The following is a 111325-nucleotide window of genomic DNA, read 5'->3' as shown; positions in this document are numbered from 1 at the left end:
TGAGCTACGACGACCTCAAGGACTGCGATCTCATCATCGAGGCCGTGTTCGAGGAGCTGGGCGTCAAGGAGAAGGTGTTCACCCAGCTCGATGCCGTGGCCAAGCCCGGCGCCATCCTGGCCTCCAACACTTCCACGCTCGACGTCGACAAGATCGCGGCCTTCACGAAGCGTCCGCAGGACGTGATCGGCATGCACTTCTTCAGCCCGGCCAACGTGATGAAACTGCTGGAAGTGGTGCGCGGCGCCAGGACCGGCAAGGACGTGCTGGCCACGGTGATGAGCCTGGCCAAGAAGATCAGGAAGACGGCCGTGGTCTCGGGCGTGTGCGACGGCTTCATCGGCAACCGCATGATCGAGCAGTACAGCCGCCAGGCGGGCTTCCTGCTGGACGAAGGCGCGACGCCGACGCAGGTGGACAAGGCCATCGAGAAGTTCGGCTTCGCCATGGGCCCCTTCCGCATGGGCGACCTGGCGGGTAACGACATCGGCTGGGCCATCCGCAAGCGCCGCTCGGTCGAGCAGCCCGACATGAAGTACAGCCGCACGGCCGACAAGCTGTGCGAGCTGGGCCGCTTCGGCCAGAAGACGGGCGCCGGCTGGTACGACTACCAGGCGGGCAAGCGCGACGCGATTCCGTCGAAGCTGGTGGAGGACATGATTGCCGAGCACCGCAAGCAACTGGGCATCACGCCGCGCAAGATCAGCGACGAGGAGATCGTGCAGCGCCTGGTGTATTCGCTGGTCAACGAGGGCGCGCACATCCTGGAAGACGGCATCGCCAGCAAGGCCAGCGACATCGACATGGTCTACATCACGGGCTACGGCTTCCCGATCTTCCGCGGCGGCCCGATGCACTACGCCAGCCAGCAGGGCCTGTTCAACGTGGTGCAGGCGATGCAGCGCTTCGGGCGCAACCCCAACGATGACGCGAAATTCTGGGAGCCGGCCGGGCTGATCCGCCAGCTGGTGAGCGAAGGGCGGACCTTCGCCTGAGGCGCGCGCCCGGCCGGCGTGCCGCCCTCAAGTGCACCGCAGCGTCAGGCCGCCGATCCGCCAGGGGCCGGCCGGCGGCGGCTGGAGCCCCAGCTGGTGGGTCCACGTCTGCAGGGCGCCGGCTTCCTCGGGCCGCATCCACAGCCCGTCGATGCCGGCGTCGGCATGCTCGGCCGCGGGCATGAAGCGCAGCGCGCCGCAGGCGGTCGCCACGGCGGGCAGGCCCTCCTGGCGCACGGCCGGCAGGGCGAGCAGACGGCTCCAGTGGGCGGCCACCCGTTCCGGCGCGCGCACGCGCAGGTCGATGGCGGCCAGCGGCCGGGCACGGGCGCGGGCCGGTACCCCCACCGCGGCGGGTGTCGCGATGCCGTGGGCGTCGTGCCGCTCGCTGAACTCCAGCACACAGCCGCCGGTGTCCTCGGCGGCCAGCTGAAGCGCGCTGTCGGGACCGAGCAGGCCTTCGTCCGTCACGCTGAGCCCCTGGCGGTGGCAGTGCCGCTGCCAGTCCAGCAGGTCGGGCACCTGCCAGCCGAGCAAGTCGGGGCCGGCCGGACCGTCGGCCGCTGCCGCCGTCGTCACCTCCACGTCCAGGCCGGGGCCGCGGAAGAGCCGCCGGCCCCGGGCCTCGGACATCGACCAGCCCAGCAGGTCGGCGAAGAGCGCGCGGGCCAGGGCCGCGTCGGACATGCGCAGGCGCGCGAAGCGCAGCCGGGGAGCAGGGCGGACCACATCCATGCGCGGTGGGCCGGTCCGTTCACACCTTCTCACGCGTCGCGGTCCACGCAGCGCCAGCCGAGCTCGGCGAGCTGCCGCGCCTGGCGACCGGCCTGCAGGGCTTCGCTGCTGGCCGCATTGCCCGCCAGGGCGCGGCCCATGATGCCCTGGGCGATGGCGGCGGCGCGGAACAGGTTGAAGGCCTCGTAGAAGCGCCAGGTCCGGGGATCGACCGGGGGCAGGGCGCGGCGTTGCAGGTAGCGCGCGAGGTAGGCGCTGACCGTCGGAATGCCGGCGGCCTCCAATCGCGCCGCATCCAGGTCGCCGAGGCCGCGCACCTGCGGCGGCAAGCGCCAGGCCATGCAGTGGTAGGCGAAGTCGACCATGGGATCGCCCAGCGTCGACAGCTCCCAGTCCAGCACCGCCACGACGCGCGGCGCGTCCTGCGCGAAGACCAGGTTGTCCAGCCGGAAGTCGCCATGCACCAGCCGCGTGCCGGTGTCGGCGGGTTGATGCCGGGGCAGCCAGTCGATCAGCTGCTCCATCGCCTCGATGGGCTCCGTCTCGCTGGCGCGGTACTGGCGGCTCCAGCGGTCGATCTGCCGGGCGATGTAGCCGCCGGCGCGTCCGTAGTCGGCCAGGCCGACCGCCGCCACGTCCACTTCGTGCAGTGCGGCGATGGTGCGGTTCATGTCGTCGTAGATCGCGGCGCGCTCGCTCTCGGCCATGCCCGGCAGGTGCGGGTCCCAGAGGATGCGGCCGGGCACGCAGTCCATGACATAGAACATGGTGCCGATCACCGCGGCGTCGGTGCACAGCGCGTGGACACGGGGCACGGGCACCGCGCTGTCGGCCAGTGCCCGCATGACGCGGAACTCGCGGTCCACGGCATGGGCCGAGGGCAGCAGCGTGCCGGCGGGCTTGCGCCGCAGCACATAGCGGCCGTCGGGTGTCTCGACCAGGAAGGTGGGGTTGGACTGGCCGCCCTTGAACTGCGCCAGGCCGAAGCGCTGCCGGGCGCTGCCGTCGACGTGGTCGATCCACCATTCGCGCAGGGCCTGCTCGTCCAGGCGGTGGCCGGGTCGCACCGCGGTGGTGTCGGCAGAGGTGTCGGTCTGGGGCAAGGGGCTGTCTCCGGAAGGCATGCAGGGCGCCCCGCTTGCGGGCATCATCGGGGGCCGCCAAGGCTAAGCGCCCCGGCCCGCGCTGCCCAATGAAAGCGCGGCATGCCCGCCGATACAGTCCATGCATATTTCGAGGGTCGATCTCAACCTGCTGGTCGTGCTGGACACGATCTACACGGAGGGCGGCATCACCAAGGCCGCCGACAAGCTGCATCTGACCCAGCCGGCGATCAGCCATGCCCTGGCGCGGCTGCGCGACCTGTTCAACGATCCCCTCTTCGAGCGCCAGGGCCACCGCATGGTGCCCACCGCGCTGACCAAGCGCATCATCGATCCGCTGCGCGGCTCGCTGCAGTCGTTAGGCTCGCTGCTCAACGACACCCAGAGCTTCGACCCCACCACCAGCACCAAGCGCTTCGTGATCGGGCTGCGCGACTTCATGGAGTCGACCGTGATGCCGCCGCTGATGCGCACGCTGGAGCGCGAGGCGCCGGGCGTGGAGGTGGCCAGCGTGCGCGCGAGCCGTCGCACCCTCGAGGGCGAGCTGGCAGCCGGCACGCTCGACCTCGCCGTCGACGTGTTGCTGCCGCTGTCGGATGCCGTCAAGTTCACCCGCATCACGGTCGACGGTGCGGCGGTGGTGGCGCGGCAGGGCCATCCGGCCATCCAGGGCAGCGTGGACATCGACACCTACCTGGCGCAGCGGCACGTGCTGGTCACCACGCGGCGGCAGGGCCCCGGCTTCGAGGACATCGAGCTGCGCCGCCTGGGCATGCAGCGGCAGGTGGCGCTGCGCTGCCAGTATTACTTCGCGGCCTGCCGCACCGTGTCGCAGACCGACCTGGTGCTCACCATGCCCGAGAGCTACGCCCACATGGTCAACAAAACCTTCGGCAACCAGGTGCTGCCCATGCCGGCGCCGCTGTCCTCCATGGACGCCTACCTGTACTGGCATGCCAGCGCCGACAACGACGCCGGCAACCGCTGGCTGCGCTCGGTGATGCTGCGCTGCTACGCCCGCTGAGGGCGTCTTCGCCTCCTCGCACTCCCATCACCGCGGCCAGGCGCCGCGGCTTCGCTTCGCCTGCTGCCGGCGACCCTTAGGGGTTAATGCCGGTGACAGCGCTCGCCTGCACGAACACCATCGCAAATCTGTTATAACAAATGCGCCTACCCAAGGCGGAACTGGAGACATGCGATGAAGACCGATCGACGCCATTTCCTTCAGGCGACTGCGGCGGCTGCCGTCCTCGGCAGCGTCGGCGCGCGTCCCGCGCGGGCCCAGGGTGGCCCCGTTCGCATCGGGCTGATGCTGCCGATGAGCGGCATCGGCGCGGAGGCGGGCGCCGCGTGGCTGGCCGGGGCGCGCGTGGCCGTGGCCCAGTGGAACGCCAAGGGCGGCGTGCTCAAGCGGCAGGTGGAACTGGTGGTGCGCGACGACAAGTTCACCAGTGCCGGCGCCGTGGCCGCCGCGCGCGAGCTGGCAGGCAGTGGCGTCAACCTGCTGATTGGCGGGTCGCAGTCGCCCATGGCGCTGGCGACCGCGCCCATCCTGCCCGAGCTCAAGGCGCTGATGGTGGCGCCGTGCCCCACCGTCATGTCGCTCACGCACGAGGGCTTCCAGCGCAACTTCTTCCGCCTGTCCTGGAACGCCTACATCGCCTTCGCCGGCATCGGCAACATGCTGACCGACCGCTTCAAGGAAGTGCAGACCTGGTCCTGCATCGTGCCCGACAGCGAGAACGGCCGCGACATGGCGCGCTTCTTCAGCGTCGGTGTGCAGCGCGCCGCGCAGAAGGCCGGCCGCACGGTCAAGGTGCTCGACCCCGTCTTCGCCAGCCTCAACAAGGCCGACTACAAGGTGGAGATCAACAGCCTGATGAACGCGCCCTCGCAGGGGTTGTTCGTCGGCCTCACCGCGGCGCCCTGCATCAGCCTGCTGCAGCAGGGCCGGGCGGTAGGCATGGACCGCAAGTTCAAGGTGATCGGCGATGCCGGCACCGAGCTGATGATCGCCAAGGCGATGCAGAAGTCGACGCCGGCCAACCTCTGGAGCATCAGCTACTGGGTGCCGGGCACCGAGGCCGGCCGCCGCCATGCGATGAGCAAGGCGCTGTACGAGGACTACGTCAAGCTCACCGGCGACCGCAATCCGCCGAGCATCGTGCAGTCCAGCCACCGCTGCGCGCTGGCGCTGTTCAACGGCATCGAGAAGGCCGGCGGCACCGACACCGACGCCGTCATCGCAGCGCTCGAAGGCCTGGAGTTCGACACCGCGGTGGGCCGCTACCACATCCGCAAGGAAGACCACCAAGGGCTGGGCGAGGCCTACATCGCCCAGGTGGGCGCCCGTGAGGCCGACCCCGGCTACGGCATCGTCGATGCCATCGCCTACCGCGAGGCCGACGTGGCCGAGCCGCCGAGCCCCGGCAAGCCGCTGTCGATGTGAGGAGCAGCACCATGTCGCTGCAACGCAGAACCCTGATCCAGGCCGCCGGTGCAGGCGCCGTGCTGGCCGCGACGGCGGCGCCGTGGGTGCGCGCCCAGCCCGGGCCGGTGCGCATCGGTGCCATGCTGCCGATGAGCGGCATCGGCGCCGAGGCCGGTGCCAACTGGCTGGCCGGCATCCGCGCCGCCCAGATGCAATGGAACGACCAGGGCGGCCTGCTCGGTCGCCAGATCGAGATCGTCGTGCGCGACGACAAGTTCACCAGCGCGGGTGCCGTGGCGGCTGTGCGCGAGCTGGCGGGCGAGGGTGTCAACCTGTCGGTGGGTGCGGGCCAGTCGCCCATGGCGCTGGCCATCGCGCCCATCCTGGCGGAGCTCAAGGCGGTGGTGGCCGCGCCGGCGCCGACGGTGATGTCGGTCACGCACGAGAACTTCAGCCGCCACTTCTTCCGCGTGGCGTCCAACGCGCTGATGCTCTTCGGCGGCATCGGCAACATGCTGGCGACCAAGTTCCCGCAGGTGGGCAGCTGGGCGCTGATCCTGCCCGACAGCGAGAACGGCCGCGACATGGCGCGCTATTTCCGCCTGGGCGTGGAGCGGGCCGCCAAGGCCGGCGGCACGGCGCCCAAGGTGCTGGAGCCGGTGTATGCCTCGCTCAACAAGGCGGACTACAAGGTCGAGATCAACAGCCTGATGAACTCGGGCGCCGAGGGGCTCTTCGTGGGCCTGACGGCCGCGCCCTGCGTGAGCCTGCTGCAGCAGGGCCGGGCCGTCGGTATGGACCGCCGCTTCAAGGTGATCGGCGAGGCCGGCACCGAGCTGATGATCGCCAAGGCCATGGGCCGCTCCACGCCGCAGAACCTCTGGGGTGTGAGCTTCTGGGCGCCCGAGCTGGAGCCCTTCAAGAGCCAGTACCCGCTCAGCCGCCAGTTGTCCGAGTACATCGTCAAGGTCACCGGCACGCCCCATGTGCCGGGCATCGTGCAGGCCTCGCACCGCTCGGCGCTGGCGCTGTTCAATGCGGTGAAGAAGGCGGGCAGCACCGAGACCGAGGCCGTGATCCCGGCGCTGGAGGGCCTGGCCTTCGACACGGCGGCGGGCCCCTACCGCATCCGCAAGGAGGACCACCAGGGCATCGGCTATGCCTACTTCGCGAAGATCGGCGCGCGCGAGGCCGCCCCCGGCTATGGCCTGGAGCAGGTGATCCGCCTGGACGAGTCCGAGATCGTCGAGCCGCCGTCGCCCGGCCGCAAGTACGAGGCCTGACGCGATGGCCAACGAGATCCTCTTCGCCTTCTTCAATGCCGCCGCCTTCGGCATGGCGATCTTCCTGGTGGCGGCCGGGCTGACGCTCATCTTCGGGCTGCTGCGGCTGCTCAACATGGCGCAGGGCGGCTTCTTCATGATCGGCGCCTACACGGCCTATTCGGTCATGGGCCGCGACGTCCAGTCGCTGGGCATGTTCCTGCTGGCCGCCCTGGCGGGCGGCGTGGTGGTGGCGGTGCTGGGGCTGGTCACCGACCGGCTGGTGCTGCGGCGGCTGCGCCATGTCGATCCGCACTACGTGCTGATCGCCACCTTCGCGCTCATGATGGTGTGCACCGGCGTGACCAAGCTGGTGTGGGGGGTGGACTTCTTCTCCGTCAACCCGCCGCCGGGGCTGGACCAGCCGCTCAATCCCTTCGGGCTGTTCTTCTCGGCCTACCAGATCTTCGTGATCGCGGCCGGCCTGGTGATCTACGTGCTGCTCGAGATCGCCATCCATCGCATGTGGTTCGGCAAGCTCATGCAGGCGCTGGCGGCCGATCCGTGGATGTCGGGCGTGCTGGGGCTGAACGTGTCCTTCGGGGTGGCGCTCAGCGTCATGGCCAGCTTCATGCTCGCCGGCCTGGCGGGCGGGTTGCTGCTGCCCAACCAGAGCCTGTCGACCGGCCTGGGCGACTCCTACCTCATGTATGCCTTCTTCGCCGTCATCATCGGCGGGCTGGGCAACATCCGCGGTGCCTTCATCGGCTCGCTGGTGCTGGGGCTGGTGCAGAGCCTGAACACGGTGCTGCTGCCGCAGGTGCCGGGCCTGGCGGTGTACGTGGTGCTGGCGGTCTTCCTGCTGTGCAAGCCCAGCGGCCTGTTCCCGGCGGTGGGCAGCCAGGACGCTGGCCACCACGAGGCCGGCGGCGGTGGCAGCCTGCACCGCCCGCAGGTGCCGCGCCCGGTCTGGCAGGCGCTGGGCACGGCGCTGGTGCTGCTGCTGGCGACGCTGCCCTGGTGGGTGGGCGCCGGCCCGCTCTATGTGGTGGGCACGGTGCTGATCCAGGTGGTGTTCGCGCTGTCGTGGAACATCCTCTTCGGCTACACCGGCCTGGTCTCCTTCGGCCATGCGGGCTTCTTCGCCATCGGCGCCTACCTCACGGCGCTCGCGCTGCGGCATGTGGCCGGGGTGCCCTTCCTGCTGGTGATGGGCGGCGCGGCGTTGCTGGGCGCGGCGGCGGCCTGGCTGGTCGGCGTGCTGGCGCTGCGGCGCATGAGCGGCGTGTTCCTGGCGGTCCTGACCGTGGCCCTGGCCGAGGCGCTTCGCCTGGTCATCGGCTTCAGTGCCTTCCTGGGGCGGGAGGACGGCATCACCGACATTCCCCGGCCGGTGCTCGACCTGCTGCTGCTGCGCGTGGACCTGGGCAGCTCCAACGCCTACTACCTGTTCCTGCTGGCGACCTGCGTGCTGATCACCGGGCTGCTGTGGTGGCTGCTGCACAGCCGCTTCGGCCGCACGCTGCAGACCATCCGGCAGGATCCGGAGCGCGCGGCGTTCATGGGCACGCCGGTGGCCAGCTACCGGCTGGCCGCCTTCGTCATCTCCGGCGCCGTGGCCGCGGTGGCCGGCTGCCTGTATGCGCCCTGGTCGCGCATCGTGACGGTGGAAGAGGTGCACTGGCTCGCCTCGGCCCAGCCGATGCTCAACACGCTGCTCGGCGGCGTCAGCTCCTTCTGGGGCCCGGTGGTGGGTGCTGGCCTCTTTGCCGCCATCGCCTATGCCACGCGCACCCTCGTCGGGCTGTCGGAGTTGATCGTGGGCTGCGGCCTGCTGGCGATCATCCTGCTGGCGCCGAACGGGGCCGTGGGCCTGTGGCGCAGCCTGGAGGCCCGGCTGTGGGGCGGGCGCGCCCGCACCCCCGCGCCGCCGGAGCCGCATTCGCAGGCGGCCGCTCGTGCCGCTGTCCATCCGCTGCGCGCAGGGGGCACGCCATGAGCACCGCATTGCTGGAGGTGAGCCAGGTGCGCAAGAACTACGGCCCCATCGAAGTGCTGCGCGGCGTCAGCCTGGCGGTGGAGCCGGGCCAGGTGTTCGCCATCATCGGACCCAACGGCGCGGGCAAGACCACCATGTTCCGCGTGATGACCGGCGAGGTCGCCAGCAACGGCGGCAGCATCCGCTTCAAGGGCGAGGACGTCACGCGGCTGCCGGCGCACGAGCGGGTGCGCCGCGGCTTCGGCCGCACCTTCCAGGTGGCGCGGGTGTTCGCGGACTTCAACGTGCTGGACAACGTGGTGGTGGCCATCGAGGCGCGCCGCCGCCATACCGGCGAGCCGCTCGGCTCGTGGCGGCGCTGCGCGCCGTCGCCCGAGGTGCAGGCCGAGGCGCGCGCACTGCTGGCCGACCTGCGGCTGGCCGGTCATGCGCAGCAGGGCGCGCGCTTCCTGTCGCATGGCGACAAGAAGCGGCTGGAGTTCGCCATCGCGCTGGCGGGGCGTCCCGCCATCCTCATGCTGGACGAGCCCACCGCCGGCATGTCGCCCAGCGACCGTGCCGACGTGGCCGCGCTCATCGCCCGCATGCAGCGCGAGCGCGGCATCACGGTGGTGATGACCGAGCACGACATGGACGTGGTCTTCGGCCTGGCCGACCGGATCATGGTGATGAACTACGGCGAGGTGGTGTCCACCGGCAGCGTCGAGGCGGTGCGCGCCGACCCGCGCGTGCGCGAGGTCTACCTCGGCAAGGAGATGGTCCATGCTTGATGTGCGTGAACTCGACGCCTTCTATGGCGACAGCCACATCCTTTTCGGCCTGCGGCTGTCGGTGGCGGCCGGCCAGCGCGTGGCGCTGCTGGGCCGCAACGGCGCCGGCAAGTCGACGCTGCTCAAGAGCGTCATGAACGCCGGCCCGCGCGTGCGCGGCACGGTGCGCTTCGACGGGCAGGACCTGGCCACCCTGCCCACGCACCGGCGCACCCGCCTGGGCCTGTCGCTGGTGCCCGAGGACCGCCGCATCTTCACCCACCTGACCGTGGCCGAGAACATCGCCATGGCCCGGTATGGCGCCGGACCGGGCCGTCCTGCGGTGCCCGTGGACGAGATCGTGCAGCGCTTTCCCATGCTGGCCAGCCTGCTGCAGCGCCATGGCGGGCAGCTCAGCGGCGGGCAGCAGCAGCTGCTGGCCGTGGCGCGGGCCATGGCGGCCCATCCGCGGCTGCTGCTGCTGGACGAACCCACCGAGGGCCTGGCGCCCATCATCGTGGAGGAGATGGCCCACGACCTGGTGCGCAGCTGCACCGACAACGGCGTGGCCCTGCTGCTGTGCGAGCAGAACATCTGGTTCGCCCGCCGCTGCACCGACCACGTCTACGTCATCGACACGGGCCGCCTCGTCTTCGAAGGCGACTGGGCCGCCTTCGACCGCCATCCCGAGATCCAGCAGCGCTACCTGGCGCTGTGACTGCCGAGCGATACCGACCATGGACCTGCAATACACCCCCGAACAACAACAGCTGCGCGAGAGCGTGGAGCGCTTCGTGCGCGAGGCCTACGACTTCAGCCACCGGCGGCGCGTGGCGGCCAGCGAGCTCGGCCATGACGCCGCCTGCTGGCGCCGCTATGCCGACTTCGGCTGGCTGGCGATTCCCTTCTCCGAGGCCGAGGGCGGCATCGGCGGCGATGCGGTGGACACCGGCATCGTCATGGAGGGCGTGGGCCGCGGCCTGCTGCTCGAGCCCTACCTGGCCAGCGTGGTGCTGGGCGGCGGCCTGCTCAGCCTGATCGGCAGCGAGGCGCAGAAGGCGGAGTGGCTGCAGCCCATGATGGCGGGCGAACTGCGCCTGGCCCTGGCCTATGCCGAGCCGGGCTCGCGCTACGACCCCTTCCACATCGCCGCGACGGCGCGCCAGGAGGGCGGCGTCTGGCGCCTGGATGGCACCAAGACGCTGGTCTACGGCGGCGACTGCGCCGATGCGATCGTGGTCATCGCCCGCAGCGCCGGTGCGCCGGGGGAACGCGCGGGGCTGCAGGCCTTCGTGGTGGATGCGGATGCGCCGGGCCTGTCGCGCACGGCCTATGCCATGCACGATGGGCAGCGCGCGGCCGATCTGCGCCTGGACGGCGTGACGGTGGACGCGTCGCGCCGGCTGGTGCCCGCCGACGGCACGGAGGTGGGCGATGCGCTGGAGCGGGTGGTCGACCACGGCATCGCGGCGCTCGCCGCCGAGGCCGTCGGTGCGATGGCGGTGCTGGTCGACACCACGCTGGACTACCTCAAGACCCGGCAGCAGTTCGGACGGCCCATCGGCACCAACCAGGCGCTGCAGCACCGCATGGTCGACATGACCATCGCCCTGGACGAGGCCCGCTCCATGGCGCTGTACGCGGCGCTGATGCTGCGCGAGACCGATGCCCCGGCCCGCCGCCGTGCGCTGTCGGCCGCCAAGATGGAGATCGACCGCACGGCCCGGCTGGTCGGGCAGGAGGCGGTGCAGATGCACGGGGCGATGGGGGTGACCGAGGAACTGGCCGTGGGCCACTACTTCAAGCGCCTGTCGATGATCCGCCTCGGCTTTGGCGATGCCGACTGGCATGCCGAGCGCTACATGGCGCAGTGAGGCGCGCACGATGGACCTCAGCCTCAGCGACCAGGACCGTGCCTTCGAAGCCGAGGTGCGCGCCTTCATCGCCGCCGAACTGCCGCCGGACATCCGCGAGAAGGTGCGTCTGGACCGCACCCTCGCACGCGACGACTTCATGCGCTGGCAGCAGATCCTGGCCCGGCGGGGCTGGTTTACCGGGGCGTGGCCGGGGGCCCAGGGCGGCCTGGACTGGACGGCCCTGCACACGCTGATCTTCAACCGCGTGGCCGGCGAGATGCATTGCCCCGAACTGCAGGTCTTCGGCCCGGCGATGGTCGGGCCGGTGATCTACACCTTCGGCACTGAGGCGCAGAAGGCGAAGCACCTGCCTGCCATCCGCGACTCGTCGGTGTGGTGGTGCCAGGGTTATTCGGAGCCGGGTGCCGGCTCGGACCTAGCCGCCCTCAAGACGCAGGCGGTCGACCGGGGCGACCACTTTCTCGTGAACGGCCAGAAGATCTGGACCTCGTACGCGCACTTCGCCGACTGGATGTTCTGCCTGGTGCGTACCAGCACCGAAGGGCCGAAGCAGGCGGGCATTTCCTTCCTGCTGATCGACATGAAGACGCCGGGCGTGCAGGTGCAGCCGATCCGCATGATGGACGGCCGGCACTACCTCAACGCGGTCTTCTTCGACGATGTGCGCGTGCCGCGCGAGAACCTCATCGGCGAGGTCGACCGCGGGTGGACCTACGCCAAGTTCCTGCTCGCCCACGAGCGGGTGGAGAACGCGAACCTGCGTTTCATCACCCAGGAGCTGGCGCGCCTGCGCGAGGTGGCCGCCGAGGTGGGCTGCGGCGGCCGGCGACTGATCGACGAGCCCGCCTTCGCGCGTGAACTTGCGCAGGTGGAGGCCCAGTTCAAGGCGCTGGAGATCGGGCTGCTGCGCCTGCTCTCCGATGCCCAGGCGGGCCAGGCGGCGGCGCCGGGCACCTCGTCCTTCATCAAGATCCGCGGCACCGAGATCGCCCAGCGCATCACCGAGCTGCGGGTGATGGCGAGCGGGCCGGACGCCCAGCGCTTCCAGCCCGACTGGCTGTTCGGCGACGGCGAAACGCCGCTGCTGGGGCCCGAGCATGCGCTGGGGCCGGTGGCAAGCTACCAGTTCTGCCGGGCCATGACCATCTACGGCGGCAGCACCGAAGTGCAGAAGAACATCATGGCCAAGCATGTGCTGGGCCTCTGAGATGAAACCACCCCGTTTGGACTTCCTCACTGCGTGTGGAAGCCCAATCCCCCTCCAGGGGCGCACCCGGCGGCCGGGCCAAGCCCGTTCCGCGGGTGCACTGGCATGGCCTGCTCCGCGGCCCTTCGATCAGAAAAGCGGCGCCGGCTTCATGCCTCGCGTGTGGCGCGACAGCGCTATGGAAAGCTGACACCATCATGAGCCCAACCCCCATCGACTATCCGCTCGGCGAGCAGCCGCTGCATGAATACCTGCGTGCCCACGCGCGCCACCAGCCCGACAAGGCGGCCATCGTCTGGTACGGGCGGGCGTTGAGCTATGCCGAGCTCGACCGCATGAGCGATGCCTTCGCGCAGACGCTGCACGACGTGGGTGTCGGGCCGGGCGACCGGGTGGCGCTCTTCCTGCAGAACTGTCCGCAGTACCTGATCGCCCATTTCGGCATCCAGAAGCTGGGCGCCATCGTCAGCCCCTGCAGCCCGATGTTCAAGGCGCACGAGTTCGCCTACCAGGTCGGCGACCTGGGCGCCAAGGCCATCGTGGCGGCCGACCATCTGCTGCCCATCGTGATGTCGGTGCGCGACCGGGTGGCGGTGCCGCATGTGTATGCAGTGCGTTATGCGGACCTGTTGCCGCCGGATCCGCCGGTGCAGGTGCCACCGGAGTTGCTCGCCCGCATGCCGCTGCCCGACGGCGTGGTCGACTTCGGCGAGGCCGTGGCCGACGCCCATCCACAGCCGCCGCGGCCCGTGCTCGCGATGGACGACGTGGCATTGATGACCTACACCTCGGGCACCACCGGCATGCCCAAGGGCGCGATGCTGAGCTACCGCAATGCGCTCTACAAGACGGCCGTGGGCGCGCAGATGTTCGGCATCCGCGCGGAGGACACCATGCTGGCGGTCGCGCCGGTCTACCACATCGCCGGCATGATCTGCGGCGTGACGCTGCTGGCCTACACCGGCGCCACCATCGTGCTGCTCAACCGTATGGATCCGGTTGCGGTGCTGCAGAGCATCCAGCGCTTCCGCGTCACTTGGTGGTACGCCATGGCACCCATGCTCGAGGCCACGATGAAGGCGCCCGGCGCGGCCGAGTTCGACCTGTCGAGCCTGAAGACCACCATGGCCACCAGCTTCGGCATCAAGCTGACCCAGGAGCTGGCCGAACGCTGGAGCGCCTTCGCCAACGACTGCCTGGTGTACGAGGCGGGCTATGGCCTGTCGGAGACCCACACCAACGACGTGCTGATGCCCCGCGATGCGGTGCGCTGGGGCACCAACGGCGTGCCGGGCCCGGGCGTGGAGCTGCGCATCCTGGACGAGGCGGGCCAGCCGGTGCCGGTGGGCGAGAGCGGGCAGATCGTGGTGCGCAGCCAGGGCGTGTTCCATGGCTACTGGAACCGGCCCGAAGCCACGGCCGAGGTGCTCCAGGACGGCTGGGTGCACACCGGCGACATCGGCAGGCTGGACGCGCAGGGTTATCTCAGCTTCATCGGCCGTGTCAAGGAGATGATCAAGGTGTCGGGCTACAGCGTCTTCCCGGAAGAGGTGGAGTCGATCCTGATCCTGCATCCCCAGGTCGCGCAGGTGGCTGTCATCGGCGTGCCCGACGCCGACAAGGGCGAGGTGGTCAAGGCCTTCGTGGTGCCGTCGGCTGCTGCCGGCGACCCCTTCGACCGGGACGCGCTGCTGGCCTGGGCGCGCGAGAACATGTCCCACTACAAGGTGCCGCGCCAGCTGGAGCTGCTGGATGCGCTGCCCGCCACGGGCACGGGCAAGCTGCTGCGGCGCCTGCTGCGGGGCTGAGGCTGCCGGCAGAAGGTGCGCTGGTCAGCGCCCCCAAGCGATGCACCAGCGGATGCCTGTCGCTACGCCGGTCTGCCGAAGTCTGCTGCCATCGAATGGGCCGCGCGGACTTGCCGCTGCAACGCATTTGCAGCACAATTTTCGGATGAAGTCAGCCATCCTTCCGCAGGTGCGCGTCGATCCCGAACTTCGCGCCGACCTGGAATCCATGCTTCGCGAGGGCGAGTCCCTGTCCGGCTTCATCGAAGACAGCGTCCGCAGTGCCGTGGCATACCGGCGCGCCCAGGCGGAGTTCTACGCGCGGGGGGAGGCAGCCTGGCAGGCGTATTCGCGCACGGGTGTGGCGCATCCTGCCGATGAGGTCATCGGCGAGATGCGTCAGCGTCTGGAAAGCAAGCGCAAGGAGTTGGGGGCTGGCCGAGCCAAAGCGCGATGACCTTTGCCGTGGTGTTTGCGCCGCAGGCCCGCGCGGACTTGCTGAGACTCTTCGAATACCTGATCGATCGGGCTGAGACGGCGGCGGACCTCGATCTGGCAGAGCGCGCCATCGCGGCGGTCGAATCGGCTGCGCAACTGCACCTGTCCCGGACGCCCTTCATCTACCGCAAGGCGGCCCAAGGCGGGGGGCTGCGTCGCGAGCTGATCGTTCCCTTTGGGGCCAGTGGCTATGTGCTTCTCTACGAAATCGCTGATGCCACCACGGTCGTGATCCTGGCCGTGCGGCATCAGCTGGAGCAGGACTACCACTAGCCTCGGTGGTCCGGCGCCTTTCACGCCCGAACCCTCACCGCCCCCAGCGCAGCACCAGCGGATCGAGCCGTCGCGCGATGTCGATCAGCTCGCGGCGCGTGGCCGGGTGCATGGGCGGCAGGGGGTGTCGGGGCGCCTCGCAGGTGATCACGCCGCCTTCCTTCATCAGTGCCTTGGCGGCCAGCATGCCGGCCTGGCGGTTCTCGTGGTTGATCAGGGGCAGCCAGCGCTGATAGAGCGCGAAGGCGCCGTCCATGTCCCCGCGGCGATGCGCCTCCAGGATGGGGCGGATGCCGTCCGGGAAGCCGCCGCCGGTCATGGCGCCGGTGGCGCCGGCATGCAGGTCGGCCAGCAGCGTGATGGCCTCTTCGCCGTCCCAGGGGCCTTCGATGGCATCGCCACCCAGCTGGATCAGCTCGCGCAGCTTGTTGGCGGCGCCGGCGGTCTCCATTTTGAAGTACGACACATGGTCGATCTCGCGCGCCATGCGGGCCAGGAAGGTCGGGCTCAGCACCGTGCCGCTGGCCGGCGCGTCCTGGACCATGATGGGGATGTCGATGGCGTCCGACACCTGCTGGTAGAAGGCCTGGATCTGCGCCTCGGGCACGCGGAAGGTGGCGCCGTGGTAGGGCGGCATCACCATCACCATGGCGGCGCCCATGTCCTGCGCGCGACGGCTGCGCTCGGCGCAGATGCGCGTGGCGTAGTGCGAGGTGGTGACGATCACCGGCACGCGGCCGGCCACATGCTCCAGGGCCGTGCGGGTGAGCACCTCGCGCTCCTGGTCCGACAGCGAGAACTGCTCCGAGAAGTTGGCGAGGATGGCCAGACCATCCACGCCGGCGTCGATCATGAAGTCGAGCGCGCGCTTCTGGCTGGGCAGGTCGAGCTCGCCGCTCTCGGTGAAGGTGGTGGGCACCACCGGGAAGATGCCGCGGTACGGGGTGGCGGGATGGGCCATGGGGCGGTCTGTGCGTCTTGGCGTGTGGAAAAAGGACAGGGCGGGCTCAGTGCGAATGGCGCGGCACGGCCGCACCGCGGCAGCCCACCAGGAAGTCCAGATCGCAGCCCTCGTCGGCCTGCAGCACATGCTCCACATAGAGCTTGCGGTAGCCGCCGCCGGGGGGCGTCAGGCTTTTCTGCACGTCGGCCATGCGGCTCGCGTATTCCTCGTCGGAGATGTCCAGGTGCAGCCGGCCGGCGTCGCTGTCCAGCTCGATCCAGTCGCCATCGCGCACCATGGCCAGGGGCCCACCGGCCGCGGCCTCGGGGGCCACGTGCAGCACCACGGTGCCGTAGGCAGTGCCGCTCATGCGGGCATCCGAGATGCGCACCATGTCCTTGATGCCCTGGCGCAGCAGCTTCGGGGGCAGGCCCATGTTGCCCACCTCGGCCATGCCGGGATAGCCGCGCGGGCCGCAGTTCTTGAGCACCAGCACGGAGTCGGCGTCGACGTCGAGGTCTTCGTCGACGATGCGCTCCTTGTAGTGCTCCAGGTTCTCGAACACCACGGCGCGGCCACGGTGCTTGAGCAGGGCCGGCGTGGCGGCCGAGGGCTTGAGCACCGCGCCGCGGGGTGACAGGTTGCCGCGCAGGATGCGGATGCTGCCGTCGCCGATCAGCGGCTTGTCCAGCGGGCGGATGACTTCGGGGTCGTGGATGGCCGCCTCGCGCACGTTGTCCCACAGGCTGTGGCCGTTCACCGTCAGGGCCTCGGGATGCGGCAGCAGTCCGGCCTCGCCCATGCGGCGCAGCACGCCGGGCAGCCCACCCGCGTAATAGAACTCCTCCATCAGGAAGCGGCCCGAGGGCATCAGGTCCACCAGCGTGGGCATGCCCTGGCCGACCCGCGTCCAGTCCTCCAGCTCCAGGTCCACGCCGATGCGCCCGGCGATGGCCTTGAGGTGGATCACCGCGTTGGTCGAGCCGCCGATGGCCGCGTTGGTGCGGATGGCGTTCTCGAAGGCCTGGCGGGTGAGGATCTTCGACAGCGTGAGGTCGTCCTTGGCCATCTGCACGATGCGCTGGCCCGACAGGTGCGCCAGCACGTAGCGCCGCGCGTCCACCGCCGGAATGGCCGCGTTGTGCGGCAGCGTGACGCCCAGCGACTCGGCCATGCAGGCCATGGTAGAGGCGGTGCCCATGGTGTTGCAGGTGCCCGCCGAGCGCGACATGCCGGCTTCGGCCGAGAGGAACTTGTGCAGGTCGATCTCGCCCGCCTTGAGCGATTCGTGCAGCTGCCACACCGAGGTGCCCGAGCCGATGTTCTTGCCGTCGAGCTTGCCGTTGAGCATGGGTCCGCCCGAGACCACGATGGCCGGCACGTCGCAGCTGGCCGCGCCCATCAGCAGCGCGGGCGTGGTCTTGTCGCAGCCGGCCAGCAGCACCACCGCATCGATGGGGTTGCCGCGGATGGCCTCTTCCACGTCCATGGCCGCCAGGTTGCGCGTGAGCATGGCGGTGGGCCGCAGGTTGGACTCGCCGTTGGAGAACACCGGGAACTCCACCGGAAAGCCGCCCGCCTCGTACACGCCGCGCCGCACATGCTCGGCGATCTTGCGGAAGTGCGCGTTGCAGGGCGTCAGCTCCGACCAGGTGTTGCAGATGCCGATCACCGGCCGGCCGTCGAACTCGTGGTCGGGGAAGCCCTGGTTCTTCATCCAGCTGCGGTACATGAAGCCGTTCTTGTCGTTGTGGCCGAACCACTCGGTGGAGCGCAGCTTTTTCTTGGGGGTTGTGTCGGACATGGTGGCTTTCAGGAGGTCGGAGGCAACGGTCTTTGAGGGGGCGGAAGGCAGGGTCAGCGGCGCGCCGTGCGCAGCGACACCACGCGCTGGAGCAGGCAGAAGGCGAAGAGCAGCAGGCCGACGACGATGCGCGTCCACCATGAACTCAGGGTGCCGTCGAAGGCGATGAGGGTCTGGATCACGCCCAGCATCAGCACGCCGAACAGCGTGCCGGCGACATAGCCCACGCCGCCGCTGAGCAGCGTGCCGCCGATCACCACGGCGGCGATGGCGTCCAGCTCCAGCCCCACGGCATGCAGGCCGTAGCCCGAGAGCATGTAGAAGGTGAAGAGCACGCCGGCCAGCGCCGAGCACAGGCCCGACAGGGCATACACGCCCACCAGCGTTCGGCGCACCGGCAGCCCCATGAGGTGGGCCGAATGCTCGTTGCCGCCGATGGCGTACACCGTGCGGCCGAAGGGCGTGCAGTGAGCCACGTACATGGCGAGCAGCAGCACCGCCACGCCGATCACGGCGCCCAGCGACAGCGAGGTCTCGGCGAAGAAGGGCACACGCAGCTGCGCCAGCTCGGTATAGGCCTCGCTGGTGATGCTGATCGAGTCGATGCTGATCAGGTAGCACAGCCCGCGCGCCAGGAACATGCCGGCCAGCGTGACGATGAAGGGCTGCAGCCGGAATCGCTCGATCAACAGGCCCATGAAGCCGCCGAAGGCGGTGCCCATCACCAGCACCACGGCGATGGCGGGGGCGGGGCTCCAGCCGTGCTGCTCCACCAGCGTGGCCAGCACCATGGTCGAGAAGGCGATGACCGAGCCCACCGACAGGTCGATGCCGCCGGTGAGGATGACGAAGGTCATGCCCACCGCCACCACCAGCAGGAAGCTGTTGTCGATCAGCAGGTTCAAAAAGACCTGCAGCGAGAAGAAGCCGTCGTAGCGCAGCGAGCCGGCCAGCACCACGGCCGCGAAGAGCGAGATGGTGGCGGTCAGGGGCAGGTACTTGGGGTCGAGCCGGCGGCGTGGTCGTGCCGGCGCCGTGGGGCTTGCCTTGTCGGCGGCGCGGGCGTTGGGCAACACGGCGCTCATCGCAGCTGCTCCCGCGGCGCCGGCCGCACCGCCAGGGTGCGCAACATGGCGCGGAATTCAGCGGACTGCAGCAGCATCACGACGAACACCACGGCCGCCTTGACCACCAGGTTGACCTCGGGCGGCACGCCCAGCGAGTAGATGGCATAGGTCAGCGTCTGGATGATGAGCGCGCCGATGGCGCTGCCCACCAGGCTGAAGCGCCCGCCGGTGAGCAGCGTGCCGCCCAGCGTGACGGCCAGGATGGCGTCCAGCTCCATCAGCTGGCCGGCGTTGTTGCCGTCCGCGCTCTTGACGTTGGAGCTGATCAGCAGCCCCGCGATGCCGGCGCACAGCCCGCACACCGCATAGCAGCCGATGATCAGCCGGCGTGCCTTCACGCCCGCCACCCGCGCCGCCGTCGGGTTGATGCCCACGGCCTGGATGAACAGGCCCAGGGCCGTGCGGGTGCAGGCCAGGCCCAGCAGCGTCAGCACCGCGGCCGCCACGTACACCGAGAAGGGCAGGCCGAAGAGGTAGCCGCCGCCGATGAAGAAGAAGGGCTTGTAGTAGATGGTCAGGATCTGCCCGTCGGTGATCAGCTGCGCCAGGCCGCGGCCGGCCACCATCAGGATCAGCGTCGCGATGATGGGCTGCATGCCGATGGCACCTACCAGCAGGCCGTTCCACAGCCCACAGAGCAAGGCGACGCCCAGGGCGCCGGCCACGGCGAGCGTCAGGCCGAAGCGGGCGCTCTGGCCGTCGACCGCACCGCCGATGAGCCAGGCGGCCACGGCCGCGCAGATGGCGACCACCGCGCCGACCGAGATGTCGATGCCGCGCGTGGCGATCACCAGCGTCATGCCCAGCGACACCACCACCAGCGGCGCCGCGCGGTTGAGGATGTCGACCAGGCTGCCGTAGAGGTGGCCGTCACGCCACTCCAGATGCAGGAAGCCCGGGTTGAAGACGGCGTTCACCGCCAGCAGCAACGCCAGCGTGAGCAGCGGCCAGGCGAGCCTGTGCTGCATCAGTCGCGAAGGGAGGGAAGTGGGCATGTCAGTGCGTCTGTTCTGCAGCGATCAGCTCGTACACGTCGTCCTCGCTGCTGCCGGCGGGCAGTTCGCCCACCTTCGTGCGGTCGCGCAGCACGACGATGCGGTGGGCCACGCGCACCACCTCGCTGATCTCGGAAGAGATGAACAGCACCGCCATGCCCGCCTTCGCGAGCTGGAGGATCTGCTCCATGATTTCCTGCTTGGCCGCCACGTCGATTCCGCGCGTGGGCTCGTCGAGGATCAAGAGGCGCGGCGCGGTGGCCAGCCAGCGGGCGATGACCGCCTTCTGCTGGTTGCCGCCGGAAAGCAGTCCGATGGGCGTGTCGATGCTGGCGGTCTTGATGCCGAGCGCCGCCACGTAGTGCTCGGCCATGCGCACCTGCTCGGCATGAGGAATGAAGTGCAGCGCGCCGCGCCGGGCCTGCAGGGCCAGCGCGATGTTCTCGCGCACCGACAGCTCGGCGACGATGCCGTCGGTCTTGCGCTCCTCGGGGCACAGCGCCAGCCCGGCGGCGATGGCCTCGGTGGGGCTGCCGAAGCGCTGCGCCTGACCATCGATCCACAGCGTGCCGCTGTCCGCCGGCTCCAGGCCGAAGAGCAGGCGGGCCAGCTCCGTTCGGCCCGCGCCCAGCAGGCCGGCCAGGCCGACCACCTCGCCCGCGCGCACCTGCAGGTCGATGGGATGCAGCTGGGTCTTCTGGCCCAGGCCCTCGGCCTTGAGCAGCGGCGTCTCGCCGACGGCGGCCGGCGGCAGGGCGGCAGACTGGCCCTGCGCGGCGGCCAGCTCGCGGCCCACCATGGCCGAGATCAGCGCCGGTGCCGGCAACTCGGCCGTCGGCCATTCGCCCACGAAGCGGCCGTTGCGCAGCACGGTGATGCGATCCGAGACGGCGTACACCTGGTTCATGAAGTGGGTGACGAAGACGATGGCAAGGCCTTCGTCCCTCAGCCGACGCATCACCTCGAAGAGCTTGCGCACCTCGTCGTCGTCCAGGCTGGAGGTGGGCTCGTCCAGGATCAGCACCCGCGCATCCACGCCCAGCGCGCGGGCGATGGAGACCAGCTGCTGCACCGCCACCGGATAGCTGGCCAGCAGCCGCGTGACGTCGATGTCCAGGCCCACGCGCGCCAGCAGCGTGCGCGCGCCCTCGTTGACCGCGGCCCAGTCGATGCGCCGGCCCTGCAGCAGGCCGCGGCGCGGGTAGCGGCCGGCGAACACGTTCTCGGCGACGGAGAGGTTCGGGCAGAGGTTCACTTCCTGGTAGACGGTGCTGATGCCCAGTGCCTGCGCCTGCGCGGGCGAGGTCGGCACGATGGGCGCACCCGCCAGCACCATGCGTCCTTCGTTGGCCGGGAAGACGCCCGTGAGCACCTTGATCAGCGTGGACTTGCCCGCGCCATTCTGGCCCATCAGCGCATGGATCTCGCCGGGGTACAGGCGCAGTTGCACGTCCTGCAGCACGGGCACGCTGCCGAAGCGCTTGCCGATGCCGGTGAGTTCGAGCACCGGGGCCGTGGAGGCAGAGGGGACAGCAGCCATGGCTTCAGCGGTTCTTGTGCCAGACGTCGATGAACACCGCGGCCAGCAGCACCAGCCCCTTGATCACCTGCTGGTAGTCGATGCCGATGCCCATGATCGACATGCCGTTGTTCATCACGCCCATGACGAAGGCGCCGATCACCGCGCCCGTGACCTTGCCCACGCCGCCCGAAGCCGAGGCGCCGCCGATGAAGCAGGCCGCGATCACGTCCAGCTCGAAGCCCAACCCCGCCTTGGGCGTGGCCGTGTTGAGCCTCGCCGCGAACACCAGCCCGGCCAGCGCCGCCAGCACACCCATGTTGACGAAGGCATAGAAGCTCAGCCGCCGGGTGTCGATGCCCGACAGCCGCGCCGCCTTCTCGTTGCCGCCCAGCGCATAGACGCGCCGGCCCAGCACCGTGCGGCGGGTGACGAAGTCGAACAGCACGATCAGCACCGCCATTACCACCAGCACGTTGGGCAGGCCGCGGTAGGAGGCCATCATCCAGGCGAAGCCGATCAGCAGGCCCGCGAAGATCAGCGTCTTGGCGGCGAAGAAGCCGGCCGGCTCGCCGCCGATGCCGTGCGCCTGCTGGCGCTGCCGCGCCCGCCAGCCGGCGATGGCGAAGGACGCCGCCATGGCCACGCCCAGCAGCAGCGAGGTCAGCCGCAGCCCCTGGTTGCCGAAGGCGTCGGGGATGAAGCCGGAGCTCAGCCGCTGAAACGTGTCGGGAAAGGGCCCCACCGACTGGCCCTGCAGCAGCGCCAGCGCCAGGCCCTTGAACACCAGCATGCCGGCCAGCGTGACGATGAAGGAGGGAATGCGCGCATAGGCCACGAACCAGCCCTGCGCGGCGCCGATCAGCGCGCCGCCCACCAGGCAGGCCAGCGCCGCGGGGATCACCGGCCAGTCGTGGTTGACCATCAGCACCGCCGCCAGCGCGCCGATGAAGCCGCTGACCGAGCCGACCGACAGGTCGATGTGCCCGGCCACGATCACCAGCAGCATGCCCAGCGCCATGATGACGATGTAGCTGTTCTGCAGCACCAGGTTGGTGAGGTTGAGCGGCTGCATCAGCGTGCCGTCGGTCAGCACCTGGAACAGCACCATGATCGCGACCAGGCACACCAGCATGCCGTACTCGCGGAAGTTGTGGCGCAGGAAGGCGGCGGTGGAAGGTGCCGGCGCGGCCGCGGATGCGGCGGCGCGGGGCAGGGATGCGGCGTTGTCGGTCATGCAAGGGCTTCCGTCTTGACCGCCGGCCCGCGCGCGGTGCCATGGCCGCGCACGATGGCGCCCATGATCCGCTCCTGCGTGGCCTCGGCCGTGGGCATCTCGGCGACGAAGCGGCCTTCGTTCATCACGTAGATGCGGTCGGTGATGCCCAGCAGCTCGGGCATCTCGGAGGAAATGACGATCACGCAGCGGCCCTGGGCGGCCAGCTCGGCGATGAGCGTGTAGATCTCGTACTTGGCGCCGACGTCGATGCCGCGCGTGGGCTCGTCGAGGATCAGCACCCTGGGCTCGGTGAAGAGCCACTTGCCCAGCACCACCTTCTGCTGGTTGCCACCCGACAGGTTGAGCGTCTTCTGCAGCACGTCGGGCGTGCGGATGCGCAGGGCGCGGCGAAAGCGCTCGGCCACGGCCGTGTCCTGAAGCGGGTCGATCACGCCGGCACGGGAGACACCCTTCAGGTGGGCCAGCGAGGTGTTGAAGCGGATGCTCTCGTCCAGCACCAGGCCAGCGCCCTTGCGGTCCTCGGTCACGTAGGCCAGGCCCTGGGCGATGGCCTTGCCGACGGTGCTCACGTCCACCTCGCGGCCGTCGATGCGTGCGGTGCCTGCGACGCGCTGGCCCCAGCTGCGGCCGAACACGCTCATGGCGAACTCGGTGCGGCCGGCGCCCATCAGGCCGGCGATGCCCACCACCTCGCCGCGGCGTACGTGCAGGTTCAGGTCCTGCAGGAAAGGGCGATCGGGCCGCTGCGGATGGTGCGCATGCCAGTCCCGCACCTCGAAGCCCACGTCGCCGATGTTCGGTGTGCGCGGCGGGTAGCGGTCGGCCATGGCGCGGCCGACCATGGCGCGGATCACCTCGTTCTCGTCCACCGGTGCGGCGCTGCAGTCGAGGGTCTGCACGCTGCTGCCGTCGCGCAGCACCGTGACGGCGTCGGCCACGCGGGCGATCTCGTTGAGCTTGTGCGAGATCAGGATGCAGGTGATGCCCTGCACGCGCAGCTCCATCAGCAGGTCCAGCAGGGCGGCGCTGTCGTTCTCGTTGAGGCTGGCGGTGGGCTCGTCCAGGATCAGCAGGCGCACCTGCTTGGCCAACGCCTTGGCGATCTCCACCAGTTGCTGCTGGCCGATGCCCAGCTCGCCCACCGGCGTTTCGGGCGACATCTTCAGGCCCACCTTGGCCAGCAGCTCGCGGGTTCGCCGGTGCGCCTCGGTCCAATCGATGACGCCGCCGCGGGCCACCTCGTTACCCAGGAACAGGTTCTCCGCGATGGAGAGCATGGGTACCAGCGCCAGCTCCTGGTGGATGATGATGATGCCGGCGCGCTCGCTGTCGTGGATGCCGCCGAAGCGCTGCACCTGGCCGTCGTAGACGATGTCGCCCTCGTACTCGCCGTGCGGATAGACGCCGCTCAGCACCTTCATCAGCGTGGACTTGCCGGCGCCGTTCTCGCCCACCAGAGCATGGATCTGCCCGGCTTGCACACCCAGCTCCACCCGGTCCAGGGCCACGACCCCGGGAAAGGTCTTGCGGATGTGGCGCATCTCCAGAAGAAGACTCATGGCAGTGGGGCTCCCTCTCCCACAAGGGGAGAAGGGCTTCGGCGGGCGCTTGCGGTGACGCGGTTCATGAGCGCCGGCTGAGCCTTACTTGAACTGCGCGGCCTTGTAGTAGCCGCTGCCCACGAGCACCTGTTCCCAGTTGCTCTTGTCCACGCTCACGGGCTTGAGCAGGTACGACGGCACCACCTTGACGCCGTTGTTGTAGGTCTTGGTGTCGTTGACCTGGGGCTGCTTGCCCGAGACCACGGCGTCGACCATGTCGGCCGTGACCTTGGCCAGCTCGCGCGTGTCCTTGAACACGGTAGAGGACTGCTCGCCGCGCAGGATCGACTTGACCGAGGGCACCTCCGCGTCCTGCCCGCTCACCACGGGGCAGGGCTGCTGCGCGGTGCAGTAGCCCACGCCCTTGAGCGAGGAGAGGATGCCGATGGACAGCCCGTCATAGGGCGAGAGTACGGCGTCGACGCGGGCGTTGCCGTAGAAGGCCGACAGCAGGTTGTCCATGCGGGCCTGCGCCACCGCGCCGTCCCAGCGCAGCGTCCCCACCTTGTCCATGCCCATCTGCTTGCTACGCACCACCAGCTTGCCACTGTCGATGTAGGGCTTGAGCACGCTCATCGCCCCGTCGTAGAAGAAGAAGGCGTTGTTGTCGTCGGGCGAGCCGCCGAACAGCTCGATGTTGAAGGGGCCCTTGCCCTGCTTGAGGCCGAGCTTGTCGACGATGGAATTGGCCTGCAGCACGCCGACCTGGAAGTTGTCGAAGGTGGCGTAGTAGTCGACGTTCTTGCTGTTGCGGATCAACCGGTCGTAGGCGATGACCTTGATGCCCCGGTCGGCCGCGTTCTGCAGCGCCTTGCCGAGCGTGGTGCCGTCGATGGAGGCGATCACCAGCACCTTGGCGCCGCGGGTGATCATGTTCTCGATCTGCGCCAGCTGGTTGGGGATGTCGTCCTCGGCGTACTGCAGGTCGGTCTTGTAGCCCCGGTCCTTCAGCACCTTGACCATGTTGTCGCCATCGGCGATCCATCGTGCCGAGGACTTGGTGGGCATGGCGATGCCGACCAGGCCCTTGTCCTGGGCGTGCGCGGCCAGCGGGCCGAAGGCCGTCAGCGCAGCCGCTGCGGCAAGAAGGTGACGGATGAAGACGCGGCGCATGGGTTGTCTCTCTGAGTGGTGTTGTTCGAACTGGACAGCGTGAGGGGCCGGGGCGCTCGCAGCGCCTGCCAGGGCACCCGCGGATCTGGCTCCGCCAGGCCGCTGGGTGCGCCCCCTTCCCGCGAAGCGAGAGAAGGGGGAGCCGCGAAGCGGCATGGGGGTTGTTCAGTACTTCCGCTTTGGAAACTCGGCAGCGGCGGTTTCCATCGGGAAGATGCCTTCCTCCGTCACGATGCGCTTGGCCACCGGCTTGCCGGCCACGATGTCCTTCACCGCCGTCATCAGCTGCGGCCCCAGCAGCGGTGAGCATTCGACGGACACGTTGAGCTTGCCGGCCATCATGGCCTCGAAGGCGCCCTTGACGGCGTCGATGGAGATGATGGTGATGTCCTTGGCCGGCTTCAGGCCCGCTTCCTCGATGGCCTGGATGGCGCCGATGGCCATGTCGTCGTTGTGCGCGTAGAGCACGTTGATGCCGTTCTTGCCCTCGGCTTTCAGGAAGGCTTCCATCACCTCCTTGCCCTTGGCGCGGGTGAAGTCGCCGGTCTGCGAGCGCACGATCTTGAACTTGGGATCGGCCTTGATGATTTCCTCGAAGCCCTTCTTGCGGTCGATGGCCGGGGCCGAGCCCACGGTGCCCTGCAGTTCGACGATGCGCACCTCGCCCTTCTGGTCCTTCATCTTGTCCACCAGCCAGCGGCCGGCCTTGCGGCCTTCCTCGACGAAGTCGGAGCCCATGAAGGTGACGTAGAGCGAGGTGTCCTTGGTGTTGACGGCGCGGTCCGTCAGCACCACCGGGATCTTGGCGGCCTTGGCCTCGCGCAGCACGTTGTCCCAGCCGGTCTCGACCACCGGCGAGAAGGCGATCACGTCCACCTTCTGCGCGATGAAGGCGCGGATGGCCTTGATCTGGTTTTCCTGCTTCTGCTGCGCGTCGGAGAACTTGAGCTCGATGCCTGCGTCCTTGGCGGCCGACTTGATCGATTCCGTATTGGCGGTGCGCCATTCGCTTTCGGCGCCCACCTGGCTGAAGCCGAGCACGATCTTCTTCTGCGCCCAGGCGGCACTGGGCAGCGCCATGGCGAGGGGCAGGCCGGCGGCCAGGGCGACGAGCTGACGACGGGAGGGGCGCATGGGTTGTCTCCTGATGAAGGAATCGATGGTGTTGTGGGCGCCGTGCGGCGCACCCGCACCGCATCGAACGTGAGGGCAGTGTATGAAGCAAAAAAATATCCATCCAATGGTTTTTTGGAGAGAATGGATATCAATAGGAGCATTCGCACAAACCCTCGCTGGCCACCGGCGACACCGCATTCCTCGATGAACAGCCCCTCGACTTCCAACCCGCACTGGTTCCTGCGCGCCCGCCTCAAGACGCGGCAGTTGCTGCTGCTCACGGCCCTGGCCGACGAGGGCAACATCCACGCCGCCGCCCGCGCGCTCAACATCACGCAGCCCGCGGCCAGCAAGCTGCTCAAGGATCTGGAGGACGTGCTGGAGGTGCCGTTGTTCGAGCGCCTGCCGCGAGGCATGCGGCCCACCTGGTACGGCGAGACCATGATCCGCCATGCCCGCCAGGCGCTGGCGAGCCTCAACCAGGCGCACGAGGAGCTGATGTCGCTCAAGGCCGGCCGCTACGGCCAGGTGGGCGTGGGCGCGATCACCTCACCCGGTCTCGCGCTGCTGCCGCAGGCGGTGGCGGCCGTGAAGCGCGAGCAGCCCAGCCTGCGCGTGGTGCTGGAGATCGAGACCAGCCCGGTGCTGGTCGACTACCTGCGCCAGGGCCGGCTGGACATCCTGGTGGCGCGCATCTTTGCCGACGACGACAAGTCGAACCTGCGCTACGAACCGCTGACGGGCGAGCCCGTGTGCGCGGTGGCGCGGCCCGGGCATCCGCTGTCGAGCGCAGCCGGGCTGACGCTGGGCGACGTGGCCACGCGGCCCTGGATCGTGCCGCCCGCAGGCAGCGTGCTGCGGCACCGTTTCGACCTGATGTTCCAGGAGGCCGGCCTGGCGCCGCCCTTCGACGTGGTGGAGACGGCGGCCCTGCTGTTCATCACCCGCATGCTGCAGCAGAGCGACATGCTGTGCGTCATGGCCACCGAGGTGGCGCGCTACTACGCGGGGCACGGCATCCTGAGCATCCTGCCGCTGGACATGCCCTGCCACATGGACGACTTCGGCCTCATCACCCGCACCGACCGGCAGCTGTCGCCCGGCGCCACGCTGCTGATGCAGGCGCTGCGCACCGCCTGCAGGCCCGTCTACGGCCTCAGTCCCTGACCCCGCCTTGCTCCTCTCCCCGCTGGGGAGAGGCAGGGTGAGGGGCCGCGGGCGCCCGATTCGCCACGCCGCTGGCGTTGCCGCCGATCTTCAAACCCACCCCGCATCCACCGTGAACTCCTGCGCCGTGCACATGCGCCCCGCATCGCTGGCCAGGAAGGCCACCATGTGCGCGATGTCCTGCGGCGCCAGACGGTCGGGCAGGCACTGGTTGCGGGCGAGCTCCTTCTCGCCCTCGGCATCCAGCCAGAGCGCGATCTGCCGCTCGGTCATCACCCAGCCCGGCGAGACCGTGTTGATGCGGATGCGGTCCTGCCCCAGCGTGCGGGCCAGCCCGCGTGTCAGCCCGTTCACCGACGACTTGGCGATGGCATAGCAGGGATAGCCGCTGCCCTTGCCCTGCCAGCCGGTCGAGCCCAGGTTGACCACCGATCCGCCGCCCAGCCGGCGCATGCCGGGCACCACGGACTGGATCGCGAAGAAGGCCGGCCGCTCGTTGATGGCCATGCGCTCGTCGTAGTACTGCGGCGTCACCGATTCGAGCGTGTGCCGGTCGTCGCTCGCCACGTTGTTGACCAGCACATGGAAGTCGCCCAGTGCCGTGGCCGCGTCGGCGATGGCGGCCTGCAGCGCGGGCACGTCGCGCACGTCGCAGCGCCGCCACCAGGGCGCCGGCAGGCCATCGGCCGCCAGCGATTCCGCCAGCGTCCGGCTGGGCGCCTCGGCGATGTCGATGAAGGCGACCTGCATGCCCTGGCGGGCGAGCTCGCCCACGATGGCGGCGCCGATGCCGCTGCCGCCCCCGGTGACGAAGGCGCGGCGGCCCTGAAGGCCCGGGTAGCGGGCCGAACCAGCGCCAGCGGTGTTCGAAGATGGGATATTCATTTGTGTATCGAATGAGGCAAAGAAATCATGCAATGCTCATCAATATGCCCGGCTAGCATCGATGGCGTCAAGACGAGACAAACGCGAGACAACCATGGCAAGGCCCTGCGCATGACTTCCTCCTCCTTGTTGCCCGCCGCCCGCGGGCCGGCGCTGCATGCCGGTCCGGCGCGGTGCGTGCTCGATGCCCGCGCCCAATTGGGCGAGGGCGCGCTGTGGTCGCCGCGCCGGCAGGCGCTGTGGTGGGTCGACATCCTGTCGCACCGGCTCTTCCGCTGGCGCCCGTCCGATGGCGAGGCGCTGTGCTGGCAGTTCGGCGAGGAGGTCTCGGCCGTGGCCGAACGGCGCGATGGCACCGGCCTGATGCTGGCGCTGCGCCGGGGCATGGCGCACTTCGATCCCGACGCGCCGGGCACGCAGCCGGTCTACCTGCACCAGCCCGCAGGCGAGCCGGCCAGCAACCGATTCAACGACGGCCGCTGCGACCGGCATGGGCGCTTCTGGGCCGGCAGCATGGATTTCGACGCGCGCCAGCCCACTGGCCACCTGTACTGCTACGACGAGGCGGGCCGCTGCGACCGTCTGCTGCTGGGCTTGCGCGTGACCAACGGTCCGGCCTGGTCGCTGGACGGGCGGCGCATGTATGTGAACGACACGGTGGGCCGGCATGTGCTGGCCTGCGAGGTGGACCCCGTCAGCGGCCCGCGTGTGCCGCTTCGCCCCTGGTTGACCTTCGGCGCGGGCGATGGCCATCCCGACGGCATGACGGTCGATGCGCTGGGGCGCCTGTGGATCGCGCACTGGGGCGGCGGCTGCGTCAGCGCCCACGACCCCGACACGGGCGAGGAGCTGGACCGCATCGCCGTGCCCGCCAGCCAGGTCACGCACTGCGCCTTCGGCGGCGAGGACCTGCGCACGCTCTACATCACGACCGCGCGCGTGGGCCTGGACGAGGTGGCACTGCATGCCGAGCCTCTGGCGGGTGGGCTCTTCGCCGTCTCCATGAACGTGGCCGGCCTGCCGGCCCAAGCCTTTGGAGCTCCCGCATGAACATCTCCGCGATCGCCGGTTCCTCGGCTGCAACTGCCGATTCGATCCACGGCGCCGGCCCGGGGCAGCTCATGCCCGACGCCGAAGGCCGCCACTGGCTGCAGCATGCCGGCCAGCGACTGGCGGTCGTCCCCTCCCGCGGTGGCGCGGTGGCCGCCTGGCAGTGGCTGCCGCCGCAGGGCGCGCCGCTGGACCTCTGGCGTCCGTGGGACGGCAGCGACGACCTCTACCGCCAGGCCTCCTTTGCGATGGTGCCGTGGTCCAACCGCATCGCGCAGGGCGGCTTCGAGGCGGCGGGGCGCTTTCATGCCATGCAGCCCAACCGCGAGGGCGAGCCCTATCCGATCCATGGCGACGGCTGGCTGCAGCCCTGGCAGCTGCGCCAGACGGGGCCCGGCGAGATCGAGATGACGCTGCACTCCGGCGGCTTCGGTGGCAGCCCCTATCGCTTCAGCGCGCGCCAGGGGCTGCGCTTGCGTGAGGGCGGGCTCGACCAGTGGGTCGAGGTGCGCCACGAAGGCGTCGAGCCGCTGCCCTACGGCCTGGGTCTGCATCCGTGGTTCATGCGCGCGGCCGACACCCGCATCCACGCCGCAGTAAAGGGTGTCTGGCTGAGCGGCGCCGATCCCATTCCCACCGGGCGCAGCGCCGTGCTGCCGCCCGACTGGAACCTGCCGGCCGGCATGCCCGCCCATGGCAGCTTCATCGACAACGCCTTCCACGGCTGGGACGGCGTGGCCACGGTGCGCTGGCCCTCGTGGGGTCTGCAGGTGCAGCTTCGGCAGATCGAGCCGGCGGTGCAGGGTGACGGCCACTGCCTGGTCTACCGGCCGCCGCACGGGGAGGCCTTCTGCCTGGAGCCGATCACCCACCCGATCGACGCCTTCCACCTGCCGGGCCAGGAGGGCCTGCGGCTGCTGGAGCCGGGCGGATCGATGCGGCTGTCCGTCGCCTGGAGCGTGTTGCCGGACGGCGTCTGACAAACGCGCGACGGTGGGACGCCCCGCCGGCAATACGTCGTGCTCCTCGGCGGATCGCTCCGATGCATGGGGGCCTTCTGGTGATCTTGTCCGATGCCGGCCGTTGAACTTGGCCGACCCGGCTGCCAGACGTCGCCTCTATGCTGCCAGCGCAAGAGTCACCACCGCCGCGCCCCATGACAACACATCGCCTCCTCGCCTGCCTCGCCGGCAGCCTGCTCATCGCCCCCACGCTCGCGCTGGCCGATCCGCCCAACGGGCGCGGGCCGGGCAAGGGCCACGGTCCCGGGCACAAAGAGACCTACTGGGACGGCCCCTGCAAGATCGAGCGCAAGTGGAAGAAGAACGGTGACTTCGACGAGAAGCGCAAATGCAAGGACGGCGGACCGGTCGGGTATGCACCGGTGCCAGCGCCTGCCTATGTGCCCGTGCCGGTACCGGTCTACCCGGCGCAGCGCGAGCCCGGCGTGGTCATCCAGGGCACCGTGCGACTGCCCTGAAAGCGTTCACTGCCGTCGTGGCGAGGCGCCCAGTAGCCTCAGTCCACCACCCTATGCAGCTCCGGCCTTCAGACCCTACCGCTGACCGGGATCGCCGCCCCATGGATGGCGCGCGCCGCATCCGAGGCCAGGAAGGCGATCACCTCCGCCAGGGCCTGGGGCGTCACCCATCGGCCGAAGTCGGCATCGGGCATGGACTGCCGGTTGTCCGGCGTGTCGATGATCGAGGGCAGCACGCAGTTGACCCGGATGCCCTGGTCTTTCAGTTCCGCCGACATCGACTCGGTCAGGCGGATCAGCGCGCTCTTGGACGCACTGTAGGCGCCCATCTGCGCACCGCCGCGGGCGGCGGCGCCGGCGCCCACCGTCACGATCTGGCCGCCGCCCTGCTTGAGCAGCAGCGGCACGGTGGCCGCGGCCACATGCAGCAGCGAGCGGGCGTTCAGGTCCATCAGGAAGTCCCAGGTCGCGGCGCTGGTCTCGTGCACTGCCTCGCCCATGCGAAAGCCGCCGGCGATGTGGCAGACGGTGTGCAGGCCGCCCATCTGTGCGGCAGCCTCGCCGATGTGCTGCACGACCTGCGCGCGGTCGGCAAGGTCCGCCGTCACATGGCGCAGGTCCTCGCCATCGGGCAGCTCGCCGCGGTGACGGTCCAGCAGGATGAGCCGCGCGCCCTGGTCGATGAAGGCCTGCGCGACGGCGCGGCCCAGCTGGCCGGAAGCACCGGTGATCAGCACGATCTTCCGGGTAGGGGAGGGGGGTGTCATGGACTGCAGTTCCTTCAGGCCGTGGCCGCGTTGCGACGCGCCGCGTGGTAGCGGCCGCTGCCGCGTGTGAGCACCGTGTCGCCGGGCAGCACGTCGCCCGGCTCATGCTCCGGCGCATCGGCCAGGCGCTGGTAGAACGGCGCGAAGTCGATGCGGGCCAGTTCCAGCAGCTCGTCCAGGTGGCCCAGCACGAAGTACGTCTCCTGGAAGTCGTCGATGCGGTAGTGCGTCTGCATCACCCGCGCCAGCTCGAAGCGGATGCGGTTGGGCGAGTCGTCCTCGACGGCGAAGCGCGTCTCGCTGGCCGAGGAGGCGATGCCCGCGCCATAGATGCGCAACCCGTCGCTCTGCTGCACCAGGCCGAACTCCACGGTGTACCAATAGACGCGGGCCAGCTTCTCCAGCATGCCGAGCCGGTTGGCCTTGAGGCCGCCTTCGCCGTAGGCCTGGATGTAGTCGGCGATCACCGGGTTCATCAGCATCGGCACATGGCCGAACACATCGTGGAAGACGTCGGGCTCTTCCAGGTAGTCCAGCTCATGCGGCTTGCGGATGAACTGGCCGGCCGGAAAGCGGCGGTTGGCCAGGTGCTCGAAGAACACGTCGTCGGGCACCAGGCCCGGCACGGCCACCACCTCCCAGCCGGTGCGCTGGCGCAGCACCTTGGACATCTGTTCGAAGTCGGGAATCTGCTCGGGGCCGATGGGCAGGTCCTGCATGCCGCGGATGAATTCGTCGCAGGCCCGGCCAGGCAGCAAGCGGCTCTGGCGTTCGAAGAGCGTGCGCCACACGCCGTGTTCTTCGGCGGTGTAGCGGCCCCAGTCCTGGTCGATGGTCCAGTCGGGTCGCGCGGGGGCGTGTTCGCTCCCCGCCGCCAGGCCATGCTTGGCCGGCGCGGTGTCGGTGGTCTGCAGCATGGAGGGCTCCTAGGTGGAGGAGGCGGGGGCGCGGGCGCCGAGGGCGGTGGCCAGCCGGTCCATCAGGCCGGCCATCTCGATGTCCTTGGCCGAGAGGCCGTTGGCATCGTGCGTGGTCAGGGTGACCTGCACGCGGTTGTAGACGTTGAACCACTCGGGGTGGTGGTTCATCCGCTCCGCATGCAGCGCGACCTGGGCCATGAAGCCGAAGGCGGCCACGAAGTCGGCGAAGACGAATTCGCGCACGATCAGGCCGCCGCGCTCCGGTGCATGGCGCCACTGCGGCAGCGTGGCGAGCTGCGCCGCGAGCGCGTCGCCGTCGAGGCGGACGGGCGCTGCGCTCACGCGGCTTCCTTCTCGGCGGTCTTGTCGTCCACCTTCAGCACGCCGCGGTTGATCTGGTCGCGCTCCAGCGACTCGAACAGGGCCTTGAAGTTGCCCTCGCCGAAGCCCTCGCGGTAGTCGCCCTTGCGCTCGATGAATTCGAAGAAGACCGGGCCCAGCGTGGGCTCCGAGAAGATCTGCAGCAGCAGGCGCGGCTGGCCGCCTTCGGTGGTGCCGTCCAGCAGGATGCCGCGGGCCTGCAGTTCGCCGACGGGTTGGCCGTGACCGGGCAGGCGCTTGTCCAGGTTCTGGTAGTAGATGTCGTTGGGCGCCGTGAGCAGCGGCACGCCGGCCATCTGAAGCCGGTCGATGGACTCGAGCAGGTTGTCCGTCAGCAGGGCGATGTGCTGGATGCCCTCGCCGTTGAACTGCATCAGGAACTCCTCGATCTGGCCGCCGCCCTGGCGCGATTCCTCGTTCAGCGGAATGCGCACCAGGCCGTCCGGTGCGGTCATGGCCTTGGAGGTGAGGCCGGTGTACTCGCCGCTGATGTCGAAGTAGCGGATCTCGCGGAAGTTGAAGAGCTTGCTGTAGAAGTCCGCCCAGTAGCTCATGCGGCCGCGGTAGACGTTGTGCGTCAGGTGGTCCACCACCTGGAAGCCGTGGCCTTGCGGATGGCGCTCGACGCCGGGCAGGAACTCGAAGTCGATGTCGTAGATGGACTTGCCGTCCTCGTAGCGGTCGATCAGGTACAGCGGCGCGCCGCCGATGCCCTTGATGGCCGGCAGGCGCAGCTCCATGGGGCCGGTGGCGATCTCGACGGGCTGGGCGCCCAGCTCCAGGGCGCGCCTGTAGGCGTGGTGCGAGTCCTTCACGCGGAAGGCGAGGCCGCAGGCCGAGGGACCGTGTTCGGCGGCGAAGTAGGCGGCCGGGCTGCGCGGCTCGCGGTTGACGATGAAGTTGATGCCGCCCTGGCGGTAGAGCAGCACGTCCTTGGAGCGGTGCCTGGCCACCAGCGTGAAGCCCATCTTCTCGAACAGCGGCTCCAGGACATTCGGCGTGGGGGAGGCGAATTCGACGAATTCGAAGCCGCACAGGCCCATGGGGTTGTCGAAGAGGTCGGACATCGTTGGCTCCAGAGTCGTAGGGATGGTCGGAAAGGCTCTACTGTAGGCAGAGGGCTGCGCACATATCCTGCAACTTCTGGATCGATTTCGACCGGGATCAACGATTTCCTGCGGATGTTGAGGTAGGCATGCGTGTCTGGAGCGTGATTGGCCTTTGTTGTGCAAGGAAAACGCTCAGGCGGCCAAGCCGCCTGCACGCGCCCGCGCCCGTCAGCCGCCGCGCGGGCGCCGCCCCATGTCGGCCGCATCCAGCCACTGGCGGGCCCGGATCAGCACGGGCTGGTCGACCATCCTGCCGTCCACGCGCACCGCGCTGCCGCCGCTGGCGTCCATGGCCTCGACCACGCGCCGGGCCCAGGCCTGTTCGGCCTGTGTGGGCGCCCAGGCGGCATGCACGGTGCCGACCTGCTTCGGATGGATGCACAGCCGGCCGCCGAAGCCCAGGGCGCGCGAGCGGCGACTGTCGGCGTCCAGCACGGCGGCGTCGTCCAGCGCCGTACAGACGCCGTCCACGGGCGGCGGCAGGCCTGCCAGCCGCGAGGCCAGCACCAGCATGCTGCGGAAGGGCAGCAGGCCTTCCTCGCTCTCGATGCCCAGGTCGGCCTGGAAGTCGATGCTGCCGAAGGCCAGCCGTGCCACGCCCGGCGTGCGGGCGATCTCCTGGGCCAGGGCGATGCCACGGGCCGTCTCCACCAGGGCGAGCAGCGGGCAGTCGGCCGCCGTGGCCGCGGCGAGCAGGGCGGGCGCAAGCGCCTCGGCCTTGGGCACCATCAGCCCTGCCAGGCCCGGCCGGCCGATGAGCTGCAGGTCGCCCTCGAAGGCCGCCGTGTCGCCGGCATTGATGCGCACCCACACCGGTCGCTCGGCCGACAGCCAGCCGGCCACCGCCGCCCGGGCGGCGTCCTTGTCCTGCGGCGCGACGGCATCCTCCAGGTCGAGGATGACGGCGTCGGCGTCGCTGTCCCAGGCCTTGGCGAAGCGCTCGGGCCGGTCGCCCGGCACGAAGAGGTAGCTGCGTGCCGGGCGGTGCAGGGCGGCCATCAGACGGTGCGCCCGCCGTCCACCGGCATCTCGATGCCGGTGAGGAACCCGGCCGCGTCGCTGGCGAGGAACAGGGCCGTGGCCGCGACGTCCGAGGGGCGCGACATGCGGCCCAGCGGAATGGTCGCGATGAATCGGGCGCGGTTCTCGGGCGTGTCGGGCACGCCCATGAACTTCTCCAGCAGGCCGGTCTCGCCGATCACCGGGCAGATGGCGTTGACGCGGATGCGGTCGGGGCCGAGTTCCACCGCCATCGACTTGGACAGCAGGTTCACCGCGCCCTTGCTGCCGTTGTACCAGGTGAGTCCGGGCCGCGGCCGGATGCCCGCCGTGGAGCCCACGTTGAGGATCACACCGCCCTGGCCGCGCTCGCGCATCCTCGGCACCACGGCATGCGCCATGTGGAAGATGGATTTCACGTTGACCGCGAACATGCGGTCGAAGGTGGCTTCGTCCACGTTCAGCATGGGCTGGTTGGCATGCGTGGTGCCGGCGTTGTTGACAACGATGTCGGGCACGCCGAAGGCCGCGACGCACGTCTGGACCAGCGCCTGCACGTCGCTGCCGCTGGAGACGTCGCAGCGGCAGAAGCGCGCTGCGCTGCCCAGCTCGGCGGCCAGCGCCTCGCCCTTGGTGGCGTCCAGGTCGGCGATGACCACGCGGGCGCCTTCCGCCACGTAGAGGCGGACGATGCCTTCGCCGAAGCCGGCGGCGCCGCCGGTGACGATGGCGATCTTGTCCTGGAGTTGGCCTTGGCTCATGGTGTTCACCCGTGGTCTCGTGCATGCAACGCATCGCAATGTAGGCAGCGCGGCCGCAGCCGTGAATTGGAAAGCGATCAACGCCGCCTTGCACGAACTGCAAGACAAGCCGGTGCGACGGCAGAATCGGCCGCCATGCTCCCGGACATCGATTCCCTGGCCCTCTTCGTGCGCGCGGCCGAACTGCGCAACCTCACCCGCGCGGCCGAGGCCAGCCACATCACGGTGCCGGCGGCCAGCCGCCGGCTCATGCAGCTGGAGCACCAGTTCAATGCCACGCTCTTCGCGCGCCATTCGCGCGGCCTGGAGCTCACGCCGGCCGGCGAGCACCTGCTGCGACTGGCGCGCAACGTGATCGCCGACGTCCAGCAGATGCGCGCCGAGATGGTCAACTACGCGGCCGGCAACTTCGCGGTGCTGCGGGTGCATGGCAACACCTCGGCCATGTCGCAGTTCCTGCCCGGCGACGTGGCGCGCTTCCAGGCAGGCCATGCCGGGGCGCGCATCGTGCTGGAGGAATGCTGGAGCGACGAGGCCGCCCGCCGCGTGCGTGCCGGCGAGGCCGATGTGGGCGTGGTGGTGGAAGGCTGCGACGTGTCGGGCCTGTGGGTGCGGCCCTACCGCAGCGACCGGCTGGCCGCCGTCACCCGCGAAGCCGATGCGCCGGTGGGCGAGACGGTGACCTTCGCCGACCTGCTGGACCGCGACCTGGTGGGCCTGGAGGGCAGCAGCACGCTCACGCGCCTCATCACCGCCCAGGCCTCGGCGCAGAGCCGGCCGATGGCGCTGCGGGTGCAGGTGCGCAGCTTCGAGGCCGTGTGCCGCGCGGTGCAGGCCGGCCTGGGCGTCGGCATCCTGCCCCTGGCGGCGGCTGGCAGCTTCTCGCATGCGCTGCAGCTCAAGGTGCTGCCGCTCGCCGACGACTGGGCCGTGCGCCGCATGCAGCTGTGCACGCGCGTCCAGCCGCCGGGGCAGACGCCGCTGGGCACGCTGATGGCCCACCTGGAGGCGTGCGCGGCGGCGCCCCAGGAGCGAGGCGGCTGACGGGTGCCCGCAGGCGCATGGGCACTTCAGCGGTCAGCTGCGCGGGCTCACCCCGTTCTCGCGATGGGGCGCCGCTTCAGCACCTCGATGACGATGTGGGTGTCCAGCAGATGGTCGTCCCGCCTTTGGGAAAGGGCAGCCTTGCCTGCCCGGCAAGGCTGGATTTGCACGAAAGCAATTCCGGCGCAGGGTGGCGCGCTTCCAGAATCCAGCCCATGACGACCCATGACCAAGCCCCGGACCCGACTTCCTCCCGCGCCGCCGACCGCCGGCCCGCCGGCCCGCTGGAGGGCGTCCTCGTGGTGGCCCTGGAACAGGCCGTGGCCGCCCCCTACTGCAGCAGCCGCCTCGCCGATGCAGGCGCCCGCGTCATCAAGATCGAACGCAGCGAGGGCGACTTCGCCCGCGGCTACGACCGCACCGTGGGCGGGGAGTCGTCCTACTGGGTGTGGATCAACCGGGGCAAGGAATCCATCGCGCTCGACGTCAAGAAGGCCGACGACCTGGCCCTGCTGGAGCGCCTGCTCGCCCGCGCCGACGTGTTCATCCAGAACCTGGCGCCCGGCGCCACGGAGCGCCTGGGCATCGGCTCGGCCACGCTGCGCGAGCGCCACCCGCGCCTCATCACCTGCGACATCACCGGCTACGGCGACGAGGGCGCGCTGCGCGAGCTCAAGGCCTACGACCTTCTGGTCCAGGCCGAGAGCGGCCTGGTGTCGGTGAGCGGTGCGCCGGGCGAATGGGGCCGCATCGGCGTGTCGCTGTGCGACATCACGGCGGGCATGAATGCGCTGATCGGCATCCAGCAGGCGCTGATGCAGCGCGAGCGCACCGGCGAGGGCGCGGCGGTCAAGGTGTCGCTGTTCGGATCGGCCGCCGAGCTGATGAGCGTGCCCTACCTGCAGACCCGCTACGGCGGCAGCGCGCCCCAGCGGGTGGGCCTCAGGCATCCGACCATCGCGCCCTATGGTGCCTTCCGCTGTGCCGATGGCCGCGACATCGTGCTGTCGATCCAGAACGAGCGCGAGTGGGCCGACTTCTGCCGCACCGTGCTGCAGCGGCCCGAGCTGCTGCAGGACCCGCAGTGCGCCGGCAACGCGGTGCGCGTGGCCAACCGGGCCTATGTGGACGGCGCGGTGGCCGAGGTGTTCGCCGCCCAGACCAGCGAGGAGATGCGCCGGCGCCTGAGGCAGGCCCAGACGGCCTACGGCAGCATCAATTCGGTGGACGACCTGATCGCCCACCCCCAGCTGAAGACGCGGCCCATGGCCGTCAACGGCATGACGGCCCAGGTGCCCGCGTCGCCCTGGTCGGTGCCTTGGGAGGCGGAAGAGTTTGCGCCCGCGCCGGCGCTGGACGCGCAGGGCAGTGCGATCCGCCGCGAGTTCGGGGACGCCGCTGCGACTGCGGACGCCTCGCCCGTCTCAGCCGGCGCCCGGGGCGCCATCGTCTGAACGGCGCGAAGGGCGCAGCCCCGGCGCGTCCTTGCCGGCGTCGAGCAACGCCTCGTAGTTGCGACGGAGGATGAGGCCGGCGTAGTAGACGTGCTCGCGCATCAGCTGCTCGGCACGTGCGGCGTCGCCGCCGATCACCGCCTCGACGATGCGGTGATGGTCGCCGTGCGAGCGCAGGATGATCGGATGGTCGTCCCACAGGATGATGCGGTCCGACGCGAAAGGGATGTTCTGCGCCTGCTCGGCAAAGCGGCAGACCCAGTCGTTGCCCGAGGCCTCGAGCAGCGTGTCGTGGATCTCGACATTCATCCGCTGGTAGGGCTCGTGGTCCGCCGGCTCCAGCCTGCCCTTGGCCAGGATCGCGTCGCCGATGGCCAGGTTCTCGCGCAGGCGGCCGACCTGTGCGGCGTCCAGGCCGCGCTGGGCCGCATTGCGGCAAGCGAGCCCCTCCAGCACCGACCGCACCTCGTAGGCCGCCGCGATCGCCTCCAGGTCGAAGCCGCGCACCACATAGCCGCGCTTGGGCTGGTGGTCGATCAGGCCCTCGCTGGCGAGCGTGGCCAGTGCCGCGCGCACGGGCGTGCGCGACACCTGCAGCTGCTGTGCAAGCGGCAGTTCCTCCAGCCGCGTCAGGGGCTTGAACTGGCCATGGAGGATCCAGTCGCGGAGCGTGTCCGTGACGTTCTGCGCCAGCGTCTTCATCGGAATACCCCCTGTTTCTAGTCGGCATTGAGTATACATGTGAGGCCTAAAACGCCAATTAAACGGGTTAACCCGGACGTTCTATTCGTGTCAGGTATACATAATCCGCCGCCTGTGATGATCCGACGGAGACAACGTTGAACGATTCCCCGGCCACTGCGCCGAATTGGCTTGGCCTGACCGACCGCGTCTGCGTGGTGACCGGCGCCGCCGGCGGCATCGGCACCGAGGTGGCGCGGCAACTGCTGGGCGCCGGTGCGCGCGTGGCCCTGCTCGACCTCGACGGTGCCAAGGCGGCCCGCGCGCTGGACACGCTCGGCGCCCCCGCCGGCCGCGCCATCGCGTTGGCCTGCGATGTGAGCCGCGAAGCCAGCGTGCAGGCCGCGGCCGAGGCCGTGCACCGCCAGCTTGGGCCTGCGCAGGTGCTGGTCAACAACGCCGGTGCGCTGTACGCGGGCGCGTTGCTGGACCTGCCCATCGACCGGTGGAACCAGCTGCTGGCCGTCAACCTGGGTGGCTACCTGCTGTGCGCCCAGCAGTTCGGCCGCCAGATGCGCGAGCAGGGCGGCGGGGCGATGGTGCATGTGGGCTCCGTCTCCGGCAGCGTGCCCCAGCCCTTCAGCGGTGCCTACAGCGTCAGCAAGGCTGGCGTCGCCATGCTGTCGCGCCTGCTGGCGGTGGAGCTGGCCGAAAGCCGCATCCGCAGCAACCTCGTCAGCCCCGCCATGATCCGCACCCCCATGAGCGAGGGCATCTACGCCCAGGACGCCGTGCGCACGCTGCGCGAGCGCATCGTGCCGGCCGGCCGCATCGGCACGCCAGCGGACATCGCCCAGGCGGTGCTGTTCCTGGCCAGCGACCAGGCCGCCTATGTCAATGGCCAGGAGATCCTGGTCGACGGCGGCCTCACCCAGACCTGGCTGGGCCTGATCCCCCGGCCCGGCTTCCAGAAAGAGGACGCCGCAGCGCCTGCCGCCGTGCAGGCCTGACGCCGCGTTCCGCCCCATCCATCCCAAGGAGACACGCATGACCCCCCTGTTCAAGAGACTGCTTGCCGCCGCGCTCACGGCCGCGGCTTTCGGTGTCCAGGCGCAGGCCGACCCCGGCCTGACCGACAAGACCATCCGCATCGGCATGTTCGGCCCGCTCTCGGGCAACTCGATGGCCTACGGCTTCGACGTCATCAATGCCGCCAAGATGTACTACGACAAGGTCAACAAGGAAGGCGGCATCCACGGCCGGCAGATCGAACTGGTGGTCGAGGACGACCGCTGCAACGCCAACGATCTGCTGGCCGCGGTCAAGAAGCTGACCGAGCAGGACAAGGTGTTCCTGCTCAACGGCGGCTCGTGCTCGGGTCCGGTGGTGGGTGCGCGCGAGTACGTGGAGCGCTCGCAGATCCCGATGATCATGCTCAACGCCTCGGGCGATGGTGCGCTGTATCCGCCGTCCAAGTACATCTACGGCGCCTTCTCGATCTCGCAGCGTGCGGTGGGCGGCTCCATGGTGCAGTTCGCGGCGGAGCACCTCAAGGCCAGGAAGATCGGCTACCTCAATCACGACGACGCCTACGGCGGATGGAACCTGGAGGCGGCCGAATTCCAGGCCAAGAAGCTGGGCGCCACGCTGCAGGTGCAGTCCATCAATCCCAACATCACCGACGTGACGGCGCCGATGCTCAAGATCCGCGCCGCCAACCCCGACGTGCTGCTGGTCACCACCTACGCCCGTCCCGTGAGCCTGCTGGTCAAGAAGGCGCAGGAGCTGGGCTGGAACAAGCCCATCGTGATCGCCGTCAACGGCACGGCCGACCTCAAGCAGCTGGTCGAGAACGTGGGCAGCAAGGACGCCTTCAAGAACGTCTACCTGCAGGAGGTGATGCTGGACGTGGCCGGGGGCGACAAGCTCAAGTGGGTGTACGACATGTACAAGCAGTACTACCCCGAACTGGCCGCCAAACCCGGCTATCCGCAGACCTACATGCCCTACGGCATCCCGTCGGCGATGGCCGTGGTCAATGCGCTGAAGGCCGCCGGCCCGCAGCCCACGCGCGAGAAGTTCCTGGATGCCATGTCGAAGACCAACTTCGACTCCAAGGTGATGGCCGGTCCCATCGTCTTCACGCCGTCGGACCATGCGGCGCAGAAGTCCGCCATCTACCTGAAGTTCGACGGCGAGAACAAGACGGTGGTGCCCGGCAGCTACGCCAGCGCCTGGACGTACCAGCCCAAGTGAGTGCACCGCATCGCCACCCACGGCCGCCCCGCGGGGCGGCCCGCCTGCAGTCGACGCACAAGGTCCACGCATGAGCCTCGATGAAATCTGGCTGTTCCTGCAGCAGGGTCTGCTGTCGGGCCTGGTGACCGGCAGCGTGTACGCGCTCCTGGCGCTGGCCATCGTCGCCATCTTCAAGACCACCGACGTGCCCAACTTCGCCCAGGGCGAGATGTTGATGATGGCGGGCTACGTCGCCCTCAGCCTGCTGCTGCTGGTCAAGCTGCCCTATGCCGCGGTGATCCCGATCACGCTGGTCGCCATGGCGGTGGGCGGGGCGCTGTTCCAGCGCGTGGTGATGGAACGCGTCACCCGCTCGCGTGGCGTCGGCGTGCAACTGGTCATCGCGACGCTGGGCCTGGCCTACCTGCTCAAGGGCCTGGTGCGGCAGACCGGCCTGGGCGACACGCCCCGGTCGCTGCCGGCCCTGGTCTCCAACGACACGGTGATGATCGGCGACGCCGCGCTCACGCACCTGGACATCGCCATCTTCGGCGTGGCCGTGGCGGTGATGCTGCTGATCTACTTCATGTTCACGCACACCCGCATCGGCAAGGCCATGCGCGCGGTGGGCATGAATCCCAAGGCGGCGCAGATCGTGGGCATCCGTCTGTCGAGCATCCGCATGATGGTGTGGGCGCTTGCGGGCCTGATCGCCGGCATCGCCGCGCTGCTGATCACGCCGAAAGTGCTGGTCACGCCCGACATCGCGCACATCGCCATCCTGGCCTATGCGGCGGCCATCGTCGGCGGCTTCACCAGCCTGCCGGGCGCCGTGCTGGGTGGCCTGCTGATCGGCGTGGTCGAGAACATGGTGGGCCTGTTCATCTCGACGAACGCCATCGTTGTCGCGCCCTTCCTGGCGATCCTCGTGACGCTGATCGTGCGGCCCCAGGGCCTGCTCGGCGGCAAGGTGCAGGTGAAGAAAGTATGACGACCCCCACCCGACGTTTCCCGCTCGACGCCTGGGCCCTGGCCGCGCTGGCCGTCGTGCTCTGCGCGATTCCCTTCTTTGCCAGCGGCTACGTGCTGTACGTGGTGAACCTGCTGATGGTCTTCGTGATCCTGGCGCTGGGCATGCATGTGGTGATCGGCGAAGCCGGGCAGTTCGCCCTCTCGCACACGGCCTTCTACGGCATCGGCATCTACGTGGCCGGGCTCATCAACACGCACTGGCATCCGCCCTTCGTGCTGTCGATCCTGGCCGGTGGCCTGGTCGCGGCTGCGCTGGGCTACGTGATCGGCCTGCTCGCGCTGCGCATGCGCGACATCTACCTGGCGCTGGCCACTTTCGCCTTCGGCGAGGCCATGCAGTGGGTGTTTCTCAACTGGGAGTCGGTGACGGGTGGCTCCAACGGCATGCGCATGCAGCCGGCACAGATGCTGGGCCTCACGCTCACCAACGACCTGCAGGCCTATCCCTTCGTGGTGGGCATCGCGGCGCTGATGCTCGGGGTGACGGTGTGGCTGTCGCGCTCGCAGTTCGGCTCGGCCCTGCGCGCGGTGCGCGAAAGCGACGTTGCTGCGATGGCCATGGGTATCGATGCGCGGGCGATGAAGCAGTCGGCCTTTGCAGTGTCGGCCGCCTTCGCGGGCATCGCGGGCGGCACCTACACGCTGTTCATCTCCTTCATCCATCCGGAAAGCCTGGGCTTCCAGACCACGATCCTCATCCTCACGATGGTGGTGGTCGGCGGCATCGGCTCGGTGCGCGGCGCGGTGGCCGGCGCACTGGCCTTCGGCATCATCTCGGAGATGCTGCGCCAGGCGCTGTCGATCCAGGAGATCCTGTATGGCGCCATCCTGCTGGGCTTCATGATGTTCAAGCCGCGCGGGCTGTTCGCCGATGCGAAGAAGCGCGTCGCCCGACCGCACGCGCAGGCGGCCGCCGGCGCTGCCGCACTCAAGGGCGGTGCCGCATGAACGCCCTGGTCATGGACGCCGGGCTGCAGGCCCAGGCCCCCACACGGTCCGCTGGCGCGCAGCCGGCGGCGACGACGCAGCCCTTCCTCGACGTGCGCGGCATCACCGTGCGCTTCGGCGGCCTGACGGCGGTGAACAACCTGTCGTTCCAGGTGGCGCAGGGCACGGTGCATGCGCTGATCGGTCCCAACGGCGCCGGCAAGTCGACCACCTTCAACTGCATCTCGCGCTACTACCAGCCCACCGAGGGCGCCATCGTGCTCGATGGCGTGGACGTGAGCCGGGCGCGGCCGCACCAGATGGCCGGCATGGGCGTGGCCCGCACCTTCCAGAACCTGGAGCTGTTCGGCGAGCTGAGCGTGTACGAGAACGTGCTGCTGGGCTGCCATTCGCACAGCGCCCGCGGTCCGCGTGCGCTGCTGCGCCGCCCCACGGGCGAGACGCGCGACCTGGTCGACAGCCTGATCGAGCGCGTGGGCCTGACGCACGACCGCGACACCGTGGCGCGCGAACTCGACTTCGGCCACCAGAAGCTGCTGGAGCTGGCCCGGGCGCTGGCGCTCAAGCCGCGCCTGCTGCTGCTGGACGAGCCGGCCGCCGGCCTGCGCAACCGCGACATCGAGAGCCTGGACCATCTGCTGTCCGACCTGGCGCGCCGCGACGGCATCACGGTGCTGCTGGTGGAGCATGTGATGCAGCTGGTGATGTCGATCTCCGACCGCATTACCGTCATGTCCTTCGGCGAGAAGATTGCCGAGGGCACGCCGGCCGAGATCGGCCGCAACGAGCGCGTGATCGAGGCCTACCTCGGCAAGGGAGCGGCGAATGAGTGAATGGATGCTCGAACTCAAGGGCGTCAGCGCCTCCTATGGCGCCATCCAGGCCTTGCAGGGCGTGTCGCTGCGCGTGCGGCAGGGCGCCATCGTGGCGCTGCTGGGCAGCAACGGGGCCGGCAAGAGCACCACGCTCAACGCGATCTCGCACCTCATCGAGCCGTCTGCAGGCGAGATCCTGTTCGACGGCGAGCCCATCCGCCGGCTGCGCTCGGACGAGATCGTGCGCCGCGGCCTGGTGCAGGTGCCCGAGGGGCGCGAGGTGTTCAAGGACATGAGCGTGCGCGAGAACCTGGAGCTGGGCGCCTACCTGCGCCGGGCGCGTGCCGAGATCGCGCAGGACCTGGAGCGCGTGTTCCAGACCTTTCCGCGGCTCAAGGAGCGCAGCGAGCAGAAGGCTTCGACCCTGTCGGGCGGCGAGCAGCAGATGCTGGCCATCGGCCGGGCCCTCATGGCGCGGCCGCGCATGATCCTGCTGGACGAGCCGTCGATGGGCCTGTCGCCGCTGCTGGTGGAGCAGATCTTCGAGACCATCCAGCGGCTCAACCGCGAGCAGGGTCTGACCATCCTGCTGGTCGAGCAGGACGTGCGGCTGGCGCTGCGGGTGGCCAGCCACGCCTACATCCTGGAGAACGGCGAGCTGAGCCTGGAAGGGCCCTCGGACCGCCTGCTGACCGACCCGGCCGTGCGCCGCGCCTACCTGGGTGTCTGAAGGCCCGCGCGTCCTTTCATCCAACAACGACATGCACCTTCTCGACGACAAGCTTGCCCTCATCACGGGTGGCGGGGGCGGCCTGGGCCGCGCCATGGCCCTGGGCTTCGCGCGCCAGGGTGCTCGCGTGGTGGTGGCCGACCTCGACCTGCCGCGCGCCGAGGCCGTGGCGGGCGAGATCCGCGCGGCCGGCGGCACCGCCTGGGCCGAGGCCATCGACGTGACCGACCGGGCATCCACCGCCGCGCTGGCGCAGGGGCTGGAGGCCCGCATCGGCGCCATCGACGTGCTGGTCAACAACGCCGGCATCTCCGGCCGGGCGCGCATCGACGACCCGCAGGCCGCCGACGTGTGGGACCGGCTCATCGACGTCAACCTGCAGGGCCTGTTCAACGTGACGCATGCCTTCGTGCCGGCGCTCAAGAAGACGCGAGGCTGCATCGTCAACCTGTCGTCCATCGTCGCCTTCGTGAGCGGCATCTCCTCTGCGGGCTACATCGCGTCCAAGGGCGCGGTGCGCTCCTTCACCCAGGCGCTGGCACGCGACCTGGCGCCGCACGGCGTACGCGCCAATGCCGTGGCGCCGGGCCTGATGCTGACCGAGATGGTGCGGCCCCAGCTGGAGGTGCCGGGCGGCACCGACTGGTACATGGACCGCGTGCCCATGAAGCGCGGCGGCGAGCCGGAGGAGATCGTGGGCCCGGTGGTCTTCCTGGCCTCGTCCATGGCCAGCTATGTCAATGGCGCCGTGCTGCCGGTGGACGGCGGCTTTCTTTCGGCATGAGCAGGAGTGCATCGATGAGCGACGACCGACTTCCCCTGGCCCTGGTCACCGGCGGTGCCAGCGGCATGGGCCTGGCCACCGTGGAGCGTCTGGCCCGGGACGGATTCCGGGTGGTGATGGTGGACCGCGCGGCCGCGCTGGTGGCCCAGGAGGCGGGCCGGCTGGCCGCCGAGGGCCTGGCCGTGGAAGGCCGGGTGCTGGACCTGACCGACGAGCCGGCCGTGCGTGCGCTGGTGCAGTCGCTGGGGCCGGTCACGGCCCTGGTCAACAACGCGGGCGTGTTCGACGAGCGCAGGTTCGCCGAGGTGAGCAGTGACGACTTCCGCCGCGCCTACGAGGTGAACCTGATTGCGGCCGCGACGCTCACGCAGGAGGTGGCACGCACCATGTCCGAGGGCGGCCGCATCGTGAACATCGCCTCGCGCGCCTACCTGGGCGCGCGCAACCATCCGCACTACGTGGCGTCCAAGGCCGCCATCGTGGGCTACACCCGGGCCAGCGCCATGGAGCTGGCGCCGCGCGGCATCCTGGTCAATGCCATCGCGCCGGGGCTGATCGACACGCCCATCCTGCGCGCACTCACGCCCGAGCGGCTGGCCGCGCAACTGGCGCTGCAGCCCACCGGCAAGGCCGGCCGGCCGGAGGACATCGCCCAGGCCGTGTCCTTCCTCGTCTCGCCGCAGACCGGCTTCATCACTGGTCAGGTGCTGTTCGTGGACGGTGGCAAGTCGCTCGGAGGGTCCGGCGCATGAGCGGCGTCACTGCACCGACGTGGGACGAAGAGGTCGACGTGCTGGTCATCGGCAGCGGCGCCGCGGGCATGAGTGCGGCGCTGGGCGCCAGCGTGGGCGGCTGCCGTGTGCTGCTGGTCGAGAAGACCGAGCGCATCGGCGGCTCCACCGCGGTGTCGGGCGGCGCCGTGTGGGCGCCGCTCAACAGCCAGAGCGCGGGCGCCGGCCATCCGGACGACTTCGACAAGGTGTGGACGTACATGCGCCACACCGTCGGCGACGCCGCGCCGGCCGAGATGCAGGAGGCCTTCCTGCGCGCGGCCGGTCCGGTGATGGATGCGCTGGCGCAGCACACGCAGGTGCGGCTCGCCGCGCGCACCCATTCGCCCGACTACTACCCCGACCGGCCCGGTGCGGCGATGGGCGGGCGCTCGCTCGACCCGCTGATGTTCGACGGCCGCACCCTCGGCGCGCACTTCAAGGAGCTGCGCGATCCGCTGCCCGAGTTCATGGTGCTGGGCGGCATGATGGTGACGATGACCGACGTGAAGCACCTGCTGGCCGTCACCCGCTCGTTCACGGCCTGGAAGGAGGGCGTCAAGCTCGTCCTGCGCTACGTCGGCGACCGTCTTCGCGGCTATCACCGCGGCACGCGACTGGTGCTGGGCAATGCACTGGCCGGGCGCCTCTTCCGCTCGGTGCTGGACCGCGGCATTCCCTACTGGCTGCGTGCGCCGCTGGTCTCGCTGCAGGTGGATGAGGGCCGCGTGGTGGGGGCCTGCATCGAGCGCGACGGGCGGGCCACCTGGGTTCGGGCGCGCCGCGGCGTCGTGGTGGCCACGGGCGGCTTCCCCTGGAATGCGGCGCTGCGCGAGCGGCTGTATCCCTCGCCCACCGGGCCCTGGTCGATGGCACCGGCGGGCAATGCCGGCGACGGCATCATGCTGGCCCAGGCGGCCGGCGCCACCATGGGGACCGGGCATTTCAGCCCGGCCTTCTGGGCGCCGGTGTCGATCCTCACCCGGCCGGACGGCACGCAGGTGCGGTATCCCCACCTGGTGTGGGACCGGGCCAAGCCCGGGCTCATGGCGGTGAATGCCGCGGGCCGCCGCTTCGTCAACGAATCGACCTCGTACCACGAGTTCGTGCTGGCCATGTACCGCTCGCATGCCGAGGTGCCGAGCCTGCCGGCCTATCTGGTCTGCGACAGCGACTTCATGGAGCGCTGGGGCCTGGGGCTGGCGCTGCCGGGCGGGCGACCGCGTGACCACCTCGTGCGCGCGGGCTACCTGGCCAAGGCAGACACGCTGGAGGCGCTGGCCGCGCAGATCAAGGTCGACCCCGCCGCGTTGCGCGCCTCGGCCGAGGCCTTCGACCAGGCCGGTGTGAATGGAGTGGATCCGGAATTCGGCAAGGGCAGCACCGCCTACAACCGCTACCTGGGTGACGCGGAGCACCAGCCCAACCCGTGTCTGGGCCGGCTGCGCCAGGCGCCGTTCTACGCCGTGGCCGTGGTCGCCGGCGACATCGGCACAGCCTGCGGCATCCGCTGCGACGCCAACGCTCAGGCCCTGTCGGCCGATGGCACGCCTGTGTCCGGCCTGCACGTGGTCGGCAACGACATGCACTCGGTGATGGGCGGGCAGTATCCTGCGCCCGGCATCACGCTCGGCCCGGCGCTGACCTTCGGCTGGCTGGCCGGCCAGCACCTGGCTCACACCCTACCTGCGGAGTCCCACGCATGAAGATCCTGTTCTCGCCCTTCTCCCCCTATGTGCGCAAGTGCCTGGTCACCGCGCACGAACTCGGCCTGGATGGGCAGATCCAGCTGCTGCCTTCCAACGCGCATCCGGTCCAGCGCGACCAGGCCATCATCGGCCACAACCCGCTCGGCAAGGTGCCCACTTTCTTCACCGACGACGGTCAGGTGCTCTACGACAGCCGGGTGATCTGCGAATACCTCGACACACTGGCAGGCCGTCGGCTGATCCCCGCCTCGGGCGCAGCGCGCTGGACCACGCTTACGCTGCAGTCGCTCGGCGATGGCATGCTGGACGCGGCACTGCTCGCGCGCTATGAAGACGTCGCGCGGCCCGAATCGATCCGCTGGCCGGAATGGCGGGCCGCACAGCTCGACAAGATCGAAACCTCGCTCGCCCACCTCGATGCTCATCCGGACCTGCTCGCCGGCCGCGTGGACCTGGGTTCGCTCACCATCGGCTGTGCGATGTGGTACCTCGACTTGCGCTTTCCGGACCTCAGTTGGCGCGAGCGCCATGCGCCCACGGCCAGCTGGTACGAAGGCTTCCGCCAGCGTCCCAGCATGGCAGCGAGCTGGTCTTTGTGATGCAGGAGGCGGGCGGCATCAGCCCACACGCGGGCACTCAGTGCCGCATGGGATCGTGTCCCCAGTTCATCAACGACTGGCGCCAAGGTGTGTCGCGCACCGACCCGTCGGGGCGCTGCGCCAGGTGCCGCTTCACATAGCCCACCACTTTGCGCATATGCGCCACGTCGCCAGCGGTCAAGTCGTCCGTCTTCTTGTGCAGCAGTCGCACGATGCGGCGGCCGGAGCGGTGGCCTACGGACTCACCCCCTGCGGCACCCTTGAAGCCGACGGTCTTCGACGCTTCCGTCTCCAGCCACTTCTCCAGCTGGGCCGGCGTCATGTTCACGGCATGCTTGAACGCGCGCACGATCTCCGAGACGTCCTCACTCTTCGGCTGCGACATCGGATCAGGCCTTCTTCAGCGCATCGGCATGGTGGATCGCCTTCTTGCCGGTCTTGCGGCTCTTGACCTCGTACTGAGGGTGGGCCGGTGAGGCCTTGGCTTCGTGCCCGGCCACATGGGCGGTGTGCGTGACCTTGCGCACCACCTTGCCGGTGGTCTGCCCCTGGGAGGTGTCCCATTTCACCTTGTCGCCCGTCTTGAGGCTGGATGTCATCGTGTCGCTCCTGAAGTGATGATCGGCCTGCAACCTATCAGCGAGGCTGCGCCCTGGTGTAGGCCGGCGCGCCGAGCGCGCCGCGGGTCAGATGGGCGGCAGTCGGCGCCCGCTAAAGTGGCCGCATGCGACGGCACTTTCAACATGTCAACGGCACCCAGCGACTGACCTACGGCGGCCTGGCCGGCCTGAGCGTGGCAGGCCTGTGCATGGCGGGCGGCATGGCCGCACGGCCCGCCAGCCTGCTCGGCTGGTGCGCCGCGGTGGCCGCCTACCTGGGCTGGGCCACCTGGCAGGCGCGCATCTTCGACGCGGCGCAGGTCAAGGCCCGGGCCCGATCGCTCGATCCACCAGGGCCGATCATCCTGGCCATCGTGTCGGCCGCCATCATCAGCAGCGTGATCGCCATCGGTCTGCTGCTGCAGCAGGTCAAGCAACTCGGCGGCGTGGAGCGCGGCGCGCACATCGTGCTGGGCATGGTCGCGCTGGCCGGCTCGTGGCTGATGATCCACACCGTCTACGCCTTCCACTACGCGCACCGCTACTACCGCGACGACGGCACGCCCGACGAGGGCGGGCTGGACTTTCCGGGCAAGGCCGACCCGGACTACACCGACTTCATGTACTACGCCTTCGTCGTCGGCATGACCTCGCAGGTGTCCGACGTGCAGGTCACCACGCGCGAGATGCGGCGGCTGACGCTGTTGCACAGCGTGCTGTCCTTCGGCTTCAACATGGTGGTGCTGGCGCTGTCGATCAATGTGGCGGCGGGGGTGATCCAGTAGGGCCTGCGCCTGGACAATGGCAACTTCGAGAGGGCAAGCATGAAGTTGTTGTTGGCAGAGGACGAGGCGGCGCTGGCCGACTGGATGGTGCGCGCGCTCACGCAGAGCGGCAGTGCGGTGGACTGGGTGGCCGACGGGCGGCTGGTCTCCCGCGCGCTGCGCGCCGAGCGCTACGACGCGCTGATCCTCGATCTGGGCCTGCCCGGACTGGACGGCGAGGACGTGCTGGCCAATCTGCGCGAGGACGACGAGGCACTGCCGGTACTCGTTCTCACGGCGCGGGACACGCTCGCGCAGCGAGTGTCCACGCTGCGGGGAGGCGCCGACGACTTCATGGCCAAGCCCTTCGAGATCGAGGAGTTGGAAGCGCGCCTGCTGGCGCTGGTGCGCCGGGCGCGCAGCCGCGAGCCGGCCCGGCCGAGCTGCGGCTCGCTCAGCTTCGATCCGGTCGGCAAGCGGTTTCAGCTGGGTGCGGAGTCCCTGACCCTCACACCGCGCGAACACGCACTGCTGAGCGTGCTGATCCGTGCGCCGGGTCAGCCGGTGGGCAAGGCCGAGCTGATGCAGCAGGTGTTTCCTGGCGACGCCGAGGTCAATCCGGAAGCCGTGGAAGTGATCATCCACCGGCTGCGCAAGCGCCTGAGCGGCAGCGATGTGCAGGTGACGACGATGCGCGGACTGGGCTATGTGCTGGAGGCGGTCGGCCATGCGCCTTGATGCGCTGCACCGCACCAGCCTGCGCCGCACGCTGACCGTGGTGCTGCTGGCGGGCGTGCTGGCCGGCAGCGTGCTGCAGGTGCTCGCCACATGGCGCACGGCCGATGCGGCGGTGAATGCGGCCTTCGACCGCTCGCTGTACGGCGCCATCCGCGCCATCGACGCGAGCATCTCCACCGAGAGCGGCGGCATCGGCGTGGAGCTGCCCTATGTGCTGCTAGAGTTCTTCGAACTGACGGCCAGCGGCCCGGTGCATTACCGGGTGGCTACCGAGGATGGGCTGGTGGAGATCGGCAGCCCCGACATCCCGATGCCGGACGAGCCCACGGCGCTGCGCACCCCGCACTTCCAGACCGTGGACTATGTCGACGGCCCGGCACGCGTGGGCACCTACGTGCGGCCGCTCGACGAGCCGGCGAGCGGCAACATCGTCATCCAGGTGGCCGAATCGCTGGCCTCGCGCACAGAGTTCAGCCGGCAGTTCATCCTCCAGGCCGTCATCCGCGACGTGCTGCTGGCCGTCTTGGCGGCGGCCATGGTTGCGATGACCGTGAGCTGGTCGCTGCGGCCGCTCAAGCAACTGCGCGAAGGCGTGCAGGCTCGTCAGGCCGACGACCTCTCGCCCATCGACACCGCGCGGGTGCCGGTGGATGTGCTGCCGCTGGTGCAGGCGACCAACGACCACCTGGGCCGCTACCGCACGCTGCTGGCCACGCAGCGGCGCTTTCTCGACGATGCCTCGCACCAGCTGCGCACGCCGCTGACCACCTTGCTGACCCAGGCCGGTTATGCGCTGCGTGAGCCGGACGACCGGCGCGTGCGTGAAGCCATGGAGGCCATGCGCGTCCAGCTGCGGGCCATGATCCGGCGCGTCAACCAGCTGCTTGTGCTGGCACGGGCGGACACCTCGCCGCTGCAGTCCGAGCGCACCGACCTGGCGGGGCTGGCGGGCGAATTGGTGCGCAGGCTATGGCCCGTTGCACGCCGCAACGCGGTGGACCTGGGGCTGGAGCACGATGGTGCCCCGGTGATGGCGCTGGCGCATGCAGGCCTGGTGCAGGAAGCGCTGTCCAACCTGGTCGACAACGCCCTGCGCCACACGCCGGCCGGCGGCAGCGTCACCGTCGGCGTGCGGGCCGAGACGGGAGGATGCTGCATCGAGGTAACCGACGAGGGGCCGGGCATCCCTGAGGATGAACTGCCGCTGGTGACCCAGCGCTTCTTTCGCGCAAGCAATGCCCTGGGTGCGGGCACCGGGCTGGGACTGGCCATCGTGCTGTCCATCGCGACGCGGCTGCACGGCCGCCTGGAACTGGCCCGCGCGCCGGGGGGCGGGCTGCGGGCCAGCCTGTGGCTGCCGGCCGCGCAGCCGCGCGTCGATCAGGCAGCCGGTGCCTGACCGAGCGCTGCGGCACGTCGCCGCGCGCGTTGCTGGCGCAGGCGCAGCAGCGGTGGCACCACCAGCATCAGAGCCGCGCAGATCCACAGGCCCAGAGAGATCGGGCTTTCCACCAGGATGGCGGTGTCGCCCTGGGTGATGGAGAGCGCGCGGCGCAGGTTCTGCTCCATCAGCGGCCCGAGCACGAAGCCGAGGATCAGCGGTGCCATGGGCACGCCCTGCTTGCGCAACAGGTAGCCGGCCACGCCGAGCACCGCCATCAGCACCAGGTCGAAGGTGGTGGCATGCACCGCATAGACGCCCACGGTGCTCACCGTCAGGATGGCCGGCACGAGCAGCCAGTTGGGCACCGACAAGAGCTTGGTGAACAGCCCCACCATCGGAATGTTGATGACCAGCAGGATCACGTTGGCCAGGAACAGCGAGGCGATGAAGCCCCACACCAGGTCCGGCTGCATGCTGAACAGGGCCGGTCCGGGCGTGATGTTGTAGAGCGCCAGCGCGCCCATCATCACGGCGGTGGTGCCCGAGCCGGGCACGCCGAGCGTCAGCATGGGCACGAAGGAGCCCGTGGCCGCGGAGTTGTTGGCTGCCTCCGGTGCCGCCACGCCGCGGATGTCGCCGTGGCCGAAGGTGCCTTCCTTGTCGAGGAGGCGCTTTTCCATGCTGTAGGTCATGGCGCTGGCCACCGTGGCGCCCGCGCCGGGCAGGATGCCTACCACGAAGCCCACCACGCTCGAGCGCAGCGTGCTCACCCAGGTGTACTTGACCTCGAACCAGTTGAAGAGCTTGCGGCCGGTCTGGCGCACCATGCCGCCGGTGCTGTGGTGGGCCTCCAGCATGAGCAGGATCTCGCTGATCGAGAACACGCCGATCACCACCACCACGAACTGCACGCCGTCCGACAGGTGCACGTCGCCACCGGTGAAGCGGTAGATGCCCGAGTTGGAGTCCAGCCCCACGCAGGACAGCGCCAGCCCAAGGATCGCGGCAATGCCGGCCTTGACCGGCGCATCGCCCAGCAGCCCGGTGATGCAGGCGAAGGCAAAGCACATCAGCGCGAAGTACTCGGCCGGGCCGAACGAGATGGCCCATTGCGCCAGCAGCGGGGCCAGCATCACGATGCCGGCGGTGGCGATCAGCGAGCCTACGAAGGAGCTCCAGGCCGAGATCGACAGCGCCACGCCGCCCAGCCCTTTGCGGGCCATCGGGTAGCCGTCGAGCGCCGTCATGATCGCGCCCGCATCGCCGGGGATGTTCAGCAGGATCGACGAGATGCGCCCGCCATATTCGCAGCCGATGTACACGGCGGCCAGCAGGATCAGCGAGGTCTCCGGCGGCAGCTTCATGGCGAAGGCCAGAGGCATCAGGATGGCGACGCCGTTGATCGGCCCCAGCCCGGGCAGCAGGCCGACCACGGTACCGATGAAGGCGCCCAGTGCCGCCGTGATCAGGTTGACCGGCGTGAAGGCCACGCCGAAGCCGCTGAGCAGGAAGTGCAGCGTCTCCATCAGAGGGCTCCCAGCACCGGCGCCAGCCAGCCCATCGGCAGCACCACATCGAGCAGCCGGTCGAACATGTAGAAGGCGCCGGCCCCCAGCACTGCGCCGGCGGCCAGGCACTTCAGCGGCTTGCCGCCGAAGGCCATGCCCACGGGCACCGCCACCAGCATGGTCGCCAGCGCGAAGCCCAGCACCTCGAAGCACAGGGCATAGGCAAAGACAGCGCCCAGCACTACCGCCACCTGCTTCAGCGGCAGGCCGCGATAGTCGGTCGCATCGGCCGAGGGCTTGATGGCCAGCCACAGGCCCGCCACGGCCAGCAGGCCGGCCAGCAGCATCGGAAAGGCCCGCGGGCCCACGGGTTCATAGGAGATGTCGGCCACGTAGTGGCGTGCGGCGAGGGCCATGACGGCCGCCACCAGCACGCACGCCACGCCAAGGATTCGGTCGGTCATGCGTCGGTCGCTCGTGCGCTGTGCGCGGTGTTCAATTCGCGACCTTCAGCCCGAAGTCCTCGACCAGCTTGCGGTACTGCGCCACCTGCTGCTTGACGTAGCCGTCGAGCTCGCTGCCCACGATGGCCAGCGGGAACAGGCCGCGCTCGTCGCGCAGCTTCTCGTAGGCGGGCGTGGCCGTCATCTTCGAGAAGGTCTGGGCCCAGGTTTCGTAGTCGGCCTGGCTCACCTTGGGGCCCAGGTAGAAACCGCGCACGATGGGCCATTGGATGTCCGCGCCGGCTTCCTTGGCCGTGGGCACCTTGGCGAACTCGCCGGGCAGGCGCTTGTCGGACATGACGGCCAGCACGCGCACCTTGGTGCCGGCCTTGGCCTGTTGCAGCGTCTCGGCCGCATCGCCGGTGAACACATGGATGTGGCCGCCCTGCAGCGCGGTCATGGCCTCGCCGCCGCCTTCGAAGGCCACAAAGCGCATCTGGCGCGGGTTGACGCCCGCGGCGCGTGCCAGCAGCGCGGCCTTCATCCAGTCCTGGCTGCCGATGGTGCCACCGGCACCGAGCACAACCTTCGACGGGTCGGCCTTCATGGCGGCCATCACGTCCTGCAGGGTCTTGTAGGGCGAGTTCTCGGCCACCACCACGGCGCCGTAGTCGGTGCCGATGGCCGCGAGCCACTTCACGTCGTTCTCGGAATATCGGCCGAACTTGCCTTGCGCGAGGTTGAGCAGCGAGCCGCCCGAGAAGGCCACGATGGTGTTGGCCGCATCGGGGCGCTGCGCGATGACGGTGTTGTAGGCCACCGCACCGATGCCGCCGGGCATGTAGGTCACGCGCATCGGATCGGCGATGTACTTGCCCTCGAGCAGGCCGCTTTGAACCAGCTTGCAGGTGAGGTCGAAGCCGCCGCCCGGCTTGGCCGGTGCGATGCACTCGGTCTTGTCGAGCGGGCCGGCCAGGGCCGCCGTGGCCGCGGCCATCAGGACGAGGGACAGGGAAAGAGGACGAAAAGCCATGTGAGGTCTCCAATGGGATCTAGCGTCCCCTGACCTTATCGGCGCACGCCTTTCGTCCGGCTTTCAGCGAGATGCCGTAGAAACCCTGGTCCGCAGCTGAGCTGGAAAGCGACCCACGGCAACGGCGCCCTGCGCGAAGGTCACGCGCACCACTACATCGTCGGCCGGCTGCAGGCGCACGCCGGGGAAGAAGAGCGCGTTGTCGCCCTGCGGCTTGCCGCCATGACTTTTCTCCATGCCGTTGCGGAGAACGATCAGCGTCGGCGTGCTGCCTGCCGTACGCACGCGCTCACCGTGGTCCTCGACGTAGAAGTGCAGGCCGTCGCGGCGCTGCACCAGCTCGAAGGAGGTCTCGCCATCGTTCATCACCCCGCCATGCTTGGGCGGCCAGTCGCCGTGGGCGAAGGCCACCCATGGCGACGCGGCCAGCAGCAGCGCACCAGTGCCCCGCACGAGGGCGCGGCGCGACTTCAGTCGTACTTGCATTCCAGGGCGCCCGCGCGCGGGTTGGGGAACTGCTGGCCGGGGCCGGGGCCGGTCGCCGGCAGGCCGTAGGCGGCCTTCATCTTGTCGTTGGCCACCACCTTCACGCCGTCGCGGCCATAGGTCCAGGCGTCGAAATAATTGGCCGGATAGATCTGCGGGACCTCCACCGTCTTCAGGAACTCCTTCAGCTTGGGCTGGTCGTCCTCGCTGTAGGCATAGTGCATGCCGTAGGTCAGGCTGAAGGACTGCCCGCCCGCCGCACGCGAATTGAGGTGGTGCGGCATGAAGGTCTTCACCTCGAACTCCGGGATCACCGTGCGGGCCTGGTAGACCATGCGCGACTCGGGTCCCCCTTGCCACACGTCGAAGCTCTTGAGACCCGCGGACTTGAGGGCGTCCTTGAGGTTCTGCAGCGGCGAGCCGTAGGTGGTGGTGACGTTCTGGCCGTTCTCCACCGTGGTGACCACGCGCGGTGCAGTGAGGTCGGGGCCGCCGGCGCCGCTGTCGGAGACGAACCAGCTGAGCGTCTCGCCCGTTTTGATCTTGGTGGTGAAGAGGAAACCGAAGGTCTCGGGGCCGCCGGTGCCGTTGCTGAACTCGTCGCAGTCCACGCTGTGCACCCAGCGCACGGCGCGGATCTGGGTGAAGGCATCGAGGTCGATCACCTCGCCGCCCTTGAGCCCCACGCATTGGTCGGCCGGGATTCCGTTGCTGCCCACCAGCGTGGCGCAGGCGGCTGGCGGTGCGTACACGCGCTTGCTCGTCTGCTTGGCCCACTCGGGCAGTTGCACGGAATGGTCGGGATGCACATGACCGAGCAGCACGACATCGACCGAGTTGCCGGCCACGCCATCGGTCAATGCCGTCAGGGCCTTGGTGACGGCGGCGGCATTGGCGGTGCGCCCGGAGTTCACGACTTCGCCGTCGAGCATCACGCCCTTGTCGCCGATCTGGTAGTGCCAGTTGGTGATGCCGAACCAGGTCATCCGTACATCGGCTGGTGCCTTGGCCAGCGGATCGACGGCAGGCGGCGGTGGCGGCGGCGTGCTGGGCTGTTCGGAAGAGGGGGGTGGGGGTGCCACGAGGTCCACGCTGGTCTGCTTGCTTCCGCCGCCGCATGCGGCCAGCAGCACCACGGCTGCGCAAACGCCCGTCAGGGCAAAGGTTCTGTTCATCATGTCTCCAGAGGTGCGGGCGCCACGGTGGCCCGCGCGTAGCGACCATAGAAGGTCGCGCCTTTCAATTGGCTTTCAGTTCGTCCTGGGACCTGTACCGATGGAATGCGGCTCCAGAGTGGGAACAATCGTGTGCTGCGCTTGGCCATTCCGAACCCATGACCTTTCCTCGCGTTGCCGACCCACCGCTCGCGCATCTCCTGCGTCGCGTTCGGCTCGCATGCGCCATGCTTGTCGTTGCTGGCGTCCAGGCAGCATGGGCAGACGACGCGCCTGTCGTTCAGCTGGGCGGGACCGTGATGCATGCTGACGCGACCCGCAGCCTGGCGCTCATGGCCGTGGGGCCGTCGGGCTGGCAGTTGTATCGAGCCCGTTCCGCCGTCACGCCGGAGTGGACGATCGAAGCCGTGCGCGTCGACGAGGTGGTGCTGCGCACCGTCGAGGGGCGGCGCATCGTGGTGACCCTGAGCGCGACCCAGGCGTCGGGGGCCGGGCCTGGCGCGCCGGTGTCGATGACGGGTCGCACGCCGCCTCTTGCTGCGACGGCTGTCGATCCCTTGGTGCAGACGCCCAGGCCGGCGCGGCCGGTGGCCGACCGCCTGCCAATGTCGCCGCAGCGGGCTGCGGCCTTGCGATCAATGCCTTCGACCGCATCGATCCAGGCGGCGCAGCGCGAATTCGAGCTGCCGCCGAACGACTGAGCGGCGTTCGCTCAGTCCGCCGCATTCGCTTCTGCCGAGGCACCGAAGGTGCGCGGGCGATGCATGCATCATCCGCGGCGATGCGAACCATCGCCAGATTCCATTGGTGCCGCCCTGTCCGCACTCCTATGCTGAGCGCCGCTCATCACGGCCTCACACGCACCCTCTCCGCCAGGCGACTCCGGCGGTCCGCGTGCATGCCAAGGCCGTGGGTCGGCAGTGATCGACACCGCCGCCCATCGAAGCACGACAGCATGCGCCCACGACGCTGATCGCAGAAGGAGACAAGACTGACCAAGACATCCGCCGCTGCCAGCCCGAGAGGCTGAAGCGCGACCCCCGCCGGCCTCCGGCTCGACGATCCGCCGCCTACCGCCCAGCACCCATGCGGTCCTGGTGGCGCAGCCGTGCGCGGTCGCTATCTTCAACAACCGAGACGATGTTCGAATACTTCCCTGACAACTACGCCTGGAGCCTGGCGGTGATGATGGCCGAGACCTGTGGTGGCGCCATCGGCGATATCGACGAAGCATGCAGGCCGCTGCGACCCTACGCCTCCGTCAAAGGCGACGCCTCGTCCCTCGCATGGACGCAGAGTTGGCTGAAGGTCGCCGACCGCGTGTCGGCGCAGGCCGAAGTCGACCGGCGCGCCGGTCGCGCCTTCAGTGCGGGACGCAAGCTGCAGCGCGCCTGCACCTACTACATGATGGCCGAGCGTCAGATGCGCCACGCCGACCCGCAGCGCATGCCGGTCTACCACCGCATGCTCGACAGCTTCGCGGGCTGGCAGGCCACGCTGGAGCAGCCCGTGGAGCGCTGCGCCGTGCCCTACGAAGGCAGCACGCTGCCGGCGCTATTCGTACGCGCCGGCGACGGGCGGGGCCCGTGCATGGTGATGTTCGACGGCTTCGACATCATGAAGGAGACGATCTGCCTGATGCAGATCCACGAGGAGTTCCGCCGCCGCGGCATCTCGATGCTGATCGTGGACCATCCGGGCGTGGGCGAGGCACTGCGCCTGCAGGGCCTGCTCGGCATGCCCGAGACCGAGCGTCCGGCACGCGCGAGCCTGGAATACCTGCTGGGTCGCGATGACGTGGACCCTGCGCGCATCGGCATCATTGCGCCATCGGCGGGCGGCTACCACGCCGTGCGTTCGGCCGCACTGGAGCCGCGCTTCGCCTGCTGTGTGGCCTGGACCGGCGTGTGGGACTGGGGCTCGCTTTTCGAGAAGCGCCTGAAGGGCCAACTCGCACAGGCGGTGCACTTCCATCTGGAACATGCCGAGTGGGTGTACGGCGCGCAGGGCGTCGAGGACGTCGTCGCGAAGATGGCGCCCATGCACCTGGGCGGCATCGCCGAGCGCATCCGCTGCCCGCTGCTCATCACACACGGCGGCAATGACCGGCAGACGCCGGTGACCGAGGCGCACCAGGTCTACGCCGCCGCCGTCCATAGCGCGCGGCGCGAACTGCGGGTCTTCACCGCCGAAGAAGGCGGCTGCGAGCACTGCCACGTCGACAACCAGGCGCCTGCCACCGACTACATGGCGGATTGGGTGGCCGAGGTGCTGGGCGGACACACCGCGCCCGCGCGATGACCGCCACGAGGAGACAGAGCATGCCCACTTCCATCCCACGCCGCCGCGTGCTGACGGCGGCAGCCGCCGGTGCCGCCTCGCTCGCCTTCGGGGCCTCGGCCCAGAGTGGCTATCCCGACCGGCCCATCAAGCTGATCGTGCCCTTCGCCCCGGGTGGCGCCACGGACATCACCGCCAGGATGGTGGCCGACCGCCTGCGCATCGAGCTCGGCCAGCCCGTCGTCATGGACAACCGCCCCGGTGCCACCGGCACCATCGGCACTCAGGCGGCGATGCGCTCGCCGGCCGATGGCTACACGCTGATGTTCACGACCTCGACCAATCAGGTGATCGCGCCGCTCCTGCTGGAGAAGCCGCCCTACGACGGTGCGCGCGACTTCGCGCCGATCACGCTGCTGATCCACTATCTGGGCGTGTTGATGGTGAGCACCTCGGTGCCGGGCAGGACCCTGGCCGACTTCATGGCCTACGCCAAGCAGCGGCCCGGAAAGCTGAACTACGCCTCCTCCGGCGTGGGCAGCACCAACCACCTGCTGGGCGAGCTGTTCAAGAGCCGTACAGGGCTCGATCTGGTGCACGTGCCCTACAAGGGCTCTGCCGCCGCCGTGCAGGCCTTGGCCGCCGACGAGGTGCAGATGTACTTCGACACCGTGCCCAACGCGCAGATCTGGATGAAGCAGGGCAAGGTCAAGGTGCTGGCCTTGAGCAGCGACGCCCGCTCGAGCCTGATGCCCGGGGTGCCCACGCTGGTGGAACTGGGCGTGCTGGACGCCGGCGCAGACTACTGGATGGGGCTGATGGCCCCGCTCGGCACGCCCGCGCCCATCATCGCCCGCGTGCGCGAAGCGGCGGCCAAGGGGATGGCCTCGGCCGAGATGCAGCAGTTCGCGGCCAACGGGGGCGGCGAGATCAGCACCGGCACCCCCGAGCAGTTGGCCAAGCTGCTGGTCGACGAGCAGCGACGCTGGGGCGAGGTGATCCGCCGGAACAACATCCGCGCCGAGTGATGGCGCTGCTGCTGCATGCGGGGCCCGTGCCCCTGCCGGAGTTGCGCGCCGCGGTGCAGGCGCACTGCGGCGACGAACTGCCCGTGCGCATCTGGCCCGACGTGGGAGATGCAACGGAGATCGAGTTCGCGCTCGTCTCGCGCATCCCGCACGGCGCGCTGCAGGCGCTGCCCCGGCTTCGCCTCGTGGGCTCGCTGCACGCCGGCGTGGACCACCTGCTGCGCGACGGCGGCATTCCCGCCGGGGTGCCACTGACGCGCCCGGTGCCCCAGGGCGGCGATGTGCTCATGAACGAGTACGTGTTGACCCAGGTACTGCAGCTGCATCGCGAGCTGCCGGCCTATGCGCAGGACCAGCGCGCGCGGCGTTGGTGCAAACGGGCCCCGCTGCCCTTGCGCGTGCGTCGCGTCGGCTTCCTCGGTTTCGGTGCGATGGCGGCGCCCGCGGCACGCCTGCTGCGGCAGGTGGGCTTCGATGTGGCCGCGTGGGCGCGCCGGGGCCGGTCGGAGGACGGCATCCACGTCTTCGAAGGCGCCGCGGGCCTGCGGGCGCTGCTGGCCCGCTCGCAGATCCTGGTCAACCTGCTGCCGCTGACGCCCGACACCGAGAACCTGATCGACGCGCGCCTGCTGGCCCAACTGCCGGCGGGCGCCTCGCTGCTGAACGTCGGTCGCGGCGAGCACGTGGTGGACGCCGACCTGCTGGCCGCGCTGGACAGCGGTCACCTCGCCGCCGCGGTGCTGGACGTCTTCCGGCATGAGCCGCTGCCACCCGAAAGTCCGTTCTGGCAGCACCCGCGCGTGGTCGTGACCCCGCATGCCTGCCGCAGCGTGGACATCGAGGCCGTGGTGGCACAGTTCGCCGAAGAGGTCGCGCGGGTGCGCGCAGGCCTGGCGCCGCTGCGTGCGGTGGACCGCGGCGCCGGCTATTGACGCTGGCCGCGGGGGGCAGCCCCTCAGCTGCCTGTGCGGCTCCTGCGGCGCAGGCCCAGTTCCGCGGCCAGCTTCTGGTACTTGTCCAGCTCCGCCTCCACGAAGCGCGCCAGGGCTGGACCGGTGAGCGCGAAGGGATAGAGCGCATGGCGGGCCAGCAGCTGCGCATAGCCTGGCGCCTTCATCGCCTCCTCGAACGCGGCGGTCCAGGCGTGCAGCGCCGGCTCGGGCACGTCGGCGCTGAGGTAGACGCCGCGCACGGTGGGCCAGACGATGTCGATGCCCTGTTCGCGCGCCGTGGGCACCCCCTGCAGTACGCCGCCCAGGCGCTGGGCCGAAAAGACGGCCAGGAAGCGCAGTGAAGCGCCGGCGTCCATGGCCTGGGCGGCTTCGGCGGCGTCGCCGCAGAACACGTCCACATGACGCCCCTGCAGCGCATTCAGTGCATCGCCGCCGCCTTCGAAGGCCACGAAGCGCATCGTCTTGTGGTCGCCGCCGCTGGCGCGCACCAGCAGCGCGGCCTTCACCCAGTCCTGGCTGCCGACGGTACCGCCGGCGCCGAAGGCAATGCGCCCGGGCTTGGCGCGCAGCACTTCCACCAGGTCCTGAAGCCGGCGGTAGGGCGAGTCGCGGTGCACGGCGATCACGCCATAGTCGGCACCGAGCAACGCAAGCCAGCGCACCGCCGAGACGGGGTGCGGACCGAAGCGGCCCTGCGCGATGTTCAGCAGCGAGCCGCCGGAAAAGGCCACCAGCGTGCCGGGGCCGCCGATGCGCCCGGTGGCGATCTGGTCGAAGGCGAGGGCACCGATGCCGCCGGGCAGGAAGCGCTGGCCCAGCGAGGGCCGCTGCGGCCGCACCGCCTGCAGGGCGTCGCGCGCCAATGCGCAGGTGAGCGCGAAACCCCCGCCGGCCTTCGCCGGAATGACGCATTCGGCAGCCAGGACGCTTGGGTCCGGGATGGCCGGCAAGGGGGCGGCGGCTGCGGCGGCGAGGGCAGCGCCTGGCGCGCCCGCAGGCAGCACCAGGGCTGCGACGGCCCGCAGCAGCAACTGGCGGCGATCACGTGGGCGTGCCGGGGTGCGATGCCTCATGGGTGTCTCCTGTCGTTCTTGCAGTGTCGGCGCGGCGGTCGCGCGGCCACCAGAGCTCGGCATGCAGGCCGGACGACGGCGCACGGTCCCGCAGCCGCAGTTCGCCGCCATGGCGCTGGGCGATGGATCGCGCGATGGCCAGCCCCAGGCCGAAGCCGCCCGGCCGCGCGCCGCTGCCGCGCTGGAAGCGCTGGCCCAGGCGCGCAAGGTCCTCGGCATCCAGGCCGGGGCCGTTGTCCTCGACGGCCAGCTGCCAGCCCTGCGCGTCGCTGCCGGACAGCAGCGTCACGGTTCCTCCTTCGGGCGTGTACGCCACGGCATTGGCCACCAGGTTGGCGAAAGCCTCGCGCAGCAGATGGCGGTCTCCGAAGGCGGCCGGTGCGCCTTCCTCGGGCTGGATGCCCAGGTCGATGCGCTTGCGGCGGGCGGCCGGCAGCCATTGCAGCGCGACCTCACGCAGCAACTCCCCAGCGTCGAAGAGTGCGGCCTCCACCGGCACCGTGTCGCTTCGGCCCAGCGCCAGCAGCTGCTGCGCGCTGCGCGTGGCGCTGGCGATTTCGGCCTTGAGGGCGGCAAGCGCATCCTGCACCATGCCCGCGTCCTGCTCGCGCCGCGCATAGTCCACCTGCATCTGCAGCGTGGTGAGGTGGGTGCGCAGCTGGTGCGACGCGTCGTCCAGGAACTGGCGCTGCAGCGCCACCAGCTCCTGCGTGCGCGCCATCTGCCGGTTGACGGCCGCCACCAGCGGGCGGATCTCGGCCGGCAGGTTCTCCTGCGAGATGCGGTTCAGGTCCTCGGGCGGGCGCGCCTCGACCTCCTGCGCCAGCCGCGAGAGCGGCCGCAGCGCTGCCAGCAGCGCGGCCGTGGTGCCGCCCAGCAGCAGGAGCAGCACCAGCAGGTCGCGCAAGGCGGCACTGCGCACGAAGCGGGCGCTGAAGACCTCGCGCGACTGGGTGCCTTCGCCCACCTGGATCATCACGCGGCGCGCCGTGCTGCCGGCGGGCGCGCGCTCCAGCTCGCGCTCGTAGGCGGCCAGCCGCACCGGCTCGCCGAAGTACACCGCGTCGTAGAACACCGGCACGCCCAGGGGCGGCGGGGTGCCCGGCTGCGGGAAGTCGGCGCTGCCCAGTTCGACCAGGCCGTCGGAGGTGGCGACGCGAAAGAACACCTGGCCGCTCGCCGTCAGCTCGAAGAACTCGAACATGGTGTAGGGCATCTCCAGCGAGAGGCCGCCCGAGGCGGTGGAGATGTTGGCGTCGATGGACTTGAGGGCGCCCAGCAGCGACCGGTCGTAGGCCGAGTTGGCGGATTCGAGCGCATCGTGCCGGGTCATCCACAGCTCCAGCGCCGTGACCGCCGCCAGCCCCGGCAGCAGGAGCAGGGCCAGCCGCTGCCACAGGCTGCTGCGCTGCAGCCAGCGCGAGGCGCGAAGGCGCAGCCGCGGCGGCGCCGCAGGCTCATTCCGGCTCGAGCACATAGCCGAGCCCGCGCAGTGTGACGATGCGCGCGCCGCTGCCTTCCAGGCGCCTGCGCAGGCGGTAGACCAGCACCTCCACGGCCTCGGGATGCACCTCGTCCTGGTCCGAGAACACGCGGTCGATGATCTGCTGCTTGGACAGCGGCTCGCCGGTGCGCTGCGCCAGCGCCCGCAGCACGGCGGATTCGCGCGGCGACAGCGCGAGCACTTCGCCGTGCAGCGTGAACTGCCGTCGGGTGCTGTCGTAGACCAATGGCCCGCACGCCAGGCGCGGATGCTCCACGCCGCGGGCGCGGCGCACCAGTGCATGCAGGCGCGCCTCCAGTTCGGCAAGGGCGAAAGGCTTGGCGAGGAAGTCGTCGGCGCCCGCGTTCAGGGCCGCAACCTTCTCGTCGACCGAATCACGCGCGGTGAGGATCAGCGCCGGGATGCGCTGGTCGCGCTCGCGCAGGCGCTGCAGCACGCGGTGGCCGTCCAGTCCCGGCAGTCCCAGGTCCAGCACCAGGGCGTCATGGTCACGCTGCTGCAGGGCCCGGTCGGCGAGGCGACCGTCGTCCACCCATTCGACCTGGATGCCCGAATGCTCCAGCGCCCGGCACAGCCAGGTGCCGAGGGTGTGTTCGTCTTCCGCCAGGAGGATGCGCATGGTGGCCGATGCTAGCTGCGGCCCATGCCGCTTCGGCAGCCGGCAGCGCCGCTCAGTCGGGCTTGATGTTGGCGCGCGCGATGACCTTCTGCCAGCGGGCCTGCTCGGCCGCGATGAACTGCGCGAACTGCTCGGGGGTGCCGCCCACCACCTCGGCCGCATCGGCGCTCATGCGCTCCAGGGCCGGTGGCGACTTGGCGGCCTTCATCGTTTCGGCCGACAGCTTGGCCAGGTGGGCCGGCGTCATCGAAGCCGGGGCCATCATGCCGTACCACTGCGTCATCTCGAAGCCCGGGAAGCCCTGCTCGGCCACGGTGGGCACGTCGGGCAACTGCGGCAGGCGACGCGTGGAGCCGGTGCCGATGCAGCGCAGCTTGCCCGACTTGATGAAGGGAATCACGGCCGCCGCGCCGATGGCCGAGGCCTCCAGCCGGCCGGCCATCAGGTCGGTGAGCATGGGGCCGGTGCCCTTGTAGGGCACGTGCAGCATGAAGATGTCCGCGCTCATCTTCAGGTATTCCATGGCCAGGTGGCCGGCGCTGCCGTTGCCGGCCGAGCCGTAGCTCAGGCGGCCCGGGCGGGTCTTGGCATAGGCGACGAATTCCTTGAGGTTCTTGGCCGGCACGTCCGGATGGATCACGTACAGGCTGGGCACCTTGGCCAGCAGGCTGACGGGCTTGAAGTCCTTGTTGGGGTCGTAGGGCAGCTTGGCGAAGATGTACGGATTGACCGCCAGCGTGCCGATGTGGCCCAGGATGATCGTGTGCTGGTCGTCGGCGCGGGCCACGTCCTGCATGGCGATGTTGCCGGCGGCGCCCGGCTTGTTGTCGACGTAGACGCTCTGGCCCAGGGTCTTGCCCAGTTCGGCCGCGGTGGAGCGCGCGACGATCTCGGACGAGCCGCCCGGTGCGAAGGGCACCACGAAGCGCACCTGGCGCGTGGGCCAGTTGTCCTGGGCGAAGGCCAGGTGGGGCAGGGCGCCGGCGGCGACGGATGCGGCGGCACCCTGCAGCAGGCGGCGGCGGGTGGGCAGGGCGGGGTGGGCGAGCGGGTCGTGGTGCGTCATGGCGTCGTCTCCGGAACTGTTCTTGGGGGCGCGGCGGCGAGGTCCGCCAGAAAAGAATTCGGCCCGGCCAGCGCGATGCCGGCCGGGCTGGAGCGCATGGTGCACAAGGCAAGCTGTCAAAAGGCTTTCAGCGCCCGGCAGTGGCGCTTGCGCCAACGCCAGGCGTCAGGCACGTCGACGATGATCGGGTCGGTTCTGGGGCGGCCCTGCCGGCCCCGTCTTTTTTGGCCCGCTTCCAAGGAGTCCACCATGTCCCTCATCGATCCGGCCGTCGCGGCCGCCTTTGCGCCGCGCGGCGTGCTGCGCGCCTCCATCAACCTCGGCAATTCCATTTTGGCCCGCCGCGACGCGGACACCGGCGATGTGGGGGGTGTCTCGGTCGATCTGGCCCGCGCGTTCGCACAGAAGCTGGACGTAGGCCTTGAGCTGGCGGTGTTCGACACCGCGGCCGCGTCGGTGGCAGCGGTGAAGGCCGAAGACGCGGACATCGGCTTCTTCGCCATCGACCCGCTGCGCGGCGAGGGCATCCGCTTCACCGCGCCCTATGTGCTGATCGAGGGCGCGTACCTGGTGCGCGATGCCTCGCCGCTGCAGTCCAACGACGAGGTGGACCGCGCCGGCACCCGCGTCATGGTGGGCAAGGGCAGCGCGTACGACCTGTACCTGACGCGCGAACTCAAGGCCGCCACCATCGAACGCGCGCCCACCTCGCCGGCGGTGGTCGACAGCTTCATCGCCGAAGGCGCCGACGTCGCGGCCGGCGTCAAGCAGCAGCTGCAGGCGGATGCCGCGCGCATCGGCGGCCTGCGGCTGTTGCCGGGTCGCTTCATGGTGATCCAGCAGGCCATGGGCACGCCAAACAGCCGGGGCGGGGCCGCGGCCGCGGCGCTGGCCGCCTTCGTGGAAGAGGCCAAGGCCAGCGGCTTCGTGGCCGAGGCGCTGGCGCGGCACGGGATCGAGGGCGCGTCGGTGGCGCCTGCGGCCTGAGGGCCGCGCGGGGTGGCTGCGAGCGCGCCGCTCGCAGCGCGTGCCCTCCTGGCCGGTGAGTCTCGGCGCTTCAGCCCACGTCGCCCAGCCGGTCCGCCATCCGCACCAGCTCGGCCAGCGAGGCCGCCTGCATCTTGCGCATGGCTTGGCCGCGCCGCACCTTCACCGTGACCTCGCTCAGCTGCAGCTGCCAGGCGATCTGCTTGTTGAGCTGGCCCTGCACCACGAGGCGCACCACGGCCTGCTCGCCCGGCGTCAGCAGGGCCCAGCGCGCCCGCAGGTCCGCGCCCGCGGCTTCCTGCGCCAGGCGTTCGCGGTCGCAGGCGATGCCCTGGTGGATGGCATCGAGCAGGTCCTGCTCGCGGAAGGGCTTGGGCAGGAACTCGATGGCGCCGCCCTTCATGGCCTCCACCGCCATGGCCATGTCGCCGTGGCCGGTGATGAAGACCACGGGCAGGCCGATGCCGGTGGCCCGCATCTGCCGCTGGAAGTCCAGGCCGCTCTGGCCCGGCATGCGGACGTCGAGCACCAGGCACGCCGGGGCCGGTTCGCGGGGATGAGCCAGGAAGTCGCGCGTCGCGCCGAAGCCGATGGCGCGCAGCCCGACCGAGGCGAGCAGGTCTTCCAGCGCCGCGCGCACCGAATGGTCGTCGTCGACCACATAGACGATGGGTTCCGCGTCGGCGGGCGAGGTCGGCGGGGTCAAGGCAGCTTCTCCTGCAGGGCGGCGGGCAGGCTGAACCGGAACACCGCCCCCAGGCCGGCGGCGGGCTCGGCCCAGATGCGGCCGCCGTTGGCTTCGACGATGGTGCGGCTGATGCTCAGGCCGATGCCGATGCCCTGGGGCTTGGTGGTCCAGAAGGCGTCGAACAGGTGGGCCTGCACCTCCGGCGCCAGGCCAATGCCCGAGTCGCGGATGGTGAAGACCACGGTGTCGCCCTCGCGGGCGGTGTCGATGTGCACCTCGCGCGGCGCGCCGGGCGCGGCGGGCATGGCGTCGAGTGCATTGAGCAGCAGGTTGCCGATGACCTGTTGCACCTGCACCGGATCGGCCCACACCGGCGGCAGTCCGACGGCCAATGCCTGGTGCAGGTCGATGCCCTCTTCCTGCAGCCGGTCTTGCGACAGCGCCACGATCTCGCGCACGTTGGCGTTGAGGTCGAAGCGGCTGGCCTGGGGCGGTTCGCCCCGCGTGAGGCGGCGCACCCGGGCGATGACGCTGCTGGCCCGCTCGGCATCGGCCTGCATGCGCTGCAGGGCCTGGCGCGCCTTGTCGAGTTGCGGCGGTGCCTGCGCCAGCCAGCGCTGGGCGGCATTGCCGCTGGTCACGATGGCCGCCAGCGGCTGGTTCAACTCGTGCGCAATGGAGGTGGTCAGGCCCGACAGGTTCTGCGCCCGGGCGATGCGTTCCAGCCGGGCCTGTGCCGCCTGCGCCGCGGCCCGGGCGCGTTGCATGCGCAGCACCAGCCAGGTCACCATGGCGATGGCCGACACGCTCAGGCCCATGTTGATCAGGCCGGCGTGGTAGTGGCCGCGCGGCGTGAGCATGAAGCTCAGCACCGTCATCGCGATGCACGCCGCGCCCAGGGCGCGCAGCGCCCGCGGCTGGAGCGCCCGCTCGGCCGACAGCACTACCACCGCATAGAGCACCGCCGCCGCCACCTCGTAGTTGGTGAGCGTGTCCGCCACGAAGATGGCCGCCATCGCCACGGCCACGAGGGCGACGCGGAGGACGGAGCGGGTTCGGGCCAGGAAGAGCATGGTGCGGCGCGCAGCGAGGACCGTCATACACGCCGGGAGAGCGGCATGCGGCCAGGCGGGATTGTGCGCGACGTGGCCAGGTTGGCGGCCGTCGCGCGGCCGCACGGGCGCGCCCCGTTGCGACGATGCCATGCTGCACACGTCGGTTCCGGCGGTGCAGGGGCTATCCGCCTTTGCCCGTGCGACGACGGTTGGTCAGCTGCGGTTGGCGCGCGCTGCCTGCAGCGCGAGTTGCTCGTCGATCAACGACACCCAGGGATGCCGCGTCTTGAAGTCGTCCATGAGGCGCCGGTAGTTCTCGGGCGCCGTGGTCTCCGTCTTAATCATCGAGGCGGCGTGCACGCGGTATTCGGCGAGTGTCTGGGGCTCCCAGAGGCCACGCTGGCCCTGCTCGGCGAGCCGGCACCAGAAGTCGTAGTCCTCCCAGCCGTGCCTCACGTGGTCGTAGCCGCCGACGATGGCCCAGGCCTCCTTGGCCACCAGGGCCATGGCGTCCACGTAGTTGCCCGCCACGAAGCGTTGCGGTTCGTAGCGCGCGTCGCTGATGGTGCGGCGCGAGGCGCCGAAGTGCTGGATGGTGGGATAGACAAAGGCCACGGCGTTCGCCCGCATGACGCCGTACAGCGTTTCACAGCAGGTCGGCAGCAGCCGGTTGTCGGCGTCCAGCGGCAGCACGTAGGGCGTCCGTGCAAGTCCGAAGCCCACGTTGCGGGTCATGGCCAATCCGCTGTTGACCGCGTTCCTCGCCACCACTGCCCGGTTGAAGCGGTGGGCGTTCTCGCGGACCCAGGCCAGTGCCGTGTCCAGGGAGGCGTCCGTGGAGCAGTCGTCCACCACGATCAGGTCCAGCACCGCCAGGCTCTGGGCCTGCACCGACTCCAGCGCCTCGACGATGAATTGCGTGTAGTTGTACAGCGGGATGATCACCGAGATCTCGGCCACCTCCGGCTCCGCTGCCCAATGCTCGAAGAGCACGGTGGACGGCACCAGCGTGGGGCTGCGCCACGGTGTCGCTCGGATGCGCGCGTCCAGCGCGAACCCCCGCGCGGCCTGGACGTCGCCACGCAGTTGATCGAGCACGCAACCGAACCGCGCCGCGCGCTGCAGAGGACCGAACTGCGCCAGGGCGCTGAGATGCGCGGCGGCGGCGAGCCCGTCGCGCAGCGCCGGCTCGTCGACCAGCCGGGACAGGCAGCGGTACCAGTCGTCGCCGTCGGAGGCCAGCAGGCCGGTCGCTTCGTGCGAGATGGCGCGGCGGAAGGGGCCGGTGGGCGAGGCGATCGTGGGCACATGCAGCAGTGCCGCCTCGAAGAACTTGAGTTCGCTCTTGGCTTCGCAGAAGGGGTTGCCGAACTCCAGCGGTGCGATGTTGATGTCGAAGCGCGCCATCTCCTGCGGCAGGGTCTCCAGCGTCTGGAAGGGCCGCCACTCGATGCGGTCCTCCAGTCCTTCCAGCGCCGGGAATTCCTCCACTTCGACCAGGCGCACGCCCGCCAGCGTCTGGAACAGGACCAGCCGGCAACGCGCGTTCTCGCGCAGCACGCGCGCAATCGCCTCGATGGCCAGGCCGAGGTCGCGCTGGTGGGTGCGTGAGCCGCCGGCGTAGCCGATGCGGATCAGGTCGTCGCTGCGCGTGCTGCGCCATGCCTGCGCGCTGCGAAGCGAAAGCTCCAGCGTGCCGTGGTCGAAGCCATTGGGCACGACGTGGGTGCTCTTGCCGGCCCAGCGCATGTGGTAGGCCAGTTCCTGGGTGCTGGCCAGGCAGATGTCGGCGGCAAGCATCGCGCGGCGGATGTTGGCGAAATGCGCCCGGACATGCTCGGGCACATGGCCGTCAGAGCGGATGCCATCGATGAACTTGATCTGGGCGAGGTCCGGCTCGACCATCAGATCGTCGATGTCGAACACGACCATCTTGCCCTGCGCGCGCATGCGGGCGACCGCCTCCTGCAGTGCGGGCGTCCAGGGCGTGCGCCACAGCATCATCACATCGTGCTGGGCGGTCAGCGACAGCTTGTCCTGCAGCTGGTCCAGGCGCACCCACTCCGAGGGCACGCCATTCATCCGCGCCGCCTCCATGTACCGGGTCACGCGGTAGATGTGCCCGGGGGTGTCGGGTTCGCCGGACACGTAGAAGATGGAGAAGCGCTGGGCCGGCAGGGCCGGAAGGGCGGGCTCGCCCTGCGAGAGGCCGTGCACGGCGGCGTGGCGCCCTTCCTCGATGCCGTGCTCCATGTAGTGCAGCAGCGGATTGAGGCCCGCCGCTGCCACATCCGTGTATTGGGACAGGTAGGTGGCGGACGAGAACAGGGGGCCCGGGTCGCGGCCCTCGATCGCACCGTATCTCAGGTAGTGGTCCGCGGGGTCCAGCCCCGCTGACGCGACATCGGGATAGGTGAGCAGGTACCAGGCGCGATCGAAGTACGGGGAGCGGCGGATGGTCTCGGTCTCCCAGGTCTCGCCGATGGCAATCTTCCGGTTGCGCAGACGCTTCGCAATGCGGCGAAGCCGTCCCGGCTCCGCAGCCTTGGCCTGCGTAGCGGGATCGGTCTGGACGTCGCGAAAGCGCTGCAGCAGCGCACGGGAGTGTTCGCCTTGTGCCTGGGCGCGCTCCTTCCAGGCGACGGCGATCTGCTGCTGAAGGCCTGCCTGCCGGTCCGCGGTCACCGCGCGTTCCTGCGCCTGGGCCAGTTCCGTGGTCAGCTGGGCCACCATGCGGCGCAGTTCCGCCACCCGGCGTCCCGCTTGCTGCTGCACCAACTGCGTCGCGTGCGTGGTGGCCTCGGCGCGCTCGGCCCGCGCCTCGGACTGCGCGGCACGTGCCTCGGCCGCCTGGGCCTGCTGCGCCAGTGTCTCGAGTTCGGCACTGCGCTGCGAGTCGGCCTCGACGGTGCTGCTTTCCGTCGCGGCGGACCGCTCGGCGCGCAGTTGCGCCAGCTCGGCCTCGGCCTGCACCTGCTGGGTCTGTGCCGCTTGCAGGCGCTGATTGAGCTCGGCACTGCCCAGTTGCTCGCGGGTGGTCACGAACCATCGCGTGCCCAGGTGCGAAAAGCGGGTGCGCACGGCGTCCGCCTTGTCGGCCTCGAGCTTGCACAGGGCCTTGATCGCGGCCGGCGCGTTGCGGCCGACCGCCAGGACGCCCAGGCCGTGCCCGTGCAGGAACTCGAACGACGGGTACTGGCCGATCAGCTCGGCGAAGTAGCGAAACACCCCGAAGTCGCGGCTGCGGACGTTGGTGTCGTGGAACAGGACCACGGCCCGGTCGGACAGCTTGGGCAGCCAGGTCTCGAAGTCGTGGCGCACCGCTTCGTAGGTGTGGAAGCCATCGATGTGGAGCACGTCGACCGAGCCGTCGGCGAAATAGGGCAGGGCGTCGTCGAAGGTGGACTGCAGCAACTCGGAGAAGGCGCTGAAGTGCTTGTCATGGAAATCGCGCAGCGCGTAGTAGACCTGGGGGTCGAAGTGCCCCGCGTGCTCGTCGCCCGCCCAGGTGTCCACCGCGTAGCAGCGCGTGCCTGTCTCCAGTCGGGCCACGGCCTCGCAGAAGGCGGCGTACGACACGCCGTTGTGCGTTCCCAGCTCCACCAGCGTGCGGGGCCTGCAGGCCGACACCAGCCAGAAGGCGAAGGGGGTGTGGGTCCACCACGCGCTGGGCTTTCCCAGCAGATGGGGTGTCCAGAACAGCGGCGCCAGCGCCGGGTCCGTCAGGACGTCGAGAGAGCGGTCAAGGCGCGTGCACTCGACGGCGGGAAGATGAACGGGGGTGTCTTGCATGTATTGCCGCTCAGCGTGTGCCGAGGCCTCTCTTCAGATCGATGGCGTTCACTAGCGGGCGAGCTGCCACCGCGCTTCATAGGCGGCCAGCTGCGTGCCCGTGTACCAGTCCAGCCGCACGTTGGGGTTGTGGAACCGGTCTTCCGCGAAGCGGTCCGGCCACTTGGCGGTGATGTGTCCGAGCTCGCGCGCGGCGCGCTGCTGCTTTTCTTCGTTGGCGTGGTCGTGCCCGCGCGACACGCTTTCGAGGTGCAACAGGGTCGCGAACGGCGTGCACACGTTGCGGTAGCCGGCGTCGGTGGCCTTGAGGCAGAGGTCGACGTCGTTGAACGCGATGGCCAGGTGCTTCTCGTCGAAGCCACCGAGAAGCTGGAAGACCTCGCGCCGGATGGCCAGGCAGGCGCCGGTGACTGCGAGGTAACCGCGGGCGCCGGCCAGTCTGCCGTCCGCGCCGGGCGCCATCGCATCGTCCGTGCGGGACACGTGCATGGCCAGCCGGTCGGGTTGGAGGATCACCCCGGCATGCTGCACGGTGCCGTCGGCGTACAGCAGCTTGGCGCCGACGCAGCCGATGTCCGGTCGCATGGCCTGCGCCACCATCTCCTTGAGCCAGTTCGCATCGAGGATCTCTGTGTCGTTGTTCAGGAACAGCAGGACCGCGCCGGTCGCCGCACGGGCGCCGAGGTTGTTGATGCGCGAGAAGTTGAACGCGCCCGGCGTCTTCAGGATGCGTACGCGGGGGTCCTGGCGCAGCTGTGCGAACAGGGCATGGGTCTGGGGCTCGGTGCTGTCGTTGTCGAGCACCACGACTTCCAGATCGGGGTAGTCGGTATGCCGAAGCAGGCTGTTCAGGCAGTTGGCGAGCAGATCCGCGCGGTCCCGCGTGGGCACCAGGATGCTGACGCGCGGCGCGGGCTGCGGCAACGGGCGCCGCACCCAGTTGACGACGGGGGCCAGGACCGACGGGGCCACCTCGACGGGGGTGCCGCTCTGCATCGACGCCACCTGCTGGGCGGCCCGACGTGCCGCCGCGGCATAGGCTTCGATCGCGCGGGCCGTCGCGGCACTGTCCGGTGCGAGCGGTATGCGCCGATGGCAAAGGACGGCAGGAATGTGCCGCACCCGCCAGGCCGGCAGCGGCAGGCCGATCCGACAGCCCAGTTCATAGCGCGCGGCAGGCCCGAACTCGGGGCGCAGCCCGCCACTGTGCAGCACTTCGGCGCGGCGGAACAGGCACAGGCCTTCCAGCAGATCGAAGCCCAGCTGGGCCTCTGGATCCCAGCCCGGCTTGAAGCGCGGCCTGCAGCGCGTGCCGTCGGCGGCGATCCAGTCCTCGTCGGCGTAGACGATGTCGGTCTCGGGCCAGCGCGCGAGCGTCATCCGAAGGGCGGCCACCGCCGTGGGCGCAAGCTGGTCGCCCGCGCTGAGCAGGCCGACATGTTCGCCGCCGGCATGGGTGAGTGCCAGCTGCTGCAGCGCCGGCACGGTGACATCGTCCTCGGTGGCGACGATGACACGCACCTTCAGCGACTGCGGCACAAGGGCGAGGACACCTGACATCGCCGCCTGGCGTGCGGGGCTGCAACTGAGCAGGACGTCGAACTGCAGGCACACCTGCGCGGCGAGCGACGACAGCGTCGCCCGCACCGCGCGATCATGTGTGTCGTCGGCGACGACGAAGGTGATGCCAGCGGGGTGGGGGACCGCCGTCAGGGCAGCGCGCAGCGCTTCGCGCTCGGCGTCGGCAGACGATGATTCGCGTGCGATCCAGGCCCGGTACTCGGCGCTCGCGAAGGGTGAAAACGCACAGGCCGCCGACCAGTGCGCGCACCGGGCGGGGTCGAGAGACGAAACAACGGACAACGAAACTCCCCGAAATGGCCATGAACGCGCCACCCGTCGATCGCTGCGACAGCTGGTCCGAAGAACGCAACCTCACCTTTTGGCAGCTTGCAATTCTTTAGTAGCGTGAACATTGATGAAATTTCATGACACTGGTCGTCACAAGATCTCCCCATTCGGTGTAGGACAGGACGGACCAGGGTGACAGGGGCCGGCTCGTCCCCCGGGGCGCGTGGAGGTGGGGCTCCGCGAGGCTGTGCGGCCCCTCAGTCCGGTCAGAACTCCGTGTGAAGCCGCACCGAGCCGACATGCACCGGCCCGCGGTCGGCGTTGTAGCCGGGATGGCGGATGTGCTGCCAGTCGAGCGTCACCCAGAACGCCCGGGTCACCTGAATGGCGTAGAAAACCTCGACCACCGTTTCGGTGCCGTAGCGCAATGCGCCGTCGCCCAGGAAGGTGCCCATGCCGCCTGCCGCCAGGTAGTCGCGGCGTGCGTGCGAGAGGCCGTTCGCCGCGGCGGCCACGCCCACCGTGTCCTGACCCCGGCCCCAGGCGCTGCCGCGCAGCAGGGCGCCCGCGGAGAGCGAGCGGTCGATCTCGGTGAAGGCATAGGTCTCGGTGCCGCCGTCGGCCCGGCTCCAGCGGGCGAAGAGGCCCAGGTCGTCGCCCACGGCCTGCTCCAGCCCCAGGCCGATGCCGCGCTTGCTGCGGTCGCCGCCGCGCACGGCGTCGAGGCTTGGGGTGTCGCCCGTGGCCTGCGCAAGCGCCAGCGCGTCCTTGAAGCTGGCCATGCGCGCCCGGTTGCGGAAGACCAGCAGCCGCAGCTTGCCGGGCTGGCCGTCCAGCTGGTGGGCATGCTCCAGCTCGACCTGGTCGCCGTAGTGGCGCTGGAAGCGCGGATCCAGCGGCTGGCCGTTGGGCTCGTAGGGCTGGATGAAGCGGCCGGCGCGCAGGGCCCAGTCGTCGTGGTAGCGCTCCAGCACCGCGCCCCAGGAGTAACCGCGCCCGTCCGCCGCATAGTCGTAGGCGCCGTAGGTCATGAAGGCCCAGTTGAGGAACTGGGTGCGCGGGTCGTGGGCATAGGCGTTGTTGTCGAACACGTCCAGCACCGACAGGTTGCCGGCGGTCAGCACCCAGCGGCGCCGGTCGGCGGTGCCGGCGAGCTGGGTGAGGCCGGAGGCCTGCACTTCCTCGCCGCCACCCTCTCCCCAGGTCTGGCGCAGGAAGAGACGGGCGCGGTACAGGCCCAGGTTGGGCGTGGCCGAGCGGGCCATCTCGCCATTGGTGAAGCCGCCCAGGCCCGTGAGGCCCGACAGCGGCACGCCCTGGGCGCCCTCGGCATTGAAATACAGCTCGCCGCCCCGCCAGGGCCGCATGCCGACCATGGCGGTGACGGTGAACGAATAGCTCAGCGCCCGCTCGGTGCCCAGGCTGTTGTTGCCGGAATAGGCGGCGGGGAAAGCGGCCTTGTCTTGCCAGACGTAGGTGGACTGGAAGGCGGTGCCCCATTCCTGCTCGGGTGTCGCGGCGGGCGCCTCGACCGGCTCGGCCTTGGCGGCGCCGGCCAGCAGCAGGGCGAGGGCGGCGGCGATGGCGGACGGGACGCGCGGTGCGCCGCGACCGCGCACCCGAAGAGGAGCGGCACGCCGTGCCGGGGGGATCGATGGCTTCATTTCGTCGGTCGCGTGGGGTCCTCCCGCAGATCGGCCACCAGCCGCGTGCGGCGTGCCCGGGCCTGCAGTACGGCGTCGGGCTCGAGCTCCCACCCGTAGTCCATGTGCCAGAGCCCGGCCAGGGTGGCGATGTGCAGGTAATGCACCTCGCCCGCACGCCCATCGAGCGAGATGGTGTGCGGCGGGTGGCCTTCGGCGTGCAGCGTGAACGCATGCGCACCCGGCGGCACGCGCAGGCGCAGTGTGGTCGAGGGCAGCGTGTCCGCCAGCGGCTGGCCGTCCAGGGACACGGCCACGCGGTGCGGGCCGTCGCTCCAGTTCTGACGCACCACGTAGACGGTCAGGGCCTGCGGGTCGGGTGCGAAGTGCCAGGCCTGCTGGGCCGTGTCGGCGTCGGGCAGCGGTCCGTCGAGGCAGGGCCCGTGGTGGCCATGTGCCAGCGGGTTGAGGAAGCAGTAGGCGCCGCCGGCCTGCACCTCGCGGCCGGGCAGGGCGGCGCAACCCGCCAGGCCGAACAGGGTGGCGGGCAGGGTGAGCAGGGCGAGGCGATGCCAGCGCGAAGCCTTCATGGTCTTGTCTCCGGATCGTGGGTGCACGCGCCCATGGCTGATTGGAGAGGGCGTTCCAGGCTCGGCTTTGCACCATGGCGCGCCAGCCTATCGCGCCGAGCTGTCGGCCACCTGCCACCAGCCGCCGAGGGCTTGGTAGAGCGCCACGCAGTCGCCGAGCCGGGCGGCGCGCGCCTGGGCAGTGGCCAGCACCGCCTGCTGCAGCGTCTGCTGCGCCAGGACCAGGTCTGCCTGGGCGGCAGCACCCGCCTCGCGCTGCCGCTGCACGGCGGCCAGGCTGCGACGCGCGGCCGCCTCGGCCGCGGCGGTGGCGCGCAGCGTGTCGGCATCGCTCACGATGGCCTGCAGCGTGTCGGCGGTGTTCTGGAAGGCCGTGAGCACGGTGCTGCGGTATTGCGCCTCGGCCTGCTCGTAGGCGGCCTGCGCGGCGCGCTGCTGGTGCAGCAGCGTGCCGCCGTGGAAGACCGGCTGCAGCAGCGTGCCGCCCACCGACCAGAAGCCGCCGCTGCGCAGCAGTTGCGACACGCCCAGCGCCGAGCTGCCCAGCGTGGCCGTGAGCGTGAAGTTGGGCAGGCGCGCCGCCGTGGCCACGCCCACCTGGGCGGCGGCCGCGTGCAGCTGGGCCTCGGCGGCGCGGATGTCGGGGCGCTGTTGCACCAGTTGCGAGGGCAGGCTCACCGGCAGTTCGGCCGGCAGCTGCAGCGCATCGAGCGTGAACTGCTGCGGCAGCGGATCGCCCGGCAGCCGGCCGGTGAGCACCGCCAGCCGGCTGCGCTGCGCGGCCAGCTGCTTCTGCAGCGGCGGCAGCGTGGCCTGGACCTGGGCCAGGGCACTCTCCTGGGCGGCGATGTCGACGCCACCGATCTGGCCGGCCGCATGCTGGCGGCGGGCACCGTCGAGCAGGCGGGTGGCCAGGTCGACCAGCTGCTGCGTGGCGTCGATCTGCGCGCTTAGCGCGGCCTCCTGGATCGCGGTGCTCACCACGTTGGTGACCAGCGTGGTGCCCACCGCTTCGCGCTGCCAGCGCTGCACGTCGACCTGCGCGTCCTGCGCCTCCACGGCGCGGCGCGTGCCGCCGAAGACATCGGGCGCGTAGCCGATGCTGAGCTGCGCCGTGTGCAACGTGTAGCGGGTGATGTCGCCGTCGGCCAGCGGGCTGGAGAGGGCGCCGGAGGTCTTCTGGCGCGTGGGCGTGTAGCTCGCGTCCACCGTGGGCCAGAAGGCGCCGCGCTGGGCGAGGGCCGTCTCCTGCGCACTGCGCAACGCGGCCTCGGCGGCCTGCAGGTCGGGGCTGGCGGCCAGCGCAGCATCGACAAGGGCGTCGAGGCCGGGGGAGCCGAAGGCCTTCCACCATTGCGAGGCGACGCCCTGGCCCAGGGCGAAGCGCTGCGCCCCGCCGGCCGGGCCCTCGGCCTCGGCCGTGCGCGCGGGCAGGGGCGCCGCGGCCACCGACGGTGTGGCGGGTGCGGCCGGCGCGTGGAAGTCCGGGCCGACGGCGCAGCCCTGAACCAGGCCGAGCAGGGCCAGCAGCGGCACGGGAAGAAGTGAGCGGAGTCGGAGGGTTGTCACGGCTGGACCTCCTGCGTCGGGATGTCATGTGAGGCGGGCGAGGCACGCCGCCGCTCCAGCCGCGCTTCGATCAGGTGGTAGAGCGCCGGCAGCAGCGCCAGCGTCAGGACCGTCGCGCTGACCAGCCCGCCCACCACCACGGTGGCGAGCGGCCGCTGCACGTCGCTGCCCAGCCCCGTGGCCAGCATGGCCGGGGTGAGGCCCAGGGCGGCCACGGTGGCGGTGGTGAGCACCGGCCGCATGCGGCTGCGGGCGCCTTCCAGCACCGCCTCGCGCAGTGACCGGCCTTCTTCGGTGCGCAGCCGGTTGATCTGCGACAGCATCAGCACGCCGTTGAGCACCGCCACGCCGAAGAGCGCGATGAAGCCCACCGCACTCGACACGTTGAGCGTCATGCCCCGCAGGTGCAGCGCCGCCAGCCCGCCCAGCATGGCCAGCGGCACCGCGGCCAGCACCAGCAGCGGTTGGCGCAGGTTGCCGAAGGCGCCGAAGAGCAGCAGGAACATCAGGCCCAGCGTCATCGGCAGGATCAGCGCCAGGCGGGCCTGGGCCCGCTCCAGGTTCTCGAACTGGCCGCCCCAGCGCAGCTGAACATGCGTGTCGGCGGGCGTCACGTCGTGGGCGACGGCGGCCTGCGCGTCCTTCAGGAAGCCCGCCAGGTCGCGGCCGCGCACATTCAGCCGCACGATGATGTTGCGTTCGGCCATCTCGCGCACGATGACGCTTTCGCCGGCCACGGTGCTCAACTTGGCCACGGCGGAAAGCGGCACCTGCTCGCCCGTGGCCGACTTCAGCGTAAGGTTGCCGATGGCATCGACGCTGGCGCGGGCCTTCTCGGGAAAGCGCACCGTCATGTCGTAGCTCCTCTCGCCCACGTAGAGCCGGCCGATGGGCGTGCCGCCCACGCCGGTGGCGATCAGGTCGGCCACCGCGGCGGCGTTGATGCCGTGGCGCGCGGCGGCGGCCCGGTCGAGCTCGATCTTGAGGTTGGGCAGCGGCGGCTCCACATCCACTGCCACGTCGGCGGCGCCGGGCACGCGACGCAGCGTTTGGGCCACGCGGTTGGCCACATTGCGGATCTGCGCCAGGTCCTCGCCGAAGACCTTGACCGTGAGGTCGCCGTGGGCGCCCGAGAGCTTGTCCTGCACGCCGTCGATCATGGGCTGCATGAAACCCACCGTGTAGCCGGGCATCTGCGCGAAGCGCTGCGCCATGCGGTCGATCAGCTCCTGCTTGGTGAGGCCCGATGTCCATTCGCTGTACGGATGCAGCCCCACGCTGGCCTCGATGTGCGAGGGCGTCCAGTAGTCGGTGCCGTCGTCGTTGCGGCCGGTCTGCGTGACCACGTACGACACCTCGGGGAAGGCCAGCGTGGCCGTGCGCAGCTCGTCGGCCATGGCCGCGGCCTTGGCGAGGGTGATGCCCGGCGGCATCTGCACCTGCAGCCACAGCGAGCCTTCGTCCAGGTAGGGCAGGAAGTCGTGACCGGTGGTGGCAAACAGGCCGACCAGCGCCACCAGCGACAGGGCGCAGGCCACGAGGACGCCGCGCGCGCGGCCCACCGTGTGGGCCAGGAAGCGCCCATAGCGCACCGCCAGCCATTCGAGCACCGGGTTGTGCACGATGCGCCGCGGCTTGCGCAGCGCCAGCCAGGCCAGCCCTGGAATCAGCGTGAGGGCCACCAGCAGCGCGCCCGCCAGCGCCGCGCCCACCGCATAGGCCATGGGCGAGAAGAGCTTGTATTCGATGCGCTGGAAGGCGAAGAGCGGCAGGTAGGCGCACACGATCACCACCATGCCGAAGAAGATCGGCCGCGCCACCTGCAGCGTGGCCTCGATGGCGTCGCTGGCCGAAAGCGGCCGGCCTTCCGCCTCCTCGCGCCGGCGCAGGATGTTCTCCACCAGCACCACCGCGCCGTCCACCAGGATGCCGAAGTCGATGGCACCCAGCGACAGCAGGTTGGCCGGGATGTGGAACTGGTGCATGAAGATGAAGGCGATCAGCAGCGCCAGCGGGATCGTCAGTGCCACGATGGCTGCCGCGCGCGGGCTGCCCAGGAAGAGCAGCAGCACCACCGCCACCAGCACCATGCCCTCCATCAGCGTGGACGAGACCGTGTGCAGCGTGGCCTCGATCAGCGAGGTGCGGTCCAGGTAGGGCACCACCTTCACGTCTTTGGGCAGGATGTGCTCGTTGAGCTCCTGCACCGCCTCGTGCACCGAGGCCAGGGCCGTGGAGGGGTTGCGGTCCTTCAGCAGCAGCACGATGCCTTCGATGGTGTCGGGGTTGGCGTCCTTGCCCAGCACGCCGCGGCGCTCGACGTTGCCGTAGCTCAGGCTGCCCAGGTCCTTGACCAGCACGGGCACGCCGGCCTTGGTCTTGACCACCACGTTGCCCATGTCGTCCAGCGAGCGCAGCAGGCCCACGCCGCGCACCACGTAGCTCTGCTCGCCACGGTCGACGATGCTGCCGCCGCCGGTGGCGTTGTTGTTGTTGAGCGCATCCTTCACGTCCTGCAGCGACAGGCCGTACTGCTGAAGCTTGTCGGGCTCCAGCTCCAGCATGAACTGGGTCGTGAGGCCGCCGAAGTTGGCCACGTCCACCACGTCGGTGGCTTTCTTCAGGCGGGGGATCACGGTCCAGAACTGCAGCTCCGACAGCTCGCGCAGGCTGCGCGTCTTCGATTCGAGCGTGTAGCGGTAGATCTCGCCGGTGGGCGAGGTGTAGGCATCCAGCCCCGGCGAGGCGCCGTAGGGCAGGGTGACCGCGTTGATGCGCTCCTGCAGCCGCTGGCGGGCGAAGTAGCCGTCGGTGCCGTCCTCGAAGACGACGGTGATCAGCGACAGCGCGAACAGGCTGCGCGAGCGCAGCACGTGCATGCCGGGCGTGCCGAGCAGCGCGCGCTCCAGCGGCACGGTGATCTGCTGCTCCACCTCCTCCGCGCCCAGGCCGGGCACCTGCGTGACGATCTGCGAGCTGACGTCGGCGATGTCGGGATAGGCCTCGATGGGCAGCTGCTTCCAGCTCCAGTAGCCGTAGAGCGCCACGAAGACAAACAGCAGCCAGGCGATGCCGCGCCGCTGGAAGGCGAGGGCGACGAGCTTCTCAATCATTGAGCAGCACTCCGCCCTGCACCACGATGCGCTCCCCGGCCTTCAGGCCCGAAATGACTTCCACCTTGTCGTCGGACGAGCGGCCCAGCACCACCAGACGCGATTCGTACTGGAAGGGCGCCTGCTCGACGAAGACGCGCGTGGCCAGCCCGCTCTGCAGCACGGCGGTCGCCGGGATCAGCAGCGCCGGCTGCGCGGGCCCTTCCAGCGTGGCATGCGCATACATGCCGGGCTTGAACAGCCGCTCGCGGTTGTCGATGGCCACGCGCACGCGCACGGTGCGGGTGTCGGGATCGACCAGGTCGCCGATGTAGCGCGCCTTGCCTTCGAAGCTGCGGCCGGGATAGGCATCGAGCGCGATGTGCACCGCCTGGCCCACCGACAGGGCGGCGATGTCCTTCTCGGGCACGCTCGCCGCCAGCCAGACGGTGGAGAGGTCGGCCACGGTCATCAGTGAGGCCGTGGTGTCGTTCCAGTAGCCGCCCAGGGCTCCGCTCATGTCGACCACGCGGCCGGCGATGGGGGCGCGCAGCACGTACTCGCGGCGCGATGCGGCATCCACCGGCGCGCCCAGTTGAGCCAGCCGCTCCCGCGCGGCGCGGGCGTCGCTCTCGGCGGCGACGAGTGTCTGGCGGGCGGCCTGCAGGTCCTTGGCGGCGGCGATGTCGGCCTGGTTCAACGTCTGCTGGCGCTCGAAATCCTGGCGGGCCTGCAGCAGGGCGGCCTGGGCCTTGGCGTCGTCCCGATAGGCGGCGCCCAGGTCGGGCGAATCCAGCGTGACCAGCGGATCGCCTGCCTTCACCGCATCGCCCAGCTGGTGATGCAGCCGCACGATGCGGCCGGCCAGCGGCGGCACCATCTTCACCAGGCGCTCGGGTGCGGCCTCGATGGTGCCGGGGGCTTCGAGCGTGGGGGCAAAGGGCTGCGGCGCCACGGCCGCCACGACCAGAGCCTGCCGCAGGGCGGAGCCTTCGGGCACGCGGATGAGGGTGTTCTGGTGCTGGCGCGCCCCATCGGAGGGCGTGGCCTGAATTTGGGCGGTGGGTGCGGAGCGGCCGGCATCGCAGCTGGCGAGCGTGGCCAGGCACAGCAGAAGGGCGAGGGCGGGGATCGGCTTCATGGGCGTCTTCCGGGCGGTGTGAGAGAACGACGGACGTGGCGCGGCCATCGCCCGCTGCTCGGCAGCGGGCGTCGCCAGGGTCGGGTCAGATGGATGTCAGCCGGACGCGCCCGGCAGGGCGTCGCCGCATCGGCAGGGCGGGTCGTGCGTCAACGGCGGCGGGTGCGTGCCGCTGTCGTGCTGCCGCCATGGCCGGGCCGATGCGGCAATGGTCGCCGTGACGCGCCGCAGGAGCCAGCGCGCATTCGGTCGGTCAGGGATGCGGGAAGGATGGCGCGGCTATACCTTGGTATAGCGGCGGACCCGCGGACGCCGCGCCACCGGCGGCGGAATCAGGCCGCGGCGCGATGCGTGCCTCAGTGCGGCTCGGTCTCGTCGATGAAGGATTCGAGCAGCTTCTTGAGCTGGCTCGTCTTGCGGGGGCCCAGCGCCTCTTCGATCTGGCTGTGATGGGCATCCACGCTCTTGCGCAGGCGGGCGACCGTCTCCAGGCCGAGGTCGCTGATGTAGACCAGCACGCGCCGGCTGTCGGCCGGATCGGCCGCGCGCTGGACGAGGCCGCGGGCAACCAGCTTGTCGATGTTCTTGGTCAGCGCGGGGTGGTTGAGCAGCACCGCCTCGGCCAGGTCGCCCATCGAGCGGCCCTGCTCGTCGGCGAGCACCTGCAGGATGCGCCAGTGCTCCTCGGTCACCTCTTCCGCGGCGATCGATTGCGCCAGGCCGATGCGCATGCGCCGGTTGGCGGAGGCCAGCAGATAGGCCAGGTACTGCGATATGTCTTTCTCAGGCATGGCTCACGTCGGCGCGTGGGGGGAAGGGTTTCCGATGGTAGCGCGCAACCCTTGCCTTGGAAAGCATTGGCGCAGTTTTTGCGACGCTGTCCCTTCTGTTGCCAACTTGGTGCACTGTCCCGGAGTTCTCGATGTTCCCATCCTCAGGACCCGCCACGCCGCGCCTGCCCGCCGGTCGGCTGCAGCGCCCGCTGCTCGCGAGCCATGAACTCAACATCGCGCTGTGCGTGCCGCTCGGCGGCTTCGCGGGCATCTGGGCGCCGTCGGCGCTGGCCTGTGCCAAGCTGGCCGTCTCCGAACTCAACCGGGAGGCGGGGCTGGGCGGCCGGGCCTGCCGGCTGCTGACGGTGAACGCCGCGGACGACGCGGCCGACATCGAGGCCACGCTGACGGAGCTGGTGCAGGCCGGCGACATCGATGCCATCGTCGGCATGCACACCAGTGCCGTGCGCCACCGCATCCTGCGCGCCGTGGGCGGGCGCATTCCCATCGTCTACACGCCGCTGTATGAGGGCGGCGAGGCCAGCCCCGGCGTCTTCGCCATCGGCGAGACCGCCGAGCGGCAGCTGCGGCCGGCCATCCGCTGGCTGGGCGAGCGCAAGCGCCCGCGGCGCTGGTATGCGGTGGGCAACGACTATGTCTGGCCGCGCATGTCGCATCGCATCGCGCGCACCTGCATCGCCGAGACCGGGGCCGAACTGGTGGGCGAAAGCTACGTGCCCTTCGAGACGACCGACTTCTCGGCTGTGCTGGAGGCCGTGCGCAAGGCCCGGGCCGACGCGGTGCTGGTGTCGCTGGTGGGTCAGGATTCCATCGAGTTCAACCGCGCATTCGGCCGCGCAGGCCTGCACCGCCACATGCTGCGCCTGACCTGCGGCGCCGGCGAGAACGAGCTGCTGGGCTTCGGCGCCGACAACGCCGAGGAGTTCTATGCCGCCTGCGGCTACTTCGCCACGCTGGACACCGACGCCAACCTGGCGTTCAAGGCGCGCTACCGCGCCCACTTCGGCGAGCGCGCGCCCACGCTGAGCACCCATGGCCAGTCCACCTACGAGGGCATGCACTTCCTGGCCGCGCTGCTCGACCGCGGCGAATGCACCGGCCGCAGCCGCCCCACCAGCGTCGGCACCATCGCCTACCGCAGCGCCCGCGACGCCGCCTTCGAGGCCGGCGAACCGAGCGGTGTGCCCATCTATCTCGCGCGCGCCGAGGGCAATGCCTTCCGCGTACTGACACGACTCTGACTCGGCTTCGGCACCGCCTTTATTTTCCAAAGCAAACAAAAAGCTTGACCAGGAAAATATAAGTTCACAGAATCGATCCGTGAAACGCAGGGTGTCCGTCTGCTTCGGGCACCTCTTCTTCCCTCGTGACACGGAGTCCCTTCATGGCCATCAAGCGCCCCACCGTCGAGCAGCTGCAGGACGTCGCACTCAGCCTCGGCATCCATCTCTCCGATTCCCAGGCCGCCAGCTACAACGCGCTGCTGCAGTCCAACTTCGATGCCTACGACGCCGTGGATGCGATGCCCGACTACCAGCCGGCTGTCACCTATGCCCGCACGCCCGGCTACTTCCCCGCGGGTGAGGAGAACCAGTACGGTGCCTGGTACGTGAAGACCACCATCCAGGGGAAGCCCGGCGGCAAGCTCGCCGGCAAGACGGTGGTGCTGAAAGACAACGTCTGCCTGGCCGGCGTGCCCATGATGAACGGCGCCTCCACGCTGGAGGGCTATGTGCCCAACGTCGACGCCACCGTCGTCACGCGGCTGCTGGATGCCGGCGCCACCATCGTGGGCAAGGCCAAGTGCGAGTACTTCTGCTTCTCGGGCGGCTCGCACACCAGCTCGCCCTCGCCGGTGCACAACCCCTGGCGCATGGGCTATTCGGCGGGCGGTTCGTCCTCGGGCAGCGCTGCGCTGGTTGCGGCCGGCGAGGTCGACATGGCCATCGGCGGCGATCAGGGCGGCTCCATCCGCATGCCGGCCTCCTACTGCGGCATCTACGGCATGAAGGCCACGCATGGCCTGGTGCCCTACACCGGCGTCATGCCCATCGAGCTGACCATCGATCACACCGGACCGATGACGGCGAACGTGACCGACAACGCGCTGATGCTCGAAGCGCTGGCGGGGCCGGACGGCCTGGACCCGCGCCAGCATGCGGGCCAGGGCTCGAAGCCCTACAGCGAACTGATGAAGACGGGCGTGCAGGGCTTGCGCATCGGCATCGTGACCGAAGGTTTCGGTTGGCCGCAGTCGGACGCGGCGGTCAATGAGAAGGTGCGCAACGCCGCCGAGGTGTTCACGCGTCTGGGGGCCACCGTGAGCGAGGTGTCGGTGCCGATGCACGCACTGGGCCCGGCCATCTGGCTGCCCATCGCCGCCGAAGGGGCGACGCAGCAGATGATGAAGGACAACGGCCACGGCTTCAACTGGAAGGGCCTGTACGTGACCAGCCTGGTGGACTTCCATGCCGGCTGGAAGCAACGCGCCGACGAGCTGTCCGACACGCTCAAGATCACCATGGTGCTGGGCGAATACTTCATCCAGAACTACCGCGGCCATTTCTATGCCAAGGCGCAGAACCTCGCGCGCAAGCTGACGGCGGCCTACGACGCCGCCCTGTCGGACTTCGACCTGCTGCTGATGCCGACGCTGCCGATCACGGCCACGCCCATCCCGAAGCCGGGCGCGTCGCTGGAAGAAGTGATCACGCGCGCCTTCGAGGTGCTGCCCAACACCTGCCCCTTCGACGTCACGGGGCACCCCGCCATGAGCATTCCCTGCGGCCTGGTCGACGGCCTGCCTGTCGGAATGATGCTCGTCGGCCGCAACTACGACGAAGAGACCATCTACCGCGCCGCCTATGCCTTCGAGCAGGCCGGCGACTGGAAGAGCCTCTGAGCCATCCGACCCGGGCGGCGCGCTGCGCCCGCCCCGGAGCCCCGCGTTCCCGTTCCTTCATCCCTTTCACACACAACGACGGGCTGCGTCCGTCAGATCAACGAGGAGTGTTCCCATGGATCGTCGATCCTTCCTTCAAGGCTCTGCCACCGCCCTGGCCGGCACGGCGCTGCCGCTGCTGCCCATGGCCGCGATGGCGGCCGACGAGATCGTCGTCGGCAGCATCATCGACATGTCGGGCGGCCTCGACATCTACGGCAAGCCCATGGCGGACTGCATGACGCTGGCAGTGGAGGAGCAGAACGCGGCCGGCGGCCTGCTCGGCAAGAAGATCAAGCTGGTCACCTACGACCCGCAGTCCAACATGCAGCTGTATGCGCAGTTCGCGCAGCAGTCGGCCCTGCGCGACAAGTCCACGGTGGTGATGGGCGGCATCACCTCCGCCTCGCGCGAGGTGATCCGGCCGGTGCTCACCCGCAACAAGACGCTCTACTTCTACAACACGCAGTACGAAGGGGGCGTGTGCGACCGCAACACCTTCTGCACCGGCGTCACGCCCGGCCAGACGGTGGCCAAGCTCATCCCCTACGCCATGAAGAAGTGGGGCAAGAAGGTCTACGTGGTGGCGGCCGACTACAACTATGGCCAGATCACCTCGCAGTGGGTCAAGAAGTTCGTGCAGGACAACGGCGGCTCGGTCGCCTCCATCGACTTCTTCCCGCTGGATGTGACGAACTTCGGCCCGACCATCTCGAAGATCGAGGCCGCCAAGCCCGACATGATCGTCTCGGCCCTGGTGGGTGGCGCGCACATCTCCTTCTACCGCCAGTGGGCGGCGGCCGGCCTGACCAAGAAGATCCCGCTGGCCTCGACCACCTTCGCCGGCGGCAACGAGCACATCGTGCTCTCGCCCGCGGAGACCGACGGCTTCCTGGTCTCGTACAACTACTTCCAGAACCTCGACACGCCGCAGAACAAGGGCTTCAAGGAGCGCTTCTACAAGCGCTTCGGCAGCGACTATCCCAACATCACCGAGCTGGCCATGGGCACCTACCAGGGCTTCAAGCTCTGGGCCGAGGCGGTGAAGAAGGCCGGCTCCATCGACCGCGAGAAGATGATCACCGCGCTGGAGAGCGGCATCAGCATCGACGGGCCGAGCGGCAAGGTCACGGTCGATGCCCAGACCCACCACTGCGTGCTGAACGTGAGCATCGCCGAGGTGCGCAACAAGCAGCTGAACATCGTCGAGACCTTCCAGCAGCAGCCGCCGGTGGACACCAGCGCGGTGTGCAACCTCCAGAAGAACCCGAAAGACAACCAGCAGTACGTCATCAAAGCCTGAAGTGGAACGACCCGGACCGAGGAGTCAATCGACATGGATCTTGCGCTGATCGTGGTCATCCAGGTGCTGTACGCCGTGGCGGGCCTGGTGATCGTCTCGGCCGGGCTGGCCGTCATCTTCGGCATGATGAAGGTGATCAACCTGGCGCATGGCGAGTTCATGATGCTGGGGGCCTATGCGGTCATCCTGGCGCTCAAGCTGGGCATCAACCTCTGGGTCGCCATGCTGGTGGTGGCGCCCGTGGCGGTCGGCGCCATCGGCGTGGTGCTGGAGCGGCTGGTCATCCGGCGGCTCTATGGGCGCATGGTCGACACCATGCTGGCCACCTGGGGGCTGTCGCTGCTGCTGGTGGGCATCGTGACCTCCATCGCGGGCAACACCACGGCGGGCGTGTCGGCGCCGCTGGGCAGCTTCTCGGTGGGGGCCTACTCGGTCAGCGGCTATACGCTGGTCATCATCGCCGTGGCGGTGGTGGTGGCCTTGGCCATCCGCTGGGTGCTCACCCGTACCCAGTGGGGACTGATCGCGCGCGGCACCATGCAGAAGCCTGACATGGCCAATGCGCTGGGCATCAGTCCGAGCCGGGTGTATTCGGTCACCTTCGCCGTCGGCGCTGCGCTGTCGGGGCTGGCGGGCGGGCTGCTGGCGCCACTCACGGGCGTGGTGCCGACCATGGGCGCGGCCTTCGTGGCCAAGGCCTTCATCACGGTGATCGGCGGCGGGCCGGCCATCCTCGCCGGGCTGCTGGGCGCCTCGTCGCTGTTCGGTGCCATCAACCAGCTCGCCACCTTCGCCACCACGCCCGTGCTGGGCGAGGTGGCGCTCCTCGTGGCCGCCATCGTGCTTCTGCGCGTGTTGCCGCAGGGCATCACCGGCCGTTTCTTCAAGGGGTCCCTGTGAACCGTTTCGCCAATTCGTGGGCGAGCGCCATCGTCTGCCTGGCCCTCGGCCTGCTGCTGATGCTGGGGCTGCCCGTCGTGATCGACGACTACACGCTGATCGAAGTCACCATCTATGTGGTCATGGCCATCCTGTCGGTCAGTCTGGCCTTCATCTGGGGCTATGGCGGCATCCTGTGCTTCGGGCAGGCGGCCTTCTTCGGGCTGGGTGCCTACACCTATGCCATCGCGGTGATGAACCTGGGCGACAGCACCTTGCCCTTCCTGCTGGCCATCGTGGTGCCGGCGCTCTTCGCGGCGCTGCTGGGCTACGTCATCTTCTATGGCCGGCTGTCGGACGTGTACATGGGCGTGATCACGCTCACCGTGACGCTGATCCTGTTCAACCTGGTCAATTCGACGGCCGGGCCCGAATGGCGCATCGGCGATGCGCCGCTGGGCGGCTTCAACGGCATCCCGGCCATCCCCACGCTCAACTGGCCCGGGCTGAAGGACGAGGTGCTCACGCCCAAGGACCTGTTCTACCTGGCCTTCGCCTGCCTGCTGGTCGTCTATGTCGGCCTGCGTGCCCTGCTTGCCTCGAAGGTCGGCCGGGTGATCGTGGCGGCCAAGGAGAACGAGCAGCGCGTGCTGCTGCTGGGCTACGACGCACGGGCCTACAAGCTCTTCAGCTTCACGCTCGGCGGCGCCATCGCGGGGCTGGCGGGCTGCCTCTTCGCCAACTGGGGCGCCTTCACCAGCCCGACGATCTTCGGCCTGGCCCAGTCGGCGCAGATCATCATCTGGGTCATCGTCGGCGGGCTCGGGACGCTGGTCGGCCCGGTGGTGGGTGCGGTCGCCATCCAGTGGCTGACCACGCAGATCGGCACCCAGCAGACGCTCAATGCCAACCTCGTGCTCGGCGGCATCCTGGTGGTCTTCGTGCTGCTGGTGCCCAGGGGCATCGTGCCCACGGCCGGGCAACTGATCGAGGCGGCATGGCGCAGGCTGCGGCGCTCCCGGCCTGCCGTGCCTGCTGCGACGCGGCCTTCGGCGGCCTCTGCTGCTGATGGTGCAGGTGCTTCCCCCCTGGCCCCCATGGAGCCCACGCGATGACGCCGTTGATCGAGACCCGCGACCTCAACGTGCGCTTCGGCGGCGTGCATGCGACGCGCGACGTGAACTTCACCCTGGCCGAGAACGAGCTGCGCTGCGTGATCGGTCCCAACGGCGCCGGCAAGAGCACCTTCTTCAAGCTGCTGACCGGACAGGTCAAACCCACTTCGGGCCAGATCCTGTTCCGCGGCCAGGACATCTCGCGCATGCAGCCGCACGAGCCGGGGCGCCTGGGCATCGGCATCAAGACGCAGGTGCCCAGCCTCTTCAACGGGTTGACGGTGTGGGAGAACGTCTGGCTGTCGGCCCGGCGGCTCAACAGCAGCATGCAGGCCGAGCGCATCACGCGCGAGACACTGGAGCGCGTGGGCATGTCGGCCTACCGCGACGTGCAGGCCGGCCTGCTGGCGCACGGCCTGCGCCAGTGGGTGGAGATCGGCGTGGTGATCGCGGCCGATCCGCCGCTGATCCTGCTGGACGAGCCGGCCGCAGGCATGAGCGATGCCGAGGTGGCCCGCACGGCCGAATTGATCCTGGAGATCAACCGCCAGCATGCGCTGGTGGTGGTGGAGCACGACATGAACTTCATCCGCATGATCGCGCGCAAGGTCACGGTGCTGCACCAGGGCGCCGTGATCCGCGAGGACACGCCCGATCGCATCATGAGCGACCCGCTGATCCAGCAGATCTACCTGGGCAAGAAGCCCCATTGAGTGCGGAGACGGACCGATGCTCGAAGTCTCGAATCTGCATGCGGGGTACGGCGCCATCCCCGTGCTCAACGACGTTGCGCTGCACATCGCCGCCGGCGAGTCGGTGGGCATCCTGGGCCACAACGGCATGGGCAAGACCACGCTGCTCAAGACGCTGATGGGCGTGATCCGGCCCACGGCGGGCACGGTGCGCTTCGATGGCACAGACATCACGCGCCTGGCCCCCTTTGCCCGCGCGCGGCTGGGCATGGCCTATGTGCCGCAGGGGCGGGAGATCTTCCCGACGCTCAGCGCCCTGGACAACCTGCGCATGGGCCTGGTCAAGACGGGCGAGCGCACGCTGGACACGATCGAGGCGCTGCTGGAGCACTTTCCCCGCCTCAAGCGGCTGCTCGACCGGCCGGGCGGGTCGCTCTCCGGCGGCGAGCAGCAACTGCTGGCACTCGCGCGCGCACTGGCGGGCAAGCCCACGCTGCTGCTGCTCGACGAGCCGACCGAGGGCATCCAGCCTTCGATCATCGAAGAGATCGCCGAGACGCTGGCCGCGCTGCGCGACCGCACGGGCCTGACCATCGTGCTGGTCGAACAGAACCTCGAATTCATCGCCGCCGTGTCGCAGCGGGTGCTGGTGATCAAGCGCGGCCACATCGGCGGCGAAGTGCCGCGCGAGCACCTGGGCGATTTCGAAATCATGAGCCAATACACAGGAGTCCATGGATGAGCAACCAAGAACTGCATTACCTCGGGCTGGTCGAAGTCGGCCAGCAGATCCAGCGCAAGGCGCTGTCGCCGGTGGAGGTCACCGAGGCCCAGCTCGCGCGGATCGCCGCGCAGGACGGCGCGCTCCAAAGCTATGTGCGCGTGATGGCCGATCAGGCCCTGGCCGATGCACGGCAGGCCGAGGCCGAGATCGGCCGCGGCGAGATCCGCGGCCCGCTGCATGGCGTGCCGGTGGCCGTCAAGGACCTGTGCTGGACCGCCGGCGTGCCCACGGCCGCGGGCATGACGCTGTACCAGGACTTCGTGCCCAGCGAGGACGGCACGGCGGTGCGCAAGCTGCGCGAGGCCGGCGCCGTGATCCTGGGCAAGCTGCAGCTCACCGAGAGTGCCTACGCCGATCACCATCCGACGGTGGTGCCGCCCGTCAATCCGTGGAACGCCGCGCATTGGTCGGGCGCCTCGTCCAGCGGCTCGGGCGTGGCCACGGCCGCGGGTTTGTGCTACGGCTCGCTGGGCACCGACACGGGTGGGTCGATCCGCTTCCCCTCTGCCGCCAACGGCCTCACGGGGCTCAAGCCCACCTGGGGCCGCGTCAGCCGCTACGGCGCTTTCGAGCTCGCCGCCACGCTGGACCACATCGGACCGATGACGCGCAGCGCGGCCGACGCCGGTGCCATGCTGGGTGCCATCGCCGGCGCCGATCCGAAGGATCCCACCGCCAGCCTCGCGGCGGTGCCCGACTATCTCGCCGGCATGGAGCGCGGCCTGCAGGGTCTGCGCATCGGTGTCGACGCCCGCTGGAACAGCAAGGGCGTTGACGACGCCACCCGTCAGGTCATGGCCGGCGTGCTGGCGGCCGTGCGCGATCTGGGTGGCGAGCTGCGCGAGGTGGTTTTCCCCGATCCCACGCAGGCCATCGCCGACTGGTTTCCGCTCTGCGCCGTCGAGGCGGCCGTCGTGCACGAGTCCACCTATCCGGCGCGCAAGGACATGTACGGTCCCGCGCTCTCGGGCCTGCTGGACCTGGGCCATGCGCAGACGGGCACCGACTACCAGAAGATCGTGCTGCACCGGCACGACTTCAGCGGCAAGGTGCGCGCCCTGTTCCAGGACATCGACCTGCTGCTGGTGCCCGCCCAGGGCGTGGCCTCGCCCACGCTGGAACGCATGCTGACTTTCGGCACCGATGCCGACCTGATGTCGGCCATGCTGCGCTACACCTGCCCCTTCGACATGACGGGCAGCCCGACGATCACGCTGCCCGGGGGCTTCACCGACGCGGGCACGCCCATCGCCTTCCAGTTCGTGGCGCGCCACTTCGACGAGGCGCTGCTGGTGCGGGCGGGCTGGACCTATCAGCAGGTGACGGATTGGCATCGGAGGCATCCGGCGCTTTGAGCCGCTGACGCACGCGCGGCCGCGTGGGCCTCAATCCGCCGTCGCCCCCGTCTCCCGCACGATGCGGCCCAGCCGCGCGGTCTCGCTGCGGATCAGCTGGCCGAAGGCCTCGGGCGAGCCGGCCACCACAGGCGTGCCCAGTGCCTCCCAGGACTTGCGGAAGGCCGGGTCGGCAAAGATGTCCAGGAAGGTGGCATTGAGCCGCTGCACGGTGGCCGCGGGTGTGCCGCTGCGCACGGCGATACCGTGCCAGGCGGTCACCTCGAAGCCGGGCAGCCCGGCCTCGGCCATGGTCGGCACCTGCGGCAACGCAGGGCTGCGCGTGGCCGAGGTGACGGCGATGGGCACCAGCTTGCCCGCCTGCAGGTGCTGCAGCGAGCTGGCCAGGATGTCGAACATCAGCGGCACCTGGCCGCCCAATACGTCGTTGAGGGCCGGGCCGGCGCCGCGGTAGGGCACATGGGTGAGCGGCACCTTGGCCTCGCGGGCGAACAGCTCGCCTGCCAGGTGCTGCGGCGTGCCGCTGCCGGCCGAGGCGAAGTTGAGCGGCGCCTTCTGGCTGCCGGCATAGGCGATGAACTCCTTCAGGGTGCGGGCCTTGACCGAGGGATGCACCTCCAGCACCAGCGGAAAGGCCGACAGCTGCACCACCGGCAGCAGGTCGTCCTGCGCGTTGAAGGGCATCGACTTGTAGAGCGCCGCATTGACGGCCATCGGCCCGCTGGCCGCGAGCAGCAGCGTCAGGCCATCGGCCGGCGCCTGCCGCGCCACGTAGGCGCTGCCCAGGTTGCCGCCCGCGCCGCCGCGGTTGTCGACGATGACGGTGGTGCCCAGCCGGCGCTGCAGCTGTGGCTGCAGCAGCCGCGCCATCAGGTCGGTGGGACCGCCGGGCGGGTAGGGCACCACGATGCGCACGGGGCCCTTGGGGGCCTCCGTCTGGGCGAACGCGAGGGAAGGGGCGAGCACGCCGGCGGCCGCGCCCGCCATCCATTGGCGGCGATCGATCATGGGGTTGTCTCCGGTTGTTGTGGGAAAGGGGGCGTGGCGTCAGCGCGGGCGGAAGCGCTCGCGGATCTGCGCCGCCGTGGCCAGCGGCCGGCCCAGCGTAGCCGCGGCCTCGGCGGCCTGGGCGACCAGGGCGGTGTTGTCGGGCGCCAGGCTGCCGTCGCGCAGCCGCAGGTTGTTCTCGAAGCCCACGCGCGCGTGGCCGCCGAAGGCCGCCGCGGCGGTGACGCAGGCCTGCTCGGTGGGGCCGAAGGCGCACACGGCCCAGGGCTCGGGGCCGTCGCCATGGGCGGCCAGGAAGGGCAGCAGGTCGCGCGGGTCGGAGGTCTGGCCGGCGCTGTAGCGGCCCAGCACGAAGAGCAGGAACCACGGCGCATCGGGAATCGTGCCCGCCGCGCGCAGCGCCTGCCAGCGCGCCACGTCGGCCGCGTCGTAGAGGATCACCTGCACCATGGTGCCGCGCGCGGCCAGCTCGCCGAAGAAGGCGGCCAGGCCCGCTTCACCCACGGCCGGCACGTCCACCTCGCGCAGGCCGATGGAGACGGCCTCGGGCTGCAGCTCGCGCACCATGGCGATCTGCTGCGGCGCCTGGTAGACGCGGGCCGCCTCGCTGGTCACCTGCAGCACCATCGCATCGCCCACGGCCTGGTGCACCACGCGCAGGGCTTCGCGGTAGCCCTCGACGTCCAGGCTGTGGCGGCCTTGCGCATCGCGGATGTGCAGGTGGAGCATGGCGGCGCCGGCGTCCAGGCAGCGGCGGGCGGTGTCGGCCAGGGCCTGGGGGGTGAGCGGCACGGCGGGATGGTCGCTGTGTTGTTTGTAGGCGCCGTTGGGCGCCACGGTGAGGATGAGGGGGGCGGCGGTCACGTCGGGTTCCGGTCGGAGGAAGGGGCGCCAGCGGCACCCGGCAGCGGCGGCAGTTCGTCGGCCAGCAGTTGCAGACCGGCGCGGAGCAGGCGGTCGTAGCGGGCCCGTTCGGCAGCGCGCTCGGCCTCCGGCCAGTCGCTGAAGCCGGCACCGGCCTTCATGCCCACGCGGCCGGCCTGCACCTGCTGCTGCAGCACCTTCGCGGGTTGGTCGTCGTTGCACAGGCTGGGGTAGATGGTGGCGGCGGCGGCGCAGTGCACGTCCAGCCCGGCATGGTCGCGCTGCAGGATCGGCCCGGCCGCCAGGAAGCGGAAGCCGAAGCCGAAGCGCACCGCGGCGTCGATGTCCTCGACGCTGGCGACGCCGTCGTCCAGCAGCGCGAAGGCCTCGCGCGCCAGCGCATGCTGCAGCCGGTTGGCGAGGAAGCCCGGCCGGTCCTTGCGCACCAGCACGGGCACGCTGGCACAGCGGCGCATGGTCTGCATCAGGGCCTGGGCGGCGTCGGCGTCGCTGTCCGGGCCCATCACCACCTCCACCAGCGGCACCAGATGCGCAGGCATGAAGAAGTGCAGGCCGAACATGCGCCCGCGCGTGGGCAGGCCGTCGGCGATGCGGCTGATGGGCAGGCCCGAGCTGTTGCTGGTCAGCAGGGCCGAGGGCGGCGCCAGCTCGACCAGCCGCGCGAAGAGCTGCTGCTTGGGCGCCAACTGCTCGACGATGCATTCCACCACCAGCCCGATGCCGGCCCAGGCCACGTCCTCCAGCTGGTGCACGACGGCGATCGGCCCGGCGTGTGCGGCGCATCCGGCGGCTTCGAGCTGGGCGCCGATGTAGGCCGGCAGGCCGGCCGCCTTGGCGGCGTCGCGTTCCACCACGGTGACGGGCAGGCCGCCGCGGCTGAGCACCACGGCGACATCGGCGCCCATGGTGCCGCCGCCGATCACGGCGGTGCACGGGGCGCGGGAGAGGGAAAGGGTCGTCATGGCGGCGCAGTCTAGGAAGATGGCACTGATCGGTCCAACGCTATTGCCCGATAGACTGATCGCCAATCATGATCAATCTCTCGCTGCGCGAACTGCAGGTCTTCATCGAGCTGGCCGAGACGCTGAACTTCCGGCGCGCGGCGGCGCGGGTGCACCTGTCGCAGTCGGCCGTGTCGGGCGTGATCGGCCGGCTGGAGGAGACGCTGGGCGCGCGCCTGTTCGCCCGCAACACGCGCAGCGTGCAGCTCACCGATGCCGGGCAGGCGCTGCTGGCGCATGCGCGCATCCTGCGGGGCCAGGCCGAGACGGCCGCCAGCGCCGTGCGCGACGTGGTCGAGCTGCGCGAGGGCCGGGTGCGCATCGCGGCGCTGCCCTCGCTGGCGGCGACGGTGGTGCCGCCGGTGTTCGCGCGCTTCATGGCGGCGCATCCGGGCGTGCAGCTGGGCGTGGTCGATTCGCTGTCGGGCGCCTCCTTCGACCTGGTGCGCGCGGGCCAGGTCGACTTCGCCCTCACGGCCGAGAACCCGGCCTATGCCGACCTGGCCTACGAGACGCTGGCCAGCGATCCGCTGGTGCTGCTGCTGCCCGCGGATCATGCGCTGGCCGCGCGGCGCGGCCCGCTGCGCTGGGCCGAGGTGGCGGGCCTGCCGCACATCTCGATGCCCGCTCCCACCAGCGTGCGGCAGTACGCCGAGGCGGCGCTGCTGTCACTGGGGCAGCGCTTCGCGCCGCGTTTCGAGGTGGAACACCTGGCCACCATCAATGCGATGGTGGCGGCCGGACTGGGGGTGTCGGTGCTGCCCGCCCTGGCGGCGCAGGTGGCGCTGGGCGGGCCGGTGGTCCAGCGGCGGCTGACCGCGCCGGATGTGCAGCGGCCCATCGGCCAGGTGATGCGGCAGGAGCGGAGCCTGTCGACGGCGGCTTCTGCAGTGGCCGAGGCGTTGCGCGCCGAGCTGCTGCGCCAGCTGGGCCAGGCTGCTGCTGGTCCGGGTGCCCGGAAGCCGAAACGCGCGCCTCAGGCGCCGCGTGCGTAGGCGGCCAGCAGGGCCAGCACCTTTTCCTCGTCAAGCGGCCCGTCAGGGTGCCGCGCGCGAGTCGGGCGCCAGCGGCCTCGGTCGTGCGCAGCATCTCTGCCCGTGGCGGCTCTCCGGCGGCATGGCCCAGCGCGCGGCCTCTACCGGTTTGCGTCACTCGTTCGACCGACGCAAGAAGTCGCTCAGTCCAGCCTGACGCCGGCACGCCGAATGACCGCGCCCCACTTGTCCCGTTCGGCGGCGGAGAAGCGTGCCATCTGGTCGGGCGTGCCAGGCATCGGCTCGACGCCCAGCGCCTGCAGGCGGGCGCGAACCTGCGTAGAACCCAGCGCGTTCTGCAAGGCATCGGCGAAGGCGGCCGTGGCCTCGGCCGGGGTGCCGGTCGGCACGACCAGACCCTGCCACGCGTAGCCCTCGAAATCCTTGAGGCCCTGCTCGGCGAAGGTGGGCACCTCCGGCAACAGATCCAGGCGCCTGGCCGATGCCACGCCGATGATCTTCACCTTTTTGCCGGCAAGGAAGGGCAGCACGGTGGCGCTGTCGATCCACATGGCGGGGATCTGTCCTGCCAGCACGTCCTGCATGGCGGGCGCGGCGCCGCGGTAAGGCACGTGCTGCATCGCCAGGCTGGTTTGCTCGCGGAAGAGTTCGCCGACCAGGTGGTGCGGACTGCCAGGGCCGGCAGAGCCCCAGCTCACCGGATCCTTCTGCGCCTTGGCCCAGGTCGTGAACTGCTGCAGGTTGTCCGCCGGCACCTCACTGCCCACCACCAGGAACATTGGAAAGCGCACCAGCAGCCCGACCGGTTGGAACGCCTTCTGCGCGTCGTAGCTCAGCTTGCTGAAGAGAAAGGGGTTGGCGGCCAGCGTGGCGAAGTCGGCCGTGAAGAGGATGTTGCCGAAGTCCTTCGACCGGGCCACGTAGTCGGCGGCGATGTTGGTGCCGGCGCCGGGCTTGTTGTTGATGACGATGGGACGGTTGAGGGTGCGGCCCATGGCTTCGGCAATGGTGCGGGCCACCACGTCGGAGCCGCCTCCGGCGGCATAGCCCACCACCCATTCGACCGGCTTGCCCGTGCTTTGGGCCCAGACCGGTGCACCAAGGACCGCCGCGGCGAGGCCGAGGAACTGCTTGCGATTGATCATGGTTTTGTCTCCGTTGTGTTGTCGTGAAAAAAGGTGGCGGCGCCACGGCATGGCCCATCCGTGGCCGGCCCTGGCTCCATGTGCCTGTCCGGCGCCTGTAAGGTCAGCGCGTGGATGCGGATTCGCGGGCCAGCGCGAGCGCATCGCGCAGCACGTCGAGATCGCCAATGTGGTTGGCCAGCAGCAGCACCAGACGGGCGTTCAGCGCGTGGCTCTGGTCGAGCGGCAGGTCCTGGTGTGCGGCCAGCAGCGCTTCGTAGAAGTCGTCGAAGCGGGCGATGTTCGGTTGCGTGTTGAGCATGGTGCGCCTCCACCTTCAACTGCACTGACTGTTGGCGAGGCGCAGTGCGGCGCGCACGGCCTCCAGCGATGGCCGGCGCCATCGCGCGCACACGTGCTGGTCGGGCCGCACGAGGTAGGCGGTGCCCGGCAGCGCATCGAGGCGGCGGGCGAGCACGCCCTGCGCGTCGATCAGGTCCTGCCCCAGGCAGCGCACAGCCACCCCCGGCAGTTCGCGAACCCAATGCGGCGCCTCGCCGAAGACGAGCAGTGTGAAGTCCGGCCCCAGGCTGCGCAGCAGCCAGGCCGGGTCGCCTTGGGGTGTCTGCAGGGGCGCATCGCACAGCGGCGCGCCGGGCACCATCGCACTGTCGAAGGTCGCGACGTCGGGTGTGTTCAGCGGCGACGCCCGCAGCACGCAGGGCACGGACAGCCTTCCGCTGTTGACCAGCCGGCGGGCGAACTCGTGCGAGCGGGCGAGGGCCAGCACCTGGTCGCGGAAGAGCCGGCTGATCTCGCTCTTGGGCGTGATGAAGTCGGTGGCTCGGCTGGAGTTGAGGATGTTCTCGTCCGCCGCCGCCTCGCGCTCGCTGCCATAGGTGTCGATGAGCGCGGCGCTCGCCTGGCCGCGCAGCACGCGGTCGAGCTTCCAGCCGAGGTTGTCCGCATCCTGCACGCCGCTGTTGGCGCCCCGCGCACCGAAGGGCGAGACGCCGTGGGCACTGTCTCCGGCGAAGACGACCCGCCCATGCACGAAGCGCTCCATCCGCTGGCAGGCGAAGGTATAGACGCTGGCCCATTCGAGGCTGAACTCGGCGTCGGGACCGAGCAGTGCACGCACGCGCGCGATGACCTTCTCGGGCTGGCGCTCCGCCTGCGGATCGGCATCCCAGCCGAGCTGGAAGTCGATGCGCCAGACGTTGTCGGGCTCGCGATGCAGAAGCACGCTCTGGTTGGGATGGAAGGGCGGGTCGAACCAGAACCAGCGCTCGGTCGGAAAGTCGGCCGTCATGCGCACATCGGCGATCAGGAATCGATCGCGGAACACGCGGCCCTGGCTCTCCAGGCCCATCCGCTGCCGCGTCGGCGAGCGCGAGCCGTCGCAGGCGACGACCCAGTCGGCCTCGATGCGGTAGGGGCCGTCGGGCGTGTCCAGGGTCAAGGTGGCGCCGTCCGGGCGGGGTGCGATGTCAGCGAGCGTGTTCTTCCAGCGGATCTCCAGCCCGGGCAACTGCAGCGCGCGTTCCACCAGGTAGGCCTCGCAGTAGTACTGCTGCAGGTTGATGAAGGCGGGGCGCTCGTGGCCGTCCTCTGGGAGGAGGTTGAACTGGTAGAGCTGTTGGTCGCGCAGGAACACCTTGCCCAGGTTCCAGGACACGCCCTTGGCCACCATGGCGTCGCCGACGCCCAGCCGGTCCCAGATCTCCAGCGTGCGCTTGGCAAAGCACAGCGCACGCGAGCCCGTGGACAGCCGGTCGTCGTTGTCCACCACCAGCACGGGCTGGCCGCGCTGGGCCAGGTCGATGGCCAGCGTCAGGCCCACGGGGCCGGCGCCCACGATGACGACCGGGTGGCGCACGGGCGAGGGCGCCTCCTGGTCCGGCGAGCGCCGGTAGGCGAACTGGATGGCCTGCACCTGCTCGCCGGTGCCGCGAAAGAGGTGGGGCGGGATGTCGGATGGCTTCATGGCCGATGTCTCCTGTCGTTCTTGTCTTCGCGGCGGGGCGATCGAGCGTGCCCGTCGCCAGCCGGGGTGGGCGCAATGCACGCCCGTCGCGCTCTGTTCAGCCTTCGAGCGCCTCCCACATCTGACGGTCACGTTCTGCGGTCCAGATGCGCGGATCGGCATGCTGCGTGGCCTCGTCGTAGGCCCGCGTCACGTCGAAGGGCATGCAGTGGTTGAAGATGACCCAATGCCCGTACTTGGGCTGCAGCGTGGCGAAGCTGTGCTCGTAGGTGGCGCGCAGGTCCTTGCCGGCGGCAACGCCTTCCTGCACGCTGGCCCACAGGTCGCGGATGAAGTCGCGCGTGGACGCGAGGCCGGCCTGCACCCGTTCCTGCCCGAGCAAGGCCGGGCCGCGGCCCGGCACCAGCGCCTGCGGTTGAAGGGCGGCGATGTTGTCCAGCGTGGCCGGCCAGTCGCGGAAGTAGGCGTCGCCGGCATAGGGGGTGGCGTCGAACTCCACCAGGTCGCCCGACAGAAGCGTCTTCTCGCCGGGCAGCCAGACCACCGTGTCCCCTTTGGTGTGGCCGCGGCCCAGTTGCAGCAGCTGCACCTCGAGCTTGCCGAGCCACAGGCTCATGCGGCTGGTGAAGGTGATCGTGGGCCAGGTCATGCCCGCGGGCACCGATTCGACGTCGCGGAACAGGCGCGGGAAGCGCCCGATCTCGCTGGCCTTGTCGGCCTCGCCGCGTTCGACGATCAGATCGCGCGTGTCCTGGCTGGCGATCACCTGCTGCGCGCCGTAGGCCGAGGCGCCAAGGACGCGCACGGCGTGGTAATGCGTGAGTACCACGTACTGGACCGGCTTGTCCGTGACTTCGCGGATGCGGCGGATCACGTCCTGTGCCATGGCGGGCGTGGCCTGGGTGTCGGCCACCAGCACGGCGTCGTCGCCAATGATCACGCCCGTGTTGGGGTCGCCCTCGGCGGTGTAGGCCCAGGCGTGCTCCGAGAGCTGGGTGAAGCTGACTTTCTTTTCTTCGAGGTCGGCGGCGGATGCGAAGGTCTTGCTCACGGATGTCTCCTTGAAAGGACTTTGAATTCGCAAAGGGCGAACTCATTTGTTGGAAAAGAATGTACGGTTGTCGTGTGCGTATGTCAAACTCGTTTGTTCCATGAGAACGAAGAAGCCGGCGGCTCCCGCCTCTGAAGAACAGCCCGACGCCAAGCTCCAGCGCGCGGTTCAATCCGTCGAAGTTGGCGGGCGGCTGCTGCTGACACTTGCCGAGGGCGAAGGCGCCATGAACCTCAAGGACCTGGCCGCCTTGGCCGGACTCACTCCGTCGCGTGCGCATCCGTACCTGGTCAGCTACGGGCGACTGGGCCTCGTCGAGCAGGATGCAAGCGGGCGGTACGACCTGGGGCCGGCGGCCCTGAAGATCGGGCTGGCATGCCTTCAGCGGCTGGATCCGCTCAAGGCCGCGGAGCCGGCGGTCCTGCAGCTCGCGGCGCAGACCGGCCATGCTGTTGCGCTTTCGGTGTGGGGCAATTTCGGCCCGACCGTCGTTCGGCTCATCGAGGCCCGGCAGCCCCTGCATGTGGCGCTGCGGGTGGGCAGCGTGCTGTCCCTGTTCGACACCGCGACCGGGCGTGCATTCGCCTCAGCCATGCCGGACGAGACGCTTCGGCAGGCCATTGCGGGCCCGTTGGGCAGGATGGATGCCACGGGGTTCGACGGACGGGAAGCGGCACTGGCGCGCATCCGCGAAGAGATGCGGCAACGTGGAGTGGTGCGCGCGGTGGGCAGCCCCATCCCCGGGGTGAATGCCTTTTCGGCCCCCGTGTTCGACATGCACGGCCGGCCGGTGCTCGCAATCACCGTCACAGATCACCAGGACCGTCTGTCCAGCGCTTGGGAAAACAGCGCGGCGCGCGCGGTGGCAGAGGTGGCGAGACAGCTGACGCGGCGGTTGTCGGGTCAGCTTTCCACTTGAAGCCGCGGCGGTGCCGGATGCCGTGCGGGCCGAGCTGCTGCGCCAGCTGGGCCAGGCTGCTGCTGGCCCGGGTGCCCGGAAGCCGAAACGCGTGCCTCAGGCGCCGCGTGCGTAGGCAGCCAGCAGGGCCAGCACCTTTTCCTCGCCGCGCGGCGTGGCGGCCATCTGTGCCGGTGTCATGCCGCCCAGCAGCGGATGCGCCCGCTGGAGCCAGTCGATGGCATCGCTGCCCAGCACGCTTTGGGCGCGCAGGTGCACGGCGTCCATCGGCGGGCGCGGCTGCGACTTGGGTGCCGTCACGAAGGGTGCCGGCTTGATGACCGAGTGCCGCACGGGTTGTTCGACGGGCGGGGGTGCCGGCCGGGCGCGCGCCTGCAGGGCGTCGATGCCATCCTGCAGGCCGAAACCGGCGGCGCCCAACTGCTGGGCGAAGTGGTCGACCAGGGCCTTGAGTTCGTCGACCCGCAATTGCCGCTGCTGGCGTTCGAGGTCGCGGCGCTCCTGGGTGAGGCGCGCGATTTCGGCTTCCAGTGCTTCGACGCTCGAGGCACGTGCTGTCATGGAGGAGTACGGGCGCCTCGGGGGCGCCTTGTTGTGAGGGGAAGCTGGCGAGTCTAAATGCCTGGCGACCGGCGTCGGCCCTGGCACTTGGCGACAGGGTGTGTCTCCCGGCGGCCTACAGGGTGCCACTGGGGCTGCCGACATGGGCGTGCCTGGATGCGCTCGACAGTGCCTGGACGGCCGCAAAAGGGCCCATCCCGATTTCCGCAGCCATGCCTCAGGAGGTCGCCATGCACTTCGACATTCCCACCCACTGCACTGCATTGCTGCGCGAGCGGGCGTCGCCGGTCCGATGGCGCAGCGGTGTGCTGGCCGCCCTGGCCCTGGGCGTGAGCGCGGCGGCCTTGGCGCAGGCGCCGACGGCGCAATCGCCTCAGGCCGCCGCTGGCGACGCGGTTCGCATCCCCTTGTTCACGGCCGACCCGCGGCCCTCGCCCATGGGGGCGCCGACGTCGGATCGGTCCGTTGGCCCATCCTCCGGGGCACCGTTGGCCATGGGTACTTCTGCGCAGGCCGGCGGGACTGCCCCGCTGGCTCCTTCCCCGATGCGTCGCCTGGGCGTGGAAATGGCGGCGGTCCGCTGAGCGGCGCCGGCCGGCTCATTCCCAGCCACCGCCCAGCGCCATGAAGACGGCGACCTGCTCCTGCGCCACGCGCGTCTGCGCGGCGGCCAGGCTGGCTTCGGCGCTGGCCAGCGAGCGCTGGGCATCCAGCGTGTCCAGGTAGGCGCTGCGCCCGCCTACGTACAGGCGCTGTGCCTGGCTGGCGACCTGCGCGCTGTCGTCGCGCGCCCGCTGGAGCGCCTCCACGCCGACCAGCTCCTGCCGGTAGGCCGACAGGGCGGTCTCCGTTTCGCGAAGCGCCTGCAGCACGGTGCCGTCGAAGCTTGCCAGCGCCATCCGGGCCGAGGCCTCGGCCCCGGCGATGCGGGCGCGCGCGGCGCCGGTGTTGGGCAGGCTCCAGCGGATCAGCGGGCCGATGTTCCAGGCGAAGGTGTCCCGGCCCAGGAAGTCGTCGGCCGGCCCGGACGAGCTGGCCGACAGGCCCAGCGACACCTTGGGATAGAGCTGGGCCGTGGCCACGCCGATGCGGGCCGTGGCGGCGGCCAGTTGCCGTTCGCTGCGCCGGATGTCGGGCCGGCGCCGCAGCAGGGCGGCGCCGTCGCCCACCGGCAGCGCGCCGGCCACCTGGGGCACGGTGGCGCACTGCTGCACCTCGGCCGGCAGCGCACCGGGCGTGCGGCCCAGCCAGGCAGCCAGCTGGTACAGCGCGGCTTGGCGCTGCGCGCGCAGCGCGGGGGGCGCGGCCTGCAGTTGGGCCAGCAGCGCGCGCGAGCGGGCGAGGTCGGTGGCGCCCGCACGACCGGCGTCGTGCAGCCGCTGCACCACGGCCAGCTGTTCCTTCTGCAGGGCGACGGAGTGCTCGGCCACCTTCAGCTGCTGGCCGGTGGCGCAGGCGGTCGCATAGGCGCGCGCGGTACCGGCCGCGGCATTGACGCGGGCCAGGTCCACCGCGGCTGCGGCGGCCGCGGTGTCGGCGTGCGCCGCCTCGGCCGCGCGGCGCAGCTCGCCGACCACGTCGACCTGGTACGACAGGCCCGCGCCCAGGCTGTAGGCGAACTGGTCGGGTGGGCTGACGCCGGGCGCCAGTTCCGACAGTCCCGAGACATGGCCGAAGGCCGGCCCGCCGGACACCGACAGCTGCGGCTGTTCCTCGGCGCGCACCTGGGCCAGGGTGGCCTGCTGGCGTTCCAGATTGGCGGCGGCCACGCGCAGGTCAGTGTTGTGGGCGAGCGCTTCCTGCACCAGCGTGTCGAGCGTCGGGTCGCGGAACAGGTGCCACCAGCGTGCCGGCAACGGCTCGGCCGAGACGGCGGCCTGGGCGCCCGGGGCCTGCGCCTCCTGGAAAGGCTGGGCCGCGGCCGGGTTTTGCACTGCGGCCTGTGGCGGCACTTGATAGTCGGGGCCCACGGCCAGGCTGCCGCAGCCGGCCAGCAGCAGCGCACCCAGCAGGGCGGGTGCGCGTCGGCCGAAGGCGGCGGCCGTACGGTCGGGGCGCCGGGTCATGCCCGTCCCCCTTGGGCGCGATCACCGTGGCCCGCCGTGGCCGGAGCGGCATGGCCCTGGTCCTGCGGGGCGGCCAGGGCGGCCCCGGCGTCGGCCGCAGGGGCGTGTTCGCGCGCGTGGGTCGCCGTGCCGTGCGCCGCCGCGGCATCGCCTTGCGCCACCACCTCGACCAGCACGGTCTGGCCCGCCACCAGGCCCGTTGCGTCCGGCTGCGCGTCCAGCTGCACCCGTACCGGCACACGCTGCGCCAGCCGCACCCAGTTGAAGGTGGGGTTGACGCTGGGCAGCAGGTTGGCGCCGGTGGAGCGGTCGCGGTCGGCGATGCCGGCGGCAATGCTCTGCACCCGGCCGGCCAGCGGCACGCGGCTGCCCATGGGCGTCACGCGCACGGCGTCGCCGGGGTGGATGCGGGCCAGCTTGGTCTCCTCGAAATAGCCTTCGACGTAGAAGGAGCCGCGGTCCACCACGGCCATGGCGCCGCGGCCGGCGGCGGCGTAGGCGCCGGTGCGCAACTCCAGGTTGGTGACCCAGCCATCGACCGGCGCCCGCACCGTGGCGCGCTGCAGGTTGAGCTCGGCCGTGTGCAGCTCGACCTCGGCGCGTGCCAGGGTAGCGGCCGCCGCATCGACCCGGGTGCGGGACTGCTCGCGCAGCTCGCGCGGCACCAGGTCCGACAGGCTGGCATTGCGGGCGTCCTCGCGGCGGGCCTGCGCCAGGCTCACCTGCGCCGACTGCACGCCCACGCGCGCCTGCTGCACGGCGAGGGCGAAGCGCGCCGGGTCGATCTCGAACAGCACCTCGCCGGCCTTGACGGCCTGGTTGTCCTGCACGCGCACGGCACTCACCAGGCCCGACACGTCGGGCGCCACCTGCACGACGTTGGCGCGCACGCGGCCGTCGCGCGTCCAGGGCGCGAGTTCGTAGTGGTCCCACAGGCGCAGGCCGGCCCAGACGGCCAGGGCCACCATGCCGAGCGTCAGTAGCACCCGGGCGGATTGGGCCGCCAGGGCGCGGCTGCGTGTCGTCGTTGTCGTTGAAGTCGTTGTCATGAGAGGAATCCTTGGGCGGCCGTCAGTCGGCTCAGCAGAAAGAGGATCAGCACATAGAGCGCGGTGTCGAACAGGGCGGCATGCCAGACCCAGCGGTAGACGCCCAGGGCGCCGAGCAGGCGGCGTGCGCCCCAGCACAGGCCCCAGGCCACCACGGCCAGCACCAGCAGCCAGGGGACGTAGACGCCATAGAACGTGGCTTCGCCGGTCATGCGGGGACTTCCTGGAGGGTTGAAGGCGCGGCCGGCCAGGGCCGCGTGGGATAGAGGTTGCGGCGCAGGCCGACGAGGGCGGCCAGCAGCGCGCGGCGCCCGTCGGCGGCATCGGCTGCCAGGTCGGGCCCAGGGGGCGACGTGCCGGAAGGCAGCAGCGCCTGCAGGCCTTCGTCGATGCGCCGGGCCAGGGCCGGGCGGTCCTGCGCGGCCTGGCCGGTGGTCAGGCCGGCGGGATGCTCGCGGAACAGCCGCGCCACCTGCGCCAGGATGTCCGGCCCCAGCCGGCCCGGCAGCAGCGCGGCATGGCGGCGCAGCGCATGCAGGTCGGTGCCGATGCGCAGGTCCACCAGCGCGTCGTCGGCATTCACGCCGTCCACCGTGCCGCCGGCCTGCGCGATGCGCGGCGCCAGCAGGCCGATGCGGTCGAGCACGCGTGCCGCATGCAGCCGCGCCTGCGCGTCGTCGGCCTGCCGCGGCAGGCGGCCCAGTTCGCGCCAGGTCATGCGCTGGATGCGGCGTGCGCCCCAGTCGGCGCTCACCGAACGCACCAGCGCCGTCACCACGGCCGCCGCGGCCACGCCCAGCACCTGGCCGATCATGGCGTTGACGAAGCTGGCGAAGTCGGCCTGGCCGGTGTCGTGCAGCGAAAGCGTGCCGATCACGCCCGACAGCAGCAGCGCCATCGCCTTCATGAAGGTGGCCGGCCGGCCCAGGTAGACGCCCAGCACCAGGAAGGCCGGGGCGCACACCAGGGCCAGCGTGGGCAGGTCCACCACCAGGGGCATCAGCACCAGCACGTACAGGGCCGCCAGCGGCAGCGACAGCAGCAGCACCTTGAGGAAGGCGTAGATCGACGGCGCCGGGTCGTCCATGCCCGCGAAGAAGGAGCAGAAGACGGCCGCCATCATGGCCATGGCGGAGCCGCCGGGCCAGCCGGTGAAGATCCAGAAGGCGGAGCACAGGCAGATGGCCAGCGCCGCCGCCAGCGCGGACCAGGCGGCCATGCCCACGTCGCGGTGCAGCACGTCGCGCGCCGCCGGTGCGGCGCGGCCGGTGGTCGCAGGCAGCGGCACCGGGCGGCCGGCCAGGCCGGCGTCGATCTGCTGGCGCAACTGCACGCAGGCGGCCCAGGCGTCGATCAGGGCTTCCAGCCGCACGGCCAGGCCGGTGCGCAGGGCCAGCCCCCAGGCATCGGGCTCGGCCGCGGTTGCGGTTGCGCCCAGGCTCCGGGCGGCGGCGTGGAGTTCGGCCAACGCAGCGTCGGGCAGGGGCGTGGGCGTGCTGCCGGGCGCCGTGCGGCCGCTGTCGGCCAGGCGGGCGAGCACCTCGCCCACGGTGCGTTCCACGTCGGCCGGCAGGCGCCCGTCGGCATCGCGCAGGGCCTGCAGCCGGTCGTCCACGGCCGAGGCGAAGGGCGTGAGCGCCGCCACCTCGTGCTGCAGGGCCCGCACGGCGGACGCCGTCCACTTGAGGTGGCTGGTGTCGAAGGGCACATGCGTGGCCATCACGCGCAGCTGCGAGATATCGCCCGCCAGCTTGCGGCGCGCGGCCTGCCGGCCGGCGTCGGCATTCGGCGCGGCCTGCACCATGCCGCGCAGCCAGGCGCCGGCATCGGCCAGCGTGCGGTCCATCAGCCCGACCAGCGTGGGCGCCATGCTCACCGGCCACACCAGGCTGTGCACCAGCGTGCCGCAGACGATGCCGATGGCGATCTCCTGCACGCGGGCCGAGGCCGTGTCGAACACGCCCAGCGGCGCGCCCACCGACGGAAAGCCGATCAGCGCCGCCGAATAGCCGGCCAGCATGAAGAGGTAGGAGCGGGGCGTGCGGTCGAGCAGCGAGACGAACAGACACAGCGCCACCCACAGGGCCAGCGCCAGCGTGAGCAGCTCGGGCGCGTCGACCAGGGCCGGCACCAGCAGCAGCGTGGCCGCGCAGCCGAGCAGGGTGCCGAGCAGGCGGAACACCGCCTTGGAGCGCACCGCGCCGGCCAGCGGATTGGCCACGATGTAGGTGGTCATCAGCGCCCAGAAGGGCCGGGGCAGGCCGGCCCAGCTCGCCACCGTCATCGCGAGCATGGCGGCGCCGAAGCATTTCGCGGAAAAAAGCATCTCGGCCGCGCTGAAGCGCGGCAACTGGCGGGGCAGGCGCATGTCAGGACTCCGAGGCGACGCCGCCCCGGTCGGCCTTGCCCAGGCGGGTCCAGAGCGTGCCGAACACGCGCAGGCAGGCGCGCACGTCCTCGGCGGGGATGTCCTGGAACAGCTCGGTGCGCAGGGCATTGAGCGCTTCCTCGATGCGGGCCTGGATCTCGGCGCCGGACTCGGTCAGGTGCAGCGTGCGGGCGCGGCGGTCGGTCGGGTCCTCGCGCCGCTCCACCAGGCCGGCGCCCACCAGTTGGTCCAGCGTGCGGATCAGCGTGGGGCCTTCGATGCCCAGCAGGTCGGCGATCACGCCCTGGCGGGTGCCGTCGCCCTGCCGGCCAATGGTCACCAGCGCCCAGCCGGCCGCCTGCGAGATGCCCAGGTGCGCCACCGCCCGGTCGGCTGCGGCGCGATAGGCGCGCTGCAGCAGGCTGAGCGTGAAGGTGAGGTTGCGCAGCTCGGCGGGATCGGCGGCGGAAGCGGGGAGGGCGGCATCGGACATGCCCTCCAATATAGTTAGCTAGCTATCTATTTGCCCACGAGCAAGGGTTAACCCTTGTCCGTGAGGCGGTCTTCGCCGCGGGCCGGGCCCGCGGCACGCAGGCCGACAACGCGGTCGTCCCGCCCGGTTGCCGACGGTTCGGCGCGTGCGCCCGTCATCAGCGCTGCTGCCCCCACTTGCGCACCGTCAGGCGCTCCAGGGTGGCGAAGCCCAGCCCTTCCACCAGCAGCCCGATGATCACCACCAGCGCCAGGCCGGCGAACACGCGGTCGGTGTAGAGCTCGTTGCGGTTCTGGAAGATGTACCAGCCAAGCCCGCCCTTGCCCGAGCTGGCGCCGAACACCAGTTCGGCCGCGATCAGCGTGCGCCAGGCGAAGGCCCAGCCGATCTTCAGGCCCGACAGGATGGCCGGCAGCGCGGCCGGCACCAGGATCTGCAGCACGTAGCGCAGCCCGCCCAGGCCGTAGTTGCGACCCGCCATGCGCAGCGTCTCGGGCACGGCCTGGAAGCCGGCATAAGTGTTGAGCGCCAGCGGCCAGAGGACCGAATGCACCAGCACGAAGATCAGGCTGCCCTGGCCCAGGCCGAACCACAGCAGCGCCAGCGGCAGCAGGGCGATGGCCGGCAACGGGTTGAACATCGAGGTGAGCGTGCCCAGCAGGTCGCGGCCCAGCTGGGTGGAGACCGCCAGCGAGGTCAGCAGGAAGGCCAGCCCGACCCCGAGTGCATAGCCCTGCACCAGCACGCCCAGCGAGATGGCGGTCTTGGCGATCAGTTCGCCGCTGGCCAGCCCATCGAAGAGCGCGCGGGCGGTGGCGCTGGCCGTGGGCAGCAGCAGGTCGTTGTCCTGCCAGCGTGCCAGCAGTTCCCACAGCAGCGCCAGCGCCAGCAGGATCAGGCCCTTGCGCAGCCAGGTCTGGCGCCACAGCCGCGTGGACCAGGGCAGGGGCCGTTCGACGGCGCTGGCGGTGAAGGGTTCGAGTGCGTGTTCGTACTCGGGCCGCACGGGCGGCAGCGGGGGAAGGATGGCACTCATGGCGTGGGGCCTTGGTCGGCGCCGTGCGGCGGCGTGTCGAACAGCAGATGGTGGATGCGCTGGGCCGTGGCCTGGAACTCGGGGCTGCCCTGGCTGGCGAGGTCGAAGCCGTGGCTGTTGATCTCGGCCCGCATGCGGCCCGGGTGCGGCGACAGCAGCGCGATGCGGCTGCCCACCACCAGCGCCTCTTCGATGGAGTGGGTGACGAAGAGCAGGGTGAAGCGCAGCTCTTCCCACAGGGCCAGCAGCTCTTCCTGCATGCGGCGGCGCGTCAGCGCGTCCAGGGCGGCGAAGGGCTCGTCCATCAGCAGCACACGCGGCTGCATGGCCAGCGCGCGGGCGATGGCCACCCGCTGCTTCATGCCGCCCGACAGCTGGTGCGGATGCACGTCGGCAAAGCGGGCCAGGCCCACACGGTCCAGCCAGTGCAGGGCGCGCTCCTCGGCTTCGCGCCGGCCCAGCGTACGCGAGGCCAGCAGCGGGAACATCACGTTCTGTTTGACCGTCTTCCACGGCGGCAGCTGGTCGAATTCCTGGAACACGACGATGCGGTCCGGGCCGGGGCCCTGGACGCGTCGGCCGTCCAGGTGGATCTCGCCCTCGGCGGGCGGGATGAAGCCGGCGATGGCCTTGAGCAGCGTGCTCTTGCCGCAGCCCGAGGGCCCCAGCAGCACGAAGCGCTCGGCCTGATGCACGTCGAAGCTCACCTGGTGCGTGGCGCGCACCACATGCTCGGGCGTGCGGTATTCCAGGCTCACGCCCTGCACTTGCAGCAGGGCGGCGGCGCTGGCGGTGTCGGCCGCGGGCCGGCCGGGCTGGCTTCGGGGAAGGGGGGCGGCGGCGCGGGCCGGCGCAGGCGCGGCACGCAGGGTGGCTGTGGCAGCGGCGGTCATGGCAGAGGCGAAGAGAAAAGGGTGGCGCGGGTCGTCCGGGGGCGGGTGGGTGGCAGGGTGGGCAGCAGCATCAACTGCCCGGCCGGCTCCACGCTTCCTCGAAGAAGAAGTCCTTCCACGAGGCCGCCTGGTTGCGCAGCACGCCCAGCTTGAACAGCGCGTCGGCATAGACCTGGCTGCGCTGCGGCGAGACGGTGAAGTCGTTCTCCGGGTCCTGCACGATGCGGCGCACCAGGGCCGGGTCGAGCCGGGAGTTCTGCACGCGGATGAAGATGTCGGCCGCGGCGGCCTTGTCGGCCTTCACGATCTGCTCGGCCTCCACCAGCGCGTTGTAGAAGGCCTTGTAGACCAGGCGGTTCTCGTCGCGGTACTTCTGCGTGGTGTAGAGCACGTTGAAGGTGGCCGGCCCGCCGAGGATCTCGTAGCTGCTGATCACCTTGTGCACCGCCGGGTTGGCGGCCAGGGCTTGGTAGTAGAAGGGCGCGCTGGAGAAATGCGTGTTGATCTCCGAGCCGCCCTTGATGAGCGCGGCCGTCGCATCCGGATGCGGCAGGCTCACGGAGATGTCGTCCAGGCGCTTGAAGTTCTCGCGGCCGAAGACGCGCGCGGCCTCGATCTGCAGCACGCGCGACTGGAAGCCCACGCCGGCCGCAGGCACCGCGATACGGTCCTTGGGACCCAGGTCCTTCAGCGTGCGCACCTGCGGGTTGTTGCTCAGCAGGTAGTTGGGCAACGCGCCCAGCGCGGCCACGGCCTTGACGTTCTGGCGGCCCTTCGTGCGGTCCCACATCGTGAGCATGGGCGGCACGCCGGCCGAGACGATGTCGAGCGAGCCGGCCAGCAGGGCCTCGTTCATGGCCGTGGCGCCGGAGATGGAGGACCACTCCACCTCGACCACGGGCACACCCAGTGCCTTGGCGTGTTTCTCGATCAGCTTGCGGTCACGCACCACGTCCAGCAGCAGGTAGCCGATGCCGAACTGCTGCGCGATGCGGATGCGCCCTTCGGCGCGGGCCGCCATGGCGCCCAGGCCGAGCGCAGCGGCGGCGCCCGTCTTCAGGATGTCGCGTCGATTCAGCACGGCCATCTCAGTTCGATTGCGCGTTCAGCACGTCGTCGAAGAAATAGTCCTTCACCGACTGCGGCTGGTTCTTGATGGCGCCCACGCGGTGCATGAACTGGCCCAGCGCCAGCGTGTTCTGCGGCTCGGTCTTGAACTGCACCTCGGGGTTCCTGATGATCTTCAGCAGCAGCGCGCGGTCGGTCTTGGTGCCGCTGGCCTTCAGGTAGATGTCGGCCGCCTGCTCGGGCTGGCTGCGGATGAACTGGGCCGCCTCGTCCAGCGCGGCGACGAAGGCCTTGTAGGTCTTGGGGTTCTCGGCCCTAAATTTCTCGGTGGCGTACAGCACCGTGGCCGACGAGGGGCCGCCGAGCACGTCGTAGGAATTGAGCACGATGCGGGCGTTGGGGTTGCCGGCCAGTTCCTGCTCCTGGAAGGGCGGGTTGCCGAAGTGGCCCGTGATCTCGGTGCCACCCTTGATGATGGCCGCGGCGGCATCCGGGTGCGGCAGCGCGACGCTGATCTTGTCCAGCCGCGCGAAGTCCTTGTCGCCCCACAGCTTGGCCGAGGCCAGCTGCAGCACGCGCGACTGCACCGACACGCCGACGGCCGGCAGCGCGATGCGGTCCTTGTCGGTGAAGTCGGCAATGGACTTCACGTTCGGATTGTTGGTGACCAGGTAGTAGGGAAAGTTGCCCAGCGAGGCCACGCCCTTGACGTTCTGGCGGCCCTTGGTGCGGTCCCACAGCGTGAAGAGCGGGCCGACGCCGGCGCCCGCGACGTCGATGCTGCCCGACAGCAGCGCGTCATTGACCGCCGAGCCGCCCGACAGCTGCAGGAACTCGACCTTGGCGTCGATGCCTGCGGCCTTCGCGTGCTTCTCGATGAGCTTCTGCTCTTGCGCCACGTTCAGCAGCAGGTAGACGATGCCGAACTGCTGGGCGATGCGGATCTGGCCCTCGGCATGGGCGGCCAGCGAGGCGGTGGCCAGGCCGGCAGCGGTGAGCAGGGCGGCCAGGCGGCGGGTGATGGGTGTCATGGGCTTCCTCTCCAGGATGTGGTGGGCGCGGGATTTCTGCGGAAGCCGGACCCGTGGTCGTCTTCCTGTCCGTGTCGCCCGGGCGAGGCGGCCGTCGGGCCGCCAGGGTGATCAGAAGGGCTGGTCGCCCTCGATCGTGGTGCGGTAGAGCTTGCGCGGCAGGTGGTCG

At 70.0% G+C, this 111325-nt stretch carries 105 protein-coding genes (2 of these 105 only partly in view); 47 read left to right on the top strand and 58 right to left on the bottom strand.

Translation table 11 applies throughout. The annotated features are described in order from the left end of the window. Positions 1-995, top strand: the 3' portion of a protein-coding gene (locus tag KBC94_RS14465) for a 3-hydroxyacyl-CoA dehydrogenase NAD-binding domain-containing protein (RefSeq protein WP_294371256.1). It extends 1099 nt beyond the left edge of the window; only the last 995 of its 2094 coding nucleotides appear in the window; its start codon lies off the left edge, out of view; the stop codon is at positions 993-995. Between the two features lie 27 nt (positions 996-1022). Here the strand turns inward: KBC94_RS14465 and KBC94_RS14460 are convergent, their stop codons facing one another. Together KBC94_RS14460 and KBC94_RS14455 are read right to left on the bottom strand one after the other, a co-directional pair. Continuing rightward, on the bottom strand, positions 1023-1730 hold the full coding sequence (locus KBC94_RS14460) for a hypothetical protein (RefSeq protein WP_294371252.1): 708 nt from the start codon (positions 1728-1730) through the stop codon (positions 1023-1025). Between the two features lie 29 nt (positions 1731-1759). Continuing rightward, positions 1760-2833, bottom strand: a complete 1074-nt coding sequence (locus tag KBC94_RS14455; protein WP_294371249.1) for a phosphotransferase — start codon at positions 2831-2833, stop codon at positions 1760-1762. A gap of 121 nt (positions 2834-2954) precedes the next feature. Between KBC94_RS14455 and KBC94_RS14450 the strand changes: the two genes are divergently transcribed. From KBC94_RS14450 to KBC94_RS14400, 11 genes are all read left to right on the top strand, one after another. Beyond that, positions 2955-3857, top strand: a complete 903-nt coding sequence (locus KBC94_RS14450) for a LysR family transcriptional regulator (RefSeq protein ID WP_294371246.1) — start codon at positions 2955-2957, stop codon at positions 3855-3857. Positions 3858-4031: 174 nt separating this feature from the next. Beyond that, positions 4032-5282 carry an ABC transporter substrate-binding protein gene (locus KBC94_RS14445; protein WP_294371243.1) on the top strand — a complete coding sequence of 417 codons (1251 nt, stop codon included), beginning with the start codon at positions 4032-4034 and terminating at the stop codon, positions 5280-5282. Between the two features lie 11 nt (positions 5283-5293). After that, entirely contained in the window at positions 5294-6547 is a 1254-nt protein-coding gene (locus KBC94_RS14440) for an ABC transporter substrate-binding protein (protein WP_294371240.1), read from the top strand. Positions 6548-6551: 4 nt separating this feature from the next. Continuing rightward, entirely contained in the window at positions 6552-8525 is a 1974-nt protein-coding gene (locus tag KBC94_RS14435) for an ABC transporter permease (protein ID WP_294371238.1), read from the top strand. Then, entirely contained in the window at positions 8522-9295 is a 774-nt protein-coding gene (locus KBC94_RS14430) for an ABC transporter ATP-binding protein (protein WP_294371235.1), read from the top strand. Before KBC94_RS14435 ends, KBC94_RS14430 begins: the two co-directional genes overlap by 4 nt. Further along, a complete protein-coding gene (locus KBC94_RS14425) occupies positions 9288-9992 on the top strand; it encodes an ABC transporter ATP-binding protein (protein ID WP_294371232.1) in 705 nt (234 codons plus the stop codon). The genes KBC94_RS14430 and KBC94_RS14425 overlap by 8 nt, the downstream gene beginning before the upstream one ends. 19 nt (positions 9993-10011) lie before the next feature. Next, entirely contained in the window at positions 10012-11148 is a 1137-nt protein-coding gene (locus KBC94_RS14420) for an acyl-CoA dehydrogenase (RefSeq protein ID WP_294371229.1), read from the top strand. A gap of 10 nt (positions 11149-11158) precedes the next feature. Beyond that, positions 11159-12358, top strand: a complete 1200-nt coding sequence (locus tag KBC94_RS14415) for an acyl-CoA dehydrogenase family protein (RefSeq protein WP_294371226.1) — start codon at positions 11159-11161, stop codon at positions 12356-12358. Between the two features lie 197 nt (positions 12359-12555). Beyond that, positions 12556-14166, top strand: a complete 1611-nt coding sequence (locus KBC94_RS14410; RefSeq protein ID WP_294371225.1) for an AMP-binding protein — start codon at positions 12556-12558, stop codon at positions 14164-14166. A gap of 145 nt (positions 14167-14311) precedes the next feature. After that, positions 14312-14602, top strand: coding sequence for a YlcI/YnfO family protein (locus KBC94_RS14405; protein WP_017760970.1), 291 nt, complete (start codon positions 14312-14314; stop codon positions 14600-14602). Continuing rightward, on the top strand, positions 14599-14916 hold the full coding sequence (locus KBC94_RS14400) for a type II toxin-antitoxin system RelE/ParE family toxin (RefSeq protein WP_294371221.1): 318 nt from the start codon (positions 14599-14601) through the stop codon (positions 14914-14916). The genes KBC94_RS14405 and KBC94_RS14400 overlap by 4 nt, the downstream gene beginning before the upstream one ends. A gap of 34 nt (positions 14917-14950) precedes the next feature. Here the strand turns inward: KBC94_RS14400 and KBC94_RS14395 are convergent, their stop codons facing one another. The 9 genes from KBC94_RS14395 to KBC94_RS14355 form a co-directional block, all read right to left on the bottom strand. Then, positions 14951-15877 carry a dihydrodipicolinate synthase family protein gene (locus tag KBC94_RS14395; protein WP_294371218.1) on the bottom strand — a complete coding sequence of 309 codons (927 nt, stop codon included), beginning with the start codon at positions 15875-15877 and terminating at the stop codon, positions 14951-14953. Between the two features lie 46 nt (positions 15878-15923). After that, positions 15924-17663, bottom strand: a complete 1740-nt coding sequence (locus KBC94_RS14390; RefSeq protein WP_294371215.1) for an IlvD/Edd family dehydratase — start codon at positions 17661-17663, stop codon at positions 15924-15926. 53 nt (positions 17664-17716) lie between these two features. Next, entirely contained in the window at positions 17717-18748 is a 1032-nt protein-coding gene (gene yjfF / locus KBC94_RS14385; RefSeq protein WP_294371210.1) for a galactofuranose ABC transporter, permease protein YjfF, read from the bottom strand. Then, positions 18745-19785: an ABC transporter permease gene (locus tag KBC94_RS14380; protein WP_294371205.1), complete on the bottom strand. Its 1041-nt coding sequence runs from the start codon at positions 19783-19785 to the stop codon at positions 18745-18747. Before KBC94_RS14380 ends, yjfF begins: the two co-directional genes overlap by 4 nt. A gap of 1 nt (position 19786) precedes the next feature. Continuing rightward, a complete protein-coding gene (locus KBC94_RS14375) occupies positions 19787-21325 on the bottom strand; it encodes a sugar ABC transporter ATP-binding protein (protein WP_294371202.1) in 1539 nt (512 codons plus the stop codon). A gap of 4 nt (positions 21326-21329) precedes the next feature. Further along, positions 21330-22541: a multiple monosaccharide ABC transporter permease gene (gene mmsB, locus KBC94_RS14370; protein WP_294371197.1), complete on the bottom strand. Its 1212-nt coding sequence runs from the start codon at positions 22539-22541 to the stop codon at positions 21330-21332. After that, positions 22538-24103, bottom strand: coding sequence for a multiple monosaccharide ABC transporter ATP-binding protein (gene mmsA, locus KBC94_RS14365; RefSeq protein WP_294371194.1), 1566 nt, complete (start codon positions 24101-24103; stop codon positions 22538-22540). The genes mmsB and mmsA overlap by 4 nt, the downstream gene beginning before the upstream one ends. Positions 24104-24187: 84 nt before the next feature. Then, positions 24188-25258 carry a multiple monosaccharide ABC transporter substrate-binding protein gene (gene chvE, locus KBC94_RS14360; RefSeq protein ID WP_294371192.1) on the bottom strand — a complete coding sequence of 357 codons (1071 nt, stop codon included), beginning with the start codon at positions 25256-25258 and terminating at the stop codon, positions 24188-24190. A 165-nt stretch (positions 25259-25423) separates the two neighbouring features. Next, positions 25424-26392: an ABC transporter substrate-binding protein gene (locus KBC94_RS14355; RefSeq protein ID WP_294371186.1), complete on the bottom strand. Its 969-nt coding sequence runs from the start codon at positions 26390-26392 to the stop codon at positions 25424-25426. A 186-nt stretch (positions 26393-26578) separates the two neighbouring features. On the opposite strand from KBC94_RS14355, the gene KBC94_RS14350 reads away from it, so the two are divergent. Further along, on the top strand, positions 26579-27541 hold the full coding sequence (locus KBC94_RS14350) for a LysR family transcriptional regulator (protein WP_294371182.1): 963 nt from the start codon (positions 26579-26581) through the stop codon (positions 27539-27541). 90 nt (positions 27542-27631) lie between these two features. On the opposite strand, the gene KBC94_RS14345 is transcribed toward KBC94_RS14350, so the two are convergent. After that, positions 27632-28426: an SDR family oxidoreductase gene (locus KBC94_RS14345; RefSeq protein WP_294371179.1), complete on the bottom strand. Its 795-nt coding sequence runs from the start codon at positions 28424-28426 to the stop codon at positions 27632-27634. Between the two features lie 111 nt (positions 28427-28537). Here KBC94_RS14345 and KBC94_RS14340 point away from each other — a divergent pair, with 111 nt between their 5' ends. The 3 genes from KBC94_RS14340 (at position 28538) to KBC94_RS14330 (ending at position 30956) form a co-directional block, all read left to right on the top strand. Continuing rightward, complete coding sequence (locus KBC94_RS14340) at positions 28538-29476, top strand: SMP-30/gluconolactonase/LRE family protein (protein ID WP_294371176.1); 939 nt, start codon at positions 28538-28540, stop codon at positions 29474-29476. Then, positions 29473-30456: an aldose 1-epimerase gene (locus KBC94_RS14335; protein ID WP_366934707.1), complete on the top strand. Its 984-nt coding sequence runs from the start codon at positions 29473-29475 to the stop codon at positions 30454-30456. The genes KBC94_RS14340 and KBC94_RS14335 overlap by 4 nt, the downstream gene beginning before the upstream one ends. Positions 30457-30632: 176 nt before the next feature. After that, positions 30633-30956, top strand: a complete 324-nt coding sequence (locus tag KBC94_RS14330; protein ID WP_294371173.1) for a hypothetical protein — start codon at positions 30633-30635, stop codon at positions 30954-30956. Between the two features lie 68 nt (positions 30957-31024). Here the strand turns inward: KBC94_RS14330 and KBC94_RS14325 are convergent, their stop codons facing one another. From KBC94_RS14325 to KBC94_RS14300, 6 genes are all read right to left on the bottom strand, one after another. After that, positions 31025-31723: an SDR family oxidoreductase gene (locus KBC94_RS14325; protein ID WP_294371170.1), complete on the bottom strand. Its 699-nt coding sequence runs from the start codon at positions 31721-31723 to the stop codon at positions 31025-31027. Between the two features lie 14 nt (positions 31724-31737). Then, complete coding sequence (phhA, locus tag KBC94_RS14320) at positions 31738-32640, bottom strand: phenylalanine 4-monooxygenase (RefSeq protein ID WP_294371168.1); 903 nt, start codon at positions 32638-32640, stop codon at positions 31738-31740. Positions 32641-32649: 9 nt separating this feature from the next. Continuing rightward, positions 32650-32985: a 4a-hydroxytetrahydrobiopterin dehydratase gene (locus KBC94_RS14315; RefSeq protein WP_294371165.1), complete on the bottom strand. Its 336-nt coding sequence runs from the start codon at positions 32983-32985 to the stop codon at positions 32650-32652. Further along, the gene (hppD, locus tag KBC94_RS14310) at positions 32982-34091 is read right to left on the bottom strand and encodes a 4-hydroxyphenylpyruvate dioxygenase (protein ID WP_294371162.1); all 1110 of its coding nucleotides are present in this window, start codon (positions 34089-34091) and stop codon (positions 32982-32984) included. Before hppD ends, KBC94_RS14315 begins: the two co-directional genes overlap by 4 nt. A 210-nt stretch (positions 34092-34301) precedes the next feature. Then, positions 34302-35132, bottom strand: coding sequence for a CoA ester lyase (locus tag KBC94_RS14305; RefSeq protein WP_294371159.1), 831 nt, complete (start codon positions 35130-35132; stop codon positions 34302-34304). Next, positions 35132-35893: a glucose 1-dehydrogenase gene (locus KBC94_RS14300; RefSeq protein WP_294371156.1), complete on the bottom strand. Its 762-nt coding sequence runs from the start codon at positions 35891-35893 to the stop codon at positions 35132-35134. Before KBC94_RS14300 ends, KBC94_RS14305 begins: the two co-directional genes overlap by 1 nt. Positions 35894-36028: 135 nt before the next feature. Between KBC94_RS14300 and KBC94_RS14295 the strand changes: the two genes are divergently transcribed. Next, complete coding sequence (locus KBC94_RS14295; protein WP_294371153.1) at positions 36029-36937, top strand: LysR family transcriptional regulator; 909 nt, start codon at positions 36029-36031, stop codon at positions 36935-36937. 215 nt (positions 36938-37152) lie between these two features. Beyond that, positions 37153-38391 carry a CaiB/BaiF CoA-transferase family protein gene (locus KBC94_RS14290; protein WP_294371148.1) on the top strand — a complete coding sequence of 413 codons (1239 nt, stop codon included), beginning with the start codon at positions 37153-37155 and terminating at the stop codon, positions 38389-38391. Here KBC94_RS14290 and KBC94_RS14285 read toward each other — a convergent pair. Then, positions 38362-39093, bottom strand: coding sequence for a GntR family transcriptional regulator (locus tag KBC94_RS14285; protein ID WP_294371142.1), 732 nt, complete (start codon positions 39091-39093; stop codon positions 38362-38364). The genes KBC94_RS14290 and KBC94_RS14285 overlap by 30 nt on opposite strands. A 137-nt stretch (positions 39094-39230) precedes the next feature. Here KBC94_RS14285 and KBC94_RS14280 point away from each other — a divergent pair, with 137 nt between their 5' ends. The 10 genes from KBC94_RS14280 to KBC94_RS14235 all read left to right on the top strand — a co-directional run bounded on the left by KBC94_RS14280 (position 39231) and on the right by KBC94_RS14235 (position 48697). Further along, positions 39231-40082 carry an SDR family oxidoreductase gene (locus tag KBC94_RS14280; protein WP_294371138.1) on the top strand — a complete coding sequence of 284 codons (852 nt, stop codon included), beginning with the start codon at positions 39231-39233 and terminating at the stop codon, positions 40080-40082. Positions 40083-40119: 37 nt separating this feature from the next. Beyond that, on the top strand, positions 40120-41328 hold the full coding sequence (locus KBC94_RS14275) for an ABC transporter substrate-binding protein (RefSeq protein WP_294371136.1): 1209 nt from the start codon (positions 40120-40122) through the stop codon (positions 41326-41328). Positions 41329-41398: 70 nt separating this feature from the next. Next, positions 41399-42301, top strand: coding sequence for a branched-chain amino acid ABC transporter permease (locus KBC94_RS14270; RefSeq protein ID WP_294371134.1), 903 nt, complete (start codon positions 41399-41401; stop codon positions 42299-42301). Then, positions 42298-43290 (top strand): branched-chain amino acid ABC transporter permease, encoded by a 993-nt coding sequence (locus KBC94_RS14265; protein ID WP_294371131.1) that lies wholly within the window; start codon positions 42298-42300, stop codon positions 43288-43290. The genes KBC94_RS14270 and KBC94_RS14265 overlap by 4 nt, the downstream gene beginning before the upstream one ends. Continuing rightward, on the top strand, positions 43287-44123 hold the full coding sequence (locus KBC94_RS14260) for an ABC transporter ATP-binding protein (protein ID WP_294371129.1): 837 nt from the start codon (positions 43287-43289) through the stop codon (positions 44121-44123). Before KBC94_RS14265 ends, KBC94_RS14260 begins: the two co-directional genes overlap by 4 nt. Next, the gene (locus KBC94_RS14255; protein WP_294371126.1) at positions 44116-44835 is read left to right on the top strand and encodes an ABC transporter ATP-binding protein; all 720 of its coding nucleotides are present in this window, start codon (positions 44116-44118) and stop codon (positions 44833-44835) included. The genes KBC94_RS14260 and KBC94_RS14255 overlap by 8 nt, the downstream gene beginning before the upstream one ends. Positions 44836-44866: 31 nt before the next feature. Next, positions 44867-45619, top strand: coding sequence for an SDR family NAD(P)-dependent oxidoreductase (locus KBC94_RS14250; RefSeq protein WP_294371123.1), 753 nt, complete (start codon positions 44867-44869; stop codon positions 45617-45619). Between the two features lie 14 nt (positions 45620-45633). Next, positions 45634-46371: an SDR family NAD(P)-dependent oxidoreductase gene (locus KBC94_RS14245; RefSeq protein WP_294371120.1), complete on the top strand. Its 738-nt coding sequence runs from the start codon at positions 45634-45636 to the stop codon at positions 46369-46371. Further along, the gene (locus KBC94_RS14240; protein WP_294371118.1) at positions 46368-48095 is read left to right on the top strand and encodes an FAD-dependent oxidoreductase; all 1728 of its coding nucleotides are present in this window, start codon (positions 46368-46370) and stop codon (positions 48093-48095) included. The genes KBC94_RS14245 and KBC94_RS14240 overlap by 4 nt, the downstream gene beginning before the upstream one ends. Further along, on the top strand, positions 48092-48697 hold the full coding sequence (locus KBC94_RS14235) for a glutathione S-transferase (RefSeq protein ID WP_294371113.1): 606 nt from the start codon (positions 48092-48094) through the stop codon (positions 48695-48697). Before KBC94_RS14240 ends, KBC94_RS14235 begins: the two co-directional genes overlap by 4 nt. A 37-nt stretch (positions 48698-48734) precedes the next feature. Here the strand turns inward: KBC94_RS14235 and KBC94_RS14230 are convergent, their stop codons facing one another. Both KBC94_RS14230 and KBC94_RS14225 read right to left on the bottom strand, forming a co-directional pair. After that, on the bottom strand, positions 48735-49082 hold the full coding sequence (locus tag KBC94_RS14230) for a DUF3140 domain-containing protein (protein ID WP_294371110.1): 348 nt from the start codon (positions 49080-49082) through the stop codon (positions 48735-48737). A gap of 4 nt (positions 49083-49086) precedes the next feature. Next, on the bottom strand, positions 49087-49296 hold the full coding sequence (locus KBC94_RS14225; RefSeq protein WP_294371108.1) for a DUF2945 domain-containing protein: 210 nt from the start codon (positions 49294-49296) through the stop codon (positions 49087-49089). A gap of 125 nt (positions 49297-49421) precedes the next feature. Here KBC94_RS14225 and KBC94_RS14220 point away from each other — a divergent pair, with 125 nt between their 5' ends. The 3 genes from KBC94_RS14220 to KBC94_RS14210 are packed head-to-tail and all read left to right on the top strand — an operon-like array spanning position 49422 to position 52197. Next, entirely contained in the window at positions 49422-50081 is a 660-nt protein-coding gene (locus KBC94_RS14220) for a DUF1345 domain-containing protein (RefSeq protein ID WP_294371106.1), read from the top strand. Positions 50082-50120: 39 nt separating this feature from the next. Further along, positions 50121-50798, top strand: a complete 678-nt coding sequence (locus KBC94_RS14215) for a response regulator (protein ID WP_294371104.1) — start codon at positions 50121-50123, stop codon at positions 50796-50798. Continuing rightward, positions 50788-52197 (top strand): sensor histidine kinase, encoded by a 1410-nt coding sequence (locus KBC94_RS14210; protein WP_294371102.1) that lies wholly within the window; start codon positions 50788-50790, stop codon positions 52195-52197. Before KBC94_RS14215 ends, KBC94_RS14210 begins: the two co-directional genes overlap by 11 nt. Here the strand turns inward: KBC94_RS14210 and KBC94_RS14205 are convergent. The 5 genes from KBC94_RS14205 to KBC94_RS14185 all read right to left on the bottom strand — a co-directional run bounded on the left by KBC94_RS14205 (position 52179) and on the right by KBC94_RS14185 (position 56827). After that, positions 52179-53708: a tripartite tricarboxylate transporter permease gene (locus tag KBC94_RS14205; protein ID WP_294371098.1), complete on the bottom strand. Its 1530-nt coding sequence runs from the start codon at positions 53706-53708 to the stop codon at positions 52179-52181. The two genes, KBC94_RS14210 and KBC94_RS14205, sit on opposite strands and share 19 nt — an antisense overlap. After that, entirely contained in the window at positions 53708-54154 is a 447-nt protein-coding gene (locus tag KBC94_RS14200; RefSeq protein ID WP_294371096.1) for a tripartite tricarboxylate transporter TctB family protein, read from the bottom strand. Before KBC94_RS14200 ends, KBC94_RS14205 begins: the two co-directional genes overlap by 1 nt. 31 nt (positions 54155-54185) lie before the next feature. Further along, complete coding sequence (locus KBC94_RS14195) at positions 54186-55130, bottom strand: tripartite tricarboxylate transporter substrate binding protein (protein WP_294371310.1); 945 nt, start codon at positions 55128-55130, stop codon at positions 54186-54188. A gap of 99 nt (positions 55131-55229) precedes the next feature. Continuing rightward, positions 55230-55652 carry a hypothetical protein gene (locus KBC94_RS14190; RefSeq protein ID WP_294371092.1) on the bottom strand — a complete coding sequence of 141 codons (423 nt, stop codon included), beginning with the start codon at positions 55650-55652 and terminating at the stop codon, positions 55230-55232. Then, positions 55637-56827: a hypothetical protein gene (locus tag KBC94_RS14185; protein ID WP_294371089.1), complete on the bottom strand. Its 1191-nt coding sequence runs from the start codon at positions 56825-56827 to the stop codon at positions 55637-55639. The genes KBC94_RS14190 and KBC94_RS14185 overlap by 16 nt, the downstream gene beginning before the upstream one ends. A 158-nt stretch (positions 56828-56985) precedes the next feature. Here KBC94_RS14185 and KBC94_RS14180 point away from each other — a divergent pair, with 158 nt between their 5' ends. The 4 genes from KBC94_RS14180 (at position 56986) to KBC94_RS14165 (ending at position 61067) form a co-directional block, all read left to right on the top strand. After that, complete coding sequence (locus KBC94_RS14180) at positions 56986-57528, top strand: hypothetical protein (protein WP_294371087.1); 543 nt, start codon at positions 56986-56988, stop codon at positions 57526-57528. 439 nt (positions 57529-57967) lie between these two features. Beyond that, positions 57968-59128 carry a prolyl oligopeptidase family serine peptidase gene (locus KBC94_RS14175; protein ID WP_294371085.1) on the top strand — a complete coding sequence of 387 codons (1161 nt, stop codon included), beginning with the start codon at positions 57968-57970 and terminating at the stop codon, positions 59126-59128. A 20-nt stretch (positions 59129-59148) separates the two neighbouring features. Next, positions 59149-60135: a tripartite tricarboxylate transporter substrate binding protein gene (locus tag KBC94_RS14170; RefSeq protein ID WP_294371082.1), complete on the top strand. Its 987-nt coding sequence runs from the start codon at positions 59149-59151 to the stop codon at positions 60133-60135. Beyond that, positions 60135-61067, top strand: coding sequence for a glyoxylate/hydroxypyruvate reductase A (locus KBC94_RS14165; protein ID WP_294371080.1), 933 nt, complete (start codon positions 60135-60137; stop codon positions 61065-61067). The genes KBC94_RS14170 and KBC94_RS14165 overlap by 1 nt, the downstream gene beginning before the upstream one ends. Positions 61068-61090: 23 nt before the next feature. Here the strand turns inward: KBC94_RS14165 and KBC94_RS14160 are convergent, their stop codons facing one another. From KBC94_RS14160 to KBC94_RS14145, 4 genes are read right to left on the bottom strand one after another with little or no spacing between them, the layout of a single operon-like run. Then, positions 61091-62161, bottom strand: a complete 1071-nt coding sequence (locus KBC94_RS14160) for a tripartite tricarboxylate transporter substrate-binding protein (protein ID WP_294371078.1) — start codon at positions 62159-62161, stop codon at positions 61091-61093. After that, positions 62130-63638, bottom strand: coding sequence for a sensor histidine kinase (locus tag KBC94_RS14155; RefSeq protein ID WP_294371077.1), 1509 nt, complete (start codon positions 63636-63638; stop codon positions 62130-62132). Before KBC94_RS14155 ends, KBC94_RS14160 begins: the two co-directional genes overlap by 32 nt. After that, entirely contained in the window at positions 63619-64284 is a 666-nt protein-coding gene (locus tag KBC94_RS14150) for a response regulator (RefSeq protein WP_294371073.1), read from the bottom strand. The genes KBC94_RS14155 and KBC94_RS14150 overlap by 20 nt, the downstream gene beginning before the upstream one ends. A 52-nt stretch (positions 64285-64336) precedes the next feature. Further along, complete coding sequence (locus KBC94_RS14145) at positions 64337-65350, bottom strand: tripartite tricarboxylate transporter substrate binding protein (RefSeq protein WP_294371070.1); 1014 nt, start codon at positions 65348-65350, stop codon at positions 64337-64339. A gap of 249 nt (positions 65351-65599) precedes the next feature. Here KBC94_RS14145 and KBC94_RS14140 point away from each other — a divergent pair, with 249 nt between their 5' ends. Continuing rightward, positions 65600-66337: a transporter substrate-binding domain-containing protein gene (locus KBC94_RS14140; protein ID WP_294371067.1), complete on the top strand. Its 738-nt coding sequence runs from the start codon at positions 65600-65602 to the stop codon at positions 66335-66337. 70 nt (positions 66338-66407) lie between these two features. Here KBC94_RS14140 and KBC94_RS14135 read toward each other — a convergent pair whose 3' ends face one another. The 10 genes from KBC94_RS14135 to KBC94_RS14090 all read right to left on the bottom strand — a co-directional run bounded on the left by KBC94_RS14135 (position 66408) and on the right by KBC94_RS14090 (position 82549). Then, entirely contained in the window at positions 66408-67043 is a 636-nt protein-coding gene (locus KBC94_RS14135) for a response regulator transcription factor (RefSeq protein ID WP_294371065.1), read from the bottom strand. Continuing rightward, positions 67040-68098: a HAMP domain-containing sensor histidine kinase gene (locus KBC94_RS14130; RefSeq protein WP_294371062.1), complete on the bottom strand. Its 1059-nt coding sequence runs from the start codon at positions 68096-68098 to the stop codon at positions 67040-67042. The genes KBC94_RS14135 and KBC94_RS14130 overlap by 4 nt, the downstream gene beginning before the upstream one ends. Before the next feature lie 195 nt (positions 68099-68293). After that, entirely contained in the window at positions 68294-71872 is a 3579-nt protein-coding gene (locus KBC94_RS14125) for a class I SAM-dependent methyltransferase (RefSeq protein WP_294371061.1), read from the bottom strand. A gap of 51 nt (positions 71873-71923) precedes the next feature. Next, positions 71924-73735 carry a glycosyltransferase family 2 protein gene (locus KBC94_RS14120; protein WP_294371058.1) on the bottom strand — a complete coding sequence of 604 codons (1812 nt, stop codon included), beginning with the start codon at positions 73733-73735 and terminating at the stop codon, positions 71924-71926. A 254-nt stretch (positions 73736-73989) separates the two neighbouring features. Further along, positions 73990-75387, bottom strand: a complete 1398-nt coding sequence (locus tag KBC94_RS14115) for a carbohydrate porin (protein ID WP_294371055.1) — start codon at positions 75385-75387, stop codon at positions 73990-73992. Beyond that, positions 75384-75956 carry a hypothetical protein gene (locus KBC94_RS14110; protein ID WP_294371053.1) on the bottom strand — a complete coding sequence of 191 codons (573 nt, stop codon included), beginning with the start codon at positions 75954-75956 and terminating at the stop codon, positions 75384-75386. The genes KBC94_RS14115 and KBC94_RS14110 overlap by 4 nt, the downstream gene beginning before the upstream one ends. Positions 75957-76043: 87 nt before the next feature. After that, positions 76044-77525, bottom strand: coding sequence for an efflux transporter outer membrane subunit (locus KBC94_RS14105; protein WP_294371050.1), 1482 nt, complete (start codon positions 77523-77525; stop codon positions 76044-76046). Then, positions 77522-80638 (bottom strand): CusA/CzcA family heavy metal efflux RND transporter, encoded by a 3117-nt coding sequence (locus tag KBC94_RS14100; RefSeq protein WP_294371047.1) that lies wholly within the window; start codon positions 80636-80638, stop codon positions 77522-77524. The genes KBC94_RS14105 and KBC94_RS14100 overlap by 4 nt, the downstream gene beginning before the upstream one ends. Continuing rightward, the gene (locus KBC94_RS14095) at positions 80631-81758 is read right to left on the bottom strand and encodes an efflux RND transporter periplasmic adaptor subunit (RefSeq protein WP_294371043.1); all 1128 of its coding nucleotides are present in this window, start codon (positions 81756-81758) and stop codon (positions 80631-80633) included. Before KBC94_RS14095 ends, KBC94_RS14100 begins: the two co-directional genes overlap by 8 nt. Positions 81759-82114: 356 nt before the next feature. Next, positions 82115-82549, bottom strand: coding sequence for a MarR family transcriptional regulator (locus KBC94_RS14090; protein ID WP_234195278.1), 435 nt, complete (start codon positions 82547-82549; stop codon positions 82115-82117). 131 nt (positions 82550-82680) lie between these two features. Here KBC94_RS14090 and KBC94_RS14085 point away from each other — a divergent pair, with 131 nt between their 5' ends. From KBC94_RS14085 to KBC94_RS14050, 8 genes are all read left to right on the top strand, one after another. Further along, positions 82681-83793 carry a substrate-binding domain-containing protein gene (locus KBC94_RS14085; protein WP_294371039.1) on the top strand — a complete coding sequence of 371 codons (1113 nt, stop codon included), beginning with the start codon at positions 82681-82683 and terminating at the stop codon, positions 83791-83793. 143 nt (positions 83794-83936) lie between these two features. Continuing rightward, entirely contained in the window at positions 83937-85454 is a 1518-nt protein-coding gene (locus tag KBC94_RS14080; RefSeq protein WP_294371037.1) for an amidase, read from the top strand. Positions 85455-85569: 115 nt separating this feature from the next. Continuing rightward, complete coding sequence (locus KBC94_RS14075; protein ID WP_294371033.1) at positions 85570-86796, top strand: ABC transporter substrate-binding protein; 1227 nt, start codon at positions 85570-85572, stop codon at positions 86794-86796. 33 nt (positions 86797-86829) lie between these two features. Continuing rightward, positions 86830-87696, top strand: a complete 867-nt coding sequence (locus tag KBC94_RS14070; RefSeq protein WP_234195274.1) for a branched-chain amino acid ABC transporter permease — start codon at positions 86830-86832, stop codon at positions 87694-87696. Further along, positions 87693-88790, top strand: a complete 1098-nt coding sequence (locus KBC94_RS14065; RefSeq protein WP_294371029.1) for a branched-chain amino acid ABC transporter permease — start codon at positions 87693-87695, stop codon at positions 88788-88790. The genes KBC94_RS14070 and KBC94_RS14065 overlap by 4 nt, the downstream gene beginning before the upstream one ends. Next, positions 88787-89503, top strand: a complete 717-nt coding sequence (locus KBC94_RS14060; protein ID WP_234195272.1) for an ATP-binding cassette domain-containing protein — start codon at positions 88787-88789, stop codon at positions 89501-89503. The genes KBC94_RS14065 and KBC94_RS14060 overlap by 4 nt, the downstream gene beginning before the upstream one ends. A 16-nt stretch (positions 89504-89519) precedes the next feature. Then, entirely contained in the window at positions 89520-90224 is a 705-nt protein-coding gene (locus KBC94_RS14055; RefSeq protein ID WP_294371025.1) for an ABC transporter ATP-binding protein, read from the top strand. Continuing rightward, positions 90221-91621 (top strand): amidase, encoded by a 1401-nt coding sequence (locus tag KBC94_RS14050; RefSeq protein WP_294371023.1) that lies wholly within the window; start codon positions 90221-90223, stop codon positions 91619-91621. The genes KBC94_RS14055 and KBC94_RS14050 overlap by 4 nt, the downstream gene beginning before the upstream one ends. A 30-nt stretch (positions 91622-91651) precedes the next feature. Here the strand turns inward: KBC94_RS14050 and KBC94_RS14045 are convergent, their stop codons facing one another. From KBC94_RS14045 to KBC94_RS14035, 3 genes are read right to left on the bottom strand one after another with little or no spacing between them, the layout of a single operon-like run. Continuing rightward, positions 91652-92629, bottom strand: coding sequence for a tripartite tricarboxylate transporter substrate binding protein (locus KBC94_RS14045; protein ID WP_294371022.1), 978 nt, complete (start codon positions 92627-92629; stop codon positions 91652-91654). 39 nt (positions 92630-92668) lie between these two features. Beyond that, a complete protein-coding gene (locus KBC94_RS14040) occupies positions 92669-93493 on the bottom strand; it encodes a 3-keto-5-aminohexanoate cleavage protein (RefSeq protein ID WP_294371020.1) in 825 nt (274 codons plus the stop codon). Continuing rightward, positions 93490-94476 carry a 3-hydroxyacyl-CoA dehydrogenase NAD-binding domain-containing protein gene (locus KBC94_RS14035; protein WP_294371018.1) on the bottom strand — a complete coding sequence of 329 codons (987 nt, stop codon included), beginning with the start codon at positions 94474-94476 and terminating at the stop codon, positions 93490-93492. The genes KBC94_RS14040 and KBC94_RS14035 overlap by 4 nt, the downstream gene beginning before the upstream one ends. Positions 94477-94541: 65 nt before the next feature. Between KBC94_RS14035 and KBC94_RS14030 the strand changes: the two genes are divergently transcribed. After that, positions 94542-95510: a LysR family transcriptional regulator gene (locus tag KBC94_RS14030; protein ID WP_294371306.1), complete on the top strand. Its 969-nt coding sequence runs from the start codon at positions 94542-94544 to the stop codon at positions 95508-95510. 182 nt (positions 95511-95692) lie between these two features. On the opposite strand, the gene KBC94_RS14025 is transcribed toward KBC94_RS14030, so the two are convergent. The 4 genes from KBC94_RS14025 to KBC94_RS14010 form a co-directional block, all read right to left on the bottom strand. Then, the gene (locus KBC94_RS14025) at positions 95693-96655 is read right to left on the bottom strand and encodes a tripartite tricarboxylate transporter substrate binding protein (protein WP_294371017.1); all 963 of its coding nucleotides are present in this window, start codon (positions 96653-96655) and stop codon (positions 95693-95695) included. 103 nt (positions 96656-96758) lie between these two features. Then, positions 96759-96956 carry a DUF2783 domain-containing protein gene (locus tag KBC94_RS14020; RefSeq protein WP_294371015.1) on the bottom strand — a complete coding sequence of 66 codons (198 nt, stop codon included), beginning with the start codon at positions 96954-96956 and terminating at the stop codon, positions 96759-96761. 15 nt (positions 96957-96971) lie between these two features. After that, positions 96972-98621 carry an FAD-dependent oxidoreductase gene (locus KBC94_RS14015; RefSeq protein WP_294371013.1) on the bottom strand — a complete coding sequence of 550 codons (1650 nt, stop codon included), beginning with the start codon at positions 98619-98621 and terminating at the stop codon, positions 96972-96974. 97 nt (positions 98622-98718) lie between these two features. Next, a complete protein-coding gene (locus tag KBC94_RS14010) occupies positions 98719-99672 on the bottom strand; it encodes an MBL fold metallo-hydrolase (protein ID WP_294371011.1) in 954 nt (317 codons plus the stop codon). 100 nt (positions 99673-99772) lie between these two features. On the opposite strand from KBC94_RS14010, the gene KBC94_RS14005 reads away from it, so the two are divergent. Further along, positions 99773-100591 carry an IclR family transcriptional regulator gene (locus KBC94_RS14005; protein ID WP_294371009.1) on the top strand — a complete coding sequence of 273 codons (819 nt, stop codon included), beginning with the start codon at positions 99773-99775 and terminating at the stop codon, positions 100589-100591. Positions 100592-100687: 96 nt separating this feature from the next. Here KBC94_RS14005 and KBC94_RS14000 read toward each other — a convergent pair whose 3' ends face one another. Then, positions 100688-101152, bottom strand: a complete 465-nt coding sequence (locus KBC94_RS14000) for an MbcA/ParS/Xre antitoxin family protein (protein WP_294371006.1) — start codon at positions 101150-101152, stop codon at positions 100688-100690. A 212-nt stretch (positions 101153-101364) separates the two neighbouring features. Between KBC94_RS14000 and KBC94_RS13995 the strand changes: the two genes are divergently transcribed. Continuing rightward, positions 101365-101736 (top strand): hypothetical protein, encoded by a 372-nt coding sequence (locus KBC94_RS13995; RefSeq protein ID WP_294371003.1) that lies wholly within the window; start codon positions 101365-101367, stop codon positions 101734-101736. A 15-nt stretch (positions 101737-101751) separates the two neighbouring features. Here the strand turns inward: KBC94_RS13995 and KBC94_RS13990 are convergent, their stop codons facing one another. From KBC94_RS13990 to KBC94_RS13945, 10 genes are all read right to left on the bottom strand, one after another. Beyond that, positions 101752-103218 carry an efflux transporter outer membrane subunit gene (locus KBC94_RS13990; RefSeq protein ID WP_294371000.1) on the bottom strand — a complete coding sequence of 489 codons (1467 nt, stop codon included), beginning with the start codon at positions 103216-103218 and terminating at the stop codon, positions 101752-101754. Further along, positions 103215-104267: an efflux RND transporter periplasmic adaptor subunit gene (locus KBC94_RS13985; protein WP_294370998.1), complete on the bottom strand. Its 1053-nt coding sequence runs from the start codon at positions 104265-104267 to the stop codon at positions 103215-103217. The genes KBC94_RS13990 and KBC94_RS13985 overlap by 4 nt, the downstream gene beginning before the upstream one ends. Further along, positions 104264-104479, bottom strand: a complete 216-nt coding sequence (locus KBC94_RS13980) for a DUF1656 domain-containing protein (protein ID WP_017759557.1) — start codon at positions 104477-104479, stop codon at positions 104264-104266. Before KBC94_RS13980 ends, KBC94_RS13985 begins: the two co-directional genes overlap by 4 nt. Continuing rightward, positions 104476-106635 (bottom strand): FUSC family protein, encoded by a 2160-nt coding sequence (locus KBC94_RS13975; protein WP_294370993.1) that lies wholly within the window; start codon positions 106633-106635, stop codon positions 104476-104478. Before KBC94_RS13975 ends, KBC94_RS13980 begins: the two co-directional genes overlap by 4 nt. 1 nt (position 106636) lies before the next feature. Next, positions 106637-107128, bottom strand: coding sequence for a MarR family transcriptional regulator (locus KBC94_RS13970; RefSeq protein WP_294370990.1), 492 nt, complete (start codon positions 107126-107128; stop codon positions 106637-106639). Between the two features lie 157 nt (positions 107129-107285). Next, on the bottom strand, positions 107286-108164 hold the full coding sequence (locus KBC94_RS13965; protein WP_017759172.1) for an ABC transporter permease: 879 nt from the start codon (positions 108162-108164) through the stop codon (positions 107286-107288). Further along, a complete protein-coding gene (locus tag KBC94_RS13960) occupies positions 108161-109057 on the bottom strand; it encodes an ABC transporter ATP-binding protein (protein ID WP_294370983.1) in 897 nt (298 codons plus the stop codon). Before KBC94_RS13960 ends, KBC94_RS13965 begins: the two co-directional genes overlap by 4 nt. Before the next feature lie 70 nt (positions 109058-109127). Further along, on the bottom strand, positions 109128-110078 hold the full coding sequence (locus tag KBC94_RS13955) for an ABC transporter substrate-binding protein (protein ID WP_294371303.1): 951 nt from the start codon (positions 110076-110078) through the stop codon (positions 109128-109130). A gap of 67 nt (positions 110079-110145) precedes the next feature. Then, entirely contained in the window at positions 110146-111156 is a 1011-nt protein-coding gene (locus KBC94_RS13950) for an ABC transporter substrate-binding protein (RefSeq protein WP_294370980.1), read from the bottom strand. Positions 111157-111267: 111 nt separating this feature from the next. Beyond that, positions 111268-111325 carry the end of a TauD/TfdA family dioxygenase gene (locus tag KBC94_RS13945; RefSeq protein WP_294370975.1) on the bottom strand. It continues 836 nt past the right edge of the window, so the window shows 58 of its 894 coding nt (coding positions 837-894); its start codon lies beyond the right edge, outside the window; the stop codon is at positions 111268-111270.

It is taken from the genome of Pseudacidovorax sp. (assembly GCF_017991995.1).
In the GTDB taxonomy this organism is placed as follows: domain Bacteria; phylum Pseudomonadota; class Gammaproteobacteria; order Burkholderiales; family Burkholderiaceae_C; genus Xenophilus.
Note: the sequence above shows the minus strand (reverse complement) of the source record. Positions and strands in the feature narration are given on the sequence as shown.

Excerpts from the sequence above, each read along its gene's own strand:
- KBC94_RS14460 (WP_294371252.1), bottom strand. The coding sequence starts at position 1,730 with ATGGATGTGGTCCGCCCTGCTCCCCGGCTGCGCTTCGCGCGCCTGCGC.
- KBC94_RS14450 (WP_294371246.1), top strand. The coding sequence starts at position 2,955 with ATGCATATTTCGAGGGTCGATCTCAACCTGCTGGTCGTGCTGGACACG.
- KBC94_RS14445 (WP_294371243.1), top strand. The coding sequence starts at position 4,032 with ATGAAGACCGATCGACGCCATTTCCTTCAGGCGACTGCGGCGGCTGCC.
- KBC94_RS14440 (WP_294371240.1), top strand. The coding sequence starts at position 5,294 with ATGTCGCTGCAACGCAGAACCCTGATCCAGGCCGCCGGTGCAGGCGCC.
- KBC94_RS14435 (WP_294371238.1), top strand. The coding sequence starts at position 6,552 with ATGGCCAACGAGATCCTCTTCGCCTTCTTCAATGCCGCCGCCTTCGGC.
- KBC94_RS14430 (WP_294371235.1), top strand. The coding sequence starts at position 8,522 with ATGAGCACCGCATTGCTGGAGGTGAGCCAGGTGCGCAAGAACTACGGC.
- KBC94_RS14425 (WP_294371232.1), top strand. The coding sequence starts at position 9,288 with ATGCTTGATGTGCGTGAACTCGACGCCTTCTATGGCGACAGCCACATC.
- KBC94_RS14420 (WP_294371229.1), top strand. The coding sequence starts at position 10,012 with ATGGACCTGCAATACACCCCCGAACAACAACAGCTGCGCGAGAGCGTG.
- KBC94_RS14415 (WP_294371226.1), top strand. The coding sequence starts at position 11,159 with ATGGACCTCAGCCTCAGCGACCAGGACCGTGCCTTCGAAGCCGAGGTG.
- KBC94_RS14410 (WP_294371225.1), top strand. The coding sequence starts at position 12,556 with ATGAGCCCAACCCCCATCGACTATCCGCTCGGCGAGCAGCCGCTGCAT.
- KBC94_RS14405 (WP_017760970.1), top strand. The coding sequence starts at position 14,312 with ATGAAGTCAGCCATCCTTCCGCAGGTGCGCGTCGATCCCGAACTTCGC.
- KBC94_RS14400 (WP_294371221.1), top strand. The coding sequence starts at position 14,599 with ATGACCTTTGCCGTGGTGTTTGCGCCGCAGGCCCGCGCGGACTTGCTG.
- KBC94_RS14395 (WP_294371218.1), bottom strand. The coding sequence starts at position 15,877 with ATGGCCCATCCCGCCACCCCGTACCGCGGCATCTTCCCGGTGGTGCCC.
- KBC94_RS14390 (WP_294371215.1), bottom strand. The coding sequence starts at position 17,663 with ATGTCCGACACAACCCCCAAGAAAAAGCTGCGCTCCACCGAGTGGTTC.
- yjfF (WP_294371210.1), bottom strand. The coding sequence starts at position 18,748 with ATGAGCGCCGTGTTGCCCAACGCCCGCGCCGCCGACAAGGCAAGCCCC.
- KBC94_RS14380 (WP_294371205.1), bottom strand. The coding sequence starts at position 19,785 with ATGCCCACTTCCCTCCCTTCGCGACTGATGCAGCACAGGCTCGCCTGG.
- KBC94_RS14375 (WP_294371202.1), bottom strand. The coding sequence starts at position 21,325 with ATGGCTGCTGTCCCCTCTGCCTCCACGGCCCCGGTGCTCGAACTCACC.
- mmsB (WP_294371197.1), bottom strand. The coding sequence starts at position 22,541 with ATGACCGACAACGCCGCATCCCTGCCCCGCGCCGCCGCATCCGCGGCC.
- mmsA (WP_294371194.1), bottom strand. The coding sequence starts at position 24,103 with ATGAGTCTTCTTCTGGAGATGCGCCACATCCGCAAGACCTTTCCCGGG.
- chvE (WP_294371192.1), bottom strand. The coding sequence starts at position 25,258 with ATGCGCCGCGTCTTCATCCGTCACCTTCTTGCCGCAGCGGCTGCGCTG.
- KBC94_RS14355 (WP_294371186.1), bottom strand. The coding sequence starts at position 26,392 with ATGCGCCCCTCCCGTCGTCAGCTCGTCGCCCTGGCCGCCGGCCTGCCC.
- KBC94_RS14350 (WP_294371182.1), top strand. The coding sequence starts at position 26,579 with ATGAACAGCCCCTCGACTTCCAACCCGCACTGGTTCCTGCGCGCCCGC.
- KBC94_RS14345 (WP_294371179.1), bottom strand. The coding sequence starts at position 28,426 with ATGAATATCCCATCTTCGAACACCGCTGGCGCTGGTTCGGCCCGCTAC.
- KBC94_RS14340 (WP_294371176.1), top strand. The coding sequence starts at position 28,538 with ATGACTTCCTCCTCCTTGTTGCCCGCCGCCCGCGGGCCGGCGCTGCAT.
- KBC94_RS14335 (WP_366934707.1), top strand. The coding sequence starts at position 29,473 with ATGAACATCTCCGCGATCGCCGGTTCCTCGGCTGCAACTGCCGATTCG.
- KBC94_RS14330 (WP_294371173.1), top strand. The coding sequence starts at position 30,633 with ATGACAACACATCGCCTCCTCGCCTGCCTCGCCGGCAGCCTGCTCATC.
- KBC94_RS14325 (WP_294371170.1), bottom strand. The coding sequence starts at position 31,723 with ATGACACCCCCCTCCCCTACCCGGAAGATCGTGCTGATCACCGGTGCT.
- phhA (WP_294371168.1), bottom strand. The coding sequence starts at position 32,640 with ATGCTGCAGACCACCGACACCGCGCCGGCCAAGCATGGCCTGGCGGCG.
- hppD (WP_294371162.1), bottom strand. The coding sequence starts at position 34,091 with ATGTCCGACCTCTTCGACAACCCCATGGGCCTGTGCGGCTTCGAATTC.
- KBC94_RS14305 (WP_294371159.1), bottom strand. The coding sequence starts at position 35,132 with ATGGCCGCCCTGCACCGCCCGGCACGCAGCTACCTCTTCGTGCCGGGC.
- KBC94_RS14300 (WP_294371156.1), bottom strand. The coding sequence starts at position 35,893 with ATGAGCCAAGGCCAACTCCAGGACAAGATCGCCATCGTCACCGGCGGC.
- KBC94_RS14295 (WP_294371153.1), top strand. The coding sequence starts at position 36,029 with ATGCTCCCGGACATCGATTCCCTGGCCCTCTTCGTGCGCGCGGCCGAA.
- KBC94_RS14290 (WP_294371148.1), top strand. The coding sequence starts at position 37,153 with ATGACGACCCATGACCAAGCCCCGGACCCGACTTCCTCCCGCGCCGCC.
- KBC94_RS14285 (WP_294371142.1), bottom strand. The coding sequence starts at position 39,093 with ATGAAGACGCTGGCGCAGAACGTCACGGACACGCTCCGCGACTGGATC.
- KBC94_RS14275 (WP_294371136.1), top strand. The coding sequence starts at position 40,120 with ATGACCCCCCTGTTCAAGAGACTGCTTGCCGCCGCGCTCACGGCCGCG.
- KBC94_RS14270 (WP_294371134.1), top strand. The coding sequence starts at position 41,399 with ATGAGCCTCGATGAAATCTGGCTGTTCCTGCAGCAGGGTCTGCTGTCG.
- KBC94_RS14265 (WP_294371131.1), top strand. The coding sequence starts at position 42,298 with ATGACGACCCCCACCCGACGTTTCCCGCTCGACGCCTGGGCCCTGGCC.
- KBC94_RS14260 (WP_294371129.1), top strand. The coding sequence starts at position 43,287 with ATGAACGCCCTGGTCATGGACGCCGGGCTGCAGGCCCAGGCCCCCACA.
- KBC94_RS14255 (WP_294371126.1), top strand. The coding sequence starts at position 44,116 with ATGAGTGAATGGATGCTCGAACTCAAGGGCGTCAGCGCCTCCTATGGC.
- KBC94_RS14250 (WP_294371123.1), top strand. The coding sequence starts at position 44,867 with ATGCACCTTCTCGACGACAAGCTTGCCCTCATCACGGGTGGCGGGGGC.
- KBC94_RS14245 (WP_294371120.1), top strand. The coding sequence starts at position 45,634 with ATGAGCGACGACCGACTTCCCCTGGCCCTGGTCACCGGCGGTGCCAGC.
- KBC94_RS14240 (WP_294371118.1), top strand. The coding sequence starts at position 46,368 with ATGAGCGGCGTCACTGCACCGACGTGGGACGAAGAGGTCGACGTGCTG.
- KBC94_RS14235 (WP_294371113.1), top strand. The coding sequence starts at position 48,092 with ATGAAGATCCTGTTCTCGCCCTTCTCCCCCTATGTGCGCAAGTGCCTG.
- KBC94_RS14230 (WP_294371110.1), bottom strand. The coding sequence starts at position 49,082 with ATGTCGCAGCCGAAGAGTGAGGACGTCTCGGAGATCGTGCGCGCGTTC.
- KBC94_RS14225 (WP_294371108.1), bottom strand. The coding sequence starts at position 49,296 with ATGACATCCAGCCTCAAGACGGGCGACAAGGTGAAATGGGACACCTCC.
- KBC94_RS14220 (WP_294371106.1), top strand. The coding sequence starts at position 49,422 with ATGCGACGGCACTTTCAACATGTCAACGGCACCCAGCGACTGACCTAC.
- KBC94_RS14215 (WP_294371104.1), top strand. The coding sequence starts at position 50,121 with ATGAAGTTGTTGTTGGCAGAGGACGAGGCGGCGCTGGCCGACTGGATG.
- KBC94_RS14210 (WP_294371102.1), top strand. The coding sequence starts at position 50,788 with ATGCGCCTTGATGCGCTGCACCGCACCAGCCTGCGCCGCACGCTGACC.
- KBC94_RS14205 (WP_294371098.1), bottom strand. The coding sequence starts at position 53,708 with ATGGAGACGCTGCACTTCCTGCTCAGCGGCTTCGGCGTGGCCTTCACG.
- KBC94_RS14200 (WP_294371096.1), bottom strand. The coding sequence starts at position 54,154 with ATGACCGACCGAATCCTTGGCGTGGCGTGCGTGCTGGTGGCGGCCGTC.
- KBC94_RS14195 (WP_294371310.1), bottom strand. The coding sequence starts at position 55,130 with ATGGCCGCGGCCACGGCGGCCCTGGCCGGCCCGCTCGACAAGACCGAG.
- KBC94_RS14190 (WP_294371092.1), bottom strand. The coding sequence starts at position 55,652 with ATGCAAGTACGACTGAAGTCGCGCCGCGCCCTCGTGCGGGGCACTGGT.
- KBC94_RS14185 (WP_294371089.1), bottom strand. The coding sequence starts at position 56,827 with ATGAACAGAACCTTTGCCCTGACGGGCGTTTGCGCAGCCGTGGTGCTG.
- KBC94_RS14180 (WP_294371087.1), top strand. The coding sequence starts at position 56,986 with ATGACCTTTCCTCGCGTTGCCGACCCACCGCTCGCGCATCTCCTGCGT.
- KBC94_RS14175 (WP_294371085.1), top strand. The coding sequence starts at position 57,968 with ATGTTCGAATACTTCCCTGACAACTACGCCTGGAGCCTGGCGGTGATG.
- KBC94_RS14170 (WP_294371082.1), top strand. The coding sequence starts at position 59,149 with ATGCCCACTTCCATCCCACGCCGCCGCGTGCTGACGGCGGCAGCCGCC.
- KBC94_RS14165 (WP_294371080.1), top strand. The coding sequence starts at position 60,135 with ATGGCGCTGCTGCTGCATGCGGGGCCCGTGCCCCTGCCGGAGTTGCGC.
- KBC94_RS14160 (WP_294371078.1), bottom strand. The coding sequence starts at position 62,161 with ATGAGGCATCGCACCCCGGCACGCCCACGTGATCGCCGCCAGTTGCTG.
- KBC94_RS14155 (WP_294371077.1), bottom strand. The coding sequence starts at position 63,638 with ATGTGCTCGAGCCGGAATGAGCCTGCGGCGCCGCCGCGGCTGCGCCTT.
- KBC94_RS14150 (WP_294371073.1), bottom strand. The coding sequence starts at position 64,284 with ATGCGCATCCTCCTGGCGGAAGACGAACACACCCTCGGCACCTGGCTG.
- KBC94_RS14145 (WP_294371070.1), bottom strand. The coding sequence starts at position 65,350 with ATGACGCACCACGACCCGCTCGCCCACCCCGCCCTGCCCACCCGCCGC.
- KBC94_RS14140 (WP_294371067.1), top strand. The coding sequence starts at position 65,600 with ATGTCCCTCATCGATCCGGCCGTCGCGGCCGCCTTTGCGCCGCGCGGC.
- KBC94_RS14130 (WP_294371062.1), bottom strand. The coding sequence starts at position 68,098 with ATGCTCTTCCTGGCCCGAACCCGCTCCGTCCTCCGCGTCGCCCTCGTG.
- KBC94_RS14125 (WP_294371061.1), bottom strand. The coding sequence starts at position 71,872 with ATGCAAGACACCCCCGTTCATCTTCCCGCCGTCGAGTGCACGCGCCTT.
- KBC94_RS14115 (WP_294371055.1), bottom strand. The coding sequence starts at position 75,387 with ATGAAGCCATCGATCCCCCCGGCACGGCGTGCCGCTCCTCTTCGGGTG.
- KBC94_RS14110 (WP_294371053.1), bottom strand. The coding sequence starts at position 75,956 with ATGAAGGCTTCGCGCTGGCATCGCCTCGCCCTGCTCACCCTGCCCGCC.
- KBC94_RS14100 (WP_294371047.1), bottom strand. The coding sequence starts at position 80,638 with ATGATTGAGAAGCTCGTCGCCCTCGCCTTCCAGCGGCGCGGCATCGCC.
- KBC94_RS14095 (WP_294371043.1), bottom strand. The coding sequence starts at position 81,758 with ATGAAGCCGATCCCCGCCCTCGCCCTTCTGCTGTGCCTGGCCACGCTC.
- KBC94_RS14090 (WP_234195278.1), bottom strand. The coding sequence starts at position 82,549 with ATGCCTGAGAAAGACATATCGCAGTACCTGGCCTATCTGCTGGCCTCC.
- KBC94_RS14085 (WP_294371039.1), top strand. The coding sequence starts at position 82,681 with ATGTTCCCATCCTCAGGACCCGCCACGCCGCGCCTGCCCGCCGGTCGG.
- KBC94_RS14080 (WP_294371037.1), top strand. The coding sequence starts at position 83,937 with ATGGCCATCAAGCGCCCCACCGTCGAGCAGCTGCAGGACGTCGCACTC.
- KBC94_RS14075 (WP_294371033.1), top strand. The coding sequence starts at position 85,570 with ATGGATCGTCGATCCTTCCTTCAAGGCTCTGCCACCGCCCTGGCCGGC.
- KBC94_RS14070 (WP_234195274.1), top strand. The coding sequence starts at position 86,830 with ATGGATCTTGCGCTGATCGTGGTCATCCAGGTGCTGTACGCCGTGGCG.
- KBC94_RS14060 (WP_234195272.1), top strand. The coding sequence starts at position 88,787 with ATGACGCCGTTGATCGAGACCCGCGACCTCAACGTGCGCTTCGGCGGC.
- KBC94_RS14055 (WP_294371025.1), top strand. The coding sequence starts at position 89,520 with ATGCTCGAAGTCTCGAATCTGCATGCGGGGTACGGCGCCATCCCCGTG.
- KBC94_RS14050 (WP_294371023.1), top strand. The coding sequence starts at position 90,221 with ATGAGCAACCAAGAACTGCATTACCTCGGGCTGGTCGAAGTCGGCCAG.
- KBC94_RS14045 (WP_294371022.1), bottom strand. The coding sequence starts at position 92,629 with ATGATCGATCGCCGCCAATGGATGGCGGGCGCGGCCGCCGGCGTGCTC.
- KBC94_RS14035 (WP_294371018.1), bottom strand. The coding sequence starts at position 94,476 with ATGACGACCCTTTCCCTCTCCCGCGCCCCGTGCACCGCCGTGATCGGC.
- KBC94_RS14025 (WP_294371017.1), bottom strand. The coding sequence starts at position 96,655 with ATGATCAATCGCAAGCAGTTCCTCGGCCTCGCCGCGGCGGTCCTTGGT.
- KBC94_RS14020 (WP_294371015.1), bottom strand. The coding sequence starts at position 96,956 with ATGCTCAACACGCAACCGAACATCGCCCGCTTCGACGACTTCTACGAA.
- KBC94_RS14015 (WP_294371013.1), bottom strand. The coding sequence starts at position 98,621 with ATGAAGCCATCCGACATCCCGCCCCACCTCTTTCGCGGCACCGGCGAG.
- KBC94_RS14005 (WP_294371009.1), top strand. The coding sequence starts at position 99,773 with ATGAGAACGAAGAAGCCGGCGGCTCCCGCCTCTGAAGAACAGCCCGAC.
- KBC94_RS14000 (WP_294371006.1), bottom strand. The coding sequence starts at position 101,152 with ATGACAGCACGTGCCTCGAGCGTCGAAGCACTGGAAGCCGAAATCGCG.
- KBC94_RS13995 (WP_294371003.1), top strand. The coding sequence starts at position 101,365 with ATGCCTCAGGAGGTCGCCATGCACTTCGACATTCCCACCCACTGCACT.
- KBC94_RS13990 (WP_294371000.1), bottom strand. The coding sequence starts at position 103,218 with ATGACCCGGCGCCCCGACCGTACGGCCGCCGCCTTCGGCCGACGCGCA.
- KBC94_RS13985 (WP_294370998.1), bottom strand. The coding sequence starts at position 104,267 with ATGACAACGACTTCAACGACAACGACGACACGCAGCCGCGCCCTGGCG.
- KBC94_RS13980 (WP_017759557.1), bottom strand. The coding sequence starts at position 104,479 with ATGACCGGCGAAGCCACGTTCTATGGCGTCTACGTCCCCTGGCTGCTG.
- KBC94_RS13975 (WP_294370993.1), bottom strand. The coding sequence starts at position 106,635 with ATGCGCCTGCCCCGCCAGTTGCCGCGCTTCAGCGCGGCCGAGATGCTT.
- KBC94_RS13970 (WP_294370990.1), bottom strand. The coding sequence starts at position 107,128 with ATGTCCGATGCCGCCCTCCCCGCTTCCGCCGCCGATCCCGCCGAGCTG.
- KBC94_RS13965 (WP_017759172.1), bottom strand. The coding sequence starts at position 108,164 with ATGAGTGCCATCCTTCCCCCGCTGCCGCCCGTGCGGCCCGAGTACGAA.
- KBC94_RS13960 (WP_294370983.1), bottom strand. The coding sequence starts at position 109,057 with ATGACCGCCGCTGCCACAGCCACCCTGCGTGCCGCGCCTGCGCCGGCC.
- KBC94_RS13955 (WP_294371303.1), bottom strand. The coding sequence starts at position 110,078 with ATGGCGGCCCGCGCCGAAGGGCGCATCCGCATCGCGCAGCAGTTCGGC.
- KBC94_RS13950 (WP_294370980.1), bottom strand. The coding sequence starts at position 111,156 with ATGACACCCATCACCCGCCGCCTGGCCGCCCTGCTCACCGCTGCCGGC.